This is a genomic window from Luteimonas notoginsengisoli (genome assembly GCF_042648885.1).
Taxonomy (GTDB): Bacteria; Pseudomonadota; Gammaproteobacteria; order Xanthomonadales; family Xanthomonadaceae; genus Luteimonas; species Luteimonas notoginsengisoli.
The window spans coordinates 140,029-254,076 of record NZ_JBHRYF010000002.1 but is presented as its reverse complement, the minus strand read 5'-3'; the positions used below and the strand labels follow the sequence as shown (position 1 = coordinate 254,076).

Genomic DNA, 114,048 nt, shown 5'->3' with positions numbered 1-114,048 from the left:
CTCAGGGACTTTTCCACCGTCTCGGTGGGCTTGGGATCCAGCCATCGGCCGAACTCGCGTTCGATCGCGTCGCGATAGCGCGTCGCCAGTTCGAGCGCGCGCTGGTGCAGCGCGGTGATCGCGACGCGGTCGTCCTGGTTTGCGCTGTAATCGTGGCCGGCCAGCGCCGCCAGCCTGACCTGCTCCTCGATGCTGCCCCAGAAGCCCGAGAGGACGCCGGCCATCTCCGTGAGCGCGTGGCGCTTGATGGTTTCGTAGACGCGCACCGCTTCGCTACCTGCGCGGTGCTGCGTCGGACGGGCCATCAGATCGGGGGCGTCGTGTTGCGTCATTTCGGGGGAGAATGCGCCAAGGCGGAATGCCCTAGCTGAATACGATCCATTAAGTGGAGCTTCATGTCTGTGACCCAGCCCGCAAATAGCCAAAACCCCTATTTTTCCACGCTCGAAACGCTTGATGCGCGGCGCTCGGTGCCGGCCCGGCAACTGGGCTTGCCGGGCCCGGACGATGCCACCGTACTGCGCCTGCTGCAATCGGCTTCGCGCGTGCCCGACCACGGCAAGCGGGTGCCGTTCCGTTTCCTGCGAATTGCCGGCGATGCGCGACTGGCGCTGGGTGAGGCGCTGGCTGCGATTACCCTGCACCGCGACCCGCTTGCGGGCGATGGGGCGATCGAGAAGGACCGCCAGCGCTTCAACCATGCGCCGCTGGTCATCGCGGTGATCGCGGTCCTCGACCCCGGCGACACCAAGATTCCTGAACAGGAACGGCTGCTGACCGCCGGTTGCGCCTGTTTCGCCCTGTTGCAGGCGGCCCAGGCGCTCGGCTTCGGAGCCAACTGGCTGACCGGCTGGCCTGCGTACGATCCGGACGTGCGCGTGCTGCTGGAACTGGGCGAACACGAGCGCGTGGTCGGCTTCATCCACATCGGGACGCCTGCGATGGCGGTGCCCGAGCGCGAACGCCCCGACCCGCGCACCCTGCTGACGGACTGGAGCCCGGCTTGAGCGTGCCGGCACCCGCGGCGCCGCGCCCGGCCCTCTACCTGGTCGACGCGAGCCTGTACGTCTTTCGCGCCTGGCATTCGATGCCCGACGAGTTCACGGACGCCGACGGGTGGCCGACCAATGCCGTGCACGGCTTCGCCCGCTTCCTGCTCGAACTGCTCGAGCGCGAACGCCCGCAGCACATCGTGGTCGCGTTCGACGAGGCGCTCGACAGCTGCTTTCGCAATGCGATCTATCCGGCCTACAAGGCCAACCGCGACCCGGCGCCGCCGGCGCTCAAGCGCCAGTTCGCGTACTGCCGGGCGCTGTGCGACGCGTTGGGCCTGGTCTCGCTGTCGCATTCGGACTACGAGGCCGACGACCTGATCGGCAGCGCCCTGCGCGAGGCGCGCGCGCACGGCCACCGCGGCGTGATCGTGTCGGCCGACAAGGACTTGTCGCAGCTGCTCGACGAGCACGACGAGCAGTGGGATTTCGCCCGCAACCAGCGCTGGGGCATGGCCGGGGTGAAGGCCCGCCACGGCGTGGAAGCCCGACAGATCGCCGACTACCTCGCCCTGAGCGGCGACGCGGTGGACAACATTCCGGGCGTGCCCGGCATCGGGGCCAAGACCGCCGCCGTGCTGCTGGCCCACTTCGGCAGCCTTGATGCGCTGCTGGACCGGATCGACGAAGTCGCGTTCCTGCGCTTCCGCGGCGCCGCACAGGCCGGGGCGAAACTGCGCTTGCACCGCGAGCAGGCGCTGCTGTGCCGGCAGCTGTCAACGATCGCGCTCGACGCGCCGCTGTCCGGCGCCGCGCCCCCGTTCCTGCGCGGCAGTGCCGACGCGGCGGTGCTGCTCGCGCTGTGCGAGGCGATGCGCTTCGGGCCGATGACGCGGCGGCGCCTGCAGACCGCCGCGGGCATCGGGTTTCCCGCCTCGTAGCGCGCCATCGGAGGCGCATCGGTCGTTTCCGATGGCCATTGCAGGTGCGCCGCATCGTCTGCAATCCGCCATCGCGGCGCGGTAGGATCGAGGCATGAACGAATCCGGCAACGAGTCGCCCCAGATCCTCTACCAGGGCGAATGGCTGCGCATGGTCAAGCGCGGCCAGTGGGAGTCCTGCGAACGCACGCACGGCAAGGACGGGCTCGCGGTGCTGGTCATCGCGGTGACGCCGGACGACCACGTGCTGTTCGTCGAGCAATACCGCGTGCCGCTGGGCGCGAAGACGATCGAGATGCCGGCCGGACTGGTCGGCGACGGCGAAGCCGGCGACACGCTCGAAAGCGCCGCGCGGCGCGAGCTGATCGAGGAAACGGGCTGGGAACCGGGCCGCATCGACGTGCTGCTGGTCGGCCCCACCACCGCCGGGATGAGCAATGAACGCATCGCCTTCGCGCGCGCCCGCGACCTGCGGAAGGTCGGCGATGGCGGCGGCGTCGACGACGAAAACATCACCGTGCACACCATCCCGCGCGCGCAGGCCCCGGCCTGGCTGATGCAGAAGTATGCCGAGGGCTACGAGCTGGACCTGAAGCTGTGGGCCGGGCTGTGGATGATCGAGCACAACCCGGATGGTTCACCGGCGGACTGAGGCCTGCCGTGGTCCGATTGGGCCTCAGGCGAAACCGTCCGTGGCCCGCACCAGCGCGTCGACGTTCTCGGGCTCGAACGCCGAATGCCCCGACGCCGCCGAGATGGCCAGCTCCGCCTTCGGCCAGGCCTTGTGCAGGTCCCAGGCGTTCTGGATCGGACAGACCACGTCGTAGCGGCCGTGGACGATGATGCCGGGGATGTCGGCGATCTTCGGCGCATCGCGCAGCAACTGGTCGTCGACCTCGAAGAAGCCGCCGTTGACGAAGTAGTGGTTCTCGATCCGCGCGAATGCCAGCGCGAAGCGTGCGTCCGCGTGGCTGTCGGCGAAGTCCGGGTCGATGTGCAGGAAACTCGTGGCGCCTTCCCACACGCTCCAGGCCCGGGCAGCGGCCAGGCGCACGGCCTCGTCTTCACTGGTCAGCCGGCGATGGAAGGCGGAAATCAGGTCGTGGCGTTCGACCTCCGGAATCGCCTTGATGTAGTGCTCCCAGGCATCGGGGAACAGGCGCGACGCACCCTCCTGGTAGAACCATTCCAGCTCCCAGCGCCGCAGCATGAAGATCCCGCGCAGCACCAGTTCGGTCACGTGCGACGGGTGCCTTTGCGCGTACGCGAGCGCCAGCGTGGAGCCCCAGGAGCCGCCAAACACCTGCCATTTGTCGATGCCGAGCCTGGTGCGCAGCTTCTCGATGTCCTCGACCAGGTCCCAGGTGGTGTTGTCGGTGAGGTCGGCGTGCAGCGTCGAGCGTCCGGCGCCGCGCTGGTCGAACAGCACGATGCGGTACTTCGCTGGGTCGTGGAAGCGTCGCATCTTGGCGCTGCAACCGCCGCCCGGGCCGCCGTGCAGCAGCACCACCGGCTTGCCGTCGGGATTGCCGCACTGCTCGAAGTAGAGCGTATGGCGGCTATCGACCTCGAGCCTGCCGGAGTCGAAGGGCTCGATCTCGGGATAGAGCGTGCGCATGCGTGGATTCCTGACAAAGCGTCCGGCGAGTTTATCAGTCGGTCCCGGGCTGCCCTGGCGGACGCGAGGCGATCGTGCCCGCGGGCGCGTCAGCGGTGTCCGAGGGTCACGCGATCGCGCTGTTCCAGATCGCACCGGGTGTCGACATCGACGAAGCCCACAGCCTCGAACAGCGCGCGCACCGCGGCGCCCTGCTGCCAGCCGTGTTCGACCAGCAGCCAGCCCTGGTCGCGCAGGTGCGCAGGAGCGGCGGCAACGATGGCGCGGATCGCGTCCAGCCCGTCGGCGCCGGATGCCAGGGCGGCGCGCGGCTCGAAGCGCAGGTCACCGCGCGCCAGGTGTGGATCGTCCTCGCTGATATAGGGCGGATTGCTGGCAACCAGGTCGAAACGTTCCCCGGCCAGCGGCGCGAACCAGTCGCCGTAGCGGAATTCGATATTGCCCACGCTCAGCGCCCGGGCGTTGCGGGCTGCGACCTCGAGCGCTGCGGCGCTGGCATCGCTGGCGACCAGCGTGGCATGCGGGCGTTCGCTTGCGATCGCGAGCGCAATCGCGCCGCTGCCGGTGCCGAGGTCGGCGACCCGCGCCGGCCGCTGCGGCGCGATGCGCGCCAGTGCGAGATCGACCAGCAATTCGGTTTCCGGTCGTGGAATGAGGGTGTCGGGGCCGACCGCCAGGTCGAAGCCCCAGAAGCCGCGCGTGCCCATCAGGTAGGCCACCGGTTCACCGGCGGCGCGACGTGCGACCAGATCCGCGAACCGGGCCGCGTCGGGCGCCGGCACCACCGCATCGCCGTGCGCGTACAGCCAGCCGCGGCTGCAACCCAGTACGTGCGCCAGCAGCAGCGCGGCCTCGCCGGCCTCGACGCTGGATCGCGCGACGCGCAGGCAGGCGTCTGCCGACATGTCGGCGTCGGTCTCAGCCACGACGCGTCTCGCGAGTTCCGGCCGCGCCGGCCGGCGCGGCCTCATGGAGCGCCAGGCGCTGCATCGCGGTCTGGAACATGGCGTCCTCGCTGGGTGGACGAACAAAGGAGGGGCATTGTGCCGCCAACCGTTCAACAACACCTTGCAATGCAGATAAGCCTGCTTGGCGCACTGCCATCGTCAGGAGCTCGAGATCCCCATAGTCGCAACCTATCGATAGAATCGATATAATCAATTTCACATATCGATAGGCCTCGCCTAATCTAGTCCCCGACGTCGGCAGCCGCCGGCCTTCCTGCAACCAACCGAGGAACCCCATGTCCGTCATCAATACCGAAATCAAGCCGTTCCGCGCCACCGCCTACCAGAACGGCGAGTTCATTGAAGTCACCGACGCCGACCTCAAGGGCAAGTGGTCCGTGGTGGTGTTCTACCCCGCCGACTTCACCTTCGTCTGCCCGACCGAGCTTGAAGACCTGGCCCTCAACCAGGAAGAGTTCGACAAGCTCGGCGTGCAGGTCTTCAGCGTGTCCACCGACACCCATTTCTCGCACAAGGCGTGGCATGACACTTCCGACGCGATCGGCAAGATCAAGTACGCGATGATCGGCGATCCGACCGGCACCATCACCAACAATTTCGAAGTGATGCGCCCGGGCGTCGGCCTGGCCGACCGCGGCACCTTCATCATCGATCCGCAGGGCGTGATCCAGGCCGTCGAGATCACCGCCGAGGGCATTGGCCGCGACGCGCTGGAACTGCTGCGCAAGGTCAAGGCCGCGCAGTACGTCGCCGCGCATCCGGGCGAGGTGTGCCCCGCCAAGTGGAAGGAAGGCGAGAAGACCCTGAAGCCGTCGCTGGACCTGGTCGGCAAGATCTAGGACCACGTCGCCAGCGTGGGAGCCGCCATGGCGATCGCTGCCATGGCCGCTTTCACCGGCGATTCCAACCCATCCCCGCGCAAGCGGGGATGGACCGGAGACCGTGCATGCGGCGCGGTTTGCGGTCCATCCCCACGCCGGCGGCGACCTGCCCCGCGCAGGACGCCCGCTACGCGTCTGCCCCGTACCGGAGAATCGAAGCCATGCTGGACGACGATCTGAAGACCCAACTCGCCGCCTACCTCGAGCGCCTGCAGCGGCCGGTCGTGCTGGTCGCCTCGCTGGACGACGGCGACAAGTCACGCGAGCTGCTGCAGTTGCTCGAGGACATCCGCGCGCTGTCGGACAAGGTGTCGATCGAAGTGCGCCGCGACGACGACCAGCGCAAGCCCTCGTTCGCGATCACCACGCCCGGCGAGGACATCGACGTGCGCTTCGCCGGCATCCCGCTGGGCCACGAGTTCACCTCGCTGGTGCTGGCCCTGCTGCAGGTCGGCGGACATCCGTCCAAGGCCGCGCCGGAGCTGCTCGACCAGGTGCGCGCGCTGCAGGGCGAATACCGCTTCGAGACCTATTTCTCGCTGTCGTGCCAGAACTGTCCGGACGTGGTCCAGGCGCTGAACCTGGCCGCCGTGCTGAACCCCGGCATCCACCATGTCGCGATCGACGGCGCGCTGTTCCAGGCCGAGGTGGAGGCGCGCGAGATCCTGTCGGTGCCGTCGGTCTACCTCAACGGCGAACTGTTCGACCAGGGCCGGATGAGCCTGGAGCAGATCGTGGCGAAGCTCGACACCGGCGCCGCGGCGCGCAAAGCCAGTGCGATCGCCGCGAAGGCGCCATTCGACGTCCTCGTCGTGGGCGGCGGCCCCGCCGGCGCCGCGGCCGCGGTGTACGCCGCGCGCAAGGGCATCCGCACCGGCGTGGTCGCCGAGCGTTTCGGTGGCCAGGTGCTGGACACGATGGCGATCGAGAATTTCGTCTCGGTGCAGGAAACCGAGGGCCCGAAACTGGCCGCGCAGATGGAACAGCACGTGCGCCAGTACGAAGTGGACATCATGAACCTGCAGCGCGCGCAGGCGCTGGAACAGGACGCCGACGGCATCACCACGGTCAAGCTGGAAAGTGGCGCCTCGCTGCGCGCGCGTACGGTGGTGCTGTCCACCGGCGCCCGCTGGCGGCAGATGGGTGTGCCCGGAGAGGACCAGTACCGCAACAAGGGCGTGGCCTACTGCCCGCATTGCGACGGCCCGCTGTTCAAGGGCAAGCGCGTGGCGGTGATCGGCGGTGGCAACTCGGGCGTGGAGGCGGCGATCGACCTGGCCGGCCTGACCGCGCACGTCACCCTGATCGAGTTCGACGACAGGCTGCGTGCCGACGAGGTGCTGCAGCGCAAGCTGCGCAGCCTGGGCAACGTCCGCGTCATCACCTCCGGCCAGACCCTCGAGGTGCATGGAGACGGGAGCCGGGTCAATGCGCTTTCGTATCGTGACCGCGTCGGAGGCGATGTGCACCGCGTCGAGCTCGAGGGCGTGTTCGTGCAGATCGGCCTGCTGCCCAACACCGAGTGGCTGAAGGGCACGCTGCAGCTGTCGCAGCGCGGCGAGATCGAAGTCGACGCCGCCGGCCGCACGTCGCTGCCAGGCGTGTTCGCCGCCGGCGACGCCACCACCACGCCGTACAAGCAGATCGTGACCGCGATGGGAGACGGCGCGAAGGCTGCGCTGAGCGCGTTCGACCACCTGATCCGCACCAGCAGTCCGGCCGTGGAAACGAACGCCGAGGTCAAGGCGGCCTGATGTCGTGTCTCCACGCTCCCCTCTCCCGCCACGGAGGGAAGCATGGGCGGCCCCGCGGCGATCGAAACGTCCGCGGGGCGCGGCGTGATGGGAGGCAGCACCATGAACCTGCGTGACCTCAAGTACTTCGTCGCCCTCGCCGAGCACCTGCACTTCGGTCGCGCTGCCGCGGCGTGCTTCGTCAGCCAGCCCACGCTCTCCACCCAGGTTCGCAAGCTGGAAGAAGAGCTGGGCGTGCCGCTGGTCGAACGCGCGCCGCGCAAGGTGATGCTGACCCCCGCGGGGCGCGATGTCGCCGCGCGCGCGCGCAGCATCGTCGCCGACGTCGAACAGATGCGCCAGGCCGCGCGTCGCAGCGAGGATCCCGAAGCGGGCACGGTCACGCTCGGCATCTTCCCCACGCTGGGCCCCTACCTGCTGCCGCACGTGGTGCCCGGCATCCGCGCGCGTTTCCCGCAGCTGGAGCTGCTGCTGGTGGAGGAAAAAAGCGACGTGCTGCTCGCGCGCCTGCACGATGGCCGGCTGGATGCGGCGCTGCTCGCGCTGCCGGTCGCCGACGACCAACTGCACGTCGAGTTCCTGTTCGAGGAGCCTTTCGTCCTCGCGGTGCCGGAATCGCACGCGCTGGCGCGGCAGGACTCGCTGTCCCTGCGCGACCTGGCCGATGAGCGCCTGCTGCTGCTCGCCGACGGCCACTGCCTGCGCGACCAGGCCCTGGATGTGTGCCACATGGCCGGCGCCAGCGAGAAAGGCGAGTTTCAGGCCACCAGCCTGGAAACGCTGCGGCAGATGGTGGCGGCCGATGTGGGCGTGACGCTGCTGCCGACGCTCGCCGTCAAGCCGCCGGTCGCCCGTTCGTACAACATCCACCTGGTCCGGTTCCGCGACCACGCGCCCAGCCGGCGCATCGCCATGGTCTGGCGCAGGAGCTCGGCGATGGCGGGTTTCCTTGAACAGCTGGCCGAGGTATTCCGGCAACTGCCGCCAGACCTGCTCGTGCCCGATGCCGGGACGTCGCAGACGCATGCGCCGGGCGGACCCGGCGCGTGAGCCCGCGACTGGCCGCGGCGCTGCTGGTGCTTTGCGTCCTCGGCTGGTGGTACTCGCCGGTGTCGCCGCGCGTGCCAAGCCCCCCGTCGCCGGCCGCCGGCGCGGTGCCGCGATGTCCGCCCCCGCCTCGCGTGGCGCGCGGAGCGGAACCGTTGCAAAGCGAGCTTCCGCCCGACCTGCCCGCGTTCGAACTCGAGGTCGCGACGCTGCAACCGCTGGCGGGCTTCAGCCTCGATGCGCGGGTGCTCGGTCGCGCGGACTACGTCATGGACGCGGAGTCGTCGCTGTCGCCGACGGATCTCGCGCTGGGCTGGCAGGCGATGGCCGACCCCGCCGTGCTATCGCGGATGCGGATCGCGCAATCGGCGCGCTGGTACTCGTATCGTTGGGAAGGCGAAGCGCCCTTGCCGCCGGAGCAGATCCATCGCAGCTCGGCCAACATGCACATGATCCCCTTCGATGGCCGCGTCGCGCACACGCTGCGCAAGGTGCGCGAGGGAGACCGGGTCCGCATCGACGGCTGGCTGGTGGAAGCCACGACGCCGCAGGGGCGCCACTGGCGCAGTTCGCTCACCCGCTCCGACGCCGGCAATGGCGCGTGCGAGCTGATCTACGTCTGCGCGATCGAGATCGAGGGAACGTACTGAGGCCTTGCCCGGTCGGAGGACTGGAGGCACGGGCCGCGCTTCAGCGTCGCCGCCGGTCAGGCCGCCGGTTCAGGCGCGCGCGCGTCCTTTCAGGCCGGCCAGGAAGATGCCGGCCAGGCTCAGCGCCAGGCCGATCCATTCGCGCGGCTCGGTTGCGCGACCGAACAGCCAGACGTCCAGCACGAAGGCCACGACCGGCTGCAGCAACAGCAGCAGCCCGACCAGCGCCACGCGCAGGTGCGACATCGCGCGGGAGATCAGCACCCAGCTCAGGCAGTGGCCGAAGCCGGCCAGCGCCAGCAGCACCACCAGCGATTTCAGCGACGGAATCGCGAACTCCGCGCCCTCCGCCGCTGCCGCGCCGCCAAGAAACGTCGCGCTGACCAGGGCCGCGATCCCCAGGACCTGCGCGACCGGTGCCGGACGCGCGCGCTCGCCTTGGGCTTCGCGCTGCGAGCGACGCAGTGCCAGGTTGTAGGCGGCGTAGCACACGCCGGTACCGAGCCCCAGCCAGACGCCCCAGCGATACTGCGGCGGCAGCTGCGCCCAGTTCGAACCCAGCATCAGCCACAACCCCGCAAACGCCAGCAGCAGACCGAACAGGAAACGCGGGGTCAGGCGTTCGTGGAAGAACAGCGCACCCGCCAACGCCATGAAGAACACCTGCGCGTTGCCCAGCAGCGTCGCCAGCCCCGGGCCGACCAGCAGGATGCTGCGGTGCCAGAGCCAAAGATCGGCGGCGAAGAACGCGCCCGTGGCGGCGATCGATCCCCACGCCCGCCGTGTCAGGACCTGCCAGCCACCCGAGGCCACCACCCACGCCAGCAGCATCGCGCCGGCAAACGCCATGCGCCAGAACGCGGACACCGTCGGCGGTGTACCGGCCAGTTCGACCAGGATCCCGTTGGTGCCGATGATCGCGGCACCGGCCAGCATCCAGGCCAGGGCCCGGGGTTCGTTGCGCGAATGCGTCATCGATGCGGGTGCATGGGGCGCCGAAGCGGCGACGGCACATGGTAAGGACTTGCGTGCCCCACCTCCCCGTTTGCGGGCGCGGCTAGCGCGACGATCGTCTTCCCGAGGATCCTCGCGGACCTGGCCCCTGCGAAAGGGCGCGGCCCGGCATGTGTCCGGTCAGCTGAATACGGCCGGGGCCACGTGCACGCAATTGCGGCCGCCGCGCTTGGCGGCATACAGGGCCTTGTCGGCGCGGTCGATCGTTTCGGCCGGAAGTTCGTTGTGCAGTCGGGTCGCCACGCCGACGCTCACGGTCAGGCGCAGCGGCTGTCCTTCCCATTCCAGCATCAGCCCTTCGACGTCGGCGCGCAGCTGCTCGCCGACCATCCGCGCCGCCGCGCCGCCGCGCGCCGGCAGCACGGCGATGAATTCCTCTCCGCCGTAGCGGCCCAGCAGGTCACCCTCGCCCAGGGACCCGCGCAGCGCCTGCGCGACCGTGCGCAGGCAGTGATCGCCGCAGGCGTGACCATATTTGTCGTTGATGGCCTTGAAATGGTCCATGTCGACGAACAGCACCGAGATCGGCTGCCCATCGCGCTCGGCTTCGCCGAAGCTGCGCACCAGCCACTGGTCGATGGTGCGGCGGTTGAACGTGCCGGTCAGGGCGTCGAGCTCGGCCGAACGCCGCAGCTGGATCGCGGTCAGCGCCTGGTCGACGTGGACCAGGGCCAGGCGGATGAATTCGCCGGCCAGCGCCAGCTCCTCGGTGGTGAAACCCTCGCCACCGGCGCGCTCGAGCAGCAGCATGCCCCAGGCCGGTGCCCGGATCGGCAACGGCACCAGGGCTTCCATCGCCAGCGCGCCGTCGTCGCCCGCGCTCAGCGGCTGCTGCAGCGGAATGCCGTTGGCGGCGTGGCGCTTGAGCGACAGCTCGCGCTTGGCCAGGAACGCCTCGGCCTCGGCCTTGCGCGCGGCCGGCACCGACACCTGGACGTTGCGACCGTGATAACCGCGTGCCACCACCACCGCCTTCCCGGCGCGTACCAGCGGGACCAGGTGTTCGAGCAGCAGGTGGAAGGCGGTCCATTCGATGTCGCCCTCGGCGCAGCTGCGCAGCTTCACCTGGAACGCGGCGTTCAGGTCGGAGCGCGCGGCTTCGCGCTGCATCCGCCGTTCCGAGTCCAGTCGTGCCAGCTGGTCCCGGTCGCGCTGGTCGCGGTAGTCGCTGATGCGGTTGATCACCCCGACCGCGAGGATCGCCATGGCGCCGGCCAGCGCCAGCTGCTCGCCGGAACGCAGCCACGCCAGGTCCTGCAGGTAGCCCCACAGCATCAGCTGCCGGCCCGTGCCCGCGGCGATGGTCAGCACCGCCAGGATCGCCAGCGGCCAGCCCATCGGCAGGCGGCGGCGGGCGGCATCGAGCACCAGCCACAGGCATGCCAGCGCGCAGGCCGCGCGCGACAGCAGCGACAGCGGCAGCAACCAGCGCACCAGCGGCTGCAGGTCAAGCAGGCAGACCGCCGCCAGCACCGCCATCGCGATGCAGGCGATGTCGATGCCGCGCGTGATCCCGGGATGCAGCCGACGCGTACTTGCGTAGCGGAGCAGGAGCTGCGGCAGCGAGGCGCAGAGCAGGAACTGCAGCGCCAGCAGTCCCTGGACGCCCCACGCGGCCAGCCAGCGCAGCCCGTGCACCTGGTACAGGTGGCCGTTGATCGCCGACAGCGTGATCAGGGTCAGCGTGGCGCAGCCGAACAGGGTCAGGAACAACCGGTCGCGCGCCGCCGAGAACAGCGCCAGCGCCAGCAGCGCGAGGGTGAACAGGCTGGCGTAGATCGTCGCGCTGATCGCCACGCCCTGGCGCTCCATCCGCCAGGCCTCGGCATTGGCGACCACGCGCGGACGCAGCACGGCTGGCAGGTCGCCGGCGGCGCGCAGTTCGAGGTCGACATCGCCCTGCCAGCTGTAAGGCAGGGCGAATGCGTAGCCGGTCGGGAGCGGCCCGACGCCGGTGCGCGGGCTGAAGAATCCACGCGAGCTGCTGCTCCACTCGTCCCGGGCCAGCTGCACCCGTTCGACTGGCTTGCGCTCGATCCAGACCACCCAAGGATCGTCGCGGTCGGCGCGCTGCGGGAGGGTGAAATGCATGCGCACCACCGCGTCCGCCGAGCGGCCATCGACCACCAGGCCCTGCCCGTCCGCGGTGATCGGCGCATCCGGGCCTGGTCCCGCCGGCGCCAGCTGCACCGGGACCGTCTCGGCGCCGGGCAGGCCGCCGGCGACCGCGCTGGCCAACAGACCCAGCAACGCCAGCAGGCAAGCCCCGACCAGCCATTCGTGGCGCGAGGAATGGCGTAGCGTAGGCACGCTCATCGGCCAGTTCCGGGCAGGGTGGAGCCAACGGCGCGCTGCGGCGCCGCGGTCGTCCCGTCCTGTGGTGCTGTCTCCGACACCGAGTCGCCTCTGCCCCCGTCCATACGATGCCGCACGCAACATGCGTGCCAGTCGCCACGTACCGTCCTCCGGGACGGCTCGACCCTGCCCTCGCGAGGCGACCATCGAAGCACTCGCGGGCTGGTGGCCTCGGCTAAACTGTTGTTTTTCCCGGCCCCCCGCACATGAGCCACAGCACCGCCACCGGCGTCGGCGAACCCGCCGCGCCCGTCGAAAAGCAGGATTTCATCCGCCAGATCGTCCGCCAGGATCTGGCCGCGGGGAAGCACGCGGCCATCCGCACCCGCTTCCCGCCCGAACCCAACGGCTACCTGCACATCGGCCACGCCAAGGCGATCTGCCTGGATTTCGGCATCGCGGCCGAGTTCGGCGGGCTGTGCAACCTGCGTTTCGACGACACCAATCCGGCCAAGGAAGACCCGGAGTTCGTGCAGGCGATCCAGGACGACGTGCGCTGGCTGGGCTTCGAATGGGCCAGCCTGCGCCATGCCTCCGACTATTTCGAGGTGTTCTACCTCGCCGCCGAGAAGCTGATCGCCCAGGGCGACGCCTTCGTCTGCGACCTCAGCGCCGAGCAGGTACGGGAGTACCGCGGCACGCTGACCGAACCGGGCCGCAACTCGCCCTACCGCGACCGCGGCGTGGAGGAAAACCTGGACCTGTTCCGGCGCATGCGCGCCGGCGAGTTCCCGGATGGGGCGCGCACCCTGCGGGCGAAGATCGACATGGGCAGCGGCAACATCAACCTGCGCGACCCGGCGCTGTACCGGATCAAGAAGGTCGCGCACCAGAACACCGGTGACGCCTGGCCGATCTACCCGATGTATGACTTCGCCCATTCCCTGGGCGACGCGGTCGAGGGCATCACCCACTCGCTGTGCACCCTGGAGTTCGAGGATCACCGGCCGCTGTACGACTGGTGCGTGGAACGGGTCGATCTCGCCGGCTCGCCGGAGTTGCTCGCGCCGCTGCTGGCCAAGGGCCTGCCGAACGAGGCCGCCAGGCCGCGGCAGATCGAGTTCTCGCGCCTGAACATCAATTACACGGTGATGAGCAAGCGCAAGCTGGTGGCGATGGTCAACGATGGCCTGGTCGACGGCTGGGACGATCCGCGCATGCCCACCCTCCAGGGCCTGCGCCGCCGCGGCTACACGCCGGCGGCGCTGCGGCTGCTGGTCGACCGCGTCAGCATCAGCAAGCAGAACTCGGTGATCGACTTCTCGGTGCTGGAAGGCTGCCTGCGCGACGACCTCGATGCGCACGCGCCGCGCCGGATGGCGGTGGTCACGCCGCTGAAGTTCGTGCTGACCAACCTGCCCGAGGGGCATGCCGAGACGCTCTCGTTCGGCAACCACCCCAAGGACGAATCGTTCGGCACGCGCGAGGTGCCGTTCTCGCGCGAACTGTGGATCGAACACGACGACTTCGCCGAAGTGCCGCCCAAAGGCTGGAAGCGGCTGGTGCCCGGCGGCGAAGTACGCCTGCGCGGCGCCGGCATCGTGCGCTGCGACGAGGTGGTCAAGGACGACGCAGGCAACATCGTGGAACTGCGCGGCACGCTGGACCCCGAATCGCGGCCGGGCATGGAAGGTGCCAACCGCAAGATCAAGGGCACCATCCACTGGGTCGACGCGACGCGCGCGGTGCCGGCGGAAATCCGCCTCTACGACCGCCTCTTCTCGGTCGCCGACCCGGACGACGAGAGCGAAGGCAAGACCTACCGCGACCATCTCAATCCGGACTCGCGGAAGGTCGTGCAGGGGTATGTCGAGCCGGCGGCAGCGGACGCTGCGTCCGAAACGCACTTCCAGTTCGAGCGCACGGGCTATTTCGTCGCCGATCGCCGCGACCACCGCGCCGGCTCGCCGGTGTTCAACCGCAGCGTCAGCCTGCGCGACACGTGGTCCGCAACGCCATGACGTTGCGCGCGGCGAACGTCGGGATTCGCTCGATCGCCGCGTGCACGCGAGCTTCGTGGATGCAGAAGGGAGATTGACCATGCCGAAGTTGGTTCAGAAGGCCATCGCGCTGTGCCTGTTCGCCCTGCTGGCCGCCTGCACGGCCCCCGCCACCAACGGCGCCGCTGCCCCGTCGCAGCCCCAGGCCAAGCCGCCCCCGGAGATGTCGCGCCCGCTGCCTCCCGACCGGGTGCGCGAGGCCCCGGTGATCGACAGCCGCTGCAAGGTCGACGCCGACTGCGCGGTCAAGAACGTCGGCAACTGCTGCGGCGAGATGCCGGCATGCGTCAACAAGGACAGCCCCACCGACCCGGCAGCCGTGCAGTCGCAGTGTGCGAAGGACGGACGCATGGGCGTCTGCGGGTTCCGCCAGATCAGCAGTTGCTCGTGCAACGCCGGACGCTGCGAACCCGGGCGATCCTCCATGCCGTTGCAGTCACCATCGGAGACGACGTCCTGATGCTCTACGCACAGATCCACCTCACCCTGCCGGCGTGGGTGCACGAAGCAGTCGACGGCGCGCGCAGCTACGGTTCCGATGCGGAAAAAGTCTCGCTGGCGATCGAACTGTCGCGCCGCAACCTCGAAGCCCGCACCGGCGGCCCGTTCGGCGCGGCGGTCTTCAACGCCGACGACCGCCTCGTCGCGGTCGGGGTCAACGTGGTGCTGCCGCAGAACACGTCGCTGGGGCACGCGGAGACCATGGCCTACATGCTGGCCCAGCAAAGGCTGCAGCGCGCCCGGCTCAACCGCGACGAGGCCGGTGAACCCGAGGGCCGCTACACCCTGGCCACTTCGGCGCAGCCGTGCTGCCAGTGCTACGGCGCCACGATCTGGGCGGGCATCGATCGCCTGCTGATCAGCGCCCGCGCCGAGGACGTGATGGCGCTGACCGAGTTCGACGAGGGGCCGCTGCCCGCGGACTGGATCGGCGAGCTGGGCAAGCGCGGGATCGAGGTCGTGCGGGACATCCAGCGCGACGACGCGCGCGCGGTCCTGCGCGCCTACGGCGAACAGGGCGGCCGGCGTTACTGATGGCGGCCGCCGCTGTCGTCGGAGCGGCTTCTGCCGCGATCTCCCGACTCTCCAGAACCCGGAAACCTGCGACGGACGCCGCTTCGACATGAGCGATGCGAGATGACCGGACTGCTCTGCTATTGCCGCGCCGGTTTCGAGCCTGAACTGGCCGCCGAACTGACCGCGCGCGCGGCCGAGGTCGGCGTCTTCGGCCATGCGCGCACCGAGCGCGGAAGCGGGTTCGTGGTGTTCGCCACCGACCAGGCGGCAGCGCTGTCGCGCGCGTTGCCGTGGCGCGACCTGGTGTTCGCACGGCAGAAGCTGCAGCTGCTCGCCGAACTGCGCGGGCTGGATCCGAAGGACCGGATCGCGCCGATCCTCGCGGCGTTGCACGCCGACGCGGCGGGCTCCGTCCTGCCCGCCGGGCAAGACCCCGGAAACCGCTACGGCGAGCTGCTGGTGGAGCACCCCGACAGCGACGCCGGCAAACCGCTGTCGGGTCTGGCGCGCGCGTTCGGCAATGCGCTGCGCCCCGCGCTGCGCACGGCCGGCGTGCTCACCGCGCGTGACACCGCATCGCTGCCGCGCCTGCACGTGTGCTTCGTCGACGGCGACCACGCGTTCGTCGCCTGCAGCGATCCGTCCGACAGCGCACCGTGGCCGCTTGGCATCCCGCGCCTGCGGCTGCTGCCGGACGCGCCTTCGCGCTCGGCGCTGAAGCTCGAGGAAGCGCTGCTCACCCTGCTCGACGAAAGCGAACGCGGCCGCCTGCTACGCGAAGGCATGCGCGCCGCGGACCTCGGCGCCGCCCCCGGCGGCTGGACCTGGGTGCTTACCCGCCACGGCCTGCGCGTGAGCGCGGTCGACAACGGTCCGCTGCGCCAGCACGTGCTCGACACCGGGCTGGTCGAGCACCTGCGCGCCGACGGCTTCCAGTGGCAGCCGCCGCGTCCGCTGGACTGGATGGTCTGCGACATGGTCGAGCAGCCACGTCGCGTCGCCGAGCGCATGGCCACCTGGCTGCGCGAAGGCTGGTGCCGGCAATCGATCTTCAACCTCAAGCTGCCAATGAAGAAACGCTGGGACGAAACCCGGCTGTGCCTGGACCTGCTCGCCGCGCAGGCGCAGCGGCCGCTGGTGGTGCGCGCCCACCAGCTCTACCACGACCGCGAGGAAATCACGGTCTTCGCCGCGCTGGAATCCTGATCGCTCTCCGGACAACGGGCAGACCTTCATCCCGGCTACCGCAACCCTCGTGTCCGCTGCCAGCCCGCGTGAGTACGTGTCAGCTGCCCTTTGCACTACCGCGCGCCTGGCCCAGGCGCCTGACCGCTAGCGACGCGCCGATACGCACCTGCTGCGATCGCGCCCGCAGGATCGGCCCGTCGAGCAGAAGGCCGATCGGCAAAGCCCGACGCCTGGAAACCCGAATACGGGACATCGCCGTACGCCGCCAATCAGAGCGAATCGGGGTCGAAGGCGACCCCGTTCAGGGTCGGTTCCCGCAGTTGACGCTGGATTCATTGCCCCGGTCCTAGCGTGGCCGCGTCATCCCAGCCTGGAGATTGAAATGAACCGCATCCCGACCCGATCGCTATTGACCCTGGCCCTGCTCGGCGCGTTCGCCGCCGGCAGCGCGCGAGCGCAGGATGCCGTGCACCGGAGCGCCGCCACCGCGACCACCAAGGACGCGGCACAGGCCGCGGCCGCGGAAGCGGACGTTGCCCGCAACCAGGCCGAGGCGGCCCGCGACGCCGCGCAGCAGGCAGCCGCGAGCAAGCGCGGCGGCGCCCTGACCACCGAGGGGGACGCTAATGCCACGTACCACGCTTATGTCGCCGACCGCTCCTCGGTGCAGGCCGAACAGGCCGCACTGGACGCCACGCGGGCGGCCAACCAGGCCGGCGCCGCGCAGTCCGCCGCTGCCGGCGGCACGCGCCAGGCCGACCATGCCGTGCACCAGGCGCGCCAGGCCGCCAATGCCGCGCAGGCGGCGAGCACCCAGGCCACGGCGGCCGCAACCGATGCATCGCTCGCGGCCCAGGCGGCCACCGACGCGGTCAACACCCCACCAGCCCCGCCACCGCCGGCCCCCGTTGCGCCCACGGGGCCGACGCAACCGCTGGTCAGCGTCACCTCGGGACCGTCGAACTCCATCGTTGGCGATTACAAGATCGACTTCGCCGCGATGGACAGCAACGGCAACGGCAGCATCAGCCGCAGCGAAGCGAAGATCAACGCGACGCTGTCCGCGGAATTCGACGCGGTCGACAACAACCACGACGGCAAGCTCGACAGGCAGGAACTGAAAAGCTGGATGTAGACCGGCCGCAACCGCAAAAACGAAGCCCCGCGAACGCGGGGCTTTGCTTGTGCGCGAACCGCTGCATTTCGCCGCGCGGTCGCAACCACGAGGGTCCGGCTAGAGCCCCGCCGCGCGCCGCCACAGCGCGTCGGTGAGCGGCGGCAGCCGCCCGGCGAGCCCGAGCAGCGGTCCGCGCAACAGCGTGCGATGCATGCCGTCACTTGAGAACAGCCGGTTGATGCCGTCGAATGCGTGCGCGGCCAGCGCGTTCTCGCTGGTACGACCGCGTCCCCAGCGCGCCAGGCGCTGAGGCGACGTCCAGTCGGCGCGGCGTGCCTGCGCGACGGCGACCGCGTCGCGCAGCGCGGTCACGTCGCGCAGCCCGAGGTTGACACCCTGGCCTGCGAGCGGGTGCACCACATGGGCGGCATCGCCGACAACCAGGACCCGACCATGCACGCACGAGGATGCCAACTGCCGGCGCAGCGGGAACGCTACGCGCCTGGACACCGCGCGCATCGATCCCAGCCGCGCATCGAAGGCACGCGTGAGCTCACGCGCGAACGCGTCGTCGTCCAACGCCAGCACCTCGGCCGCGCGCGCATCGGGCAGCGTCCACACGATCGAACTGCGGCCCTGCGTGAAAGGCAGCACCGCCAACGGCCCCCCGGGCAGGAAGCGTTGCCAGGCGGTGTCCTCGTGCGGGCGCTGCGTATCGATGTATGCGACCACGCCGCGCTGGCCGTATTCATGGCGGCTGACCTCCCCGCCAGCGAGGCGGCGCAGCGTGGATTCGGCGCCGTCGGCGGCGATCGCGATGCGCGCGTCGATGCGGCTGCCATCGTGCAGGCGCAGGCGCACGCCTTCGTGATCCTGTTCCAGCGCCTCCACGCGCGCCGGCACCCGCACGTCGATCCCGGCGCGCGACAGCGCCGACCACAGTCGGTCGAGCAGCAGCGCGTTTTCGACGATCCAGCCCAGCCCTGCGCGGCCGGCCGCGTCCGCATCGAACACCAGCTCCCCGCCGCCCGCCGCATCCCATACCCGCATCCGCCGGTACGTCTGCGCGCGCGCATCGAGCACTTCGCGCCAGGCGCCGAACGTGTCGAGCAGCGCGGCGTTGTCGGGTGCGAAGGCGAACACGCGCAGGTCCGGATGCTCGCGCGACCAGGGCGCCGGTTCGCTGGCTTCCACCAGGGCGACATCCAGGCCGAGCCCGGCCAGCGCCAGCGCGCAGGCGGCGCCGACGACGCCGCCGCCCACGACCACGACCTCCTTGCGCGCGCCGCGGCTCACGAGGCCTTCCTGCACAGCGCCGGCACCTGCCCGCGATAGCCCATCGCGCCACCGACCAGCCAGGCCTGCGCAGAGGGCATCCGATCGAGCGCGAACAGTCCCAGGCTGCGCAGGGGACGCAGCAGCGGCGCATCGTTCGCGGTCAGGCGCGCCAGGCCGTCGCTCATCGCCAGCGTGCGCGCGCGGTCGTCTTCGCGCCTTTGAACATGCTCGGCCAGCAGGCCGGGGTCGCCCGGATCGGCGCCAGCGCCGCCGCGGGTTTCGATCAGTTCAGCCAGCGTCAGCGCGTCGCGCAGGCCCAGGTTAAAGCCCTGCGCACCGATCGGATGCAGGGTCTGCGCGGCGTTGCCGACCAATGCCGCGCGCGGGGCGATGGTGCTGCGCGCGACCGTCCGGATCGCAGGGTAGATGCTGCGCGCGCCGATCGATTCCAGGCGACCGACGCGCCAGCCGAACGCGCGCTGGATCCGATCGAGGAACGCCGTGTCATCCAGCGCCTGCACCGTTGCCGCCTCGTCGCGCGCCACCCCGTGGACGAGACCGAAGTGCCGGTCGCCCCGCGGCAGCAGCGCGGTCGGTCCGTGGTCGCCCAGTCGCTCGTATGCCGTGCCGTCGGGGGCGCGCGCCGCGCGCAGCCGGGCGACGAACAGGCTCTGCAGGTAGTCGTGCCGCTCCGCTTGGATGCCGAGCGCGTCGCGCACGGCGCTGCCGGTGCCGTCGGCAGCAACCAGCAGCCGCGCGCGGAGTCCGCGCTCGCCGCCCGCGTCGGCGATTCGGACCACGCGCGTCGAATCGTCGCCGCCCGCCAGGCCGACGAAGCGCGCGGGCCGGTAGCGGGTCAGCCGCTGCAGTTCCTGCAGCCTGCTTTCCAGAGCCTCGCCGAAGTCGCGCGCGACCACCACGCGGCCGAACGCCTCGCGTCCATAGTCAGCCGCCACCAGGCAGGCGCGGCCGAAATCGCCGCGGCGGCTGACGTGGATGCGGGTGATGGCGCCGGTGGGTGCGCTCAGCTTGGACATCACGCCCAACGCCTCCAGCGCGTTGACCGTGGCATCGGCGAAGCTGAGGTTGCGCTCGTCGAACACGGCCGGCAGCGCGCCGGCCGGGGCGGCTTCGACCATGCCGACGTCGAGCCCGATCCGGTCCAGGGCGATCGCCAGGCTGGCCCCGACCAGCCCGCCGCCGACGATCACCACGTCATGTTCTTTCCGCGCGACCACATGATTCATGCCGGCATGATAGTGGGTGCACCCGGTCCGGACGTGGTCCCGGCCACCTGGTGGCCGCCAGCGGGGGACGGGTTCGCCTCCCAGGCCGGGCCGCACGGGCGCGGCCCGCGCCATGTGCTCGTGTCCCGGCGCCGCGCTGCGCGCGTTTCCGGATCGGGCGCCCGTCAGGGACCGACGACGGGTCATTTCGCTAGAATGGTCGCATCCGCATCCCGCGACCGGAGCCGCCCCGCCCAATGAACGCCAACCTGCAACGCGTCATCGTCCTGTCCCTGCTCATCCTGCTGATGGCAGCGACGCGCTCGCACGTCTTCTCCCACTTCACGCCGGTGCCGGACGCGTCGTGGGCGGTGTTCTTCATCGGCGGCTTCTACCTGCGCAACTGGTCGCGCTGGGCGTTCCCGCTGCTGATGGTGCTGGCGGTGGCGATCGACTACGCCGTGATCACCAACCAGGGCATGAGCTTCTGGAGCCACTACTGCGTTTCACCGGGCTACTGGTTCCTGGTTCCCGCGCACCTCGCGATGTGGGTGGGCGGGTTTTGGCTGCGCCGCAATTACAGCGGCGCCAGCGTTGCATCGCTCGCCAGGCTGGCCTTCAGCTTCGTGGCAGCCACCGCGTTGTGCCACCTGCTCGCGCAGGGCGGCTTCTACTGGCTCAGCAACAGCGTTGCCGAGCCGACGTTCGCTGGCTGGGCCAAGAACTATGGCGACTGGTTCGCGCCCTATCTGCAGGGCACGGCGATGTTCGTGACCCTGGCGGCCCTGGCTCAGGTGGTGGGCGAACAGATCAGCAGGCACGCCCATCCGTTCGCACGCCGGATGAAGCACTGACCTCCCGCCATGGGCAACCGACTGTCGAAGATCTACACCCGCACCGGCGACGACGGCAGCACCGGTCTGGGCGACGGCAGCCGCGTTGGCAAGGACTCGGCGCGCGTGGCCGCCTACGGCACGGTCGACGAAGCCAATTCGACCATCGGCCTGCTGCTTGCAGCGGACGTCCCCGATGACATCCGCGAACTGCTGACCACGATCCAGCACCAGCTGTTCGACCTCGGCGGCGAGTTGTGCATCCCCGGGCATGCGGCGATCGACGATGCGGATATCGACCGCCTCGAGCAGCACCTGGACCACTACAACGACGCGCTGCCACCGCTGAAGGAATTCATCCTGCCCGGCGGCGGCGATGCCGCGGCGCGCTGCCACGTCGCGCGCACCGTGGTGCGGCGTGCAGAACGCGAAACCGTGGCGCTGGCGCGCGCGGAGACCGTCCGCCCGCAGCCGATCCGCTACCTCAACCGCCTCTCCGACCTGCTGTTCGTGCTCGCCCGCGTGCTGGCCCGGCACAGCGGCCACGGCGAAGTCATCTGGCAACACGAGCGGCGCAAGCCCCGGGCCTGACACCGGCCGGCCCTGAATCGCCATGCGCCTGCCGGTCTTCACCCACTCCGCCTGCCTCGACCACGATACCGGTCCCGGCCATTTCGAAACGTCGCAGCGGCTCGGCGCGGTGATCGACGCGCTGCGCCACGACGTCGACGATCTCGACTGGCGCGAAGCGCCCCGCGCGACCCGCGGCCAGCTGCTGCGCGTGCACCATGAATCGCTGCTCGACGCCGTGCTGGAAACGCAGCCGGCACAGCGCGTCGAACTGGACCCCGACACGATCCTGTCGCCGCAATCGGCGGAAGCGGCGCTGCGCGCAGCCGGCGCCGGCATCGCGGCCGTGGACGCGGTGATGGCCGGCGATACCACGGCCGCGTTCTGCGCGGTGCGGCCGCCGGGCCATCATGCGACGGCGCGGACGGCCATGGGTTTCTGCCTGTTCAACAACGTCGCGGTCGGTGCCGCCCACGCCCTGGAGGGGCATGGGCTTGCCCGGGTGGCGATCGCCGATTTCGATGTCCACCACGGCAACGGCACCCAGGCGATCTTCGAAGCCGAACCACGGGTGCAATACCTGAGTTCGCACCAGATGTCGCTGTATCCCGACACGGGCCACGTGCACGAGCGCGGCGTCGGCAACATCCGCAACGTGCCGCTGCCGCCGGGCACCGGCAGCCGTGGCTTCCGGGCCGCTTGGGAAGAGCACCTGCTGCCCGCGATCGACGCCTTCCGTCCGCAACTGCTGCTGGTCTCGGCCGGCTTCGATGCGCACTGGCGCGATCCGCTGGCGCAACTGCAGCTCGACGCCGAGGACTTCGCCTGGCTCACGACCGAGCTGCGTGGCCTCGCGGGCCGCCACGCTTCGGGTCGCCTGGTCTCCACGCTGGAGGGCGGGTACGACCTGCAGGCGCTGCGCGAATGCAGCGTGGCGCACGTCCGGGCACTGCGCGGAGACTGAAACGGAAGGGGTGCGTTCAGCTGGCGTTGCCGGGTCACTCTCCTCTGGCGGCCGGTTTTTGAACCACACGCACCCCACCGATGGCGCCGGGCATCGGCGTGCATTGCCGCTTGACGGGGGATGCGGCAAGCTAACCGCCGCTTTTCGTCGAACGGATGCCCGCGTGCGCCCTGTTTTCCGCTTGCTTCCGCTGCCGCTGTGCATCGCCCTTTCGCTGGCTGCCAATGCCGACGAAGACCGCCCCGAAAACTGGTCGCTGTGTCCCGTGCAGGATGCGGTCCCGGTGTTCGCTGACGCGCCGCCGTCGACGGGTGCCCCGGAAGATCGCGCGCTGCAGGACACCGACCTGGCCTGTGACAGCACCGAAGGCGTGATGGGCGGCACCGTGGTCTGCAAGGGCAACGTCACCCTGCATCGCGGCGACCAGTTCCTGCACGCCGACAACCTGCGCTTCGACCAGGCGAGTTCGCAGTACGCGGCCGAGGGCAACGTGCGCTACCAGGACTCGGGCATGCGCATGATTGCCGAGAGCGCGCACGGCGACCAGGAAAACGATACCCACCAGATCGACCGCGTCCGCTACCAGCTGATCGAGCGACGCGGCAACGGCGGTGCCGACAGCATCCGCATGGACGGCACCCAGGGCGCGCTGCTCGGCTCGACCTATTCGACCTGTCCGCCAAACGACCGCCAGTGGGAATTGCGCGCCAACCGCATCGACATCGACACCGAGTCGGGCTTCGGCACCGCGCGCAACGCGACCATCCGCGTCGGCAAGGTCCCGATCCTGTACGTGCCCTGGTTCCGGTTCCCGATCGACGATCGTCGCGTGACCGGCTTGCTCTACCCGAACGTGAGCCAGTCCGGGCGCAACGGCTTCGACTGGCGCCAGCCGATCTACCTCAACCTCGCGCCGAACTACGACATGACCCTGGAACCCAGGATCATGACCAAGCGCGGGCTAATGCTGAACACCGAATTCCGCTACCTCACGCCCACCGGCACCGGCGAGTTCGATATCGGCTACCTGCCGTCGGATGACCTGACCAGCCGCGAGCACGACCAGGAACTGGCCGAGTTCCTGGACCCGCAGAACATGTATCCGCTCGCCAATCGCCGCAAGGAGAATCGCGGACGCTTCCGGTTCCTGGGCAGGCAGAACATCAACCGTTCCTGGCAGGCGCGCGCCAACATCAACTGGATCAGCGATCCGCGCTACCTCGAGGACCTCAACAACAACCTCAGCACGATCTCCAACTACCGGGTCAACAGCGACATCGGCGTCTACGGCCGCGGACGCCACTGGGACGCCGGGCTGATGGCGGATTACTACCAGCTGGCCGACTACACCCTCTCGGAAACCAACCTGCCCTATTACCGCCTGCCGCGTGCCTACTTCAACTGGGAGCAGCCCTTCGGGCGCTGGTTCACCGCCGGCGTCAACGCCGAAGCGGCCCGGTTCGAGCACGTGGACAGCGACGCCCGCCCCGGCGGCAGCCGCATCGACCTCAAGCCCTACCTGAGCATGCCGCTCGGCGGCTCGAGCTGGTTCGTGACCCCGACCCTGGCCTGGCGCTATACCGGATACCAACTGGACCAGGACCTCGCCGACGATCTGGCGGGCCCCGGTGACAGTCCCGAAACCTCGCCCAGCCGCAGCCTGCCGATCAGCTCGATCGACGCCGGCCTGTACTTCGACCGCCACGTGAAGTTCCGCGGAGACGACTACGTCAACACGCTCGAGCCGCGGCTGTTCTACCTCAACGCGCCGTATCGCAACCAGGACAACCTGCCGATCTTCGACACCGGCCCGATGACCTTCAGCTGGGGCCAGCTGTTCCGCGACAACCGTTTCTCGGGTGCCGACCGCCAGACCGACGCCAACCAGCTGACCATGGCGGTGACCAGCCGCCTGATCCGCGAGTCGGACGGACGCGAAAAGCTGTCGGCGAGCCTCGGACAGATCCGCTACTTCGACGATTCCCGGGTCGGGCTGCGCTCCACCAGCCCGGTGCTGGAAAGCGGGCGCTCGGCGTGGATCACCGATGTCAGCTATGCGATCAACGACCGCTGGAACATCGGCGCCTCCTACCAGTGGGACCCCAAGTACGGACGCGAGGATCTGGCCAGCGTGCGCACGCGCTACCTGATCGGCGACGAGGGCATCGTCAACCTGAGCTATCGCTACCGCCGCAACTCAGGCAATGGCGAAGACCTGCTCGAACAGGCTGACCTGTCGTTCCTGTACCCGATCTCGCCGTCCTGGAGCCTGGTCGGGCGCTACTACTACTCGCTGCTGGACAACCAGCTGCTCGAAGGCATCGCTGGCGTGCAGTGGGACAGCTGCTGCCTGGCCGCCCGCCTCGTCGCCCGCCGCTACGTGCGCAATCGCACCGGCGACATGAACGATGCGATCCAGCTGGAGATCGAACTCAAGGGCCTGGGTTCGGCCGGACCGGACACGGAGAGCCGTTTGCGCCGTGCTATCCTCGGCTACTATCGCGAGGACCTCTACCTCGTGCCGCCGCCCGAAGTCCGCAGTGGCGACGACGACTCCCCCGACGACTCCCCATGAAGACACTTACTGCCTCATTCCTTGCCGTCGCCCTGCTGTTCGGCACGGCGGCGCACGCGCAGGTCCAGCCGCTGGATCGCATCGCCGCGGTCGTCGACGAAGATGTGATCCTGCAGAGCGAACTCGACCTGGCGCTCAACAACGTGCTGGCCCAGTACGCGGGCCGCCAGGACCAGCTGCCGCCGCGCGACATCCTGCAGCGACAGGTGCTCGAGCGCCTGATCCTGGTGCACCTGCAGTCGGCCCAGGCCAACCAGACCGGCGTGCGCGTCAGCGAAGAGGAGATCGATACCGCGATCTCCAACATCGCTGCGCAGAACAAGCTAAGCCCGGACCAGATGCGCCAGCAGCTGGCCAGCGATGGCATCTCCTACGACGACTTCCGCCGTTCGCTGCGCGACGAGCTGCTGAGCCAGCGGCTGCGGCAGCGCTTCGCGCAGACCCGGATCAGCGTGAGCGAGGCCGAGGTCGAAGCCGCGCTGGCGTCCCAGGACGGCGAGCAGTACCACCTCGCGCATATCCTGGTCGCCCTGCCCGACGGCGCCACGCCCGAGCAGATCGCGACCGGCCAGCAGAAGGTCGACGGGGTCAAGGCATTGCTCGACAAGGGCGAGATGACGTTCGCCGCCGCCGCGGTGCGCTATTCGGACAGCCCGAACGCGCTGGAAGGCGGCGACCTGGGCTGGCGCAGCCTGGACGAGATCCCGGCCGCCTTCGCCAACACGATCCGCGGCCTGCAGAAGGGCCAGGTGATCGGTCCGATCCGCGGCCCCAGCGGCTTCCAGCTGCTGCAGCTGGTCGAGACCCGCGCCAGCGACACCGCGGCCGCGCAGAGCGTCACCCAGTTCCAGGCGCGCCACATCCTGGTCCGCGACGAAAGCGGTGACGATGCAAAGGCCAAGGCCCGGATCGAGACCCTGCGCGCGCGCATCGCCGGCGGCGCCGATTTCACCGAAGTGGCGAAGGAGAGCTCCGACGACAGCTTCAGCAAGGACAAGGGCGGCGAGCTGGGCTGGTTCACGCAGGACCAGTTCGGGCCCGAGTTCGGCGCCGTGGTTGCCGCCCTGCAGGATGGCCAGGTCTCCGCGCCGTTCAAGACCCAGGCCGGCTGGCACATCGTCCAGCGCGAAGCCTCGCGCCAGACCGACGTCACCGACGACAATCGCCGCGCGCAGATGCGCGAGCGCATCGGCCAGCGCAAGCTCGAGGACGAGTGGAACCGCTACCTGCGCGAAATGCGCGGCGAAGCGTTCGTCGACATCCGCACCGGCACCCCGGCTGCCGCGGACGGCAACGGCGGCTGAGCGCATGCGTCCGCGGCTCGCGCTGGTCCCGGGCGAACCGGCCGGCGTCGGGCCGGAACTGTGCATCCGTGCGATGCACCAGCTCGACCCCATGGACGCCGAGATCGTCGTGTTCGGCGACCGCGACACGCTCGCGCGCGCAGCGCACGCCGTCGGTTTGCCGGTTGCGTTCGCGGCCGCCTATGAGCCCCATGCTCCACCGGGCACGATCCCGCTGATCGAGATCCCGAATGCTGCGGTCGCGGCGTTCGGTAGCCCTGACCCGGCGAACGCGCCCGCAGTCATCGCCGCGCTGGAGCGCGCCGCCGCGGCCTGCATTGCTCGCCAGTTCGATGGCCTGGTCACCGGTCCGGTGCACAAGGCCAGCATCAACGAGGGTGGCATCGCCTACTCCGGCACCACAGGGCTGCTGGCGCGGCAGGCCGGATGCGAGGTGGTGATGATGCTCGCCAACGACATCGTGCGCGTGGCGCTGGCCACCACCCACCTGCCGCTGCGCGAAGTCGCCGATGCGATCACGCCCGCCGGGCTGGAACGCACGCTGCGTATCCTCGATGCCGCGCTGCGCGGGGAGTTCGGCATTGCCGCGCCGGTAGTGGCGGTGCTCGGGCTCAATCCGCACGCCGGCGAGGCCGGCCACCTGGGCCGCGAGGAGATCGAGGTGATCGAACCGGTGCTCGAACGCCTGCGCGGTGAAGGCATGGTGCTGCATGGCCCGCTGCCGGCCGATACCGCCTTCCTGCCGGCCAAGCTGGAGGGCTTCGACGCCGTGCTGGCGATGTACCACGACCAGGGCCTGCCGGTGCTCAAGTACAGCGGCTTCGAACGCGCGGTAAACCTGACCCTCGGCCTGCCTTACCCGCGCGTCGCGGTCGACCATGGCACCGCGCTCGACCTCGCCGGCAAGGGCACCGCCGACCCGTCCAGCCTGATGGCGGCCATCGCCACCTGCACCCGGCTGTCGCGACCGCGCGCCCTGGCGCGGTTGCAGGCGGGCCAGGCATGAGCGACAGCGCCATGCAGCCGATCGGCTGGGAAGACTTCACGAAAGTCGAGCTGCGCGTCGGTCGCGTGCTGTCGGCCGAGCCGTTTCCGCAGGCGCGCAAGCCTGCCTACATCCTGCAGGTCGACTTCGGCCCGGACATCGGCGTGCGCAAGTCCAGCGCGCAGATCACCGTGCATTACCGGCCCGAGGACCTGGTGGGGCGGCTGGTGGTGGGGGTGGTCAATTTTCCGAGGAAACAGATCGGCCCCTTGATGTCCGAATGCCTGGTCACCGGCTTCCATGATGCCGATGGCCACGTCGTGCTGTGCGCGCCCGACCGCGACGTGCCGCCGGGAACCAAACTGCTGTGACCATTCCCGCATCGAGCACCTCCGCATGAGTACGCACGCAGGCGACCAGTTCCGCGCGCCGCCGAAGAAGTCGCTCGGCCAGCACTTCCTGCACGAGCGCAGCGTCGTCGACCGGATCATCCACGCCGTCGACCCCAAGCCAGGCGACCGGCTGGTCGAGATCGGCCCGGGCCAGGGCGCGATGACGTTCCCGCTGCTCGATCGTCACGGCGTGCTGACCGCGATCGAATTCGACCGCGACCTGCTGCAGCCGCTCGCGGCCGCTGCGCGCGCGCACGGCGAACTGACCCTGGTGCACGCGAACGTCCTGGACGTCGACTTCACCGCGTTGGCGGACGGCACGCCGATCCGCCTGGTCGGCAACCTGCCCTACAACCTGTCCTCGCCGATCCTGTTCCACGCGCTCGACCACGCCCCCGCGGTCCGCGACATGCACTTCATGCTGCAGAAGGAGGTCGTCGAACGTGCAGCCGCCGGCCCCGGCAGCAAGATCTACGGCCGGCTGAGCGTGATGCTGCAGGCGTTCTGCGAGGTCACCTCCCTGTTCACCGTCGGGCCCGGCGCGTTCCGGCCGCCGCCGAAGGTGGATTCGGCGGTGATGCGGCTGGTGCCGCGCGACCCGGCCCGGATCGGCATTGACGACCGCAAGCGTTTCGCCGACGTGGTCCGCGCCGCGTTCGGGCAGCGTCGCAAAACCCTGCGCAATGCGCTGCGCCTGGTCTGCGACGAGGCGGCGATGCGTGATGCCGGCGTGGACCCGCAGGCGCGCGCGGAACAGCTGGAAGTGGGCGATTTCGTGCGCCTGTCGAATCGGATTGCCGCGGCGTAGTCCAGGCGTTCACCGCAAGCCCTTACACTGTCGCCATGGACGAAACAGCGGACTACACCCTCGAAATCCAGATCGCCACCCGCTTCCTTGACGAGGAATCGGCGCCCGACGACGACCGCTACGTGTTCGCCTACACCATCCGCATCCGCAACCTTGGCCGCCTGCCGGCGCAGCTGCTCGCGCGGCACTGGGTGATCACTGATGCGAACGGCAAGGTCGAGGAAGTGCGCGGCGACGGCGTGGTCGGCGAACAGCCGCGGATCGAACCCGGCGAGCAGTTCACCTACACCTCCGGCGCCGTGCTGGAGGCGGCGGTGGGCACCATGCAGGGCAGCTACGACATGATCGGCGACGATGGCACGCATTTCGACGCGCCAATCCCGCCGTTCACGCTGTCCATGCCGCGGACCCTGCATTGAGGCGCGGGAAGGCGGCGACGTGAGCGTCTGGGCCATCGGCGACCTGCAGGGCTGCCTCGAACCGACGCAGCGCCTGCTTGAGAAGATCGCCTTCGATCCCGCGCGCGACAGGCTCTGGTTCTGCGGCGACCTGGTCAACCGCGGCGGCGAATCGCTGGAAACGCTGCGCCTGGTGCATTCGCTGCGCGACAGCGCGGTCAGCGTGCTCGGCAACCACGACCTGTCGCTGCTGGCGATCGCGGAGCGTCGCGAGGAAGACCAGCGCAAGGTCAATCCGGACCTGCGTCGGGTGCTGTTCGCGCCCGATCGCGACGTGCTGCTCGACTGGCTGCGCATGCAGCCTCTGGCGCACGTCGATCGCGAGCTGGGCTGGATGATGATCCACGCCGGCCTCGCCCCGAAATGGACCACGCAGCTGGCCGAGGAGCATGCGCGCGAGGTCGAAGCCCGCCTGCGCAACGGCAGCTATCGCAAGCTGTTCAAGCAGATGTACGGCGACCGTCCGGCATGGTCGCCGGGGCTCAAGGGCCTGGACCGCGAACGGGCAATCATCAACATCTTCACCCGCATGCGCTACTGCACGCCGCGCGGGCGGATCGCGTTCGAGGAAAAGAACACGCCCGGCACGCAGCAACCCGGCCTGTACCCCTGGTACGAGGTGCCGGGTCACGCCGAGCGCGACCTCAAGGTCGTCTGCGGCCACTGGAGCGCGCTGGGCCTGTTCATCGGCCACGGCGTCCACGCCATCGACACCGGCGCGGTCTGGGGCGGCAAGCTCACCGCGCTGCAACTTGACGCCGATGAGTTGCGCGTCGTGCAGGTGCCTGGCCGGGACGTGCCGGCGCCGTAGCCATCCTCGCCGGGGGCGGGGCGAGGCTGGTTCATCCTGCGATAGCGCAGCGTTCGCGCTTCATGCCCATCGCCGGCAAGCAGCCTGCCGCGGTCACCGGCAGCGACGCGCAAGCGCCTCGCGCCGCGTCGACCCGTCAGGCGCGCTCGTAGTCCACGAATTCGAACGCGAACGCATTTCGCTCGCCCTTCGGGTGCGCCTCGCGCGCGGTTTCACACCAATCACCCCGGTCGAAGCGCGGGAAGAAGGCATCCGCGCCGTCGACTGCCGTATCCACCCAGGTCAGGTGCATGTGCGTGGCCTGCGGCATCGCTAGCGCGAATACTTCGCCGCCGCCGATCACGCACAGTTCTTCGGCGGACTCGAGCTCGGCCGCGCGCAGCGCTTCGGCCAGCGTCGGCACCGACCGCATACCGGCGAATGGCGTGCGTCCCGTCCGCGTCAGCACGAGGTTCGTGCGGCCCGGCAGTGCGCGTCCCAGCGATTCCGCGGTCTTGCGGCCCATCAACAGCGGCTTGCCCAGCGTCAGCGCCTTGAAACGCTTGAGATCGTCCGACAGGTGCCACGGCAGCGCGTTGTCCTTGCCGATGGCGAAATCGCGGTCCAGCGCGGCAATGAATGAAACGATCACACCGCCACCGGGGCCTTGATCGCGGGCATCGGGTCGTAGCCTTCGACGGCGATGTCGTCGTAGGTGAATCCGAACATGTCGCGCACGTCCGGATTCAACCTCAGCGTCGGCAGTGCGCGCGGCGTGCGCGACAGCTGCTCGCGAGCCTGTTCGTAGTGGTTCGAATACAGGTGCGCGTCGCCCAGCGTGTGCACGAAGTCGCCGACCCCCAGGCCCGTCACCTGCGCCACCATATGCGTCAGCAGCGCGTAGCTGGCGATGTTGAACGGCACGCCGAGGAAGATGTCGCCGCTGCGCTGGTACAGCTGGCAGCTGAGCTTCCCGTCGACCACGTAGAACTGGAACAGCGCGTGGCACGGCATCAGCGCCATCTTCGGCAGGTCGGCGACGTTCCATGCGCTGATCACCAGCCGGCGCGAGTCCGGGTTGCGCCTGATCTCGTCGACCAGCCACTGGATCTGGTCGACCTCGCCGCCGTCCGCGGTTGCCCAGCGCCGCCATTGCTTGCCGTACACCGGCCCGAGTTCGCCATCGGCATCGGCCCATTCGTCCCAGATTCCGACCTTGTGGTTCTTGAGGTAGGCGATATTGGTGTCGCCTTGCAGGAACCACAGCAACTCGTGCACGATCGAGCGCAGGTGCAGCTTCTTGGTGGTGACCAACGGGAAGCCCTTGCTGAGGTCGAAACGCATCTGCCAGCCGAACACGCTGCGCGTGCCGGTGCCGGTGCGGTCGGACTTCTCGGCGCCGTGTTCCAGCACGTGGCGCAGCAGGTCGAGGTATTGCTTCACGCCGCACCCGCCTGCACGACCGGCTGGGGCTGCAATGTCGGCGCGCGCCGCGACATCCACAGCCACACCAGTCCGATCAGGATCAGCGGCAGGCTGAGCACCTGGCCCATGGTGAGCCAGCCGAACGCGAGATAGCCGATCTGCGGATCGGGCAGGCGCACGAACTCGACCGCGAACCGGAACGCGCCGTACAGCAGCGCGAACATCCCCGCCACCGCGTAGCGCGGCCGCGGCCTGCGTGAATACCACCAGAGGATCGCGAACATCGCCACGCCTTCGAGCCCGGCCTGGTACAGCTGCGAGGGATGTCGCGCGAACATGTCCAGCGCGCCTGCGTCGAACTGCGCGCGCAGCGCGGCGGGGTCGAGCCCGAGCTTCAGGATCTCAGGCGCCTGCGGGAACACCACACCCCAGCTGCCATCGGTCGGCTTGCCCCACAATTCGCCGTTGATGTAATTGCCCAGGCGCCCCAGGCCGAGTCCCGCCGGCACGAGCGGCGCGATGAAATCGGCGACGTCGAAGAAGTGCAGCTTCTGCCGCCGCGACCACAGCCACATGGCCACCATCACGCCGAGCAGCCCGCCGTGGAAACTCATGCCGCCTTCCCAGATCTTGAACACCTGCAGCGGATCGGCCAGGTATGTGGGCAGGTCGTAGAACAGGATGTAGCCGATGCGCCCGCCCAGCACCACGCCGAGCATCCCGTAGAACATCAGGTCGCCGAAGCCGTTGGCATCCACGCCCGGCAGCCGGCCTGCGCGCACGCGGCGCTGGCCGAGGAACCAGGCGACCGCGAACCCGAGCAGGTACATGATCCCGTACCAGTGCACGGCCAGCGGGCCGATCTGCAGCGCGATCGGGTCGATCTGGTTCAGTAGCAGCATCGGGGTCGGCGCTCCAGGATTCGTCGACGCCTATTGTGCCGCGACGCGGGGCGCGACGCTTGTCCACGGCACGTTCGCGAAGGCGCTGGCGATGACGTCGACCAGCGCGCGCACGGTCACAACACGCGCGGCAGGTCCGGGAGTTCGTTCTCGTCGGCATCGCCCGGGGTGCGCGGGAAGTGCGGGGCCAGCAGGTCCGCGATGGCCGCCACCCCGCCGACGATCGCCGCCTCCGGCTCGCCGGCACGCAGGCGTTCCTCCATCACCACGCAGGTCGCGCGCCACTGTTGCTCGCTGACCAGCACCGCGAGCCCGCGGTCGGCGACGATCTCGATCCGATGGTCGGCGAGCAGCAGGTAGACCAGCACGCCGTTGTTGCCGCGGGTATCCCAGACCCGCAGCTGCGAAAAAACCTCGTGCGCCCGCTCGCGCGCCTGCACGCCGTGCAGCACCCGCCGCAGCGGCAGTGCCGGTTCGACCGCGAAGCACACCTCGCCGGCATGCCGCGCCTCGCCCGCGGCGACCGCATCGGCGATTTTCTGCAGCGTGGCGGCGGGGAACATCGCCGCGGCCGCTGGGGCAAACAGGTGGCGAAGGACGCGGGAGAGGGGGTTCACCATCACCAGCTCCCCGAGGCGCCGCCGCCTCCGCTCATCCCGCCACCGCCGGACCAGCCACCGCCTCCGCCAAAGCCACCCGATCCGCCACCGAAGCCGCCGCCTCCACCCCAGCCACCTCCGCCACCGAACCCGCCCCAGCCGCCGTGGCGGGCATAGCTGCCCGCCGGCAGCCTGACCAGGCCGTAGAAGAATCCGATCAGCGCGGCCATGCCGCCGAGTCCAAGCAGCGACGACAGCAGCCACGCCACGCCGCCCGCGGCCGCGCCTGTCATCAGGCCGCGCACGCCGGCCGGCGTGCGACCAAACATCCTCCGCACGAAGCTGGCGGCGATGAACGCTGCGAACAGCGCGAATATCCAGTCCCCGCCGCCGCTGGGCTTGCCGCGGTTGTCGGCGATCGGCTCGGGCAGCGGCTCGCCGTCGATCAGCTTCACCAGCGCCGCGGTGGCATCCACCAGGCCGCCGCCGTAGTCGCCGGCACGGAACTTCGGCGCCATGTATTCCTGGATGATGCGGCCGGACGTGATGTCGGGAATGGCGCCTTCCAGCCCGTAGCCGGGCTGGATGCGGACCCGGCGGTCGTCCTTGGCCACGACCACCAGCACCGCGTCGTCGACGCCCTTGCGGCCGGGTTTCCACTGGTCGAACACGCGCTGGGTGTACTGCTCGATCGATTCGGGCCGGGTGCTGGGCACCATCAGCACCTGCAGCTGGCTGCCCTTGCGCTGCTGCAGGGCGAGCGCCTGCTGTTCGAGCTGCCTGGTCTGCGCCGGATCAAGCGTGCCGGTGGTATCGACCACCGGCGAGTCCATCGCTGGGACGGCCGCGAGCTGCTGCCCGCGCGCCTGCGACCAGGGCACGATCGCCAGCACCAGCGCCAGCAGCAACGCGCCGGCGCGAGCAGACTGCGGCGACATCATCCGGGTCGGCCGGTCAGTTGGCCGGTTGCGGCGCGGGCGCGGGTTGCGGCGGTTGCGGCGGCGGCGGCGCAGCCGGTGCAGCCCCGAAATCGACCGTGGGCGCGTCCTGGATCGCGCGTTCGTTCTCGACCGTGAAATTGGGCTTGGGCTGGTAGCCGAACATCTTGGCGACCAGGTTCTGCGGGAACGAGCGGATGTAGGTGTTGTAGTCCTGCACCAGCTGGATGTAACGGCCGCGCGCCACGGTGATCCGGTTCTCGGTGCCCTCGAGCTGGGTCTGAAGATCGAGGAACGCCTGGTCAGCCTTGAGGTTGGGATAGCTCTCCACCACCGCCATCAGCCGCGACAGGGCACCGGACAGTTCGCCCTGGGCCTGCTGGAACTGCTGCAGCGAGGCCGCATCGTCGGCATTGACGTTGATCTGCCCGACCTTGGCGCGCGCCTCGGTCACCTGGGTGAGCACCTGCTGCTCGTGCGACGCGTAACCCTTGACCGTGTTGACCAGGTTGGGGATCAGGTCGGCGCGGCGCTTGTACTGGTTCAGCACTTCCGACCAGCCGGCCTTGACCGCTTCGTCCTTCTGCTGGATCTGGTTGTACCCGCAGCCGCTGAGCAACGCGGCGAGCACCATCAACAGGATCACGCGCATGGTCGGGCTCCGCTGGAAAGAGCGCGCATTGCAGCACCCCGCGCCGGCCGGCGCAACGTCCGGGGCGGATACGCCGCCCCCGACGCGAAACGCTCCCTCAGGACGACCCGCTGCGCAGGCGCGCGCGGCGCTTGGCCCACAGGTTCAGCGATTCCACCGCGGCCGAGAAACCCATCGCGCCATAGATGTAGCCCTTGGGCAAGTGCACGCCCAGGCCATCGAGGAGCAGGTAGGCGCCGATCAGCACGATGAAGGCGAGCGCCAGCATCTTGATCGTCGGGTTGTTGTCGATGAACTGGCCCAGCGGGCGCGCGGCCAGCAGCATCACCGCCACCGCCAGCAGGATTGCCGCCACCATCACCGGCACGTACTGGTCGGCCATGCCGACCGCGGCGATCACCGAATCGAGCGAGAACACGATGTCGATCACCGCGATCTGCGCGATCACCGCGCCGAACGAGGTCACCGGCTTGGTGTGGATGTCCTCCGATTCGTCCTCGCCCGCGACCAGGTCGCGGATTTCCATCGTGCCCTTCACCAGCAGGAACACGCCTCCGAGGATCAGGATCAGGTCGCGCACCGAAACGCCCTGCCCGAACACCGTGAACAGGTCCTGCTTCATGTGCGCCAGGTAAGCCAGCGTGAGCAGCAGCGCGATGCGCGTCAGGCAGGCCACGGCGATGCCGAACTTGCGCGCGCGCTCTCGCTGGTGCGGCGGCAGGCGGCTGACCGCGATCGAGATGAACACGAGGTTGTCGATGCCCAGCACGATCTCGATCGAGCTCAACGTCAACAGCAGGATCCACACCTGCGGATCGGCCAGCATTTCCCAACTCATCAAGCGGTTTCCTTCAAGAATGACCCAGTGGCCTGTGGCGCGGAGCGCGGGGCGACGACGGCCACCGGCTTCACGTCCAGCGCGGCGCCAGGATCAGTCCCCAGCACAGCAATACGTTCATCATCAGCACGAACACGGCCGCGGACCCCATGTCCTTGGCGCGCCCGGCCAGCTCATGGTGTTCGGCGCCGTAGCGCTCGATCACCGCTTCGATCGCGGAGTTGAGCAGTTCCACGGCCAGCACCAGCAGCATGGAGCCGATCAGCAGGGCGCGCTCGACACCGTTGCCGCCCAGCCACGCGCCCAGCGGCGCGAGTACCACGAACAGGTAGACCTCGAGCCGGAACGACGACTCGTGCAACCACGCCGCGCGCAGGCCTTGCACGGACCAGACCGTGGCCTTCAGGATCCGTCCCGGTCCGCGCGGCAGGTGCCCGACCTCGTCGGCCACTTCAGCGCCCGCCATGGGCGACGGCGAGGTTGCGCTCCACGCGGCCGCGACGCGACGGATGCATCGCGGTGCGACGGCCGCCTGGTGCTGGAATCGATGGCATGGCTGGGATTGGCGCGGCGGCCGTGAGCCGGAATACCGCAATTTTGCCACATGGCCAGCAACCGCCGCCCAACGGCACGGTCCGAAACCCCGGATTTGCAATCAATTCCGGGCGCTGGTCCACTGGCCGCCCGCCCAGGGAGCCCCGCCATGCGACCCTTCACCGCGCCCGCGCTGCTGCTTGCCGCCGTGCTCTCCGCCTGCGCCGGCGCCGGCCCGACCACGACGCCAGCGCCGGTAGCTCCCACCGCCGGCGCGGTGTCGTCGCCCCAGTGGGCCGAGGACATGGCTCGGTTCGCCGCCGAAGACGCGCGCAACCCGCCGCCGGCGCACCCGATCGTGTTCACCGGCAGTTCTTCGGTGCGGATGTGGCAGACGCTGGCGGAGGATTTCCCCGATCGACCGGTGCTCAACCGCGGTTTCGGCGGCTCGCAGCTGCGCGACGCCACCTGGTATGCCGACGAGGTTGCCACCCGTTACCGGCCGCGCCAGGTCATGCTCTACGCGGGCGACAACGACATCGATGCCGGCCGCCCGCCGCAGCGGGTCCTGGCTGATTTCCGCGCCTTTGTCGCGCGGATCCGCCGCGACCTGCCGCGCGTTCCGATCGCCTACATCGCGATCAAGCCCAGTCCGGCGCGTTTCGACCAGCTGCCGGCGCAGCGCGAAGCCAACGCACTGGTGAAGGCCGAAGCGGCGCGGATGGACGGCGTCGACTTCATCGACGTCGCCACGCCGATGCTCGACGCCGACGGCCGCCCGCGCGCCGAACTGTTCGGCGACGACCACCTGCACATGAACGCCCGCGGCTACGCGCTGTGGCGGGAGATCGTGGCGCCGTACCTGCGATAAAGAAATCGCCGTTTCCCAGTCTCGCGAAGGCGACGCTTTCAACAGACGAGTGTGTCGTCATCCGGGAACACCTGTTCATTGCGACGCATCAACGTCGCTGGACGCTCGCCTTCGGGGCGACGACCCATCTCCTGCATGGCATCGGCGCAGTGCGCCTTGGACTTCGGTCTGCGATCCCGGAGTGCAATCCGCCTGCCACCAGCAGGCGGAACAACTGCGAAGGCGCACGACAACCATAGGGCCTTCCGAGCGCACGCACGCGCCCCCCGATCAGGACTCGCCGAATATCGCGGTGCCGCGACTGCCGTCGGGGCGGATCCAGCCGCGATACATGCCCGTGGTATTGAAGACCATTGCGATGCGGCCGTCCCGGTCCAGGGCGATCGCGCCGCCGTCGCCGCCCAGCTCCGGCACCGCGCCCAGGATCACCGCGTCGGTCGCGGCCTGCAGCGAATCGCCGCGATAGGCCATGCGCGCGGCGATGTCGTGGGCGACGGCGCAGCGGATGAAGAACTCCCCCCAGCCGGTGCCGGACACGCCGCAGCGTTCGTCCGCCCAGGTACCGGCGCCCACCAGCGGCGTGTCGCCCACCCGGCCCCAGCGCTTGTTGGTCATGCCGCCGGTCGACGTGGCGGTCGCGATGTGGCCGCGCGCATCCAGCGCCACCGCGCCGACAGTGCCGAAATACTTGCCCTTGAGATGATCCGCGGCATCGGCGTCGGCAAACTCGCGCGCTTGCGCCTGGTCCAGCTCGCGTCGGCGATGCGCGGTATCGAAGTACGTGTTGGGAACCTGCTCGATGTCGCCGCGCGTGCTGGCAAAGGCCTCCGCGCCGGCGCCGATCAGCATCACATGCGGCGAGTGCTCCATCACCGCGCGCGCCAGCGAGACCGGGTTGCGGATCGTGGTGACGCCGGCGACCGCGCCGGCGCGCCGCGTATGGCCGTCCATCACCGAGGCGTCCAGCGCGTGTTGCCCGTCGGCATCGAAGACCGCGCCGTGGCCGGCATTGAATCGTGGCGAGTCCTCAAGCGCGCGCACCGCGGCCTCGACCGCGTCGAGCGCTTCGCCTCCGCTGGCAAGCACGGCATGGCCGGCATCGAGTGCGGCATCGAGGTCGGCGCGGATCGCGCGTTCATCATCGACGCCAAGGCGGTCGCGTTCGATCACGCCGGCGCCGCCGTGGATGACCAGGGCGGTGCGGTGCTTGGGCGTCGTCGTATCCATGACGACAGGATAGGCGATCGGCAGGCGCCCTCGAAGAAGCTGTCGTGGGAGCGTCCTTCAATCGCGAGCTTTCTGCTCCCTTCCTGCGCACGCAAGGCGCCGGCGAGCTCTGCCCCGAAGAGCGCACGCCAGCGCTGGCAGCGGCGCAACTGTTGACCGTCCTCCCCAGGCCTGCCCATCGCCCAGGGATGGAGCCTGGAGAATCTCGCGGCTGGCCGCTCTTGCGTCGGACGCCACGGCCTATTGCTGTCGGAGGGCTTCGATCGGATCGAGCTGCGAGGCCTTGCGCGCCGGGTAGTAGCCGAAGAACAGGCCGGTGCTGATCGAGAACACCGCCGCCAGCGCCACCACCTGTCCGTTCAACGCCACCGGCAGTTCGCTGAACCGGCCGACCAGCAGCGCCCCGACCACGCCAATCCCGATGCCGATGACCCCGCCGATCAGCGAGATCAGCATCGCCTCGGCCAGGAACTGCCGGCGCACGTCGCCCGGGCCCGCGCCCACCGCCATGCGCAGGCCGATCTCGCGGATCCGCTCGGTCACCGACACCAGCATGATGTTCATGATGCCGATGCCGCCGATGATCAGGCAGATGGTCGCCACCGCGCCCAGCAGCTTGGACATCAGGTTGGTGGTCGCCGTGCGCGTGGCCACGATCTCGCTGATGTTGCGCACGCGGAAGTCGTCGTCGTCGCCGGGCCGGATCTTGTGCCGCTGGCGCAGCAGCGCCTCGACCTCGCCCTGCACGTAGTCGAGGTCATCGGCATTGGCGACGGTGAGCGCGATCTGCATCACCGCGTCCGGCGGCAGGCCCATCATCCCGAGCAGGCGGCGGCGTCCGGTTTCGAGCGGCACCATCACGATGTCGTCCTGGTCCTGGCCGAAGCCGCCCTGCCCTTTCGGCGCCAGCGTGCCGACCACGGTGAACGGCACCCGGCCCAGGCGGATGGTCTGGCCGACGCCGCTGTCGTCGCCGAACAGCGTGCGTCGCATGGTCTCGCCGATGATCACATGCTTGGCGGCGCTGCTGTAATCCTGCGGCTCGAAGCCGGCGCCTTCGCCGATCTGCCAGTCGTTGATCTGGAACCAGTCCGGCTGCACGCCCTGCCAGCTGGTTGCCGCGTTGTTCTCGGCGAACACCACCTGGGTGCCGCCGCGCAAGGCGCCGGCGACATACTGCACCTCCGGGATCTCGCTGCGGATCGCGTCGACGTCGCCCTCGCCAAGGGTGAAGAAGCTGCTCGCGCTCTGGCGCGCACCGCCCGACCCGCGGCCGGCACCGGGCGAGATGTCCAGGCGTTGCGAGCCCAGGCCCGAGACCAGGCTGTCGATCTCGCGCTGCGTGCCCTGCCCGACGGACACCATCACGATCACCGCCGCGATGCCGATGATCACGCCAAGCGAGGTCAGCGCGCTGCGCATCCAGTTGCCGCGCAGGGCGTGGATGGCGGTGCGGAGGATGTCGAGGAAGGTCATGGTTAGGGTTCGCGCTCTGGGCGGGTAGCGGATTCGGGGGTCGCGGATCAGGGGTCGCGGATCACGGGTTCGGGGCTGGACCGGGGGCCATGGTCTGGTTTGGCCTCAATGGCTCGACATGCTTTTGCATCGCGCGATCCGGGACTTGAGGGCACATCGAGCGCCGCGATGGATCTGACTGCAGCAGGCGCGAATCAAGATCACGCATCGCGCGGCTCCTCATGCAGCTCGCCGTCGTGCATCACGAACGTGCGATCGGCATGCGCGGCGACTTCCGCATCGTGGGTGATCAGCACCACCGTGTGTTCGGCGTCGCGCAGGCGCTTGAACAGGGCCAGGATCTCCTCGCCGGTCTTGCTGTCGAGCGCGCCGGTGGGTTCGTCGGCCAACAGGATCGGCGGCTGGTTGATCAGCGCTCGCGCGATCGCCACGCGCTGCTGCTGGCCACCGGACAGTTCGCTGGGCAGGTGCCCGGCGCGCTCGGCCAGGCCGACGGCGGCGAGCGCCGCTCGCGCGCGCTCGTGGCGCTCGGCCACCGGGATTCGCGCATAGCCCAGCGGCATCGCGACGTTGTCCAACGCAGTCATCCGCGGCAGCAGGTTGAAACCCTGGAACACGAAGCCGATCTTGTCCCGGCGCAGGGTCGCCAGTTCCTCCGCGTCGAGCGTCGACACGTCGACCCCGTCGCATTCGTAGCGGCCGCTGCTGGCGGTGTCCAGGCAGCCCACCAGGTTCATCAGCGTCGACTTGCCCGACCCCGACGGCCCCATGATCGCGACGAAGTCGCCGCGGTCGATGCGCAGGTCCACGCCCTTGAGCGCGACGACCTCGGCCTGCGTGCCTGGCGAATAGACCTTGTACAGACCGTGCGTTTCGATCACCGCGGTCCGGCTGGCGGCTGCGCTCACTGCCGCGCGCGCTCGCCGGTGACCACCACGTCGCCGGCCTGGATGTTGCCCGACACTTCCGTGCTGGTGCCGTCGCTGGCGCCGATACGCACCATCACCCGCTGTGGCATGTCGTCGACCAGCTTGTACAGCGGCGCGCGGCGCGCGCCGACCAGCGCCGACACCGCGGCATCCCACTGCCTGCGCCGGGCCTCGTCGAGCGAAGCGCGGAAACCGGCGAAATCCTGCTGGTAACGTTCCAGCATGCGTTGGCGAATCTGCGCCTGGATCGCGCCGTCTTCGCCGCCCGCGCTCCACTGTCCGCCGCCGCGGCCCCCGAACAGGCTGTTGCCGCCCCGGGGCGGTGCCGCCTGGCGCGCTGCCTGGCGCTCGCGGATCGCCGCGATCGCGGCGTCGAACGCGGCCTGCTGGGTCGCGTCCGGCTTCAGCGTCGCGGCGGTGCGGGCGAGATCGTCGGAGATCCCGCCGCCGTTGCCGCCGCTGCGCGCCGAGGCCGCCTGCGGGCGCGCCGCGGGGCCATCCTCCGCCGGCTTGTAGCGCAGCGCGGCGTTCGCCACCTTGAGCACGTTCTCGCGCTTGCTGACCTCGATCTCGGCATTGACCGTCAGGCCCGGCAGCAAGGTGCCGTCGCCGTTGTCGACGGTGACGACGACCGGGTAGGTGACCACGTTGTTGGTAGTCGTCGCGGACAGCCGCACCTGTTCGACGACGCCCTTGAACTGGCGGTCGGGAAAGGCGTCCGCGGTGAACGACACCGCCTGCCCCGCCTTGACCTGGCCGATGTCGGACTCGTCGACGGCCAGTTCGATCTTCATCTGCGACAGGTCTTCGGCGATGGTGAACAGCTCAGGCGCCTGCAGGCTCGCGGCAACGGTCTGGCCGGGCTCGATGGTGCGCGTGAGCACGACCCCGTCGACCGGCGAACGGATCACGGTGCGTCCGAGGTTGATGCGCGTGGTTTCCGTGGACGCGGTCTGCTGACGGATCTGCGCCTGCGCGGCGTTGACCTGCGCGCGTGCCTGGTCGCGCGCGGCGCGGGCAAGGTCGATGTCGCTCCTCGCCACGAGCTGCTGCGCGCCAAGCTCGGTCTTGCGGCGGTAATCGGCCTCGGCGTTGGCGAGCGTCGCCTGCGCCTGCCGGAGCGACGCCTGGGCGCTGGCGACCTGGGCATTGCCCTGGTTGATCTGCGCTTCGTAGGTGCTCGGGTCGATGCGTGCGATCACCTGGTCCTTGCTGACCTTGTCGTTGAAGTCCACCAGCACATCGGTGACCTGACCCGACACCTGGCTGCCCACGGTGACGGTGGAGATCGCACTCAGCGTGCCGGTCGCCGAAATCGCGACCCGGATGTCGCCGCGCTCGACCGTCGCGGTCCGCCAGGCGCCTTCGTCGGTGGCGCCGCGCTGCGAATTCCAGTACCACGCCGCGGACACCGCCAGCGCCGCCAGGACCGCGGCCACGATCGCGCGGCGCATCGTGCGGGACGGTGTCGGCTTCTTACGTGGTGTGGTCATGCGCTGCGTTCGCGGGGAGGATGTCAAGGTCAGTCAACGCGCGGGTGGAGGTCCGGTTGACAGCGTCCCGCGGCCACCGGCCGGAGCGGCCGGAAATCTTCAGCCACTTCGGGTCAGGACAGGACGTCGCGGGAAAAATCGATGGTCGCGACCGTTCCGACGCCGGGCGTGCTTTCCAGCGTCACGGTCCAGCGGAAACGGTCGCCCAGCCGGTGCACGATCGACAGGCCCATGCCCTTGCCGGCCGGATTGACCAGGTCGGCGCGATAGAACGGATCCCAGGCCTTCTGCAGGACCTGGGGTGACATGCCGATCCCGGTGTCGACGACGGCCACGCCGCCCGCGTCGATACGCACCTCGACGCGGCCGCGCTCGGTGAACACACAGGCGTTTTCCAGCAGCTGGCCGAGCATCACCGCCAGCACGCGGGGCGACGCATGCAGGCGCGGCGAAGCGGTCGCAACGATGTCCAGTTCCACCGGCTTGCCCGCCAGCAGCGGCCGCACCTTCTCGACCTCCTCGTCGACGATGGTGGCGACATCGAAGTCCTCGGTCAGCGGTGCATGCTCCTGTTCGCGCGCCAGGATGAGGAAAGCGTCGATGATCGCTTCCATGTCCCGCCCGGCCTGCTGCATCCGCAGCAAGGTGCGGTGCCCACGCGCCGGGATCTCGCTGTCGGCCAGCATCATGTCGGTGGCCACGCGGATGACGGTGAGCGGCGTGCGTAGCTCATGGCTGGCATCGCGGGTGAAGTCGCGCTCGCGGGCGACCAGGTCGCGGGTACGGCGAGTCAGCGCGCGCAGCGCGATGGTCAGCTGGCCGACCTCGCTGCCGCCTTCGACCGGCATCCGCCCGGGTGCGATGGGATACACGTCGGGATCGGCCGGGTTCCACCGCGCCACCTGTCGCGCCAGCCAGGTCACCGGGGTCACCAACCGCTTGGACGCGCGATAGGTCAACCACGTGGTCAGGTACACCGCGAGCAGGGCCAGCAGCATCGACACCAGCCCGGCTCGGCGGATGACCGTGTCGAGCAGGCCGAACGACATCACCAGGTACAGCCGCCCCTGCGGGCGTTCGTCGACGATCAACTTGCGGTTTCCGCCGGCAAGTTCGGAAATGCCGGTGCCGTAGCGTCGCAACTCCGTCGGCACGCGGTCCAGCAGTTTCCCCTCGGGGACGAAATAGCCGTGGATGACCGCCGAACGCGGCAGCGGATAGGCAGGATCCCGCGAACGCCCGTCCCAGAACCCTTCGACCTCGCCGCGCAGCTGCTGGTCGGTCAGCACGTCCTTGACGATGCTGGCGGTGACTGCCACTCCGATGACCACGGCGATGCTCGCCAGCATCACCTGCAGGATGAAGGCGTAGCGAAGCTTGCGCGGCAGCCCCTGCGGCACGGCGACGACCCGGCCGCGTCAGGCTGGCGGCTGCTCGATGTCGGCAATCCGGTAGCCGGCGCTCTGCACCGTGTGCAGCAGCGGCTTGTCGTACGGCTTGTCGATCGTCTTGCGCAGGTTGTACAGGTGGCTGCGCAGCGTGTCCGAATCGGGGAGGCTGTTGCCCCAGATCTCGCGTTCGATTTCCTGGCGGTTGACCACCCGCGGCGATTCGCGCATGAGGATCGTCAGCAGCTTCAGGCCGATGGGCGAGAGCTGAAGTTCGGTGCCGCCGCGGGTCGCGCGCAGCGAAGCGGGGTCGAGCACGAGGTCGGCGACCTTGAGCACTTCCGAACCCACCTGGCGGCGTTCGCGCCGGATCAGCGCCCGCAGCCGGGCTTCCAGTTCCTGGATCGCGAACGGCTTGGTGAGGTAATCGTCCGCGCCGGCCCCAAGGCCGGTGAGCTTTTCGTCGAGCGTGTCGCGCGCGGTCAGCATCAGCACCGGCGTCGACTTGCGCGCTTCCTCGCGCAGCCGCTTGCACACTTCGATGCCGTCGAGTCGCGGCAGCATCAGGTCGAGGACGACGACGTCGTAGGTGTTCTCGGCCGCGAGGCGATACCCGTCGAGGCCGTCGGAGGCGTAGTCGACCTCGAAGCCGCGGCCTTCCAGGTACTCACCCACCATTTCCGAGATGTTGCGGTTGTCCTCGACGATGAGGACGAGACCGCCTGGTTCCGATGATCCGCGCATACCTGCTCCAAAAAAGAGGGAAAAAAACGGTGTCTTCAGCTTTGTGAAGGCTGCCGTTTCCGGGTTGAAGGCGCCGTGAAGGCGCGTGCGGTCGCGCAATTCCGTTCAGCGGTGCTGTGCGCCTGCGCCCCAGGTGAAGCGCACCCGCAGGCCGCCGAGCGGCGATGCGTCCAGGGCGATGCGGCCGTGGCTGGCCTCGACCATTTCGCGCGCGATCGACAGGCCCAGGCCGCTGCCGCCGGCCTCGTCCAGGCGCTGGCCACGGACCAGCGCTTGTTCCAGCAGGTCCGGGGCGATGCCCGCGCCGTCGTCCTCGACCGACAGGCTGGTCCATTCCGGCCCCGCGGCGCCGGCGACCCGCACTTGGCGCCGCGCGTAGTTGACCGCGTTTTCGAGCACCGCGCCGACCACTTCGGACAGGTGTTCGCCCTGCATCGCCAGCTGCAGCCCGGCGGGAATGTCGATGGCGAAGGCGAGCCGGCCGCCCTTCTCGGTGTGTTCGAGCACGTTCACCAGGCGCTCGACCACCTCGCGCACGCGTGCGGTGGCGCCGGGCACGCGCCCGATCCGCGCCAGGCGCATCCGTGCCAGTTCGGCGTCCACGACGCGGCCGATCGCGGCGATGGCGCGATCCATGCCTTCGGCGGCGGCGTCCGCGCCGGCTTCGCGCGCCCGCCTGCTCTGCGCGGCCAGCGCAGCCAGCGGCGTCTTCAGCCCATGCGCCAAGTCCGCGGCGCGATGGCGCGCGAGCTCGAGTTCGCCGGCGCGCGCGTCGGCCAGCGAATTGATCGCCTGCACCAGCGGCTGGATCTCGCGCAGCCGCGCCGGCGGCAGGCGCGCCTCGGCATCGCTCTCCAGCTTCGCCAGGTCGCCGCGGATCCGCGCCAGCGGCGACAGTCCCAGGGTGACCTGCAGCCACGCCGCAGCCGACAGCACCGCCCACAGCGCCGCCAGGAACACCGCCAGCTCGCGCGCGAAGCCGGCGCGCGCGGCGGCCAGCGGCGCGGTGTCCTGGGCCACCTGCACCACCACCGGGGCGTGGTCCGAGTCGATGACCAGGCGACGTTCGAGCACCGCCACCGGCTGCCCAAAGGGACCCGGCGCGCGGCGCATCCGCCACGCATCGGTGGGAACGTCGGCGGGCACCGGCAACGCTGCATCCCACAGCGAGCGCGAGCGCAGCGCGCCCTCGTCCGCGCTCACTTGCCAGTAGTAGCCGCCGGCTGGCGTGTCCAGGCGCGGATCCGCCGGCTGCGCGGTGAGCGCCGGACTGCCCGTCGGTGACAGCTCGAGGCCTGCCACCACTACCAATGCGCCGCGCGTCATCTCTGCTTCGAGCTGGCGCTCCAGGTGCCGGCCGAACAGCAGCGTCATGAACGCCCACGCGATCGCCAGCGCCACCAGGATCGCCGCGGCCGCGACCAGCAGCAGGCGCCAGCGCAACGACCGCGCGATCACCCGGTCTGTTCCAGCAGGTAACCGAAACCGCGCCGGGTCGCGATGACCGCGCTGCCGAACTTGCGCCGCAGGCGCGCCACGATCGCCTCGATCGCGTTGGCATCGCCGCTTTCGCTGGCGCCGTACAGATGCTCGGCGAGTTCACCCGCCGGCACCGCGCGGCCCGGCTGGTGGGCGAGGTAGTCGAGCAGGCGGAATTCGAGCGGCGAGATCCGCGCCGGCGCGCCGTCGAAGGACGCGCTCATGCGCACCGTGTCCAGGCGCAATCGTCCGATCTCGATCACCGGCGACAGCTTGCCCGCGCCGCGCCGCACCAGGCCGCGCACGCGCGCGACCAGTTCGCCCATCTGGAACGGCTTTGCAAGATAGTCGTCCGCGCCTGCCTCGATGCCCTCGACCTTCTCGGTCCAGTCGCCGCGCGCGGACACCACGATCACCGGGAACATGCGTCCTGCGGCACGCCAGCGGCGCAGGACGGTCAGGCCGTCCAGCTTCGGCAGGCCGAGGTCGAGGATGACCGCGTCGTAGTCCTCCACCTCGCCCTGGTACCAGGCCGCGTCGCCGTCGGCGGCGACGTCCACCAGGAATCCGGCCGCCTCCAGCGCGCGCGCCAGGTCGGCGCCGATGTCGGGCTCGTCCTCGACGACCAGGCACCGCATCAATCGTCCTTGATCTTGAGCACCGCGCCGTTGCGCGCATCGAGCGTGAGCTTGCGGACGCGGCCGGTGGCGGTGAGCACCTTGACCTTGTATTCCCAGACGCCGTCGTCGCGCTCGAGCTCCACCTCGATGACGTCGCCGGGTACGCGGTGGGCGACGACTTCGAGCACCTGCGCCAGCGGCACGATCTCGCCGCGCCGGAGCAGTTCGCGCGCCTCGACGTGGTCGCTCTTGCCCGCCAGCACGACGGAAACGGGAAGCGCCGCCACAATGCCGACGGTCAACAGCAGCAGGGTCGGTCGAATGCGCACAAAGCCGGTCTGGATATTCATGGCGGGCAGCATGCGAGACCCCTCCTGACAGCAACCTGACACCGGCCGTGGCCGGGCTGTCAGCGGATCGAGTCTAGCCTTGCAGCGACTTCCGGGGAAACCGATCCATCATGCGGCGCAATCGCCACCACGCCCTCCTGCACGCCTGCCTGCTGGCCGCCGTTGCCTGCGCGCTCCCGGCCACGGCGCAGACGGTTGGCGAAGTGCGCTCGCGCACGGTCTACGCCGCCGATTATTTCGAAGACATCGCGCCGGCCAACGCCTACGACATGGTGCTGCGGGTGCCCGGGTTCACCATCGTCGAATCCGACGCCGACGTGCGCGGCTATGCCGGCGCCACCGGCAACGTGCTATTCGACGGCGCGCGCCCGACCAGCAAGCGCGAGGACACCGGCGCCCTGCTCAAGCGCATCCCGGCGCGCGCGGTGGAGCGCATCGAGCTGATCCACGCCGGCGCACCCGGCATCGACATGGGCGGCTACGCGGTACTGGCCAACGTGGTCCGGCGCAGCGACGCGAGCACCGCGTGGGCGGCCGAGGTCGGGCTTTCCGCCGCCACTGACGGCGCGACCGAACCGCGGGCGAAATTCGAGTATGGACGCCGCCGCGGCGACACCGCGCTGGACTTGTCGCTGAAGTCGGACAGCGAGGTCGACGACGACACCGGTCGCGGCAGCATCCGCACGCGGGAAGGCGCGGACATGTGGCGCCGTTCGCTGGATACGCGCGCCATCGAACGCGAGCAGGAAGCGACCGTCGGCTGGCGCCAGCCGCTCGCGTCCGGACGCCTGTCGCTGACCGGCGCCTTGCGCGGCGACGATGTGCGCACCACCACGCGCATCGGCGCATCGACCGTCGACGATGCCGAACGCATCCACGAGCGCGAACGCTATCGCGAGGCCGAGATCGGCGCGCGCTTCGTGCGCCAGTTCCGCGGGCGCACCACGTTCGAGGCCATGGCCAGCGTGCAGCGCGGCCGGCTCGATGAGCTGGAGCGCTCCCGCGAGGGCGACGACGACGAGCACTTCGTCGGGGAGACCGGCAGCGGCGAGACGATCGCCCGGGTCGGACTGACCCACGCGCGCTCGGACACGCTGTCGTTCAACGCGGCGCTGGAAGGCGCCTACAATTTCCTCGACGGCGACAGCCAGCTGCGCGAGAACGGCGTCGACGTTCCCGTCCCCGGTTCCGACGTGCGTATTCGCGAGCGGCGCAGCGAGGCCACGCTCGGCGCCACCTGGAGCCCCGCGCAGGACTGGACGATCGAACCGGGCCTGCGCCTGGAGCGCTCCGGCATTTCGCAGTCGGGCGACAGCCCGCTGCAGCGCAGCTTCACCTATGCCAAGCCGCGGCTGGCACTGCGCTGGAACGCGGGCGATGCGGACGAGTGGCGCTTGTCTCTCGCGCGCGAGGTCGGACAGCTCGACTTCAACGACTTCGTCGCCTCGGCGTCGCTCGACGGCGGCGGCGTCAGCGCCGGCAACGCCGGCCTGGAGCCGGACAAGACCTGGCGCGCGGTCCTGTCCTGGGAGCACCGCTTGGGCGAGGACGCGGCGGTGAGCCTGGTCTGGACCCACGACCGCATCGAGGACGTGATGGACCGGGTGCTCGTGGTCGCCGGCGACGACGTGTTCGATGCGCCGGGCAACATCGGCCGCGGCCGTCGCGACACGCTGTCACTGGACGTGTCCGCGCCGCTCGATGCCTGGCGCATAGCCGGCGGCCGCATCCGCGCCACCCTGCTGTGGCGCGACAGCCGCGTGACCGATCCGGTGACCGGCCGTGGGCGCGGCATCTCCGATGAGAAGCCGGTCGAGGGCGAGATCGGGTTTTCCCAGGAACTGCCGGCGCTGCGCGCGACCTGGGGCCTGCAGGTGGAGCACATCGCCGAACGCAAGACCAAGTACCGCCATGACCGCGTCACCCACGAATCCGAGGACGTGGGCTGGACCCTGTTCGCCGAACGCCGCATCGGCGAACACTGGCGGCTGCGCGCGGAAGCGACCGACCTGTTCGGGCGCGGCTTCAGCGAACGCCGCGAACAGTACGACGGCACCCGCGCCGACGGCGCGATCGAGGAGATCGAGACCCGCAGGCGGCGCACGCCGGGCGTGGTCAGTCTGACGATCCGTCGTAGTGTGGGTGGCTAGGCCAGCCTTGTGGCGGATCGAACCCGTAATAGCCACCGCCCTTGCGGAAGCGTTCCAGCCGCTCCAGCTCCGCCGGGTCGGACTTGCTGTCCCAGGTGCGCGCGCCGTTGCGCAGGTCGTCGGGGGTAAGCACCAGCGGCTCCCACACCGGCTCGCCCATCACGTCGTGCAGCGTATAGGTGAGCTGCGGCGTGTCGCCGGTCATGTCGAAGCGCATCAGCCCCACGTTCACCGAACGCGTCCAGGTGTCGCGCACGCGGACCTCCGGCGCCTGGCGGGTGTTCTTGGCCGCGGGCATCTGCGCCAGCGGCGATGAGCAGAAGTCGTAGATGTCGTAGCCGCCCTGCTGCGAGCGTGGGATGCAGTTGAGCTCGCCCATGTGCGAATCGCCCGAGATGCAGACCACCCCGCCGATGCCCTCGTCGCGGATGAAGTCGAACAGTTCGGTGCGCTCGGTCAAGTACACGCCCCAGGAATCGCCGCCCTCCTCGTTCTCCGCGCACGACCAGCCACCGCCGATCGCCAACACCTTGAACGGCGCGGTGCTGGCCTTGAGCTCGCGCTTGAGCCACGCCTTCTGCGCGGCGCCGAGCATGGTCTTGTTCGCATCGTCGGGCTTTGCGATCGGGTCGCGGTGGTAGCGACCATCGAGGACGAAGAAATCGACCCCGCCGTAGTGCTGGAGGAAATAGACGCCGGGATTGTCGCGTTCGCCGTACGACGGGTTGGCCCAGAAGCTGCGGAACACGCGCAGCGACTGCGCCTTGGACGCGCTGCGACCGTCCGAATCGTTGTAGCCGAAGTCGTGGTCGTCCCAGGTCGCCAGCTGCGGCACCGAGCGCAGCAGCGGTTCGAGCCGCTCGACCGTGCGCCCGCGCGCGTACAGGTCGACCAACGCGTCGGCCTGGTCGCTGTCGGCGTAGATGTTGTCGCCCAGCCACAGGAACATGTCCGGCTGCAGTGCGCGCACCGCGTTCCAGATCCTTTGCTCGGGGTCGAACTGGATCCGGCAGCAAGAGCCGAACGCGACCCGGAACTTCGCCGGCCCCGCGGGCGCGGTGCGGGTGTGGTGCGGCAGCGGCTGGTAGCGGTCGTGCTCGCCGGCGTAGCGCAGCCGGTACCAGTAGTCGGTGTCCGGCTGCAGGCCGTCGGCGCGCAGCACCACGCAGCCTTCGTCGTCCGCGGTCGCCGCTGCGGTGGGCCCTTCGATCACGGTGGCGAAGTCACGGTCGGTGGAATATTCCAGGGTCACGTCGAACAGGCCGCTGGCGCGCGTCCAGACCGTGAAATGGTCGGGGCCTGGGGCGCCGATCATCGGCCCCTGCAGCGCGCGTGGGTAGCCCACGGCGCGGGCGAAGGCGCGCGGCATGGCGGCCAGCAGCGCGGCCAGCCCTCCGGTCTTGAGAAATCTGCGACGACGCATGATCAATGTCCTCCTTCGGCGACGACGCGGTTGAGCACGTCCATCAGCGGTTGCTGGATCGCGCCGTTCGACACGCACACGTTGCCACCGTGCAGTTCGAGCGGGCCGCCGTCGACGGCCGTGGCGACGCCGCCGGCTTCCTGCACCAGGATCACGCCCGGCGCCATGTCCCACGCCATCAGCGCGCGTTCCCAGTAGGCGTCCCAGCGCCCGGACGCCACCCAGGCCATGTCGACCGAACACGCGCCCGTGCGGCGGATGCCGGCCGTCGCTTCGGTGAGCAGGGCCATCTCGCGCGCGAACAGCGGATGGTCGGGCTTGCCGGCGAACGGGATGCCGCAGGCGAGCACCGCCTCGACCAGCCTTCCGCGCGACGAGACGTGGATGCGCTGTCCGTTGCACCACGCGCCGCCGCCGAGTTCGGCGACGTAGAACTCGTCGAGCATCGGCAGGCAGGTGACGCCGGCCACGATCCGCCCGTCGCGCGCCAGCGCGACGTTGACGCCCCATAGCGGGCAGCCGAACAGGAAGTTGGTGGTGCCGTCGAGCGGGTCGACGATCCAGGTGTGGCCGCCGTCGCTGCCTTCGAACGCGCCGCCCTCCTCGCCGAGGAAACCGTAGCCCGGCCGCGCAGCGGACAGCAGCGTGCGGATGGTGCGCTCGGCCTCCTCGTCGGCGATCGACACCAGGTCCGCGGGGCCGCTCTTGCTGCGCACCTCAAGCTCCGTCAGGCGCGCGAAATGCGCCTTCAATCCGTCGCCGGCCGCGCGCGCGGCCTGCATCATCACCATCAGGTCGGGGGAAGCATTCAGCACGTGCAGCTCCTTTCGATCGAATCTAGTCGCGCAGTCGCGTGCGCCACAGACTGGTGGCCAGCAGCAGCGACAGCAGCGACGAGCCGATCCAGAACCAGATCGCCGGGCCGAACTCGTACACGCGCACGCCGTCGACCATGCGCATGCCGCCCTGGATGAGCGCGCCGGACACCTGTTCCTGGATCGCCGCGCCGATGTAGCTGAAGATCCCGATCACGCCCATCGCCGCGCCGGCCACCCGCTTGGGCGCGATGTCGACCGCGAACAGCCCGCCCAGCGACGTGACCAGCCCGGTCAGGCCCATGCCGAACAGCGCCATCGACAGCAGCAGCATGGGCATCGTTTCGGGGCCGAAGAAGAACAGGCACAGCCCGGCCAGCTCGACCAAGCCGAACAGCAGGTTCGCCGGCGGGCGCCGCGCGTTGAAGAACTTGTCGGACACGAAGCCGAACCCGATCGCGCCGGCGATGCCGGCCAGGGTGCTGGTCATCAGCAGCGTGCCGGCGGCCGGCAGCGAGAATCCGCGCGCTTCCTGCAGGTAGAGGATGCCCCAGGAGTTGATCGCGTAGCGCGTCACGTAGGTCGTGGCGCTGGCCAGGCACAGGATCCAGATCGCCGGAATCTTCAGGATCGACAGCTGCAGGGCGAGCACCGACTTCATGCCGGCCTTCGGCGCGCCATCGTAGCGGTCGTTCTTCCAGTCGCTGACCTGGGGCAGGCCGAGCGTGCGCGGCCGGTCCTGGATCAGCAGGTAGCAGCCCAGCGCGGTGGCGATGCCGACCAGTCCCGGGGCCCAGAAGCCCCAGCGCCAGCCCAGCACGCTGACCACGAGGCCGACGCCCAGGAACGTGAGGCCTTCGCCGATCGAATGCGCGGTGCTCCACACGCCGTAGATACGGCCGCGCTCGCGGTTGGAGAACCAGCCGGTCATCGCGACCACGCCACCGGGCGCGCCGAAGCTCTGGAACCAGCCGTTGAGCGCCCACAGCGTCACCGCCAGCCACAGCGTCGTGGCGAAGCCCATCGCCAGGTTGCACAGCGCGGTCATCATGAAGGCGAACGCAAGGAAGCGCTTCATGTTGGCGTGGTCGGCGAGGAAGCCGTTGGTCAGCTTGCCGATCGCATAGGTGTAGAACAGCGCCGAGCCGATCATGCCCAGCTCGCTGGGCGAGAACACGCCCGCGTCGATCAGCGGCTTCTTGACCACGCCCAGCGTCAGCCGGCAGGTGTAGATCAGTCCGTAGCCCAGGGTGATGGCCAGCATCACCCGCAGGCGATGGCGCCGGTACAGGCGGTCGATCTCGCCACGGTCACCGATCGGCTCGCGGTCCGCGCCGGTGGCGAAGAACCTTGCAATCGCGTTGCTCATGTCCGTCCGCCCCCGGCGCCAGCACTCATTTCATCATCGGCATGTTGAAGTCCCGCTCCGTCGCGCCGCCGCGCGGCCAGCGCTGGGTCACGATCTTGGTGCGCGTGTAGAAGCGCACGCCGTCCATCCCGTACTGGTTGAGGTCGCCGAAGCCCGAGCGCTTCCAGCCGCCGAAGCCGTGGTAGGCCACCGGCACCGGAATCGGCACGTTGATCCCGACCATTCCGACCTCGACGCGATCGGCGAACTCGCGCGCGGCGTCGCCGTTGCGGGTGAAGATGGTGACGCCGTTGCCGTACTGGTGGCGGCTGGGCAGCTCCAGCGCCTGCTCGAAGCTGTCGGCGCGCACGATCTGCAGCACCGGCCCGAAGATCTCCTCGTGATAGGTGCGCATGTCCGCGGTGACGCGGTCGAACAGGCAGGGCTTGAGGAAGAAGCCGTCCTCGTGCCCCGGCAGCGTGAAGCCGCGACCGTCGACCACCAGCTCGGCGCCCTCGGCCACGCCCAGCTGGATGTAGTCCTCGATCCGCGCCTTGTGCGCAGCGTTGACCACCGGCCCGTAGTGCGCGTCGGCGTCGAAGGACGTGCCCACGCGCAGTTCGGCGATCGCCGCCACCAGTCGTGCGCGCAGCAGCTCCGCGGTCTCCTCGCCCACCGGCACCACCACCGGCAGCGCCATGCAGCGCTCGCCGGCCGACCCGTAGGCCGCGCCCATCAGGTCGGCCACGACCTGGTCGAGGTCGGCGTCGGGCAGCACGATGCCGTGGTTCTTGGCCCCGCCCATGCACTGCATGCGCTTGCCGTGCGCGGCGCCGCGCGCGTAGACCTGCTGGGCGATGTCGGATGAGCCGACGAAGCTCACCGCCTTGATCAGCGGATGGGCGAGGATCGCCTCGACCACGTCCTTGTCGCCGTGCACCACGTTGAGTACGCCCTCGGGCAGGCCGGCCTCGAGCATCAGCTCGGCCAGCCGCACCGGCACCGAGGGATCGCGCTCGGAGGGCTTGAGGATGAAGGCGTTGCCGCTGGCGATCGCCGGGCCGAACATCCACATCGGGATCATCGCCGGGAAGTTGAACGGCGTGATGCCCGCCACCACGCCCAGCGGCTGGTGCGCCGAGTACACGTCGATGCCGGGGCCTGCGCCCTGCGTGTACTCGCCCTTGAGCAGGTGCGGGATGCCGCAGGAGAACTCGATCACTTCCAGCCCGCGCTGCAGGTCGCCGCGGGCGTCGGACAGCACCTTGCCGTGCTCGCTGGACAGCAGCCGGGCCAGCGCGTCCATGTCGCGCTCGAGCAGGCGCTTGAATTCGAACAGTACCCGTGCGCGCCGCTGCGGGTTGACCTGCGCCCATGTGCGCTGGCCTTCGACCGCGCTGGCCACTGCGCGGTCGAGCTCGGCCGCGTCGGCCAGGGCGACGCGCGCCTGCACGCGGCCGGCGTTGGGGTCGAAGACCTCGCCATGCCGGCCGGAGGTGCCGGCGACGCTGCGGCCGCCGATGAAATGTTCGATGTCGCGCATGTCGCTTTACCCTTCGTCCGGTTCCGCGGCCGGTGCCTGGTTGACGATCCATTCGTGCTCGGGATCGTTGCGGAACACCCAGCGCCGCTGAGGTCCGGCCATCACGTTGAGGTAATACAGGTCGTAGCCGTGCGGGGCGCCGACCGGGTGGTAGCCGCGCGGCACCATCACCACGTCGCCGTCCTCGACCGAGATGGTTTCGTCGAGCGAGCGGTCGTCGGTGTACACGCGCTGGATGGCGAAGCCCTGGCGCGGCTGCAGGCGGTGGTAATAGGTTTCCTCCAGCGCCGTTTCCTCGCCTGCTGTGGCGGTGTCGTGCTTGTGCGGCGGATAGCTGGACCAGTGCCCGCCCGGGGTGATCACCTCGACCACCAGCAGGCTGTCGGCCGGTTCGGTCTGCGGCAGGATGTTGCGCACGTGGCGGGTGTTGGTGCCGCTGCCGCGTACTTCGCGGCCCATCCGCGCCGCGTCGATCAGGCGCGCCTGGACGCCGCCGCGGCCTGGCGCGGTGCACACGGCCAGTTCCACGTCGCCGCGCGCGATCACCGCATAGGGCACGCCCGCCGGCACGTAGACCGCGCCGGGCGCCTGGTCCTCGAACGGCGTGGCGCGCCCGCCGACACCTTCGAACGACTCGCCGCCGGCGCTGATGTCGGCGCGGCCGGAGACCAGCACCAGGCAGGTCTCGCGCGTTGCCTCCTCGCTGGCGTGCACCTGGCCGTCGAGCAGGTGGGCGACGCGGAACCCCACGTGCTCCCAGCCGGCGCTCCGTGGCGTCACTTCCAGCACGGTGCCCGATGCGTCGGGCGCGTGCGGTCGAACCAGCAGCGACGAGTTCATTGCAGTCCCGCCTGCGCGGCCTCCTGCTTCAGGGTCTTGAGCCCAAGCTCGGCGTACCGGCGTGGATTGGCCTGCGCCGGGTCCTGCTCGGCCTCGATCACGATCCAGCCCGAATAATCGATCCGCGCCAGCTCGCGCATCACCGCGGCGTAGTCGAGGCCGCCGTCGCCGGGCACGGTGAACATGCCGGCGAGCACGCCGTCGAGGAAGCTCGCGCCGCGCTCGCGGACGCCGGCGAACACCTCCCGGCGCACGTCCTTGCAGTGCACGTGCGCGATACGGCGCGGGTGCGCGCGGATCACTTCCAGCGGATCGATGCCGCCCAGCGCCGCGTGCCCGGTGTCCAGCGTCAGCCCCACCGACGCGCCGGTGTGACGCAGCAGGGCATCGAGATCGGCGGCGCGCTCGACCACCGTGCCGAGGTGATGGTGATAAGCGAAGCGCACGCCCTGCGCCTGGACATGGTCGGCGACGCTGGTCATGCGTTCGCCGAACCAAGTCCATTGGTCGTCCTGCAGCCGCGGCGTTGCGTCCAGCGGCGTGCCGCGTGCGTCATGCACCGCGTTGCTGGTTTCGGCAAACACGAACGCAGTCGCGCCCAGCGCCTTGAGCAGCGACAGGTGCGGCTGCAGCGCGCGGATTTCTGCGTCGGCGTCGCGTTCCAGCAGCGCGCCGCTGTACCAGCCGCCGATGAGGTCCAGGCCGTGCCCACTGAGCAGCGCCACGAGTGCCGCGGGTTCGCGCGGGAAGCGCCCGCCCAGCTCGACGCCTTCGAAGCCTAGCTCCGCGATCTCGCTCAGGATGTCGTCCAGCGGCGTGTCGCCGCCCAGTTCGGGCATGTCATCGTTGGACCACGCGATCGGGCTGACGCCGAAGCGGATGCTCATGGCAGATTCCGTTTGAGGGGCACGCCGGCCTCGTAGGCCTGGCGCGCGATGTTGACTTCGGTGCGGTTGGAGACTTCCGGCACGGCCACGTCCCACCACCAGCCGCCGGCCTCGGTGGTCCGGCGCGGATCGGTGTCGATCACCACCACGCTGCTGCGATTGGCGGCGCGCGCGCGCGCCAGCGCCTCGCCCAGCTGCGCCACGCCCGTCACGTGCTCGGCCAGCGCGCCGAGGCTGCGCGCGTGCGCGGCGAAATCCACCTGCGCGGGCCGCGCGTGGCGCGCGTCGTCGAGCAGGTTGTTGAAGCCCGCGCCGCCGGTGGCGCGCTGCAGGCGGTCGATGCAGCCGAAGCCGCGGTTGTCGAGCACCACCACGACCAGCTTGAGCCCGAGCATCACCGAGGTCGCCAGCTCGGAGTTCATCATCAGGTAGCTGCCGTCGCCGACCAGCACCACCACTTCGCGCTGCGGCTCGGCCATCTTCACGCCCAGGCCGCCAGCGATCTCGTAGCCCATGCACGAATAGCCGTACTCGACGTGGTAGCCGCGCGGCGACGCGGTGCGCCACAGCTTGTGCAGTTCGCCCGGCAGCCCGCCGGCGGCGCAGACCACGATCGCATCGTCGGCCACGGCGGCCTGCACCGCGCCGAGCACCTGCGCGTCGCTGGGCAGGGCGTCGTCAGCGCCCGCCGCGGTTGCGGCGTCGACCTCCCCGTTCCAGGTCGCGATCGCCGCGGCGTCGCGCTGCATGACTTCGTCGTCGACGCGCCAGTCGCCGAGTCCTGCGCGCAGCGCTTCCAACACCAGCCGCGCGTCGCCGACCACCGCGGCCGCGCCGTGCTTGTGCGCGTCCTGCGGCTGCACGTTGACCTGGAACAACCGCGCCTGCGGAAACAGGCTGCGCGAGCCGGTGGTGAAATCCTGCAGCCGCGTGCCGATGCCCACGACGAGGTCGGCTGCATGCGCGACCGCGTTGGCCGCCGTCGAGCCGGTCACGCCGATCGCGCCAAGGTTGCGCGGATGGTCCCAGGGCAACGTACCCTTGCCCGCCTGCGTTTCCGCCACTGCCAGACCGGTGGCGTTGGCCAGCGCGGACAGCGCAGCCTCTGCCCCGCTATAGGCCACGCCCCCACCGCAGACCAGCAGCGGGCGGCGCGATCCGCGGACCGCATCGAGCAACGACTGCAATTCGTCGGCGTCCGCGGGTTGGCGGCGTTGCGGCCACAGCGCCGGTTCGAAGAACGATTCCGGATAGTCGAAGGCCTCGGCCTGCACGTCCTGGCAGAACGCCAGCGTCGCCGGCCCACACAGCGCCGGATCGCGCAGCACCGCCATCGCGCGCGGCAGCGCATCCATGATCTGTTCGGGGCGGGTGATGCGGTCGAAATAGCGCGACACCGGGCGGAAGCAGTCGTTCACCGACGCCGTGCCATCGATGCCGGATTCGAGCTGCTGCAACACCGGATCCGGCCGGCGCCCGGCGTACACGTCGCCTGGCAGCAGCAGCACGGGCAGCCGATTGACGTGCGCCAGCGCCGCGGCGGTGACCATGTTGGTCGCGCCGGGACCGATCGAGCTGGTGCACACCATCGCGCGCCTGCGCCGCATCTGCTTGGCATAGGCGATCGCGGCGTGCGCCATCGCCTGTTCGTTATGCGCGCGCCAGGTCGGCAGCGCGTCGCCGGCGGCGTGCAGCGCCTCGCCCAGGCCGGCGACGTTGCCGTGGCCGAAAATCGCCCACGCGCCGGCGAAGTACGGCACCCGTGCGCCGTCCACTACCACCTGCTGCGCAGCCAGCCAGCGCACGGTGGCCTGTGCGGCGGTTAGCACGATCGTGGGTGGCGTGTTCGTGTCGCTCATCGGGCGCAGTCCGCGGCGGCGTGGCGTTCGATGTTCGCACTCCTGGCCCGGCGCCATGCCTCCACCAGCACACCGAACCGGGCAGCGAGGTCGTCCACCGCCGCCTCGTCGTCGATTTCGCCGCCGAACCAGCGCGCGGCGGCGTCGGCGAAGATGGTGCGCCCCACCGCGAAACCCTTCACCAGCGGCCGCGCCGCCGCCACCTGGAACGAGGCGACCAGCTCCTCCTCCGGCGCCGACAGGCCGAGCAGCACCACGCCGCGGCAGTGCGCATCGTTGGCGACGATGGTGCGTTCGATGTTGCGCCACGCATCGGCGCTGTCGCTGGGTTCGAGCTTCCACCAGTCCGGTCGCATGCCCAGGTCGTAGAAGCGCTGGATCGCGCGCGCGACGGTGTGGTCGTCCACCGCGCCGGCGCGGGCGGCGATGATTTCCAGCAGCAGCTCGTGGCCGGTCTTGCGCGCAGCGTCCTGCAGCCGCAGCAGCTGGCGCTCCTGGCGTTCGCGCAGGTCGTCCGGATCGTCGGGGTGATAGAACGCCAGGCACTTCACCACGTGGTTGCGCGGCCAGGTCGCAAGTTCGGTGGCGACATCCGGGCTGCTTTCAAAATCCAGCGGGCGCGAGCCCGGCATCTCGATCGGCCGGCCGATCCAGTAGGGATAATCGGCCGCCGCTTCAAGTGCGCGCATGCCATAGCGGCCGTCGAGCAGCAGGCCGAAACCCGGCTGCCCGCGCGCGACCCGGTCCACCGCCCGGAGCGCCAGCGCCTTGAACGTCGCGATCCGTGCCGGATCCGCGCCGGCCTGCGCGCACAGCGCTTCGAACTGGCTGCGATGGTCCATCGCCAGCACCATCAGCTCGTCCCAGTCGCCGGCGCGCGTGGTGGCCCAGTGCAGCTGTTCCAGCGCGACGTCGTCGCGCAGCCGGAACGGGCGCTGATCCGATGCCAGGAACACCTGCAGCTCTTCCCAGGTCGGCATCGCCGGCGAGCAGCCGTGGCGCGAGACCACGATCGCGCCGCAGGCGTTGGCGTAGCGACAGCACGCGGCGAGCGGTTCGTCGCGCAGCCAGCCGCGCAGGAAGCCGGCCATGAACGCGTCACCGGCACCGAGCACGTTGAAGACCTCCACCTGCAAGCCCTCGCCGACCACGCCGTCGTCAAGGCGCGCGGGAATCGCATCGGGGAACGCAACGCAACCGTGTGGCCCGCGCTTGAGCACCAGCAGCGCCGACGTGCGTTCGCGGATCGCGCGCAGCGCGGCGAGCGTGTCGGTACCGCCGCCGAGGATGTGCACCTCCTCTTCGGTGCCGACGACCAGGTCGCACAGCGGCAGCACCTGCTGCAGGCGCGCGGTGACCGCGTCGTCGGCGACGAAGCGGTTCTCGCCCATGTCCCTGCCAGTCAGGCCCCACAGCACCGGGCGGTAGTCGATGTCGAAGACCACTTTCGCACCGGCCTGACTCGCGATCGTGCAGGCATGCACGCAGGCGTCGAACACGTTGGGGCGTGAAAGATGGGTGCCGTTGATCAGCACCGCGCCGGCCGAGCGGATGTAGTCGGGGTCGACGTCCGACACGTCCAGCGCCATGTCGGCGCAGTTCTCGCGGTAGAAGATCAGCGGGAACGTGTCCGGGTCGCGGATGCCGAGGAATACCAGCGCCGTCAGCCGCTCCGGATCGGTCGCCACGCCCGCCGTGGACACGCCCTCGCGCGCGAGCTGCTCGCGGATGAAGCGGCCGAAGTGGTCCGCGCCCACGCGCGACAGCAGCCCGGACCGCAGCCCGAGCCTGGCCGCGCCGACCGCGGTGTTGGTCGGGCTGCCGCCGATGTACTTGGCGAACGAGGCCATGTCCTCGAGCCGTCCGCCGACCTGCTCGCCATACAGGTCGATGCAGGAACGGCCGATGGTCACCAGCTCAAGTTGATGCTCCGACGCTGCCATGCAGGCCGCCCTCTTCCGGATCGCGGGCGTCCGTCGCCGGCGATGAATGTAAAATATATTCTATTCTTACATTCGAAGCAATATGCATTTCATTTTCGCGGGCGCTTCTTGGCCGGCTTGCGCGCCGCGCGCGGCGGCGCCTTCTCGCTGGCGGCGAAGGCGTACGAGATGACCAGCGCCTGCGCCAGGCACATCGAGGCCGACAGCGAGCGGAACTTGCGGATCTCCGCCTCGCGCACCTGCAGCACGAGCGTCGCCGGCTTCGCCACGGGGCTGACCAGGCTGTCGCTGATCGCCAGCACCTTGCAGCCGCTGTCCACGGCGGCGGCGACGGTCTGCAGGGTTTCCTCGGCGTACGGGTGGTAGCTGACCGCGATCAGCAGGTCTTCGGCGCGGATCGCGTGCACCTGCTGACGCGCCATGCCGCCGACGCTGTCGATGAACACCGTCTTCTTATCGACTTGGTGCAGCGAATAGGCCAGGTACGCGGCCACCGGGAACGAACGCCGCACGCCGGCGACGTACACGGTGTCCGCGTGCGCGATCAGCGCGACCGCCCCGGCCAGCGCCTCGCGACCGACGTGGCCGCCGAGGTTCTGCAGCGCCAGCACGTTGCCTTCGACGAACTCGGCCAGCACCTGGCCCGGATCGCCCACCGCCTTGCCGTCCACCGCGCGGGTGAACTCGCGCACGCGCTCGCTGTAACCCAGCGACGCGTTGCCCGACAGCAGGCCGTCGCGGAACAGCCGCTGCATCTGGGTAGCGCCGTCGAAGCCGAACGACTTGGCGAACCTGACGATGGCCGAGGGCTGCACGCCGGTGCGTTCGGCCAGCACCGCGAGGGTTTCCAGCGCGACCGCGTTGGGTTCGTCCAGCACGTAGCGCGCGATCTGCTGCAGGCGCTTGCTCAGCGATTCATAGCGCAGCAGGATCTCGGCGCGCAGTTCCTCCGCCGTGGCGGGCGGGGTCTTGGACTCGGCCATGAAGCCACTCCCTGGGTTGTCCGCCATCGCCGAGAGGCGGCCCGATGACGGTGTGGAATACCGGTTGCCGTTCTGGAAATTCTATTACAATATCGGAACGAACAGAATTTCCATCCCGGATTTCGCCGACCGGATCGCCGGAGCCCATTGTGGAACGAATCGACGTTGCGCTGATCGGCGCCGGGCGCATGGGCCAGATTCACGGTCCCAATGCCGCCCTGCACCCGGGCCTGAGGCTGAAGTACGTGGTCGACCCGCGCCCGGGCGCGGCGATGCCGCTGTGCGATCGCTTCGGCGCCACCGCCGCCACGCTGGATCGCGCGCTGGCCGATCCCGGCGTCGGCGCGGTGCTGGTCTGCAGCTCCACCGACCAGCACCTGGTCCATGCCCTGGCCGCGGTCGAGGCCGGCAAGGCGGTGTTCTGCGAGAAACCCATCGACCTCGACCTGCAGAAGGTGCTGCAGGCGCGCGCGCGTTTCGACGGCGCGCGCTTCCTGCTCGGCTTCAACCGCCGCTTCGACCCGGCCTTCCGCGCGCTCAAGCAGCGGCTCGACGCCGGCGACACCGGCCGCCTCGAAACCCTGCACCTGGTCAACCACGACCCGGCCGCGCCGCCGCCGGGGTTCGTGCCGACCAGCGGCGGGCTGTTCAAGGACTTCACCATTCACGACCTCGACCTCGCGCGCTGGCTGCTGGGCGAGGAACCGGTGCGGGTCTACACCGCCGCCAGTTGCCTGGTCGATCCGGAAATCGGCCGCCTCGACGACGTCGACACCGCGCGCACCCTGCTGAGCACGGCGTCCGGGCGCCTGTGCGTGATCTCCAACACCCGTCGCAGCGGCTACGGCTACGACCAGCGCATCGAAGCGTTCTGCTCGCGGGGCATGCTCCGCGCCGGCAACGTCCACGGCGACACCGTGTGCACACTGACGCCCGACGCCAGCACCGCCGCCGCGATCCTGCCGGGCTTCCCGGAACGCTACCGCGACGCCTACCGCGCCCAGATCGACCACTTCGCCGACGTGGTCCACGGCCGCGCCGAACCGCTGGTCGGCTACGCCGACGGCATCGCCGCGCTGGAGCTTGCCGAGGCCTGCCAGGCTTCGCTGCGTACCGGCACCGCCATCCAGCCATGAGGACGCACATGCACAGGATCGTACTGGTCGGGGCCGGCCGCATCGGCCGCATCCACGCCGCCAACGCCGCGGCCAGCCCGCGCATCGACCTGGCCGGGGTGGTCGATCCGGTCGCATCGGCCGCGCGGGCGCTCGCCGACGAGCACGCGACGTCGGTGACGACATTCGAGCAGGCGCTGGACGACCCCGGCATCGCCGGCGTAGTGATCGCCAGTTCCACCGACACCCACCTCGACTACAGCGTGCGCGCGGCGGCCGCGGGCAAGGCGATCTTCTGCGAGAAGCCGATCGACCACGACCCGGCTCGCGCGCGAGCGGCCGCGTCGGCGTTGTCCGGCGCCAGGTTGCTGCTTGCGTTCAACCGCCGCTTCGATCCCAACTTCCAGGCGCTCAAGGCGCGCCTGGACAGCGGCGCGATCGGCACGCTGGAAAGCCTGCAGATCACCTCCAACGATCCCTCGCCGCCGCCGGCGTCCTACATCGCCGTGTCCGGCGGCCTGTTCAAGGACATGGCGATCCACGATTTCGATATGGCGCGCTGGCTGCTCGGCGAGGAACCGGCCACCGTCTACGCCGCGGGCAGCTGCCTGGTCGATCCGGACATCGGCGCGCTGGGCGACATCGACACCGCGCGCACCGTGCTCACGACCGCGTCGGGAAGGCTGTGCGTGATTTCCAACAGCCGCCGCTCCGGTTTCGGCTACGACCAGCGCGTGGAGGCCTATGCGTCTGCCGGAATGGTGCGCGCGGACAACGTCGTCGAAAGCACGGTGCAGGTCTGGAGCGAGTCCGGCGCCGCCGCGGACCGCTTCCGCAACTTCTTCCTCGACCGCTACGCCGAGGCCTATCGCCGCGAGATGGACCACTTCGCCGACATCCTCGACGGCGCCGCGCCCATGGTCGGCTACGAGGATGGCGTCGCCGCGCTGGAACTGGCCGAAGCCGCGGCGCGGTCGCTCGCACAGGGGCAGCCCGTCGCGTTGTGATGCGCCCTCCCCTTCACCTCTTCGGCGAAAGGCGGAGAGTCACGGAGAAGTGCGGAAAGCGCCACGTCGCGTCAAGCAAAACGCCTTGGCAAGCGCCTGGCCTATCTGCCGAAGCCGATGATTGCGTAACTCATATGAGTTCTCCCTCGGTGGTGCGTCAGATTTGCGCCAGGCCGCCGTCGACGGCGAGCTCGCTTGCGGTCATGAAACTGCTGTCCGGCGACGCGAGAAAGGCCGCTGCCGCTCCGATCTCCGCCGGATCAGCCATGCGCTGGAGCGGATTCATCGAGGCGAACGCCTTCAGGCCCTCCTCGCCCACCGCGGCCTTCGCCAGTTCGGTCGCCGTCGGTCCGGGCGACAGCACGTTGACCCGGATGCCGGTGCCCTTCAGGTCCTCCGCCCAGGCCTTGGCGAGGTTGCGCACTGCCGCCTTGCTCGCGCTGTAGGCGCTGAATGCGGGGGCGCCCGTGGTGCCGGCACTCGATCCTGTCAGGATGATCGAACCGCCCTCGCTCATCAGCGGCAGCGCCTTCTGGACCGTGAAGATCGTACCCTTCACGTTGGTGTCGAAGGTTTCGTCGATGTGCTCGGCGGTGATCTCGCCAAGCGGAAGCAGGCTTCCCGTCCCCGCATTGGCGAAGACGATATCCAGGGTGCCGCGCTCGGCCTTCACCGCCGCATAGAGTCGGTCGAGGTCGGCCAGATTGGAGACCGAGCCCCGCACCGCACGGGCGTGGGGTCCAAGGTCTGCCAGGGCGGTGTCGAGTGCTTCCTGCCGGCGGCCGAAGATGAAGACGAAGGCACCCTCCTCGATGAAGCGCTTTGCCGCGGCACTGCCGATGCCGGTCGCGCCGCCGGTGATCACGGCGGTCTTTCCATTCAGTCTGTCCATGTCATGCATCCTTCGTTGGAGTTGTACGGATGGGGCGAGGTTTTTGGATCCGTGATCCAGGCTGCAGGGCGATCACGATCTCCCCGCGATGGCCGTACATCGCTCACGACTCGTTCCTGAAGAGGTCCTGGAAGATCAAAGGCCCCCAGCTCTTGTCCCCGCGCGCCTGCACAAGCGCGCCACCCTCTTCGAGCTTCCCGAGATTGACGGGCGCAAAACCGAGTTGTTCGGCAAGAGCTGCCACCGACGCTGCAGCACCTTCGTCGTCGCTCGACAGGAACACGACCCGCCGGCCGCCCCTGACGTGCGGATCGGCGGCCAGGGTGCGGGCGGGGAGATGATTGAAACCCTTCACCAGACGGGCGCCCGGGAAGGCTTGGGCGACGACGGCAGAGGAGACGCCAAACCCGTTCATCGCGTCGACGATCGTCTTGCCCTGCCAGCTCGCCAGATCCTTGGCGACCTCGCGATGTCCCTCGAAGAGAACCGCCAGAAAAATCACGTCCGCCTTGATCGCTTCCTGAAGCGTCTTGGGAACGACGGTGGATCCGATCGCCTGCGCCTGTGGCAACAGTGCTTCGGGCGGCCGCCGACTTGCGACGGCGACTTCGATGTTTTTCCGGGCGAAGGCGCGGGCGAGGGCTTGGCCGACGGCGCCGAAACCGATGATTGCGTAGCTCATGACAATTCTCCTTTCAGTGTCGGGATTGGGCCCGGGATGAACTTGGGGCCTTGACACATCAAGACAATTGGCAAAATACTGTTTAATACGATCTATTTTTTAGATACACATGCTCGACAACGTCACCATCAATCAACTGCGCGCATTTGTTGCGGTGTGCGACCAGGGAAGTTTCTCGGGTGCGGCGCGCAAACTCAGGCGCGCGCAGTCGGCGATCAGTCACGCGATCAAGGCACTCGAGAGCGCCTTTGATGTGGCGCTGTTCGAGCGCGACACGCGCAAAGCGACGCTCACGGCCGCAGGCCGCAGCCTCCTGCCCGATGCGCGCGCGGTGATTTCGCGCACCGAGGAAATGAAGACGCGCGCGCTTTCCATTGCCGAAGCCGGGGTGCCGCAGGTGTCGATCGCGGTGGATACGTACTTTCCGCGCGTACACCTGATTGAATGCCTGCGCAGCCTGCAGGCGGATTTTCCGACGGCTGCCATCAATCTGCACATGACGACCATGCAGGGCGGCGAGCGTCTGGTTCTCGACGGCATGTGCGCATTGGCGGTGACGATCGCGGACGTGCCGGATCTGAGCCAGGGCGCCATGGAGCGGCAGCATTTATGCGAGACGCACATGGTGACCGTCTGTGCGCCATCGCATCCGCTCGCGGCCATCGCGGGGCCGATCCCGCGGGAGGAATTCGGGCGGCACATCCAGCTCGTCGTCACCGACAACCAGCCCAATGCGGAAAAGACCCAGCAAGGGGTCGCCGGCGAACGCCAGTGGCATGTCGACGACCTCGGTGCGAAGCACGATCTGCTCAGGGGAGGCTTGTGCTGGGGGCACATGCCGCATCCCATGGTTGCGGAAGACCTCGCGGATGGGACGCTCGTTGAACTTCAACGGCGCGCATGGCACATGCGCCCGCTCACCTTCATGATCTCGCAGCGACGCGGGCACTCGTTTTCGCAATGCGAGACACGGCTGATCGAGCTTCTCGGCCAACCTCGGCGCATCCCGAAGGAAGCCGGCCGGCGCACCGTCCTGGCAGGACAGGTGTCAGGGACGAATGGGCTTACTTGAGCGCAAGCCAATGACCTGAAAAGAAACGCTGGCTCCAAATGCCAAGGTGAAGTTGCGAGACAACACCCTTCGCCCAGGGAGCCAGCTCCGATGCATCCTGCGCGCAATGCTTGCGCAGCAACGACGTGCCTTTCGCCGTCAAGTTGCCCGCAGCGACGCCTGCACCTTCTTCAATCTGCTCGCCAAAGACGAGTCGTTGGATCAGGTCGAAGCCCTGCACCCCGCGCATCGGGAGCGACTGTTGCCACGCACCGACTGTGCCGGTCAGAACACCGCGCGCAGGGTCAGCGTCCACCTCGGCGAGGAATTCTCGCGCTCGACCTCGTACGCATCCACATCGTAGGCCGCCTGGTTGGCGATGATCTCCGCGCCGTTGTCGCCGTCGAACCCGGCTTCGGCCTGCAGGCTGTCGGCGTCAAGCAGGTTGCTGCCGGTCAACCGCATCACCACGCTCTTCGACAGCCGCTTCTCGATGAACACCTCGAGGTTGCCGTCGTAGAGCTGGCTCTCGATTTCGCCGTAGGTGACGAAGCGCGACTCGCCCTGCTTCTGGTAGCTGAAGCCGAAGCTGGCATCCCAGCTGGGGATGTTCTGGGTCAGGCCGACGTTGTAGACGTAGGTGGGCTGGTAGTCGATCGCGATGCTCCCGCCGGTCGCCGGATCGTCGCGGTCCGACCACAGTCGCGTGTAGTTGGCGAAGACGCCGGTCTCTGCCAGCCCGATGAATCCCAGCGGCGTGGACAGGTCGAGCTCGATGCCATGCACCCTGGCATCGCCGATGTTGCGATAGGTGTACAGCGAGCCGGGGAAATCTTCCGGGTCCAGCCCGATATCGCTGACCGGCAGCCCGGTATTGACCAGGCCGATCAGGTCGGAAATGTCGCGGTAGAACAGGTTGATCCCGAAGATGCCGCGGTCCGGGAGGCGACGCTCGTAACCCAGGTCGAGCCCGATCGAGGTCTCGAAGTCCAGTTCCGGGTTGCCGATAGTGGCGTCCTCGTCACCCGGCGATTCCAGCGAGAACGCCGGGATCAGCTGGTCGATGCTGGGCCGGCGCACCGTGCGCGCGGCGCTGAAGCGCAGCTGGTCGGCGTCGCTGAGCTTCCATTGGATGTGCGCCGACGGGTTGAGCATGAACGCGTCGTTGTCAGCCTCCCCGGACACCGTGTCCTGGAGCACGCCGCCTTCGAGGAAATCGCTGCTGTAGCGCTGTTCGGTGCGCGTTTTTTCCGCGCGCACGCCGGTTTCGAGGTTGAGCGCGTCGTTGACCTCCCACTTGACCAGCGCGTAGCCGTCGAGCCGCCGCTCCTTGTAGCTGAAGCGGCCATCGTTGGTGGAGTAGTCGTCGTCGTCCAGGCCGTCGCCGATCACCAGGCTGTAATCGCGGTCCTTGCTCTTGGCGACCAGGCCGGCCTTGAACTGCGCGCCCTCGATGCCGATGGCTTCGGCCACGCCGTTCATCTGCCGGGTGACCGACGCGGCCACGCTCCATTCGACGTCGTCGGCATCGTTGTCCTCGCGGTTGACCAGGTTGTCGCTGGTCTCCTCGAAGGTATCTTCGATGCCTTCGTCGGTGAAGCTGTTGTAGCTGGCCTCGATGTCCAGCTGGGTCGACGGGTTGAGGTAGGTCTTGAACAGCGTCGACATGCCGAAGCTGTCCTGGCGGAAGTCGGCGTCCTGGAATTCGAGTTCCGGGTTGTCCATGTCCAGCCCGCCGACGCTGCCGTCGCCTTCGTAGATCTGCGTGTCCTGGTGTTCTTTGCGCTTGGTGGTGAGGGCGAAGGCATCCACGCGCAAGCTCGACTCCTCGGAGATGAGCCAGGTCACGTCGCCATTGAACGACACGTCGCGGGAATCGCGACTGTCCTGCTCCTCGGTACGCTCCACCGCCGAGGATGCCGCGGGATCGTCGAAATGCACCAGGCGCCGGCCGTCGCCGCGGCGTGCGACCTCCTCGTCGAAGCCGACCGAATCGCTTTCGAAAACTCCTTCGGTGACCTCCTTGTTGTTGTAGCGTTCCTGCGCATCGAGCGTCAGCGAGAAGAAAACCGTGTCGTCCTTGTTGCGGCCCGACCACGACACCGCGCCGTTGCCGCGGGACTTGTCGGCGTCGATGCTGTTGGTCACGCCGACGCGCGCGATCACCCCGGGCGGCAGGCTTTCGCCATCCTTGAGGATGATGTTGATGGTGCCGCCGATCCCCTGGCTGTCGATGTCGGCGCTGGGCGAGCGGATCACCTCGATCCGGTCGACGATTTCCGCCGGGATGCGATCGACGAACACGGTGCGGTCGTTGCCGGCGCCGGGAATCGGCCTGCCGTTGACCAGCACCTGGGTGAAGCCCTGGCCGAGGCCGCGCATCTGCGGCGCGTCGGACTCGCCGATGTCGCTGGTGAACGCCACGCCCGGCACGCGGCGCAACTGGTCGCCGACGGATACCGGTTCGAATTCGGCGAAGAATTCCTGTCCGTACACGAGTTCCGGCGCGGTGGTTTCGGTGCGGTTGCGGTACATGATCTCGCCGCTGACCACCACGGCCTGCAGCTCGGTGACGTCTTCGCCCGCCTCTCCCGCGGGTTCTTCCTGTGAGGCGGCGGCATCCTGCGGGGGCGCGGCATCCTGTGCGAGCGCATATGCCGGAACGATCGCGAGATTGCCGAGGATCAACGCCGTCAGCGCATTTCTATGGAGCTTCCGCATGTCTGGTCCCTCCCGAGGACTTCGGCCTGCGCGGACGGTGCCGTCCACGCCAGGCAACCCGTCCGGGAGATTACGAACAAACATTCCAAATTTCAACCGCTTTAGAATTTATCTTGCAAATCCGGGCCTGCCATGCGATTTTTGCCCCGGGGCGCCCGGCCCGGGCGGACCACGGACAAGCGCCTGACCTGGGGAATGGAACATGGAATCGCGGACCTGCTACAGCCTGATGACCGCCGGCATGCTGGCCCTTTGCGGCTGCGCGACGGCCGCAGAACCCGGCCCGGCGGCCGATGCGCAGCCGCTGCAGGCGCGGGCGACGTTCGGCCCGGTGGCCGGCGGCGAAGCCAATGCCGCGATCCTGGTGCGCGATCCCGGCGGCCCGGCGCACGGACACGTGGTCGCCGCCACCGGCCTGGGTGGCCTGGAGGTCTACGACCTGTCCGGCGAGCGGTTGGGGGCGACGCCCGCGGGCGAGGTCGTCGCGCTCGACGTGAGCTACGACGTGGCGATCGGCGACGGCGAGGCCACGCTGGTGGCGGCCGTGGATTCGACCAGCAACCACCTGCGCCTGTTTTCCATGCAGGGCGCGGAGCTGGTCGAAGTGGGCGCGCGCGCGATACCGCTGGGCTTCGCGGCCGAAGGCATCTGCCTGTTCCGCAATCCGCTCGACAGCGCCCTGTACGCCTTCGTGGTCGGCGACGGCGGCGAGGTCGACCAGCAGATCCTCTATGCCACCGCCGACGGCAAACTCGATGCCCGCCAGGTGCGCCGCATCAGCGTGCCCTCCCCGCTCAAACAATGCGTCGCCGACGGTCGCGGACAGGTCTACGCGTCCGAGGAAACCGTCGGCATCTGGCGCTTCGACGCGGATCCCGAGGCCGATGTGTCCGCCACCCTGGTCGACACGCCGCGCCTGGGCCACATCGAGGAGGAAGTCGGCGGCCTCGCGCTGCACGACGGTGGTGAAGGCAGCCGCTGGCTGCTCGCGTCCGACGCCTCCGCGGGCCGGATCAACGTCTACGACCGCGACCGCGACGACGCCTATGCCGGCAGCTTCGCGGTCGCCGCGACCGGTGGCGACGCCGCGATCGACGAACCCGGGCCGCTGTTCGCGTCGAACCGGGCGTTCGATCCGGGTTTCCCCAACGGCCTGCTGCTGGTCACCGACGAGGACGGGGCTGGTTTCAAGGCGGTTTCGATCGCCGGCGTGGCGACCGCGCTGGGACTCGCGCCGGGCGCCGCGGCCGCCGCCGAAACCGCCGCGCCACGGATGCCGGCGGTGACCGCCCTGGTCGAAACCGTGCCCGCGGGAAGCTACGGCGACGCCGCCGACGACCCGGCGATCTGGGCCAACCCCGACGACCCCGCCGCCAGCCTGGTGGTCGCCACCGACAAGAAGGCCGGCCTGTACGTGTACGACATGCAGGGCAAGGTCGTGCAGTTCCTGCCAGACGGCAAGATGAACAACGTCGACCTGCGCGAGGGCTTCGAACTGGGCGGCGAACGGGTGGTGCTGGTCACCGCCAGCAACCGCACCGACGACAGCATCGCGATCTACCGCCTCGATACCGCGAATCGTCGGCTGGTGGACGTCGCCGACGGCGTGCAGCCGACCGGCTTCGGCGATCCCTATGGCCTGTGCATGTACCGCAGCGCGCGCGACGGCGCCATGTACGTGTTCGTCAACGGCGACGACACCGGCAAGCGCCAGTGGCACCTGGTCGACGCCGGCAACGGCCGCGTTCGAGCCGACCCGGTGCGCGAGATGACCTTCGATTCGCAGACCGAGGGCTGCGTGGCGGACGACGACAGCGGCGTCCTGTACGTCAACGAGGAGGATGTCGCGATGTGGCGGATGCCGGCCGAGCCCGACGGCGGCGACCCCCGGACCGCCGTCCAGCGCGTGGCCGACAACCCGGCGATCCGCGACGACCTCGAGGGCGTGGGCATCTACCACCTCGGCGACGGTCGCGGCTACGTCGTCGTGTCGAGCCAGGGCAACGACACCTACGCGGTCTACCGGCTCGAAGGCGGGCAGGAATACCTGGGATCGTTCGCCGTGGTCGCCGACCCGGTGCGCGGCATCGACGGCATCTCCGAAACCGACGGGCTGGAGGTCACCAGCCGCAATCTGGGGCCCGGCTTCGAACACGGCGCGATGATCGCCCAGGACGGCCGCAACGTGATGCCGGTGGAGAACCAGAACTACAAGTACGTGCCCTGGGAATCGATCGCGCGCGCGCTCGGGCTCGAGATGCGCTGAGCGGCCTTGCGGCGCGACGGGCACGACAGCGACGGGTGGCGGCGCTAGGCTGGCGTCCCGCCACTGCCGGCCCGCCCCATGCCGTCCCTCGCCGAACGCATCCTGCCCGTGATCCTGCTGCTGGGATCGAACGTCTTCATGACCTTCGCCTGGTACGGGCACCTCAAGTACAAGTCCGCACCGATCTTCACGGTCATCATCGCCAGCTGGGGCATCGCGTTCTTCGAGTACATGCTGCAGGTGCCGGCCAACCGCTGGGGCAGCGCGGTGTACTCGGCGCCGCAGCTCAAGGGCATGCAGGAAGTGATCACGCTGGTGGTGTTCGCGGTGTTTTCGGCGTCCTACCTGGGCCAGTCGTTGAAGTGGAACCACTGGGCCGGCTTCGCGCTGATCGCGGTGGCCGCGTGGCTGATCTTCCTGGAATGAGCGCGCTCGGCGGCGAGCGAATTCCCGTGCCGTCTGGACAGGGCCTCAGAACCGGATGCGGCCGGCGAGGATGTCCCTGAACATCACCCAGTCCCCGGCGAACGAATAAAACGGATGCTTGAACGTGGCCGGGCGGTTCTTCTCGAAGAAGAAATGGCCGACCCAGGCGAAGCCGTAACCGCACAGCAGCGCGCCGAGCAGCCACCACGCGTTGCCGGTGGCGATCGTCATGGCCACCAGGGCCAGCACCCCGCAGCTGCCGATGAAATGCAGTCGCCGCGAGGTGCGGTTGGCGTGCTCACTCAGGTAGAACGGATAGAACTCGCGGAAGCTGGCGAAACGGGTCATGCCATCGATCTCCTGCACCTGCGCCGGAGCGCCCCACGCCGCGATGGATTCCCGTTGGGAATCAACGCGGCCGCATGGAGACGCCTACGGCGATTCCGCGGCCTTGGCGCGGTCCCAGTAGCGATCCTGCGCCTCCAGCGGCAGCGCCTGCAACGCCACGCCGTCACGCGCGGCCAGCGCTTCCATCGCGCGGAAACGGCGTTCGAACTTGGCATTCGCCCGGCGCAGCGCGCTGCCGACGTCGACCTTCGCATGCCGCGCCAGGTTGGCGCAGACGAACAGCAGGTCGCCGATCTCGTCCTCCAGGCGATCCTGCGCGGCAGGGTCTCCGGGATCCGCGGCCACGGCGGCGAACTCCACGCGCACTTCGTCGATCTCCTCGTGCAGCTTGTCGATCACCGGCGCCGGCGAGGGCCAGTCGAAGCCGACCCGCGCCGCGCGCTGTTGCAGCTTCACCGCGCGCTGCCACTCGGGCATGCCGCGAGCGATGCCGGCCAGCGCCGAGGCGTCGGTATCGCCCGCGCCGGTACGCTCGGCGCGCTTGATCTCCTCCCAGCTGCGCAGCACGCCTGCGGCATCGTGCTGCCGGTCGTCGCCAAACACGTGCGGATGCCGGCGCACCATCTTGTCGCCGATCGCCGCTGCCACGTCGGCGAACCCGAACGCGCCCTGCTCGGCCGCCATCTGCGCATGGAACACGACCTGCAGCAGCAGGTCGCCCAGTTCATCCTTCAGCGCCGGCAGGTCGTTGCGGTCGATCGCATCGGCGACCTCGTAGGCCTCCTCGATCGTGTACGGCGCGATGGTCGCGAAGGTCTGCTCCAGGTCCCACGGGCAGCCGCTTTCGCGGTCGCGCAGGCGGACCATGATGTCGAGCAGGCGCTGGAGGTTGGACGACGGGTTGCTCATTGCTTCCGGATGGTGACACGTGATGGCGCGGCGCTGGTGCGTGGTGTCAGGCCCGGGGCGATCCACCTTTCGATCGTCATTCCCGCGAAGGCGGGAATCCAGTGACCTTGGCAATGGCGCACCCTACCTCGTGAGCGAAGTCAGTGGATTCCTGCCTTCGCGGAATGACGGTATTTCCCTTCCCTCTATCGCCCGGAAGGTGATGCGCAGGATGCACAGTGGCCGCCCGGTGCGCACACCGTGGCGTTACGCGCGCTCGCCCAACCATTCCTTCCACGGCAGCGCCGGATCCCCCAACGCCATGAAGTCGCCGTTGAGCAGCGTGTCGCTCTGGTTGTAGCGCAGCGGGCGTCCGCGCGGGTCGAGCACCGCGCCGCCGGCGGCCTCGACGATCGCCTGCCCGGCGGCGGTGTCCCATTCGCTGGTCGGTCCGAAGCGCGGATAGACGTCCATTCCACCCTCCGCGAGGCGGCAGAACTTGAGCGAGGACCCCAGTGCCACCGGTTCGCCGGCCGCGCCGGTGGCGCTGGCGATGCGCTCCAGCAAGGCTTCTGTGCGCGCGTTGCGATGCGAGCGGCTCGCCGCGACGCGCAGCGGCGCTTGCGCCGGGGTGCGGGTACGCAACGCCACGTCGGCATCGCCATCGCGGCGGAATGCGCCGCGCCCGCGGGTGCCGTGCCAGAGCGCGCCGGTCACCGGCGCCTGGATCACGCCGAACACCACCTCGCCCTCGTCGACCAGCGCGATGTTGACGGTGAACTCGCCGTTGCGCTTGACGAACTCGCGGGTGCCGTCGAGCGGGTCGACCACCCAGAGCCGCGACCAGGTGCGCCGCAACAGCGTGGGGATGGTGTCCGCGGACTCCTCCGACAGCACGGGGATCTCCGGCGTCAGCGCTTCGAGCCGGTCGACGATGCATCGATGCGCGGCCAGGTCGGCAGCGGTGAGCGGGCTGTCGTCGGCCTTGTGTTCGACATCGAAGCAGGTGTCGTAGACGCGCAGGATCTCCGCCGCGGCCGCGCGCGCGGCCGCGATGACCGCTTCGCGCAGCGCGTCAGCAACCGGCATGGTGCCGCAGGTATTCGCGCACGATGAACAGCGCGGCGATGGAGCGGCCTTCCGAGAACTCCTCGCGCAGGATCAGCTCGTGCAGCGCATCGAGCTTCCACGGCACCACTTCGAGCTCTTCGGGTTCGTCGCCGGGCAGGCGCCTGGGATACAGGTCGCGCGCCAGCACCAGGTGGGTCTGGTGGCTCATGTAGGTAGGCGCCAAGGTCAACGCGCGTAGCACCTGCACCGAATTGGCGCCGTAGCCGGCCTCTTCCATCAGTTCGCGGTTTGCGGCGTGCTCGGGGGTCTCTCCCGCATCGATGCGGCCCTTGACCAGGCCCAGCTCGTAACGGTGCATCCCGGCGGCGTATTCGCGCACCAGCAGCACGGTGTCGTCGTCGAGCATCGGGACCACCGCCACCGCGCCGTGGCCGCGGCCGTGCAGGCGTTCGTAGCGGCGGCGTTCGCCGTTGCCGAACTCGAGGTCGAGCCGTTCCATGCGGTACGGTCCGGCGTCGTGCGCGGTGATGCCGTGGATGATCGGCAGGCGGCGGGTCATGGTCGCGGCCTGACGGCGACGCGCGCCCGCGCGCGACGGGCGATAATGGCGGAATGAGGAAAAAGGCTCACGATGCGTCGATTCTAAACGACGCGGCCTCCAGCGAGGCCGCAAACTGGCGTTCGCGCGACCTGGCCGTGCTCTGGCACCCGTGCACGCAGATGCGCGAGCATCCCGACACGCTGCCGCTGCTGCCGGTGGCACGGGGCGAAGGCGCCTGGCTGGTGGGCCACGACGGACAGCGCACGCTCGATGCGGTCAGCAGCTGGTGGACCAACCTGTTCGGCCACGCAGAACCGCGCATCGCCGAGGCCATCGCGCGCCAGGCGCGCACGCTGGAACAGGTGATCCTGGCAGGCTGCTCGCACCCGCCCGCGGTGGAGCTGGCCGAGCGCCTGCTCGCGATCGCGCCGCGCCAGGACGGGCGCGAACCGCTGGCCAAGGTGTTCTACGCCGACAACGGCTCGGCGGGGGTGGAGGTGGCGCTGAAGATGGCGTTCCACTGGTTCCGCAACCGCGGGGACGAGCCGCGGCGGACGAAGTTCGTCGCGCTGCAGAACGGCTACCACGGCGAGACCATCGGCGCGCTGTCGGTGAGCGACATTCCGCTGTACCGGCGCATCTATGCGCCGCTGCTGCTCGAACCCCTGTTCGCGCCGTCCCCCGACGCCTATGCCGCCCGCGACGGGCAGGACGCGGCGGCGTGCGCCGAAGACGCCGCCGACGCGCTGGCGCGGCTGCTCGACGACCATCCGGGCGAGGTCTGCGCGCTGATCCTGGAACCCCGCGTCCAGTGCGCCGGCGGCATGCGCATGCACCACGCGGTGTACCTGCGGCGCGTGCGCGAACTGTGCGACGTCCACGGCGTCCTGATGATCGCCGACGAGATCGCGGTCGGCTTCGGCCGGACCGGCACGATGTTCGCCTGCGAGCAGGCCCCGGCGGACGCGCGCATCGGCGGACGCGGTGGCATCCAGCCTGACCTGCTGTGCCTGTCGAAGGGCATCACCGGCGGTTTCCTGCCCCTGTGCGCGGTGCTGGCCACGCAATCGATCTACGACGGCTTCCTCGACGACTCGCGCGAGCGCGCTTTCCTGCATTCGCACAGCTACACCGGCAACCCGCTGGCCTGCGCGGCGGCGCTGGCGTCGCTGGACATTTTCGAAAGCGACAACGTGCTGGCACGCAATCGCGACACCGCCGCGAAGATGGCGAAGCTGGCCGCGCCGCTCACCGACCATCGCCACGTCGCCGACGTGCGCCAGGCCGGCATGATCGTGGCCTTCGAACTGACCCGCGACGGCAACCGGAGCACCCCGTTCGACCCGTCGCTGCGGGTCGGGCTGCGCGCGTACCGCGCCGCGCTCGAACGCGGCGTGCTGCTGCGCCCGCTCGGCGACATCCTGTACTGGATGCCGCCGTACTGCATCGACGACGAGCAGCTCGCCCTGCTGGCCGAGACCACGCGAGCGGCGATCGAGGCGGCGACCGCCGACGCGGGCTGACCAGGCTCGGGCGGCAAGGATGTTTGGCCACGGGTGACGCGATAACAGGGATCACGCAGATGAAAGAGGGAGAGCTGCACCGTTTCACCGATTCGCCCGAGCCGTGTTCATCCGAGCTCATCGTGGGCAGAAAAGGGGGCTTCGCGTGACTCCGGGGCGGGTCTCCCCTGATCGCACGCTTTGCCATGGCCTGACGGGTCCAACGCGACCTGCAGGCCTTCGGGGCAAATGTCCCCCGGCATCCGCCTGCGGCGCCTGCCTCCTCCTTGATTTTGCCCCGGAGACCTCCAGGCCGCGCGGGAAGATCGGATCGCAGGTGTTCCCGAAAACCGGACTACCCGGCTGTCGTTATGGACCGCCGGCAGGGCGGATCGCCGGGAGCGAATGCCCTTGGGTGCGAAATCAAGGGGGAGGCGACTGCCGAGGGCCGACGCCGGAGGACATTCGCGCCCAAGGGCAGTCGCTCCCGGCGCCCAATCGTTGCAGGCACGGCGCTCTTCGCCCACGCGGAAGAAGGGACAAAGAGGAGGCGATCCGATGCGCGTGAATCGTGCCTACGTCGATGTGCCGCTGGCAGTCGGGACACGGATCGCGCTGCCTGAAAGCGCCGCCGCTCACCTGTTGCGCGTGCTGCGCCTTGGCGTCGGCGACGGCTGTGTGCTGTTCAACGGCGACGGCAATGACTACGACGCGCGGATCGTGGCGGCGGACAAGCGCGGCGGACAAGTCGAAGTCACCGGCGAGCGTCCGGTGGCCAGCGAATCGCCGCTGCGCATCGTGCTGCTGCAGGGCATCGCGCGCGGCGAGAAGATGGACTGGATCGTGCAGAAGGCGACCGAACTGGGCGTGGCCGGATTCGTGCCGGTCAATTCGGACCGCAGCGAGGTCCGGCTCGACGGCGAACGCGCCGCCAGGCGCCTGGCGCACTGGCGTAGCGTCGTGGTCGCGGCGTGCGAACAGAGCGGCCGTGCGAGCGTGCCCGAAGTCGCATCGCCGCAGCCGCTGGCCGCGGCGCTGCCGCACCTGCCGCAAGGGAGCTTGCGCCTGATCCTGGATCCGGAGGCCGGCGACGGCATCGCGACTCTGCCAGGACCGGGCGTCTATTCGGTCGTCATCGCCATCGGTCCCGAAGGAGGCTGGTCTCCGCGTGATCGAACGGTCCTGGTTGGCGCCGGTTTCATCGGCGTGCGCCTTGGCCCGCGCATCCTGCGCACCGAGACCGCCGGCATGGCGGCGATCGTCGCGCTTCAATCGAGGTTCGGCGACCTGTAAGCGACGATCCATCCCGGCGTCGCGTGCCGGGGCATGGCCGCTGGCTCGCCTGGGTGCGAACGCTGTAGCGCGCGTATCGCGAGCCGTGCTGCTTACGCCGCCAGCGCTTCTCGCAGCGATGCTTCGACCGCGCCGATATCCGGGATCAGCGCCGCATCGTCGTTGAGCAGCACGCGCGCCTGCACGCCGTGCGGCAGCGGATCGACGTTGTCGCCGCCATCGGCGACCAGCGCGTCGCGCGACACGGTGACCAGGCGCGGGAAGCCCTGGGTCAGGATCGCGAAGTGCGGGAGCTTGCCGTCGCCGCCCAATGCCTTGAGCACGACCACCTTGCTGCCCAGGCCGCCGCGCTCTTCCGCCAGTCCGGCGATGCGCGCGAACGACACCAGCGGCAGCTGCCAGCCGCGCCAGCGGATCCGGCCGAGCAGCCAGGCTGGCGCATCGTCCACCGGCTCCGGGTCGGCGTACGACAGCACCTCGGAGATCGTGGCGTTGGGTAGCAGCAGGCGCGCGCCCTCGATCTGGATCAGCACGCCGCGGATGTCCTGTGCGGGTGCGCCCTGGGCAGGCGTGCCTTGGCTGGATGTGTTCATGCTTGCCTCGATGTCAGGACGGCCAGCGACCGGTGAGCAGGTCGGCGAGTGCGGCCGGCGGGGCGGTGATGGCGCCGCGCGCGATCAGCGCGGTCGATGCCGTCGCGTCGTAGCAGCCTTCCAGGGCCTGGCCCACGACCAACAGCCCGGCAGGCACCTGCTTCATTGCCGCGTCGACGCTGTCCAGGCTGCTGCCGCTGAGCAGCATCAGCGCACTGTCGCCGGCAGGCAGCGCGCCGAGCAGCGGGCGCGCACCGGCATCGTCGGCGACGAACATCAGCCGCGACCCCGAAAGCTCGATCGACAACTCCGGCGGAACGAAATAGACGGTGCCCGCTTCGGCCTCCTGCCCTGCCTCGGCGAGCGCCACCGGTAGCCGGGCGGCGCGCCCCATCTGCTTGACCAGGCGATCGTAGCGGCCGCCATCGAGCTGCAGCCGCACCAGCACCGGTCGCGGGAAACCTTCGGGGATGGCGGCCAGCAACTGCCGCACCGCGTCCGGTCCGCCGAGCCCGCCTTCCACCACCACCGCGCCGCGCAGCGGGCCGTGGCCGTAGCTGTCGACGTCGGCCAGCGACAGCCCGGAGACGCGCTGTTCGAGAGCTTCGAGATCGATCGCGGGGGCGTTCGTCGACGGCGCCTCGGCAAAGTCGCCGCCGGTTTCCAGCGATTCGACGGAGGCCAGCAACGCGTCGACGTCGACCAGTTCCAGCGTCGTGCCGCGCGTCGCTGGCGCCGCTTCGGCGCCCATGGCCGCGGATTCCGCACCTTCGAAATCGATGTCCGGCAGCGGGGTTGCGTCATCCATGCTTTCGATCGAGAAAGCAGCAACGTCGTCGCGGGACTGCGGGGCTTCCTCGCTGTCGTCAGGCAACGCTTCGAAGCTCAGCGTGTCGACGGAGAGCGCATCGATGTCGATGGCGTCGATGCCACCGTCGTCCGCGCCCAGCGGCTCGTCGGCGATCGCATAATCCGGCTCGGACGGCGGGTCGGCCGCCACCACATCTGCTTCCGCAAACTCATCCATCAGCGTGAGCTCGCTGGCGAAATCGCCTTCCAGCCGGACGTCGGGTTCCAGTCCGTCGTCGCGGGGAACTTCGCTGGCATGCTGCTGCGCCTCGTCCGCGAACGGGGCGATGTCCAGCCCGGCCGGGTTGCCCGGCGTGGGCAGGGGACCCGGCGACGGCTGCAGGTCGCCTTCCAGGTCCCAGCCCGGCGGCAGTACGTCGTCGTGCCGGTGCAGCTTGGCGGCGAGGTGCCGCACCCAGCGCGCCGCATCCCAGCCGCTGCGATTGGCTGCCAGTTCGACTTCGTCGAAGACCACGATGATGCCGGGCGTCGACAGCAGCGCCTCGTGGCGTTCGAGCGCGTCCTCGACTGCGGGCTCCAGCGCCACCAGCACCGCCTGTGGGCGGCTCGCGATCGCGTCGGCCGGGTCCGAAGACACGGGGTCGGCGATCAGGACGACTTCCGCGCCGGCCTGCACCAGCGCGTCGCCGAGACGATCGCGCGCCTCGCCCGCGCGCGCCAGCAACACCACGCGCGGCGCGGCCAGGTCAGTCATCGCCACGCGGCTGCAGCTCGAGCAATTCGTAGACGTTGCGCACGAGTTCGTTTTCCTGGTACGGCTTGCCGAGGTAGCGTTCGACGCCGATCTCGAAGGCGCGCTGGCGGTGCTTCTCGCCGGTGCGCGAGGTGATCATCACGATCGGCACGTTGCGCAGGCGCGGGTCGGCCTTCATCGCCGTGGCGAGTTCGTAGCCGTCCATGCGCGGCATCTCGATGTCGAGCAGCATCAGGTCGGGCACCCGGTCGGCCATGCGCTCGAGCGCATCGATGCCGTCGCGCGCGCTGGCCACCTCGAAGTTGTGGCGCTCAAGCACGCGACCGGTGACCTTGCGCATCGTCACCGAGTCGTCGACCACCATCACCAGCGGTACGCGATGCTCCGCCGCGGCCTGTGCGGGCTCGGTCTCGCGCGGCAGCGCGGCGCGGCGACGCACCAGCGGGGCGATGTCGAGGATCACCACGACGCTGCCGTCGCCCATGATCGTGGCGCCGAAGATGCCCGGGACCGACGCGACCTGGGGTCCGACCGGCTTGACCACGATTTCCCGGCTGCCGACGATCTGGTCGACCGCCACCGCCGCGCGCAGTTCGCCGGAGCGGATCAGCAGGACCGGCATCTGCATCTGGCCCTCGGCCCGGGCGACGCCGTGGCCGACGAGGCCGCCGAGGTCATGGACCACGTATTCCTCGCCGCCATAGCCGTAGGTCGTGCCCGGCTTGCCGAATTCGTCGCGGCCGATGCGCCCGACGCCGCGCACCGAGGCGATCGGCACCGCGAAGCTGGTCTCGCCGATGCGCACGAAGACCGCCTGGGTGACCGCCAGCGTCTGCGGCAGGCGCAGGGTGAACGTGGTGCCCTCGCCTTCGCGCGAGGCGATGTCGAGGGTGCCGCCGAGTTGCCTCACTTCGCTGGCGACGACGTCCATGCCGACGCCGCGGCCGGCGAGGCGACTGACTTCCTGGGCGGTGGAGAAGCCCGGCTCGAAGATCAGCATGTCGAGGTCGCTGTTGGCCAGCACCGCGTCGGCGCGGACCAGGCCGCGTTCCTCGCCGCGGCGGCGGATGGCGCCGCGGTCCAGACCGCGGCCGTCGTCGCCGACTTCGAGCACGACTTCGGACCCTTCCCGGCGCACGGCGATGCGCACCGCGCCTTCGTCCGACTTGTTCGCCTTGCGGCGCTGGTCCGGCGTTTCCAGACCGTGCGCGACCGCATTGCGCAACATGTGTTCCAGCGGCGCGGTCATGCGTTCGAGCACGTTGCGGTCGAGCTCGCCCTGGGCGCCGTCGAGCTTGAGCTGCACCTGCTTGCCGGTCTCGCCTGCGGCCTGGCGGACCACGCGGCGCAGGCGCGGTACCAGCGCGTCGAACGGCACCATGCGCGTGCGCATCAGGCCCTGCTGCAGGTCCGAGCTCACGCGCGACTGCTGCAGCAGCAGGGTTTCGTACTGCCGGGTCAGGTCGTCGAGCGTGCCCTGCAGGCTCGACATGTCGGCCGCCGACTCGCCCAGCGCGCGCGAGAGCTGCTGCAGGGTGGAGAAGCGGTCGAGTTCGAGCGGGTCGAACGTCGCGTCGGCGGTTTCATGCTCTCGCTGGTAGCGGGCGATGATCTGCGCCTCGGTCTCGATGTCGAGCCGGCGCAGCTGGTCGCGCAGACGCATGTTGGTCTGCTCCATCTCGCCCATGGCGCTGCGGAACGCGCCGAGCTGCTGCTCCAGGCGGGCGCGGTAGATCGCGACCTCACCGGCGTAGTTGACGAGCTGGTCGAGCAGGTCGGCGCGAATGCGCACCTGTTCCTGGGGCGCGCGCACGCTGATGTCGTCGTCGTCACCGGGCAGCGCATCGCCGATCGGCGCCGACAGCGGCTTGAGATCCTTGACCGGCTCCGGACCCGGCGACGCCTGCGCAGGCGCGACCTGCGACGGAGCGGCCGTGACGATCGCCGGACGACCGAGCGCGCGGGCGTTGAATTCCTCGATGAGCGCTTCGGACGGGTCGATCGCGCGGCGCGCGCCGACGCGGGTGATCATCGCGTGCAGGCGATCGAAACCGCGCTCCAGCAGCGGGATGCCGTCCTGGCCGAGTTCGCCGCGCAGCTCGACCACCGCTTCGAGCAGCGACTCCATGGCGTGGCCAAGTTCGCCCACGGCCATGATGCCGGCCATGCGCGCCCCGCCCTTGATGGTGTGCAGGTCGCGCTGCAGCCCGACCAGCGACTCGCGCTCGGTCGGGTGCTCGCGCAGCTGCGCCAGCAATCCGTCGGAATGGTCCAGCAGGTCGCCGGCTTCCTCGATGAAGATGTCGACCAATTCCGGATCGAGATCGCTGAAATCGAAAGGCGCGTCGGGATCCGGCGAGGCCACGAGCGCGCTGGCGAGGAGGGCGGCGACCGCAGGCTCCGTCGCGCTGCGATCCTGCTCTTCGACCGGGATCTTCTCGACCGCCGCACGCGCGGCCTCGATGCGCCCGGCTTCGGCGCTTTCCGCCTGCAGGCGCTCGGTTTCCGCGCGTTCGGCTTCGAGGCGTTCGGTTTCGAGGCGCTCGGATTCGGCCCGCCCGGCCTCGATGCGCTCGCTCTCGATGCGCTCGGCTTCGACACGCTCGGTCTCGGCGCGTTCGGCTTCGATGCGCTCGCTCTCGATACGTTCGGCTTCGAGGCGATCGGTCTCCACCCGTTCGGCTTCAACGCGCTCGGCTTCGACACGCTCGGCTTCCGCAAGCTCGGCCGCCAGGCGTTCGGATTCCGCCTGTTCCCGCGCGAGGCGATCGGCTTCCGCGTACTCCGCTTCCAGGCGCGCGTACTCGCGCGCCTCTTCCTCGGCAAGGCGCACGGCCTCGGCTTCGGCATGTTCCGCGGCGAGGCGGGTTTCTTCCAGGACACGCTCGGACTCGAGGCGGGCGATCTCGATGCGATCGACCTCCGCGCGCTCGGCGTCGAGGCGTTCGGCGTCGGTCGGAACCTCAACGCCGTCCCGCACGGGTCCGGCTTCGGGTTCGTCAAGACTTACGCCTTGCTCATCGCCAGAGTCGACCTCGAGACGCCCCGCTTCAAGCTGTTCGGCTTCAAGCTGTTCGGCTTCAAGCTGCTCGGCTTCGAGACGCTCGGGTTCAATGCTTTCGGCCTTGACGCGTTCCGCCTCAAGGCGCTCGGCTTCGGCTCGCTCGGATTCGAGACGTTCCGCTTCGAGACGCTCGGCTTCGACGCGTTCTGCTTCAAGGCGCTCGGCTGCGAGTCTTTCTGCTTCAACACGCTCGACTTCGAGACGCTCTGTTTCGAGGCGTTCGGCTTCAAGGCGTTCGGCTTCAAGGCGTTCGGCTTCAAGATGCTCGGCTTCAAGGCGTTCGACTTCAAGACGCTCGACTTCAAGACGCTCGGCTTCAATGCGCTCGGCTTCGATGCGGTCGGCTTCAACGCGTTCGGCTTGGAGGCGCTCTGCTTCGAGGCGCTCCGCTTCAAGGCGTTCGGCTTCAAGGCGTTCGGCTTCAAGGCGTTCGGCTTCAAGGCGCTCCGCTTCCAGACGCTCGCGTTCAAGACGCTCAGCTTCCAGGCTTGCATCGAGGCCGGGCTCTGCCGCGCCCGACTGCGCTTCCGCGATCGTGCGGTCGAGCGCATCCGGATCGCTGTAGGCCGCGAGGTCGTTGACGGTCAGTTCGACGCCGTCGTCGACCAGGCCGATCGACTCGATCGGCTCGGGAATCCCCGCGCCTTCCATCGGCGCGACCGCCTCGGGCAGGCTGTCGCGCAGCGCCACCAGGCGCGCGGCCAGCGCGGCGCATACCGGTACCTGCGGCGCGGTGGCATGCAGCGCGGCCACGGTGGCGCGGATCACGCCGGCCAGTTCGCCGACCGCTGCCACGCCCTCGCCACTGGCGATGTCGCGCGAGGCAAGCAGGCGCCGGATGTAGGCTTCCGCCGGGCTCAGCGCATCGGTGATCGCCGGCACTTCGGTCATCGCGAAGGCGCCGTTCATCGTGTGCACGGCGCGCAGCAGCGCATCGCTCGCGGCGGTCGGCGCGGACTGGGCCTGCGACAGCCACGCGTCGACGGTGGACAGGTGTCCCGCCACTTCGGCGTCGAGGATTTCCAGCAGCAGGGCGTCCACCGACGCCGGCATCGTGCCCTCGCCGGCCGTCGCCTCGGATGTCTCCGGCGCGGCTGCCGCTTCCACAACCGCGGCATCGGCGTCCACCGGGGCGGCCGCGACCGCCGGCGATGCGGCCACCAGGAAGGCTTCCTCGCCTTCCGCGATCCGGTCGGCGAGCGTCTGCATGCCTTCGATGTCGGCGCTGACCGCGGCGGTGCCGCGCAGCGCCGCAAGCAGCTGCGGCAGGGTGTAGAACGCCTGGTCGACCATCGCCACCACGGCCGGACTTGCCGGACGGGTCCGATCGAGCACGCGATTGAGCATGTTCTCGATCTTCCAGCTGAACTCGCCCAGGGCGCGCGCGCCCACCAGCCGTCCGCTGCCCTTCAGGGTATGGAACACGCGCCGGATCGAGCGCAGGCGCTCCAGGTCGTCGGGCCGCTCGCGCCAGACCGGCAGCATCTGGTCGAGGTTGTCGATCTCTTCGCCGAATTCCTCGAGGAACACCTCGCGGATCTCGTCGTCGATCTCGTCGCCGGTGGCTTCGAAGCCGCCCGCGGCGCCGGTTGCGACCGGCGCGGGTGCGTGTGCGTGTGCGGGTGCCGGGGTTGGCGCCGGAACCGCCACCTGCGCGGCGCGTGCCGGGTCGATGTCGATGAACGCCGCCACGTTGCGGTCGATGTCATCGGCCAGCGTCCGCGCGGCGTCCGCGTCCTCGTTTTGTCCGTCGTCCTGCTCCGTCGCAGCCGCTTCCGGCGCAGGCTGCGCTTCGGGCAGCGGCCAGTAGCCGAGGGATTCGAGGCTGCCGCGCGCGATCTCCAGGATGCTCTCGCGGTTGAGCCGGTTCTCGCGCAGCGCCTCGAGGTAGTACTCGAGGCTGGCCAGCGCATCGGCGAAGGTGTCGAGCTGTCGACCGTTGGGCACGCGCTTGCGGCCTAGCAGTTCGACCTCGGTGTACATGCGCACGCCGGCCAGGTACGCGGCCGCCTGCGGCAGTTCCAGCATCGCCATGGCGCCGGCGACTTCCTGCAGCAGGCGGGGCACCTCGACCAGTTCCGCGTGGTCCCAGCTGGTTTCGACGAAGGCGACGAATGCCTGGCGCGCATCGGCGAAGTTGGCGATCGCCTCGCGGGCGATGACCTCGAGCACCTTGCGCGATTCGTTCGAGAACAGGTCGTCCTGGTTGCCGCCTGCGCCCGCGTCGCTGTCGCCCAGGCGCGCGACCTGGTCGTCGAGCGTCGCGTCGACATAGAGCAGCGCACCGGCGACGTCGAGCAGCGCACCTTCGTCCGCGACGCGATCGCCGCGCACGATGGCGTCCATGGCGTCTCGCTGCTGCTGGACGACGTTCCGCGCCACGCCGAGGCCAAGCATGCCCAGGGTGTCGGCGACGCGTCCCAGCGCTTCGACCTGCGGCTGCAGGGCGGCGACATTGGGCGCGCTGCTGCGCAGGTGCAGGTCCAGCACGTCCTTGACCCGCAGCAGGTCTTCCTTCACCGCGGCGGACACCGTGTCGAGCAGCGCGCGGTTGCGGCCGCTCAGGCTGCCCTGGGCGTGGCTGATCTCGCTTTGCGTGGGCTGCGCGGCATCGAGGTCGAAGGTTTCGCGCAGTTCCTGCAGCGCCGGATGGCGGCTGTCGGCGTGGGCCACGTGGTAGAGCAACTGGCGGGTAGGTTCGAGCGTGGTTTCGGCACGCGGAATGCCGAAACCGTCGTCCTCGAACTGCCGGCGCGCCTCGCGCTGCACGCTGGCGAACGCCTGGCGCAGGCCGGGGGACGGCTTCAACGCCGCGTCGCGCAGCGCCGAGGCCACGGAGCCGGCAACCCACAGCATGCGCCGTGTTTCGTCCTGTTCGGTGCGCACGAACAGCGCATCGATCGCCGCGGAGATTTCCTCGGCGTCCTTCGGCGCGCCGTCCTCGGGCCATTCGGCAATGGCCGCGGAAAGGCGTTCGAGCAAGGGCAGGACTTCGGCGTTGCGCGCACGTCCCGCTGTCGCGGCGGGCAGGTTGGACGGCAGCGGACGGGCAAGGTCGGGCGCGAACAGCACGCTCTCGCTCAGGCCGGATTCGCCGCGGGCCGCACGCAGTTCGTTGAGCAGCGGCAGCAGGACGATCGGGATGTCCTTGTGGCCGCTCTGCAGGCGTTCCAGGTAGTCGGGCAACAGCACCACGCCCCGCATCAGGGTCGCGCAGGCGACATCGCGGTCCGCGACTTCACCGTGCTGCAGCGCCTGGGCGAGGCGCTCCATTTCCTCGGTGACCATCGCCGGCGCGTACAGCTCGACCATGCGCAGCGTGCCCTGCACCTGGTGCAGGTAGCTGGCGCAGAAGCGCATGCGGCTGGTGTCGGCGGGGTCGTCGACGAAGCCCTCGATCTCGATCCGCGCCTGGCGCAGGGTCTCGTCGAGCTCCGGCTTGACCCAGCCCAGCGTGGTGTAGTCGATCGCGTCGCGCAGCGCGGTCATCGCACGCCTCCGTGAAGGCCCGCGCACGCAAGGCGACGATGGTTGGCGATGCCGGTCATGCTATCGGTCGTCCCGCGCTCAGGCCGGCAGCTTGAAGTCTGCAACCGAACGCCGCAGGTCGGCGGCGAGCTGGGCCAGGTTGCCGATCGACTCGGCCGTCTGGTTGGCGCCCTGCGAGGTCTGCGCGGTGATCGACTGGATGGTGTTCATCGTCGCGGTGATGTTGGTCGCCGCGGCCGACTGCTGTTGCGAGGCGCTGGAGATGCCTTCGATGAGCTCGGCGAGGTTGGACGACACGTTTTCAATCTCGCCCAGCGCGGTACCGGCGTCCTCGGCCAGGCGCGCACCGGCGACCACCTCGGAGGTCGTCTGTTCCATCGAGCTGACCGCCTCGTTGGTGTCGGACTGAATCGCCTGCACCAGCGACTCGATGCGCTTGGTCGCGTTGGAGGAGCGTTCGGCCAGTCGCTGCACTTCGTCGGCCACCACCGCGAACCCGCGACCGGCCTCGCCCGCGGACGCCGCCTGGATGGCCGCGTTGAGCGCGAGGATGTTGGTCTGCTCGGAGATGTCGTTGATCAGTTCGACGATCGAGCCGATTTCCTGCGACGACTCGCCCAGGCGCTTGATGCGCTTGGAGGTTTCCTGGATCTGGTCGCGGATCGAGTCCATGCCGGCGATCGTCTCGCGCACCACGCCCGCGCCCTTGGTCGCGATCTGCACCGAGCGCTGCGCCACGTCGGCCGACTCGGCGGAGTTCTTCGACACCTGGTTGATGCTGGCTGCGATTTCGTTGATGCGGTCCGACGCGGAGGAAATCTCCTGCGCCTGGTGCTCCGCGGCCTCGGCCAGGTGCATGGCGGTGGCCTGCGTTTCCTGAGCGCTGGAGGCGACCTGCACCGAGGTGTCGTTGATCGTCTGCACCAGGCTGCGCAGCTGCTCGACGGCGAAGTTGATCGAGTCCGCGATCGCGCCGGTCATGTCCTCGGTCACCGTGGCCTTGACCGTCAGGTCGCCCTCGGCGAGCGAACCCATCTCGTCCAGCAGGCGCATGATCGCCTCCTGGTTGCGGTTGTTGAGTTCCATCGTGGTTTCGTAGCGCTGCCGCTGGGCGCGGTTGATGCTGAAGATCAGGCCGACGATCGACAGCAGGGCGAGCAGGCCGAACACGATGCTGATCCAGATGTTGCCCAGCAGGCTCTTGTCGCGCAGCGAGCCGAAGGCGGTGAAGGCCTGGAACAGGTCGCGGCTGTCGGCGAGCAGCTTGTCCGAACCGCTGGTGAGCGAAGCGGCCGCGTTCTGCGCGCTGAACAGCTTCTGCGAGCTGCCGAGGATCGCGTCGAGGTCCTTCTTCATCGTCGCCCACTGCGCGGTGGCCTGGTTGAGCGCCGCCACGGCATTGGAGTTCGACAGCGCCTGCACATTCATCGCCTGGTCGCCGGCCTTCAAGCCGGCCAGCACCTGTTCGAACACGTTGGCGTCACGCGCCAGCGCCTGGCCTGCCACCGCGGCGCCGGCACCGCCGGCGCGCACTTCGGTGACTCGGCGGGCAAGGTTTCCGGCCAGCACGTTCTGTCGAAGCGCGATGTAGATCTGCGACGACGGCGAGCCGCTGGACGACATCGCGCGTACCACCTCGTCGAGCTGCGCCTGCAGCTGCGGGATGGCCTGGGTGAAGCGGTCGGCGTTGCCGGCCAGCGCGAGCACCGCGGCTTCACTGGCGATCACCTGGTCGGCGTTCTTGGCCAGCGGCGCCCAGGTCTGGGCGACGGTGTCGATCGGCCCGGCGACTCCGGTGGTGTCGCCGAAGTTGCTGGCCAGGCCGCTGATGTCCGAATCGACCTCGGCCTTGGTCGCCTTGAACGCGGCGAAGGCTTCGCGGTTGCCCTCGACCGCCTCGCGCCCCTGGTTGGCCAGGCGCTGCGAGTTGAGCTGCAGGTTGGACGCCGAGGTGCTGGCGCCGCCGAGCCGAGCCGCCTTCCACGTGGCGTAACCGGTGTTCGCACCGAACACCACCAGTGAAATCGCCAGCACGATCAGCCAGAAGTTGGTACCCATGTTGCGGCCCTTGCCGGCAACGGTGTCCATAACAGTGCTCATGATGTGACCTCTGATCCTGCGGTGCGTGCTGTGCGGCGATCAGGCCGCGGCTTGTCTGAATTCGGGTGTGCGGGCCAGCCGGTCGAGGCTGAAGATCCCCCACGCGTGGTCGGCCAGCCGATAGGCCCGGTCGACGAAATGGGCGTAACGGCCCTGGGCGAGCGGGCTGGCCGGCAGTTCCTCGTCGGAGAGCACCTGCTCCTCGACGAACGAGCGCTGGCCGAACAGTTCGTCGATGGTGACCGCGACGTCGCCGCCGGGCTGGCGCACGATCAACACGCGCTGGCCTTCGTGCAGCACCGTCCGCTCGCCTTCGAGGAACTGCTTCAGGTCGACGGTCGGCAGCAGGTTGCCGCGGATGTTGGCGACGCCAAGCATCCAGGGCTGGGCGCCGGGAACCGGCGTGACCTGCGGCATCGGCAGGATTTCGACCACTTCGTCGAAACCCGACGCCAGCCGGCGCTGGCCGATGCGATAGCCGACGCCGCGCCACAGCCCCGGCGCGTCCAGCTGCTCCGGCAGGCCCGCGACGTGGACCAGGCTCTTGTGCTCGTAATCAAGCAGGATCGCGAACGGATCCAGCGGCGCGGCCGGCGCGTGGCGGTCGTGGTGGCGACGGCCCATCGTCAGGTACCGAGCAACTCGTTGATGCGGGCGATCAGGGCACCCTCGTCCGGCGGCTTGACGATGTAGTCGCGCGCGCCCTGGCGCATGCCCCAGGCCTTGTCGGTTTCCATCCCCTTGGTGCTGACGATCAGCACCGGGATGTTGCTGGTGGCGCCGTCGCGCGACAGCGCACGCGTGGCCTGGAAGCCGTTCATGCCCGGCAGCACCACGTCCATCAGCACCAGGTCGGGCAGCTCGCGCTTGCAGACCTCGATGCCGTCCTCGGCGCTGTGCGAGGACAGCACCTCGTGGCCGTTGCGCTGCAACAACTGGGTCAGCACCGCCGTATCGGTCGGTGAGTCCTCGATCAACAGGATTCTTGCCATTGTTTTGCCCTACCCCCCGGTCAGGCGGTGACGTGCTTGCGGATCGCGTCAAGGAGTTCCTCGCGCGTGAAAGGCTTGGTGACGTACTGCTCGGAGCCCACGATGCGGCCGCGCGCCTTGTCGAACAGGCCGTCCTTGGAGGACAGCATGATCACCGGCGTGTGCTTGAACATCTGGTTGTTCTTGATCAGCGCGCAGGTCTGGTAGCCGTCCAGGCGCGGCATCATGATGTCGACGAAAATGATCTGCGGCTTCTGGTCGGCGATCTTGGCCAGCGCCTCGAAGCCGTCGGTTGCGGTCGTGACTTCGGCGCCCTCCCGCTTGAGCAGGGTTTCGGCGGTGCGGCGGATGGTTTTCGAATCGTCGATCACCATCACCCGCAACCCCCCCAGGCTGCCGGCGCGACTGTCGTCTTGCGTCATCTTCGTATTCCCCCGTGCGCGGCGCTTCGTGAATACCGGCGTCGCTGCAAACCGTCTTATATCCCAGTCGGCCGCCACACTGTCAAGCGTTCGCTGCAGCGACGTCAAGCTAAATGCCACGCAGTGCGCAACATCGACCGGAGCGCCTGCTAACATTTGTCAGAATCTGCCGCGGAACGCTGGAAATGCCTCTCGACGTCATCGTCGTGATGGATCCGATCGGGTCCATCAAGATCGCCAAGGACTCCACGTTCGCCATGCTGCTGGAGGCGCAACGACGCGGCCATCGCCTGCACTACGTCATCCCCGGCGGCCTGTCGATGCGCGGCGGCGAGGCCGTGGCGCGGGTCGCGCCGTTGGCGGTGCGGGACGACCCGAAGCACTGGTTCGACCTGGGCGAGCCTTCGCGCCGGACACCGGGCCCCGGCGACGTCGTGCTGATGCGCAAGGACCCGCCGGTCGACGCCGATTTCATCCATGACACCCAGCTGCTGGGCTTCATGCAGCGCCAAGGCGCGCTGGTGGTGAACGATCCGCAGGGCCTGCGCGACTTCAACGAGAAGCTCGCCGCGCTGGAATTCCCGCAGTGCTGCCCGCCCACCCTGGTCAGCCGCGAGGCGGCCGCGCTCAAGGCCTTCGTCGGCGAGCACGGCGACGCGGTGCTCAAGCCGCTGGATGGCATGGGCGGGCGCTCGATCTTCCGCGCCCGCGCCGGCGAGTCCAACCTCAACGTCATCCTCGAGACGCTGACCGACGGCGGCCGACACCTGGCCATGGCCCAGCGCTATCTCCCGGAGATCGTGGAGGGCGACAAGCGGATCCTGCTCATCGATGGCGAGCCGGTCGACTACTGCTTGGCGCGGATCCCGCAGGGCGACGAGTTCCGCGGCAACCTGGCCGCCGGCGGCCGCGGCGAGGGGCGCCCGCTGACCGAGCGCGACCGCTGGATCGCCGCCCAGGTCGGGCCCAGGATGCGCGAGCGCGGGATGCGCTTCGTTGGCCTGGACGTGATCGGCGACTGGCTGACCGAGGTCAACGTGACCAGCCCGACCTGCATCCGCGAGCTGGACACGCAGTTCGGGCTGAATATCGCCGGGCAGCTGTTCGATGCGATCGAGCGCGCCACGCAGGGGCGGCAATAGGCGGCGACGCACCCTGCCTGGCCGCGGACGTCGCAACGGCGCGCCGCGCCGATGACCGGCGAAAAGCGGGTAGGCTTCCACGGCCGATCCAACGGCCGATCCCTCGCCTGCCCCGGTTCCTCGCCTGCCCGATTCCACGCATGTCCGTCCCCGCCGCCACCGCCCCCGTCATCGGCGACCGCCAGCGCCTGAGCGCGACCATGGTGCTGTCGCTGCTGCTGCACGGCATGCTGATCCTGGGTGTGGGCTTCGCGCTGGACGACGCCGCGCCGGTGTTGCCGACGCTGGACGTGATCCTGACCCAGACCCAGACCGAACTGACCCCGAAGCAGGCCGATTTCCTTGCCCAGGCCAACAACCAGGGCGGCGGCGAGCACGAAAAGACCAACCGCCCGCGCGATGCGCAGGCCGGGGTGGTAGCGCAGGCCGAATCCGGGGTCGCGCCGCGGCCGATGCGCGCGCAGTCGCCTTCGGCCCAGCCGCCGCCCGAGGCGCGCGTAGTCAGCAGCGCGCGCGCCGAAGACGCGATGCCGGCTCCGGACGCGCGTCCGGAGGCCGAGGACACGCCGCTGCCGCGCGGGCAGGAAAAGATCGACCACGACCTGGCGATGGCGCGGCTGGCGGCCGAGATCCACCTGCGTTCGGAACGCTATGCCAAGCGCCCGAAGCGCAAGTTCGTCTCGGCCAGCACCGCCGAGTACGCCTGGGCGGGCTATCTGCGCGCGTGGGTGGACCGGGTCGAACGCGTCGGCAACCTCAACTATCCCGACGAGGCGCGGCGCCGGAAGCTGGCCGGCACCCTGGTGATCAGCGTGGCGATCCGCCGCGACGGCTCGGTCGAGCGCGCCGACGTGATCCAGTCCAGCGGCATCCGGCTGCTGGACGCCGCCGCGCTGCGGATCGCCAAGCTCGCCGAGCCCTATCCGCCACTGCCCAGGACCGACGAGAACATCGACGTCCTGCACGTGACCCGCACCTGGAATTTCCTGCCAGGCGGCGAAATGCTCGACGAGCGCTGAGCGCTCACAGCCGTTCCCAGACCGGGCCCTCGCCGCGCCGCCAGAACACGCCGATCGCGCGCGCATACAGCTGCGATGCGGGGACCAGGCCGAAGTAGCGCCCGTCCAGACTGTTGCCGCGGTGGTCGCCAACGACCAGGACCTGGCCGTCGGGAACGACCAGCGCATCGATGTCAGGGCCACCACCGGCGCCGAGGTTCAGCCGCGCACGGCGCGCGCCGAACCGTTCGACGTCGAGATTGCCGGGCTCGCCCAGCGGCGTGCCATCGATCGACAGGTGGCCCTCGTGCAGCTCCACCCGGTCGCCGCCGACCGCAACCACGCGCTTGATCAGGCGCACACCATCGCGCGGCGACTTGAACACCGCGATGTCGCCCCGCCGCGGGGCGGCGCGCGGCACCAGGGTGACGTCGGTGAAAGGAATGCGCAGGCCATAGGCGCTCATATCGACCACGACGTGGTCGCCCGGCATCAGCGTGTATTCCATCGACCCGCTCGGCACGCCGTAGTGGTTGGCCAGCGACGTGCGCGCGATCGCCAGCAGCACCAGCATCACCAGCAGCCGGCTGCCCTCACCCAGGAGCCAGCCGCGCAGGCCGCGCGCCGGGCGCTTCGTTCGCTGGTCGCCTGCCGCTGCGTGGGCCATGCATCCGCTCCCTGGTGTGGTGGGGACAGTGACCTGCCGCGGTAGTCGAAGGTTCCCGCGCTCAGCGCGAATCGCGCAGCGCCTGCTGCTCGACGAGGGTCAGCGCGACCTGGTTGCGCAGGTAGGCGGGCTCGACGCGCTCGGGCGGCAGCGCTTCCCCGCGCGCGAAGGCGGTGGCTGCGAGCCGGGCGATATCGGACGCGCGCGGCAGCGCGGTGGCGTCGGCGCCCACGAGCCGCCCACCCAGGCTGCCCTGCAGCGCGCCCTCGCCGGCGGAGAAGCCGGTCCCGACGCCATGCCAGTTGCCTCCCCCGTCCGGCAGCGCGACCGCGCCGGGCGGCGAGACGGCTTCGGTCGACACGGCGACCAGCTCACCTTGGCGGCGCTCGAACGCGCCCGCATACACCTCACCCATGCGGGCGTCGATGGCGGCGAGAATCCGCGTCGCATCGCTGGGTGCGCCCGCCGCGAGCGCGGCGAGGGTCGAGACAGGCACCAGCGGCCGGTCGAGCGCCAGCGCGATGCCCTGGGCGATCGCGATCGCCAGGCGCACGCCGGTGAACGCGCCCGGTCCGCGCCCGACCGCGATCGCATCGAGCTGCGCCTTGGCCACGCCGGCTTCCGCCAGCAGCTGTTCCGCCCAGGGCAGCGCGAGTTCGGCGTGGCGCCGCGGCGCGATCTCGAAGCGCTCGCGCACGTCGCCGTCGACCCAGACGGCGACCGAGCAGCCCTCGGTGGCGGTTTCGAATGCGAGCAGCTTCATGGGAATCGGGAATCGGGAATCGGGAATCGGGAATCGGGAATCGGGAATCGGGAATCGGGAATCGGGAAGCAGCATGCAGCGGCTGCGTGGCATTGTCATCCCGAACGCGGCGAGGGATCTTCGGTTGGCGCCGCGGCGAGTGAGCGGCCATCGCCGCGCTCAAGAGGACACAACGCCGGATCAGCGCCGCAGTCGCACAAAAACCGCAGCTACCAATGCCCGATCGCCGAGGCCACGCTGCCGGCTGCACCGAAGAAGGCTTCCACGTCGGCCACGTTCCGGGTTTTGGGGAAAGGCGGCAGCGAGTCGAGGAACAGCCGGCCGTAGCTTTTTTCCCGCAGGCGCGGATCGCACAGCACCAGCACGCCACGATCGGTCTCGGTGCGGATCAGGCGACCGACGCCCTGCTTGAGCGCGATCACGGCCTGCGGCAGCTGTTCGTCACGGAAGGGATTGCCGCCGGCGCGGCGGATCGCGTCGAGGCGCGCTTCGAACACCGGGTCGTCGGGCGCGGCGAACGGCAGCTTGTCGATCACCACCACGCTCAGCGCGTCGCCGGCGACGTCCACGCCCTCGCGGAAACTGGCCGCACCCAGCAGTACGCCGTTGCCCGATTCGCGGAAACGCTGCAGCAGTTGCGCGCGCGGCGCCTGTCCCTGCACGAACAGCGGCCAAGGCCCGCCTTCCAGGATCTCGGCCGCTTCGCGCAGCGCGCGGTGCGAGGCGAACAGCACGAAGGCGCGGCCGTTGGACGCGTGCAGCACCGGCATCAGCGCGTCGGCGATGGCGGCGGTGTAGTCGCGCGCCGCCGGCTGCGGCAGCCGCGGTGGCAGGTAGCACAGTGCCTGCGAGGCCCAGTCGAACGGGCTGGGTGCGAGCAGCATCCGCGGCTGTTCCAGGCCCAGGCGGTTGGCGATGTGGTCGAAGCGGCCGTCGACCGCCAGCGTGGCCGACGTGAAGATCCAGGCCGCGCGCGAGCTCTCGCGGTGCGCGCGCAGCGGCCCCGACACGTCCAGCGGCGTGCGCTGCAGGCGGAAGCCGCGCGGGGAGAGTTCGTACCAGCGCACGTCGTCGTCGGGCCCGCCCCCGCTCGCGTCGTCGAGCTCACCATCGATGTCGCGCTCGACCCGCCAGCGCGCGATCCGCGCGAGTTGGTCCGTCGCCCGCGCGTGGCAGGCGTCGAAGCCGGGCGCGGCCTCGCGCAGCGGCGCGATCGCGGCGGCGAAGTCGGCCAGCGAATGCGACAGCGCGTCGAGCGCCTCGCGCACGCCGGGGTCCTGAAGCGCGCGCAGCCGGGTGCCGCGCGGCGGCAGTACTTCCATCGCCGCGCGCAGGGCGCGGGTGGCGTGTTCGAGCTCGCGCGCCGGCAGCTGCACGACCGCCAGCGAGCCTTCGACGTCCTTGCATTCGGCCAGGGCGTCGCGCCCGAGCTCGGCCAGCGGCCGCGCGCTCAGCGACTCGCCGAAGAACTGCGCGGCGAGGTCCGGCAGCTGGTGCGCCTCATCGACCACGAACGCCTGCGCACCGGGCAGGATCTCGCCGAAGCCTTCCTGCTTGAGCGCCAGGTCCGCCAGCAGCAGGTGGTGGTTCACCACCACCACGTCGGCGTTCTGCGCGCGCTGTCGCGCCTGGACCACGAAGCAGTCGCCCCAGAACGGGCACTCGCTGCCGAGGCAGTTCTCGGCGGTGGACGTGACCATCGGCAGCAGCGGCGAGTCGTCCGGCAGGCCCTCGAGTTCGGCCAGGTCTCCCATCCTGGTGCGCCCGCCCCAGGCGACGATGCGCTGGAACTGGGCGATCTGCTCGCGCACCGTGAAGCGTGGCTCGCCTTTCGCCCGCTCGAGCCGGTAGCGGCACAGGTAGTTTGCGCGGCCCTTCAGCAGCGCCGTCTTGATGCCCACGCCCAGGGCGTCGCGAACGCGCGGCAGATCGCGGTGGTAGAGCTGGTCCTGCAGCGCGCGAGTGCCGGTGGAAATGATGGTCTTCTGCCCCGACAGCAGCGCCGGGACGAGGTAGGCGAAGGTCTTGCCGGTGCCGGTACCGGCCTCGGCCAGCAGCATGCCGCGCGTGTCCAGTGCTTCGGCGACGGCGGCGGCGAGGTCCTGCTGCGACGGCCGAGGCGCGAAGGCCGGAATCTGCGTGGCCAGCACGCCGCCATCGGCCAGGGCGGCGCGGCTGCGGCTTGCCAGATCCTCCGTGACTCCGTCTTCCATTTCAGAAGCGGTTGACGCCGGCGACCGTGCACTGGTCGATGTGCGCCTTGGCCGCTGCCGCGCCGGCCGCGTCTCCAGCAAGGAGGCGCGCCTGTTCGAGGGTGGCCCAGTGGCGACGACACAGCGGACCGACCTGCGAACCGGTCTCGAACGCGCGGCGTGCCAGCGCCTCGGCCTTGGCGGGATCGCCGAGCAGCAGCGCGGCCTCGGCCCGTTCCTGCAGCAGGGCTGGATCGTCGGGGACGATCTCCAGCGCCTGGTCGAGCGCGCTGGCGGCGTCGGCGTAGTGCTGCTGCGATTCGAGGCGGGACGCCTGCTCGCGCAGGCCCTCCACCTTGGGGTCGCGCAGTGGCTGGATCGCCAGTTCTCCCTCGCCGTCGCCGGCGGCGGCGCGGACCGCGGCGACCTGCTGCTGCGGGGTGGCCGCGGTCAGCGGCGCGGGCGGCGGAGGAACCGGTTCGGAGGTCGCGCAGGCGGCCAGCACCAGGACGACGGCGGACAGCGCGCAGCGGCGCGCGACGGCGTGGATTCGAATGGACATCAGGGTTGCTCTTGCGACGGGGGAGGCGGGGCGGGCTGCTCGGGCACCTGCTTGGCCGGATCCTGCGGCGCCTTGCGATCGAGGCCGAACCAGCTGCGCCAGCCGCCACCCTGGTCTTCCTCGGGAAGCGCTTCAGGCTCGGCGTACACGCATGATTGGTACGGCGGCGCATAGCCCTTGGCGAACGGGAAGCGCCGCGCGCCCGGGCAGGACGCGTCGGTGCTGCTTGACTGCACCACCCACTGCCAGTCGAGGCCTTCGCCGCCGACCTTCAGCGGCGAGCTCGGCAGCCGCGAGAACAATCCCGACCAGACCCGCATCGCGCCGGTGGCGCCGTACAGGCCGGTCATCTCGTTCTGGTCGTTGCCGACCCAGACCACGGCCAGGTAGTCGCCGGTCCAGCCGGCGAACCAGCTGTCCCGGCCATCGTTGCTGGTGCCGGTCTTGCCCGCGGCATCGAGGCGGCCCAGGCCGTCGCGGACCAGCTGGTGGGCGGTGCCGTTGGTCACCGTGCGCTGCAGCGCGGTGGAGATCAGGCGCACAGCGATCGCGTCGCCCGGCTGCGCGGGCCCGGGTTCCTTGTCGTAGCGCTTGAGCATCCTGCCGTCGCGGTCGAGCACGCCCCGCACCAGGTGCAGCGGCTGGATCTCGCCGCCGGACGCCAGGAACTGGTACAGCTGCGCCATCGCGTACGGGCTCTGGTCGACCGCGCCCAGGATCAGCGAAGGATTGGGTTCGGCCTTGATGCCCGCCAGCTTGTCGAGCAGCATCGCCACGCGCTGCGGCTGCACCGCCATGCCCAGGCGCACCGTGGCCTGGTTGTAGGACTGCGACAGCGCATCGATCAGCCGCACGGTCCCGTGGCTGCGGCCGTCGGAGTTGCCCGGGCTCCAGCGCTTGCCGTTGCCCAGCGTCACGGTGACCGGCGAATCGTCGACCCAGCTGGCCAGCGACCACTGGTCTGGCGACGCCAGCGCCAGCATGTACACGAACGGCTTGAGCAGCGAGCCCACCGGACGCTGGGCCTCGATCGCACGGTTGAAGCCAGGCTGCCGGAATTGGCGGCTGCCCACCACCGCCAGCACGTCGCCGTTGTCGACGTCGGTCACCACCAGGCCGGCCTGCAGCGGCGGTCGCTTCCTGCCTTCCAGCGACTTGAGCGTGCGCGTCACCGCGCCTTCGGCGTAGGCCTGCGCAGCCGGCGACATGCCGGTCATGACCCGCAAGCCGGCGCCCTGCAGCACGTCGGCCGGGTAGTCGCGCACCAGCTGCCGGCGTACCAGGTCGACGTAGGCCGGGAACGGATTGGCCGAGGTGCTGCCGGGCGCATCGGTCACGCCCAGCGGCGCCTTGCGCGCACGTGCATATTCCGCGTCGTCGATCAGCGCCGGCTCGGACCCGTGCATCTTCGCCAGCACCAAATCGCGGCGCGCGCGCGCGGCTTCCGGGTGCCGGCGCGGATCGTAGGCAGACGGTCCCTTCACCATGCCGATCAGCATCGCGACCTGCGCGGTCGACAGGTCGCCCAGCTCGCGGCCGAACCAGAACTCGGCGCCGGCCGCAACGCCGCGGATCTCCTGCGAACCACGCTGGCCGAGGTAGACCTGGTTGAGGTAGGCCTCCAGGATGCTGCGCTTGTCGTAGCGCGCCTCGATCAGGAGGGCGAACAGAATCTCGTTGAACTTGCGGCTGAAGGTCTGCTCGCGGCCGATGCCGAGGATGCCCGAGCGCGCCAGCTGCTGGGTCAGGGTGCTGCCGCCCTGCCGGGCTTCACCCGACCTGACGTTGACGAAGGCCGCGCGCAGCATGCCGCTCAAGTCGATGCCATGGTGGTGGGCGAAGTCGCGGTCTTCCACCGCCTGCAGGCCGGTCACCAGCAGCTCGGGCACCTCCTCGATCCGGACCAGCTGCCGCTCTTCCTGGCTCTGGCCGTACAGGGTCGCGATGCGCGCGGGATCCAGTCGCACCGATTTGGCCGCCTTGCGGCTGCCGGCATCGCGCAGGCTGGCGACGCGCCCGCCGGACAGGGTGACTTCGACCCGGCTCGGGGCGACATCGCCGTCCACGTCGCGGAACCCGCGGTTGGCGATCACCCAGCGCGCGCCATCGTGCTGGTAGGTACCGGGGCGCTTGCCGCCATCCTCGCGATACGACGCTGCGGCCAGTTCGGTCTTGAGCGTCTGCGCATCCATCGCCACGCCCGGCGCCAGCTGCAGCGGGCGCGCGAACACCCGCGTCGGCACCTGCCAGCGCAGTTGGCCAAAGCGTTCGCTGACCTGATGGTTGAGATACAGGGTGTACGGGATCAGGAAGCCCAGGCCCAGCCCGATGGCTGCCAGCGTCCAGGTCAGCAGGCGTCGGCGCCAGTCCGGCGCGGTGCCGTCGCCGTTGAGCTCGTCCTCGTCTTCGTCGTAATCGATGCGGGCCACGGTACGGTTCGGAAAGGGAATGCGACAATGGCGCGCGCGCCGGGGAAGCAGCGAGTCTAGCGCAGACACCGCTGAACGCCGCTTGCACCGTTGGCTGCGGCAATCCCGTGCATGGCGCAAAATGCGCGTCCCGGACGCCGCCGGGAGCGGGCGCATGTCGTGCCAGCGCGTCCCTTCATTTCCGCCAGCCGGAGCACCGAGTTGCCGATTTCACTGGCTGATGCGCGTTTCCTGTTCGATCGCGCGACCGGCCTGGTCCGCCGCGGCTGGCTCAGCCTGCGCACGCGCGGCCTGAGCGCGAGCTGGCAGCGCGTGCGCGCGCAATTGCGCCGGGTGCCCGCGGCGCAGCGCGCGGCGCTGTATTTCCCCGCGGCGCAGCCGCGCGTTCCGGTGGCGCTGGCCACCAGCGACGCGCCGCTGGCCAGCATCGTCATCCCCGTCTACGGCCAGCTCGAACACACTCTGCGCTGCCTGCGCGCGCTCGCGGAGCTGCCGCCGCAGGCGCCCTTCGAAGTCATCGTGGTCGACGACGGTTCGCCGGACGACAGCGCCCGCGTGCTGCCGACGATCGCCGGCCTGCGCTACCACCGTCGCGCGGAGAACGGCGGCTTCGTCGCCGCCTGCAACGACGGCGCGGCGCTGGCGCGCGGCGAGTACCTGGTCTTCCTCAACAACGACACCGTCCCGCAGCCCGGCTGGCTCGACGCGCTGCTGCGGACCTTCGCCGAGCATCCCGGCACCGGGCTGGTGGGTGCGCAGTTGCTGTATCCGGACGGCAGGCTGCAGGAGGCGGGGGGCGTGGTGTTCGCCGACGGCAGCGGCTGGAACTATGGCCGACACCAGTCCCCGGTCGATCCCCGCTACGCGTACGTGCGCGACGTCGACTACGCCAGCGGCGCGGCCATCGCCATTCCGCGCGCGCTGTTCGAGCAACTGGGCATGTTCGACCTGCGCTACGCGCCGGCCTATTACGAGGACACCGACCTCGCATTCGCGGCCCGCGCGGCCGGCAGGCGCGTGGTGTACCAGCCGGCCGCGCGGGTGGTACACGACGAGGGCACGACCGCCGGAACCGACACGACCCATGGCGCCAAGGCCTACCAGGTCCGCAATCGCGAGCGCTTCGCATTACACCGTGCCGATGCCCTGCGCCATCAGCTTGCCGCCGATGTCGTGCCCTCGCCTGCCTGGCTGCATCGCGGCGGGAAGCAGGTGCTGGTGATCGACGCGCTGTCGCCGATGCCCGACCGCGACTCCGGATCCCTGCGCCTGGTCAACCTGATGCGCCTGCTGCGCGAGGAAGGCGCGCATGTGGTGTTTCTCCCCGCCGACCTGAAGCACGCGGGGCCCTACACCGACGCGCTGCAGGCCATCGGCGTGGAAACCTGGTTCGCACCGTTCGTCGCAAGCGTGCCAGCATGGCTGCGCGAACACGGGCCGCGCTTCGACAGCGTCATCGCCTGCCGCCACTACGTCGCGCGCGAATTCCTGCCGCTGCTGCGCGCATACGCACCGCGGGCGCAGCTGGTGTTCGACACGATCGACTTGCACTACCTGCGCGAGCAGCGCGCGGCCGACGTCGCGGGCGATGCCGCGAGGGCGCGCACCGCGCAGCGCACGCGCACGCTGGAACTGGAGGTGATCGCGCGCAGCGACCTGACGCTGGTGGTCAGCGAAGCCGAGCGCGCGCTGCTTGCCAACGATGCGCCTTCGGCGCGCGTAACCGTGCTGTCCAACCTGCACCGCATCGCCGGCCCCGGGGCGCCCTTCGCGCAGCGCCGGGACCTGGTGTTCGTCGGCGGCTTCCGCCATCCACCGAATGTCGACGCGGTGCGCTGGTTCGCCGGTGCCGTGTTTCCCCGGGTGCGCGCGCGATTGCCGGAGGTCCGTTTCCACTGCATCGGCGGCGACGTGGTCGAAGCGGTGGCCGCGCTGGCGGCGCGCGACGGGATCACCGTCCATGGCCACGTGCCGGACATCGCCCCCTACATGGACGGATGCCGGGTGGCGCTGGCGCCCTTGCGCTATGGCGCCGGGGTCAAGGGCAAGGTCAATCTCAGCATGGCCCACGGCCAGCCGGTGGTGGCGACGTCATGCGCGGTCGAAGGCATGCACACGCGCGATGGATACGACGTGCTGGTGGCGGACGACGCCGACGCCTTCGCCGACGCCGTGGTGCGGCTGCACGAGGATGAAGCGCTGTGGACGACGCTCAGCGCCAACGGGCTGGACAACGTCGCGCGCCATTTCTCGCTGGACGCCGCGCGCGACGCCGTGCGGCAGGTGTTCTTCGCGCCCGACGCCTGACAGGCGCGGGCGGGCCTGAGTGGTTGGCATGCCGCAGGGCGCACTCCGGACGTCCAGCGAACTCCGCCCTGCCTTGAGGCCTGTTAGCTGCGCTCAGCGCTGCGGCGCAGTGGCCGCGCGGATGCGGCGATCGAAATCGTCGAGTCCCGGCGTCGCCGGGTCCAGCGCGCGCGCCGAGGACAGGGCCGCGCTGGCGCCGCGCAGCTCGCCGGCGCCGAGGCGTTCGTCGCCGATCGCCAGCCAGCGGCCGGCCAGCCGGCGACGCGCCGATGCCAGCGCCGCCGCATCGGTTTCCAGGGCCACCCGCGCATCGAAGCAGGCGCGTGCGAGCCCAAGGTTGTTGGCACTCAGCCCGCGCTCGAAGCATTGCTTCGCGGCCGGCAGCAGGCGCGCGGTGGCCTTGCGCACGGCCGGATCGTCCGGTGCGATGGCGCGCGCGGCGCGCAGCTTGTCGAAGGCGCTGTCGCCCGGCGGCGCAAGCAGGTCCCCCCGGGCTTCGGCATCCTTCGCCTCGGCCAGCAGGCGCGCGACCCGGCGCCCGCGCTCGCGCGGCGGCACCTGGCTGCCCAGCCGCGCGTGCGCCTGCTGCGCGCGCGCGACGCGCTGCCCGGCCGTCGACACCGCGGTGATTTCCGGCGCCAGCGCACGCGCCTGAGCCAGCGCGGCGTCGGCGGCCGCGAAGCGGAAATCCGCGGCCATCGTTTCCGCGCGATGCGCCCATGCGACGGCCACGCGTTCGAGTCCCGCATCCGCATCGGCCTGCTGTCCGGCCGCGGCCAGCAGCCGGTAGCGCTCGGCGGCGCGCTCCAGGCGTCCGTCGCGCAGGTCGCTGGCAGCGTTGCGGCGCACGTCGTCAAGCTCCTCGTTCAATCGCGCCTGCGTGTCGGGCAGATCGACGTGGCCCGGGTCGAAGCTGCGCGCGGCGTCGATCGCGGCCGTGGCCTCGGCAAGCCTGCCTTCGCGCAGCTGTGCTCGCGCCTGCTGCAGCAGTTCGCCCAGGGCATCCTCGCGGCCCTCGAGCGCGCGGGTGTTTTCGGGCTGCAGCGCGAGGATGCGCTGGTACAGCGGCAGCGCGGCATCGGGATTGCCGGTCAGTTGCCCCGATTCCCGCGCCGCCTCGGCCCGTTTGAGCAGCCCCGGGATGCCGGCATGGGCCGCTTCGCGCTTGCGCAATGCCGTGGCCACCGCGGCAGCGTCGGCGCGCGGCACGGACAGCGAGCGGGCCAGCCGCAGCGACGCGTGCGCATCGGCGAACCGGTCCTGGGCCGTGGCCTGGCGCGCCTGCGCCAGCGCCGCTTCGGCCACCTCCGCCAGACCCGCCCGTGCCTCGTCGCGGTCCGGGTCGATCGCCAGGGCCGCGGCGTAGAGTTCGCGCGCGCCGCTGCCGTCGGCTGCCGTCAACCGGCCCTGCGCCAACGCCTGCGCCGCCTGCGCGCGCAGCGCCTGTGCCCGCGTCTGCGGCCACAGCCAGTCGGCAAGCGGCTTGCGCATCGCCATCACCAGCAGCACCGCCGCCAGCAGCACGCATCCCAGCAGCCAGGGCCACCCGCGTGCGGGCATGCGCGGGAGGCGACGAGGCCGCTCCCGGCGCGCGAAATCCAGGCCCCGCAGCGATCCCATGCCGGGCTCGCGACGGCCATCGCCGAAATCGGCGCCCTGCGCGTCCGGGTCGTTCGGCATGTCGCGTTCGTGGATCACCGGCGCAGCATAGAAGATGCCGCTGAACGCCGTCGTGACTGCGCAGCTCGCTCAGGCGCGACGCGTCTGCTGCACCCCCGGCACGCCTTCGATCTTGCCGAGCAGGCGCGAGAGCTGGCCGAAATCCTGCACCCGCACCTGCACGTGCAACCGCTGCTGGCCGTGGCGCCCGCTGTCGCTGCGGATCGACAGCACGTGCGCGTCTTCCTGCGCGATCAGGTTGGTCAGGTCCTTGAGCAGGTACTTGCGGTCGACCGCGTCGATCACCACCCCGGCTTCGTGCCCGCCGCCAGCCCGGCCCCACTCCACCGGCAGCACGCGCTGCGGGCTGGCGGCCGACAGGCGCATGAACGCGGCGCAGTCGCTGCGGTGCACGCTCACGCCGCGGCCGCGGGTGAGGTAGCCGGAGACGGCCTCGCCCGGCACCGGCTGGCAGCAGCGGGCGACCTGCACCAGCAGGTTGCCCACGCCGACGACCGTGAACGCCGACGCCGGCGTCTTCGCCTGCCGGCGCGGCGCGCGCACGGCAAGCTCGCCGTCCTCGGCAGCGGCGGGCTCGCGCGCGCCGCGCTCGTGTTCGAGCAGCGCGCGCGTGACCTGGTGCGGGCCGACGTCGCCCAGCGCGACCAGCACGTACAGGTCGTCGAGCGTGGCGGCGTTGAACTTCTGCAGCGCGGGCGCCGGATCGGCCTGCTGCAGGCCGAGGCGCTTGAGCTCCCTGTCGAGGAGATCGCGCCCGTCCTGCAGGTTGCGCGCGCGATCGAGCTTGTGGAACCAGCTGCGCACCTTCTCGCGCGAACGGGGGCTTGCGAGGAAGCCGTTGGCCGCCAGCAGCCAGTCGCGACGCGGCTCGGACACCTTGCCGGTCAGGATTTCGACCCGGTCGCCGCTGCGCAGCGCGTGGTCGAGCGGGACGATGCGGCCGTCGACCTTGGCCCCGCGGCAGCGATGGCCGACGTCGGTGTGCACGTGGTACGCGAAATCCAGCGGCGTGGCGCCGCGCGGCAGGTCGACGACCTCGCCGCGCGGGGTCAGGACGTAGATGCGGTCCTCGACCAGCTCGGTGTCGAGGCCGCCGGCCAGCTCGCCTGCGCCTTCCGCGCTGGCCTCGAGCAGCTTGCGCATCCATTCGATCTTGCGGTCGAGCGCCGCATTGCCGGCGGCCGAGCGCTGCGGGGCACCGCGCTCCGCGTAGCCATGTTCCTTGTAGCGCCAGTGCGCGGCCACGCCCAGTTCGGCCTGCGCGTGCATGTCGCGGGTGCGGATCTGCACTTCCAGCGTCTTGCCTTCCGGCCCGACCACCGCGGTGTGCAGCGAGCGGTAGTCGTTGTGCTTGGGGCGCGCGATGTAGTCGTCGAACTCGCTCGGGATCGGCATCCACAGCGCGTGCGCCACGCCGAGCGCCGCGTAGCAGGCCGGGATGTCGTCGACGAGTACCCGTACGGCCCTGAGGTCATAGAGCTCGCCGATCGGCACGTTCTTCTTCTGCATCTTCTTCCAGATGCTGTAGATGTGCTTGGGCCGTCCCGCGACCTCGGCTTCGATGCCCTGCGCCGCCAGCGCCTCGCGCAGTGTCCGCGTGACCTGATCGATGTACTGCTCGCGCCCGGCGCGCTTGTCGTCGAGCAGGCGCGCGATGCGGCGGTAGGTGTCAGGATCGAGATGACGGAACGCGAGGTCCTCCAGTTCCCACTTCAGCTGCCAGATGCCAAGGCGGTTGGCCAGCGGGGCGTGGATGTCGCGGGTGAGTTGCGCCAGCGCGCGGCGCTCGTCCTCCGGGCGCGACGACGCCGCGCGCAGTTGCGCCAGCTGTCGTGCCAGCAGGATCGGCACCACCCGCAGGTCGCGCACGATCGCCAGCAGCAGGCGGCGCAATCCCTCGGCGCTGCCTTGCCCGGATCGCTCGGCGTGCAGCGCCCACACCTGGTTGGCGGCGCGCTGGCCATCGAGCAGCGCGGCGACCGCCGGTTCGACATCAGCCAGCTTCGGCTCCAGCCGCGCCGCGGCATCGGGCAGCGAGTGCAGGATCGCGGCCAGGATCGCCTCGCCATCGGCATTGAGCAGCGCCAGCGAATCGAGCATGTCGCCGAGTTCGGCCGTGGCCGCGTCGGCGTTGTTCCCCGCGCCGTGCAAGGCTTCGTCCAGCAGTGACCGCAAGCGGCGCGGCAGGGCGGCGACGGCCGGGTGCGCGGCCAGGACTTGCTCGACGGTGTGGACAGGCGACGACACGCGCGTATCCGGCTGAAGGGAAGGTCTACACTAGCCGCCTCCCGACCCGAGGAACAGACCATGCGCTCGTCGATCCTGCTCGTGTTCACCCTGTTGCTCGGCTGCGCGCTGCCCGCGTTCGCACAGTCCCCGGCCGCGCAGCCGCCGATCGAACAGGCGATGACGCCCGAGCAGTTCAAGGCCGCCGGCCTCGACAAGCTCAGCGCCGACGAGCTGGCCAACCTCAACACCTGGTTGAACCGCACCATCACCACCGAGACCGCGCGCGCCGCCGAACAGGCCGCGGTGCAGGCCACCGAGAAGGTGGAAACGGAGAATCGCGGCTTCTTCCACTTCGGATCGTCCGACCCGATCGAGGCGAAAATCGCCGGTCAGTTCAGCGGCTTCCGCAAGGGCAACACCTACACCCTCGACAACGGCCAGCAGTGGCGCCAGACCGACACCGCTTCGCTGGCGGGTGTGCGGGTCGAAAACCCGGCCGTCAAGATCACGCCCAGCCTGATCGGCAACACGTGGTACCTGCGCATCGACGGCTACAACACCCGCGCCAAGGTCGAACGGATCAAGTGACGCCACGGCGCGTCCGCGACGCGGACGCCTCTGCCGTGGCGTCATCCCCGCGCAGGCGGGGATCCACTCTTTCCATGTGATGGTGCGTTCGCGTGGCGAACGCCTTTGCCACTGCGTCATCCCCGCGAAGCGGGCATCCAGTCCCTGCATGTGATGACGTGCTCGCGCAACGAACGCCCGTTCCACTGCCTCATCCCCGGAAAGCGGGACCCGGCGCGTCGGTCTGATGGCGCGCCCTTGGCGCGAAGGCCTCGCTTGCCGCCCGTAAATGGCGCAATTGGGTAACGCCGCGACTACTTTTCCGTGGAGCGGCTACAGCGGCTAACTCTCCGGAGCAGGGACGCGATCGGAAGCTCGCGGCTGAAGCCGCTCCCACCCGGAATCGAACGACGTCGGCCTCCATCGTCGCACCGTGCTGCGTCAGCGCGCTGCGCAGACGCCGCGACTGCTGCGCGGCGTCGCCTCACCGCAGCCGCGCAAGCCGCGCCGCGAGCTTCTTCGGCGAGACCCCGCCCTTGGCCCCAAGCTCCTGGGCGAACAGCGACACGCGCAGTTCCTCGATCTCCCAGCGCAGCGCTTGCCATCCCGGGTCATCGGAGCGGCCGGCGCTTTCCGCCTCGGCCAGGGCGTCGACGAAAGGCTTGATCTCGAGCATCCGCTGCTGGTCGCGCGGCGGATCGTTCAGCGCGCGCTGGGCGCGCGTGGCCAGCGCACGCAGGTAGCGCGGATACTCCGCCAGCGCCTGGGCGGGCACGTCGCGCAGGAAGCCCGGCGACACCAGCGCGGCCAGCTGCGCCTGCATGTCGTCGAGGTTGCCGCGCGCCCAGCCGACGAGTTTCGAATCCAGCCGCGCGCGCACCTCGGCCACGAGTCCGAGGATGGCCTCCGCCTGGCGCAGGCGCTCCATCGCCTCGCCGAACAGCGCCTTGGCGATCGCATCCCGGCGTGCGGCGAACGCGGCCGCGTCGCGGACGTCACCCAGCCCCTCTTCCGCCAACGCGGCAAAGGCGCCATCGACCAGGTCGTCGCGCAGGTGGTCGGCGGGCCGGCCTGCCTGCGACGCCCGCGGCGCGGCTGATTCGATCGCCGCATACAGCAGCGCAGTCTTCGGCGGCACCGGCAGCTGCTTGCGCGCCTGGCGCGCGCGGTCGGCAAGGGCCAGCACCAGCAGCCGGCGCACGCCGCGCGGATGGTGGCGGCGGGCTTCATCGCGATCGGCATGCACGTCGAGCGACACGGTCTGCCCGTCGTCGTGCAACGCCGGATACGCGGGGACGCCGCCGGCGCCGGGCACGGATTCGGGAATGGGCTGGTCCGGGAAGTCGGTCAACCCACCCTGCGCCAGTCCCTCCGCGGCGCGCGCCGCGAAAGCCGCGCGGGCGCGGGCGCCGAAGCGTTCGCGCAGATCATCGAGGTCGCGCGATTCGGCCAGCACGCTGCGGCCGTCGCCGTCGAGCAGGCGCAGGTTGGCGCGCAGGTGTGGCTCGAGCGCGGTTTCGTCGAAGTCCCCGCCCGCGACGTCGACGCCGGTCATGCGCTTGAGGAAGCGCGCCAGGGCGCCGGGGAACGCGTCGGTGTTCGCGTCCACCGGGCCGTGCGCCTCGGCGAACGCACGCGCGAAATCCGGCGCCGGCACGAAATTGCGGCGCAGCACCTTGGGCAGGGTGCGGATCATCGCCGCGGCCTTGTCGGCGACGAAGCCCGGCGCGAGCCAGGACAGCCGCGGCGCGTCCAGGGCGTTGAGCAGGTGCAGCGGCACCACCACCGTCATGCCGTCATCGACCGCGCCGGGTTCGAAGCGGTAGCGCAGCGCCAGGCGCGCGTCGCCGAGCGCGATGAAGGCCGGAAACAGGTCCGCGTCGGAGCCGTCGGCCACCAGCAGGTCATCGCGGCTCCATTCCAGCGCCTGCCTGCGCTCTGCCGGCAGCTTGGCGTACCACGCATCCAGCGCCTGTGCGCTGACGATCTCCGCGGGGATGCGGTCGCGATACCACTGCGCCATCCACTCCTCGTCCACCACCAGCCCGGCGCGGCGCTGCTTGGCTTCTTCCTCTTCGGCCTGCGCCAGCGCCATGCGATTGCGCGCGACGAAGGCGCTGCGGGTGTTGATCTCGCCGCTGACCAGCCCGTCGCGCACGAAGATCTCGCGCGCCTCCTCCGGATACAGGCCGCCGTAGTGGATCGGCTGCTTCGGCGCCAGGACCAGGCCGAACAGCGAGACCTGTTCGCTGCCGATCACGCGGCCCTGGCTGCGCGACCACCGTGGGTCGAAATGGCGGCGCGCGAGCAGGTGCGGCAATTCCGCGATCGCCCATTCCGGCTCGATCGCGGCGTTGGTCAGCGACCACACCTTCTCGGTGTCGAGCAGCGTGGCCGACAGCAGCCAGGGCGGCGGCCTGGAGGCCAGCGCGGAGCCGGGAAACAGCTGGAACTTGCGCCCGCGCGGCCCCTCGTACTGGCCACGCTCGAGGCGATGGCCGAGCTGTGTCGGCAGGCCGGCGATCAAGGCGCGGTGCAGGGTCGCGTAGGACGCAGCCGAAAGATGTCCGGCCACCTCTCCCTCACCGGTTCCTGTTGCCTCCGCGTTTGAAGTACCCGGACCGGGTCGGATTCGATCCGGCTTCCGCCTGCCCTGCGGCACAGGCGAAGGCGACGGCAACTCCTCCTTGCGCCCCTTTTTCGCAGGTGCGAATGAAAAGCTCGGCACCTCGCCCTTCTCTTCCCGCCAGCCAAGCTCTTCGCACTGCAGCTTCAGCTGCCGATGCAGCTCGCGCCACTCGCGCATGCGCAGGAACCCGAGGAAATTCCTGTCGCACCACTTGCGCAGCTGCGACTGCGTCATGTCCTCGTGCGCGACGCGGTACGCCTCCCAGAGCTTGAGGATGCCGACGAACTCCGATCTGGCATCGCGAAACTGCGCGTGCGCGGTGTCCGCGGCGCCGCGCTGGTCGGCCGGTCGCTCGCGCGGATCCTGGATGCCGAGGAACGACGCGATCGCCAGCATCTGGTGCAGGCAGCCGTGCGCCTGGGCGGCGACCAGCATCCGTGCCAGCTTCACGTCCACCGGCAGCCTGGCCATGGTGCGGCCGATCGCGGTCAGCCCGCGCTGCGCGTCGACCGCGCCGAGTTCGGCCAGCTGCTGCCAGCCGTCGGCGATGGCGCGCGGATCGGGCGGGTCGATGAATGGGAAGTCCTCGATCAGGCCAGCGTCCCGGCGCGGCGCCTCGGTCGTGCGCGCGCGTCGACGCTTGCCGGCCCGCTCGCCGTCGCCGCCCAGTCCCAGCGAAAGCATGCGCAGGATCACGCCGGCCAGCGCCGCGCGACGGATTTCCGGATCGGTGTACGCCGCGCGCGACTGGAAATCAGCTTCCGAATAGATCCGGAAGCAGGTCCCCGGCGCGATGCGGCCGCAGCGACCCTTGCGCTGGTCGGCGCTGGCCTGGCTGACCGGTTCGACGTGCAGGCGGTCGAGTTTCAGGCGCGGGCTGTAGCGTTTCACCCGCGCCAGGCCGGGATCGACCACGTAATGGATGCGCGGCACCGTCAATGAAGTCTCGGCGACATTGGTCGCCAGCACGATGCGGCGCTGCGGGCCGGGGCTGAACACCCGATCCTGGTCGCGCGCCGACAGCCGCGCGTACAGCGGCACCACTTCGGTGTGGCGGTACTTGCGGTGCTCAAGCGCCTGGTGCGCGTCGCGGATCTCGCGCTCGCCGGGCAGGAAGATCAAGGTGTCGCCCCATGCTCCGTTGGGGCCGGGACGTTCCCGCGCGATCTCGTCGCAGGCCGCGAGGATGCCGTCGAGTACGCTGCGCTCGCCATCGTCCTCGCCTTCCCCTTCCAGCGGCCGGTAGCGCACTTCCACCGGATAGCCGCGTCCTTCGACGTCCACCACCGGCGCGCCGCCGAAATGCGCGGCGAAGCGCTCGGTGTCGATGGTGGCCGAGGTCACGATCACCTTCAGGTCGCCGCGGCGCTGCAGCAGCTGCTTGAGATACCCGAGCAGGAAATCGATGTTGAGGCTGCGCTCGTGTGCCTCGTCGATGATGATGGTGTCGTAGGCCGACAGCCAGCGGTCGGAGGCGATCTCGGCCAGCAGGATGCCGTCGGTCATGAACTTGACCGCGGTGTCCGCCGACACGTTGTCCGAGAAACGCACTTGGAACCCGACCGCACCGCCCAGCGGCACCTGCAGTTCCTCGGCCACGCGACGCGCCACCGCCCGGGCGGCGATCCGGCGCGGCTGGGTGCAGGCGATCATGCCCGCGGCGCCGCGCCCGGCGGCCAGGCACAGTTTCGGCAGCTGGGTGGTCTTGCCCGAACCGGTCTCGCCGGCGATCACCACCACCGGTTGGTTGCGGATCAGTGCGACGATCTCGTCGGCATGCGTGGCGATCGGCAGGCCTGGATCGACGGTCGCCTGCGGCAGGCGCGCGGCGCGCGCCGCCCGGCGTTCGACCGATTGCGCCAGCGCCGTCTCGAACGCCGCGCGCGCGGCCGCGTCGGCCGGCGCTGCCTGGCTACGGCGCAGCAGCCCCTTCAGGCGCGCGGCATCGCGGCTGCAGGCGCCGTCGATGGCGTGCTGCGCCTGTCTTGACGCGGCACTTGCATTGGATTCGATAGGCTTCATTGATTGTCTTGACAGCAAGATTCGAATTCACATGCCTGCCGCCAGTGCCTATTGTGGCGTCATGCCCTTTCCAGGAGAAACCAGATGACCGAGTCACCCAGCAATGCGACGCCCGCCGGGACGCAGACCACGGCCTCGCCAGGACCCGGCGCCGGCGGCCCGGCCATCGATATCGGGATCGAGGCGGACGATCGCAAGCAGATCGCGCAGGGCCTGTCGGTGTTCCTGTCCGACGCCTACACGCTGTACCTGAAGACCCACAACTTCCACTGGAACGTCACCGGGCCGATGTTCAACGCCCTGCACAACATGTTCGAGGCCCAGTACACCGAACAGTGGACGGCGCTGGACGACATCGCCGAACGCATCCGCGCGCTGGGCTTCAACGCCCCGGGCTCGTATGCGGAATTCATCCGGCTGTCCACGATCAAGGAGGAGCCCGGCCTGACCGAGGCGCCCGACTGGCGCGAAATGGTGCGCCAGCTGGTGGTCGGCAACGAAGCGGTGTGCCGCACCGCGCGCACCGTGCTGGACGTGGCCGACGACGCCGACGACGCGCCCACCGAGGACCTGCTGACCCAGCGCCTGCACACCCACGAAAAATACGCCTGGATGCTGCGCTCGCTGCTGCAGTAAGACGACCTGGGGTATCCAGGGGCGCGGTCGTCGCAGGACGGCCGCGCCTTTTTCATTGCTCTCGTAGGAGCGGCGGAAGCCGCGAGCCTTTGCCCCTCCCCTGCGACGGCAGCGGGAGGCTGGGAGGGGGGTGCCCACGGTTCGCGCTGATTCTGTCGGCACCCCTCCCCAACCCTCCCCTGCCTTCGCAGGGGAGGGAGTCAACGGTTCGCTGCTTCCGCCGCTCCCGAGACATTGCCCCGCGGCGAATCCCGACGGCTCCAAACGGCAATCCCCGACCGACGCGCGACGCCGGCTTGCTACCCTTTCGACATGCACGACGCCGCCCTCCACGCCCTCCAGCAGGTCTTCGGCCACGCCGCCTTCCGCGGCGAGCAGGCCGCGATCGTCGAACACGTCACCACCGGCCACGACGCGCTGGTGCTGATGCCCACGGGCGGCGGCAAGTCGCTGTGCTACCAGATTCCGGCGATGCTGCGCGAGGGCTGCGGGATCGTGGTCTCGCCACTGATCGCGCTGATGCAGGACCAGGTGGAAGCGCTGCGCCAGCTGGGCGTGCGCGCCGAATACCTCAATTCCACGCTCGACGGCGAAACCTCCGCACGCGTCGAGCGCGAGCTGCTCGCCGGTGGGCTGGATCTTCTGTACGTCGCCCCGGAACGCCTGCTGACCCCGCGTTTCCTGTCGCTGCTGGAACGCAGCCGCATCGCCCTGTTCGCCATCGACGAGGCCCACTGCGTGTCGCAGTGGGGCCATGATTTCCGCCGCGAATACCGCGAACTGACCCTGTTGCACGAGCGCTGGCCCGATGTCCCCCGGATCGCGCTGACCGCCACCGCCGATCCGCCCACCCAGGCCGAGATCGCGGAACGACTGCAGCTGGAGGACGCGCGCCGATTCGTCAGTTCCTTCGACCGGCCCAACATCCGCTACACCGTGGTGCAGAAGGACAACGGCAGCGCGCAGCTGCGCGACTTCCTGGCCGCGCACCGGGGCGAGGCCGGCATCGTCTATTGCCTGTCGCGCAGGAAGGTCGAGAAGACCGCCGAGGCGCTGGTGGGCCTGGGCTTCGACGCGCTGCCCTACCACGCCGGCCTGGATGCGCAGACGCGCGCCGAAAACCAGCGCCGCTTCCTGCGCGAGGAAGGCGTGGTGATCGTGGCCACGATCGCCTTCGGCATGGGCATCGACAAGCCGGACGTGCGTTTCGTCGCCCACCTCGACCTGCCCAAGTCGATCGAGGGCTACTACCAGGAAACCGGCCGTGCCGGCCGCGACGGCGAACCGGCCGAGGCCTGGCTATGCCAGGGCCTGGGCGACGTGGTGCTGCTCAAGCAGATGATCGACAACTCCGAGGCTGGCGAGGAGCGCAAGCGGCTGGAGCGGCGCAAGCTCGACGCGCTGATCGGCTACTGCGAGACCATGCGTTGCCGGCGCCAGGTGCTGCTGGCCAATTTCGGCGAGGAATACGCTGCCAAGGGCGCGGGGCAGCCCTGCGGCAACTGCGACAACTGCCTGTCCCCGGCCGAGACCTGGGACGCCACCGTCGCCGCGCAGAAGGCGCTTTCGTGCGTGTACCGCAGCGGACAGCGCTTTGGCGTCGCCCACCTGGTGGACATCCTGCGCGGCGCGGACAGCGAGCGCCTGCGCCAATTCGGCCACGACCGGCTGTCGACGTTCGGCGTCGGTGCCGAACTCGATGCGCGCACCTGGCGCGGGGTGTTCCGGCAGCTGGTCGCCGCCGGGCTGCTCGACGTCGATACCGAAGGCTACGGCGGCCTGCGCCTGACCGATGCCAGTCGCGCGGTCCTGCGCGGCGAACAGACCGTCATGCTGCGCAAGGAGCTGCCCCGCCGGAAGCAGCGCGAACGCAGCCGCTCAGCCGCTTCGCCAGCGATCGAGCTGTCGCCCGCCGAACAGCCGCTGTTCGACGCGCTGCGCGAGCTGCGCACGCGCCTGGCCCGCGAGCAGAACGTGCCACCGTACGTGATCTTCCACGACACCACGCTGCGCGCGATCGCCGCGCTGCGTCCGGCCAGTGCCGGGGAGCTCGCCGGCGTCGGCGGCATCGGCAGCGGCAAGCTCGAACGCTACGGCGAACTGGTGCTGGCGGCCGTGGCTGATTCCGCCGCCTGAGACCGTCCTGGCCTGGCGCCTTGGCTTGCCGCTCGGGCCGCCTTTGCCCGGGTAGCCTGCGAGCCTTGACTGACATCACTGAGTTTTGTTCGACCGAGTTCTGCGGGTGCGACATGACGCGCGATGGCCGAGGTGACCGCCGAGCTGGCGGACGCACCGACAAGGGCGAAACGTCCAGCGCGATAGAAGGTGCGCCGGGCTGGGACGCTCGCGAACGCGAAACGGCTGTATTTCAGCGGCTTCTCAAGGGGTGGATCGAGTGGGGATACTACGGACAAGTGGTGGGCCGTGATGGATTCGAACCATCGACCAGCGGATTAAAAGTCCGATGCTCTACCGACTGAGCTAACGGCCCACATGCGCCCCGCTCGCGGGGGCGGCAATTCTACCGCACCGCGCCGCGGCGCCCCTACCCGGCGTAGCGGGTGGCATCGGGCGCCCCCGCGGCGGCGAAGCCTTCGGCGCGCAGGCGGCAGGCATCGCAATGCCCGCAGGCGCGGCCGCCGGCGTCGGCCTGGTAGCAGGACACGGTCTGCGCGAAATCCACCCCCAGGCGCCCGCCTTCGCGGACGATGTCGGCCTTGCTCATCCGCTGCAGGGGCGCGTGGACGCGAATGCCCGCCCCTTCCACCCCGGCCTTGGTGGCCAGGTTCGCCAACCGCTCGAACGCTTCGATGAACTCGGGCCGGCAGTCGGGGTAGCCGGAGTAGTCGACCGCATTGACGCCGCAGAAGATGTCGGCCGCGCCCAGCACTTCAGCCCAGCCCAGCGCCACCGACAGCATGATCGTATTGCGCGCGGGCACGTAGGTTGCCGGGATGGCCGGCGCGTCCGCGTCCAGGTTCGAATCCAGGGGAACATCGATGTCGGCGGTGAGCGCCGATCCGCCGATCGTGCGCAGGTCGACGTTGACGATCTTGTGCTCTGCCGCCCCGAGCGTCGCGACGACGCGCGCGGCAGCGTCCAGTTCGGACGTGTGGCGTTGGCCATACGCCACGCTGAGCGCATGCACGGCAAAGCCCTGCTCGCGCGCGATGGCCACGACGACGGCGGAGTCCATGCCACCGGAAACGAGGACGACTGCTTTTTTCATGATGGAAGATTGGGTTGCGGACGGAATCAGGAATCAGGAATCAGGAAAAGCGTAACGCGATTGCCTCGTCGTGCCCGTCAGTGCGAGAGCTGGCGACCTGGTCGTCCGGGACGCAGCGCGGATTTTCGCCCTGGAGGCCGTTGCAGACGATCGCGCCCATACCGAAATGATTGCGATTGTTGAGCGCTTCCTTGCGGGAGGCAGCATCCCTCGGTCACCAGGCATTCGTCTGTCGAGAAGCGCCCTTTCGCGGGAATGACGGGTACGCACAACCCGTCCAGTCCGCCGATCGTTCCGAATTGCCGCTTCCCGATCCTCAGCTCTCAACGCCCCGGCTCGTCGTTCCAAAGCAGCTTGTGCAGCTGCATCTGGAACTTCACCGGGAGGCGGTCGGCGACAATCCAGTCGGCCAGGTCGCGCGGCGCGAGTTCGGATTTGCTGGGCGAGAACAGCACGTCGCAGCGCTGGTCGAGGCCATGTTCGGCCAGCACGTCGCGCGCCCACTCGTAATCGGCGCGGCCGCAGAGCACGAACTTGACCTGGTCCAGCGGGGTCAGCAGCGGCAGATTCTCCCAGCGGTTGCGACCGACTTCGCCCGAGCCCGGGGTCTTGATGTCCAGCACCCGCGATACGCGCGGGTCGACGGCGGCAATGTCGATCGCACCGGACGTCTCCAGGGACACGACGTAGCCGGCATCGCACAGCCGCTGCAGCAGGATCGTGCAGCGCTTCTGCGACAGCGGTTCACCGCCCGTCACGCATACGTGGCGCACGCCATGGCGCGCGACCTCGGCGAGGATGGCGTCGATCTCCCACCACTGCCCGCCGTGGAAGGCGTACGCGGTGTCGCAGTACTGGCAGCGCAGGGGGCAGCCGGTCAGCCGCACGAATACGGTGGGCCAGCCTGCATCGCGGGCTTCGCCCTGCAGCGACAGGAAGATCTCGGTGATGCGCAGCCGGTCCGACGATGCGGCGGCGGCCGCGTCGATCGAAGCGGAAACGGCGTTCATTCGGGAATTGTAAGGTGTGTGCCGCGCTTGTTTCGGAGGCGCGGGCTTGATGCGCCGCCATCATCCGTTCGCGCAGGGAGCGGCGAGAAATCGCGGCCGTGCCTTCGTCCCGGCGGACAGGCGCTACTGCACCTGCGACAGCTGGATCGCGCGCAGTCTGTCCTCGGCGGTGCGCGCGGCATCGGTGCCGGGATAGCGCGTGGATACCTCCGACAGCGTCTTTTCGGCGTCGCCGAGCTGCTTCTGCCCGTACTGCGAAAGACCCACCTTCAGCAGCGCGCCCGGCGCCTTGTCGTGGGTCGGATAACGGTCGATCAACGCCTGGAACTGCTGTTGCGCCAGGGCATAGTTCTGGGTGACGTAATAGCTCTCACCGAGCCAGTAGTAGGCGTTGGGCGCATACGCACCGCTCGGGTGGGCCTGCAGGAAGTCCTGGAACAGCTGCGCCGACTCGGCATAGCGGCCGGCCTTGAGCGCATCGAACGCCACTTCGTAGGCGCCGCGCTCGTCCGCGGTCCGGGTCATCGCGCCTTGGTCTCCGTAGACCGCGGGCGCGGCTTCGGGCGCCGAGCCGGCAGTCGCGGCAGCGGCCGCCGCGGCGGGGGCGGTTGCGGCGGGAACGGAACCGGGATCAAGCGTCGGGCCGGGCGCCCCACCCTCCATCCGGTTGAGCCGTCCATCGAGATCGAGGTACTGGGCGCGGCTGGTCGACTCGAGCTGTTCGTTCTTGCGCTGCAGCTCTTCGATCTGCGAGCGCAACGCCTGCAGTTCGTTCTTGACCTGGGTGACCTGGTTGAGCAGATCCACGTTGCCGCGGTTATTGGCTGCCTGCTGCTCGAGCGCGGCCACGCGGTCGGCAAGGCTGGCGCGCTGCGCGGACGCGGGCGCGGCGACAAGGACGGAGCCGATCGCGGCGGCGATGGCGAGGCTGCGGAGCATCGTGATCGAAGGCATGGTCATGTCCGGAAGGACTTTCGG

The 114,048-nt window shown here is 69.7% G+C and carries 95 protein-coding genes, 1 tRNA gene and 4 pseudogenes (1 of these 100 only partly in view); 38 read left to right on the top strand and 62 right to left on the bottom strand.

Annotated features, from left to right (window positions below; all coding sequences use genetic code 11):
- Positions 1–305: the 5' end (the start) of a DUF1631 family protein gene (locus ACFOM9_RS06790; protein WP_386707997.1), read on the bottom strand. It extends 2,125 nt beyond the left edge of the window; the window shows 305 of its 2,430 coding nt (coding positions 1–305); it begins with the start codon at positions 303–305; its stop codon lies beyond the left edge, outside the window.
- Positions 306–395: 90 nt separating this feature from the next.
- Between ACFOM9_RS06790 and ACFOM9_RS06785 the strand changes: the two genes are divergently transcribed.
- The 3 genes from ACFOM9_RS06785 (at position 396) to ACFOM9_RS06775 (ending at position 2,585) form a co-directional block, all read left to right on the top strand.
- Positions 396–1,007: a nitroreductase family protein gene (locus tag ACFOM9_RS06785; protein ID WP_386707994.1), complete on the top strand. Its 612-nt coding sequence runs from the start codon at positions 396–398 to the stop codon at positions 1,005–1,007.
- Entirely contained in the window at positions 1,004–1,933 is a 930-nt protein-coding gene (locus ACFOM9_RS06780) for a 5'-3' exonuclease (protein ID WP_386707991.1), read from the top strand. The genes ACFOM9_RS06785 and ACFOM9_RS06780 overlap by 4 nt, the downstream gene beginning before the upstream one ends.
- 94 nt (positions 1,934–2,027) lie before the next feature.
- Positions 2,028–2,585, top strand: a complete 558-nt coding sequence (locus ACFOM9_RS06775) for an NUDIX hydrolase (protein ID WP_386707987.1) — start codon at positions 2,028–2,030, stop codon at positions 2,583–2,585.
- A 24-nt stretch (positions 2,586–2,609) separates the two neighbouring features.
- Here ACFOM9_RS06775 and pip read toward each other — a convergent pair whose 3' ends face one another.
- The 3 genes from pip to ACFOM9_RS06760 all read right to left on the bottom strand — a co-directional run bounded on the left by pip (position 2,610) and on the right by ACFOM9_RS06760 (position 4,805).
- Positions 2,610–3,551, bottom strand: coding sequence for a prolyl aminopeptidase (pip, locus tag ACFOM9_RS06770; RefSeq protein WP_386707984.1), 942 nt, complete (start codon positions 3,549–3,551; stop codon positions 2,610–2,612).
- Between the two features lie 89 nt (positions 3,552–3,640).
- Entirely contained in the window at positions 3,641–4,477 is an 837-nt protein-coding gene (prmC, locus tag ACFOM9_RS06765) for a peptide chain release factor N(5)-glutamine methyltransferase (protein WP_386707981.1), read from the bottom strand.
- Entirely contained in the window at positions 4,470–4,805 is a 336-nt protein-coding gene (locus ACFOM9_RS06760) for a hypothetical protein (protein WP_386707978.1), read from the bottom strand. The genes prmC and ACFOM9_RS06760 overlap by 8 nt, the downstream gene beginning before the upstream one ends.
- On the opposite strand from ACFOM9_RS06760, the gene ahpC reads away from it, so the two are divergent.
- The 4 genes from ahpC to ACFOM9_RS06740 all read left to right on the top strand — a co-directional run bounded on the left by ahpC (position 4,795) and on the right by ACFOM9_RS06740 (position 8,851).
- Entirely contained in the window at positions 4,795–5,358 is a 564-nt protein-coding gene (ahpC, locus tag ACFOM9_RS06755; RefSeq protein WP_386707975.1) for an alkyl hydroperoxide reductase subunit C, read from the top strand. The genes ACFOM9_RS06760 and ahpC overlap by 11 nt on opposite strands.
- Positions 5,359–5,561: 203 nt before the next feature.
- Complete coding sequence (gene ahpF / locus ACFOM9_RS06750; protein WP_386707972.1) at positions 5,562–7,154, top strand: alkyl hydroperoxide reductase subunit F; 1,593 nt, start codon at positions 5,562–5,564, stop codon at positions 7,152–7,154.
- Between the two features lie 102 nt (positions 7,155–7,256).
- Positions 7,257–8,204 (top strand): LysR substrate-binding domain-containing protein, encoded by a 948-nt coding sequence (locus ACFOM9_RS06745; RefSeq protein WP_386707969.1) that lies wholly within the window; start codon positions 7,257–7,259, stop codon positions 8,202–8,204.
- A 152-nt stretch (positions 8,205–8,356) separates the two neighbouring features.
- Positions 8,357–8,851: a hypothetical protein gene (locus ACFOM9_RS06740; protein WP_386707966.1), complete on the top strand. Its 495-nt coding sequence runs from the start codon at positions 8,357–8,359 to the stop codon at positions 8,849–8,851.
- A 69-nt stretch (positions 8,852–8,920) separates the two neighbouring features.
- On the opposite strand, the gene ACFOM9_RS06735 is transcribed toward ACFOM9_RS06740, so the two are convergent.
- Both ACFOM9_RS06735 and ACFOM9_RS06730 read right to left on the bottom strand, forming a co-directional pair.
- Positions 8,921–9,826, bottom strand: a complete 906-nt coding sequence (locus tag ACFOM9_RS06735; RefSeq protein ID WP_386707963.1) for a DMT family transporter — start codon at positions 9,824–9,826, stop codon at positions 8,921–8,923.
- 159 nt (positions 9,827–9,985) lie between these two features.
- Positions 9,986–12,181 (bottom strand): sensor domain-containing diguanylate cyclase, encoded by a 2,196-nt coding sequence (locus ACFOM9_RS06730; RefSeq protein WP_386707960.1) that lies wholly within the window; start codon positions 12,179–12,181, stop codon positions 9,986–9,988.
- A 245-nt stretch (positions 12,182–12,426) separates the two neighbouring features.
- Between ACFOM9_RS06730 and ACFOM9_RS06725 the strand changes: the two genes are divergently transcribed.
- The 5 genes from ACFOM9_RS06725 (at position 12,427) to ACFOM9_RS06705 (ending at position 17,560) form a co-directional block, all read left to right on the top strand.
- The gene (locus ACFOM9_RS06725; protein WP_386707957.1) at positions 12,427–14,181 is read left to right on the top strand and encodes a glutamine--tRNA ligase/YqeY domain fusion protein; all 1,755 of its coding nucleotides are present in this window, start codon (positions 12,427–12,429) and stop codon (positions 14,179–14,181) included.
- A 79-nt stretch (positions 14,182–14,260) separates the two neighbouring features.
- On the top strand, positions 14,261–14,680 hold the full coding sequence (locus ACFOM9_RS06720) for a hypothetical protein (protein ID WP_386707954.1): 420 nt from the start codon (positions 14,261–14,263) through the stop codon (positions 14,678–14,680).
- Positions 14,680–15,255 (top strand): nucleoside deaminase, encoded by a 576-nt coding sequence (locus ACFOM9_RS06715; RefSeq protein ID WP_386707951.1) that lies wholly within the window; start codon positions 14,680–14,682, stop codon positions 15,253–15,255. The genes ACFOM9_RS06720 and ACFOM9_RS06715 overlap by 1 nt, the downstream gene beginning before the upstream one ends.
- A 102-nt stretch (positions 15,256–15,357) precedes the next feature.
- Positions 15,358–16,443, top strand: a complete 1,086-nt coding sequence (rlmM, locus tag ACFOM9_RS06710) for a 23S rRNA (cytidine(2498)-2'-O)-methyltransferase RlmM (protein WP_386707948.1) — start codon at positions 15,358–15,360, stop codon at positions 16,441–16,443.
- 364 nt (positions 16,444–16,807) lie between these two features.
- Positions 16,808–17,560 carry an EF-hand domain-containing protein gene (locus ACFOM9_RS06705; RefSeq protein WP_386707945.1) on the top strand — a complete coding sequence of 251 codons (753 nt, stop codon included), beginning with the start codon at positions 16,808–16,810 and terminating at the stop codon, positions 17,558–17,560.
- A 99-nt stretch (positions 17,561–17,659) separates the two neighbouring features.
- On the opposite strand, the gene ACFOM9_RS06700 is transcribed toward ACFOM9_RS06705, so the two are convergent.
- Positions 17,660–18,838 (bottom strand): UbiH/UbiF family hydroxylase, encoded by a 1,179-nt coding sequence (locus ACFOM9_RS06700; protein ID WP_386707942.1) that lies wholly within the window; start codon positions 18,836–18,838, stop codon positions 17,660–17,662.
- The gene (gene ubiH / locus ACFOM9_RS06695; RefSeq protein ID WP_386707939.1) at positions 18,835–20,067 is read right to left on the bottom strand and encodes a 2-octaprenyl-6-methoxyphenyl hydroxylase; all 1,233 of its coding nucleotides are present in this window, start codon (positions 20,065–20,067) and stop codon (positions 18,835–18,837) included. The genes ACFOM9_RS06700 and ubiH overlap by 4 nt, the downstream gene beginning before the upstream one ends.
- A 236-nt stretch (positions 20,068–20,303) precedes the next feature.
- Here ubiH and ACFOM9_RS06690 point away from each other — a divergent pair, with 236 nt between their 5' ends.
- The 10 genes and pseudogenes from ACFOM9_RS06690 to ACFOM9_RS06645 all read left to right on the top strand — a co-directional run.
- Positions 20,304–20,900 carry a hypothetical protein gene (locus ACFOM9_RS06690; protein WP_386707936.1) on the top strand — a complete coding sequence of 199 codons (597 nt, stop codon included), beginning with the start codon at positions 20,304–20,306 and terminating at the stop codon, positions 20,898–20,900.
- A 9-nt stretch (positions 20,901–20,909) separates the two neighbouring features.
- Positions 20,910–21,470: a cob(I)yrinic acid a,c-diamide adenosyltransferase gene (locus ACFOM9_RS06685; protein ID WP_386707933.1), complete on the top strand. Its 561-nt coding sequence runs from the start codon at positions 20,910–20,912 to the stop codon at positions 21,468–21,470.
- 28 nt (positions 21,471–21,498) lie between these two features.
- Positions 21,499–22,413, top strand: coding sequence for a histone deacetylase family protein (locus tag ACFOM9_RS06680; RefSeq protein ID WP_386708162.1), 915 nt, complete (start codon positions 21,499–21,501; stop codon positions 22,411–22,413).
- Positions 22,414–22,576: 163 nt separating this feature from the next.
- The gene (lptD, locus tag ACFOM9_RS06675) at positions 22,577–24,988 is read left to right on the top strand and encodes an LPS assembly protein LptD (protein ID WP_386707930.1); all 2,412 of its coding nucleotides are present in this window, start codon (positions 22,577–22,579) and stop codon (positions 24,986–24,988) included.
- Entirely contained in the window at positions 24,985–26,292 is a 1,308-nt protein-coding gene (locus tag ACFOM9_RS06670; RefSeq protein ID WP_386707927.1) for a peptidylprolyl isomerase, read from the top strand. Before lptD ends, ACFOM9_RS06670 begins: the two co-directional genes overlap by 4 nt.
- A gap of 4 nt (positions 26,293–26,296) precedes the next feature.
- Positions 26,297–27,298, top strand: coding sequence for a 4-hydroxythreonine-4-phosphate dehydrogenase PdxA (gene pdxA, locus ACFOM9_RS06665; protein ID WP_386707924.1), 1,002 nt, complete (start codon positions 26,297–26,299; stop codon positions 27,296–27,298).
- A complete protein-coding gene (locus tag ACFOM9_RS06660; protein WP_449284264.1) occupies positions 27,295–27,648 on the top strand; it encodes a tRNA-binding protein in 354 nt (117 codons plus the stop codon). The genes pdxA and ACFOM9_RS06660 overlap by 4 nt, the downstream gene beginning before the upstream one ends.
- A gap of 25 nt (positions 27,649–27,673) precedes the next feature.
- Positions 27,674–28,477 carry a 16S rRNA (adenine(1518)-N(6)/adenine(1519)-N(6))-dimethyltransferase RsmA gene (gene rsmA / locus ACFOM9_RS06655; protein ID WP_386707921.1) on the top strand — a complete coding sequence of 268 codons (804 nt, stop codon included), beginning with the start codon at positions 27,674–27,676 and terminating at the stop codon, positions 28,475–28,477.
- Positions 28,478–28,512: 35 nt separating this feature from the next.
- Entirely contained in the window at positions 28,513–28,896 is a 384-nt protein-coding gene (gene apaG / locus ACFOM9_RS06650) for a Co2+/Mg2+ efflux protein ApaG (protein WP_386707918.1), read from the top strand.
- A 19-nt stretch (positions 28,897–28,915) separates the two neighbouring features.
- Positions 28,916–29,743, top strand: a pseudogene (locus tag ACFOM9_RS06645) (symmetrical bis(5'-nucleosyl)-tetraphosphatase); the annotation flags it as partial.
- 139 nt (positions 29,744–29,882) lie between these two features.
- On the opposite strand, the gene ACFOM9_RS06640 reads toward ACFOM9_RS06645, so the two are convergent.
- From ACFOM9_RS06640 to ACFOM9_RS06605, 8 genes are all read right to left on the bottom strand, one after another.
- The gene (locus tag ACFOM9_RS06640) at positions 29,883–30,377 is read right to left on the bottom strand and encodes a dihydrofolate reductase (RefSeq protein WP_386707915.1); all 495 of its coding nucleotides are present in this window, start codon (positions 30,375–30,377) and stop codon (positions 29,883–29,885) included.
- Positions 30,374–31,168 (bottom strand): thymidylate synthase, encoded by a 795-nt coding sequence (locus ACFOM9_RS06635; protein ID WP_386707912.1) that lies wholly within the window; start codon positions 31,166–31,168, stop codon positions 30,374–30,376. Before ACFOM9_RS06635 ends, ACFOM9_RS06640 begins: the two co-directional genes overlap by 4 nt.
- Positions 31,165–32,052, bottom strand: a complete 888-nt coding sequence (lgt, locus tag ACFOM9_RS06630; protein ID WP_386707909.1) for a prolipoprotein diacylglyceryl transferase — start codon at positions 32,050–32,052, stop codon at positions 31,165–31,167. The genes ACFOM9_RS06635 and lgt overlap by 4 nt, the downstream gene beginning before the upstream one ends.
- 116 nt (positions 32,053–32,168) lie before the next feature.
- Positions 32,169–32,672 carry a TPM domain-containing protein gene (locus ACFOM9_RS06625; RefSeq protein WP_386707905.1) on the bottom strand — a complete coding sequence of 168 codons (504 nt, stop codon included), beginning with the start codon at positions 32,670–32,672 and terminating at the stop codon, positions 32,169–32,171.
- Positions 32,672–33,589, bottom strand: a complete 918-nt coding sequence (locus ACFOM9_RS06620; RefSeq protein WP_386707902.1) for a TPM domain-containing protein — start codon at positions 33,587–33,589, stop codon at positions 32,672–32,674. Before ACFOM9_RS06620 ends, ACFOM9_RS06625 begins: the two co-directional genes overlap by 1 nt.
- Before the next feature lie 16 nt (positions 33,590–33,605).
- Entirely contained in the window at positions 33,606–34,241 is a 636-nt protein-coding gene (locus tag ACFOM9_RS06615) for a LemA family protein (RefSeq protein WP_386707899.1), read from the bottom strand.
- Positions 34,242–34,338: 97 nt separating this feature from the next.
- A complete protein-coding gene (locus ACFOM9_RS06610) occupies positions 34,339–35,079 on the bottom strand; it encodes a TerC family protein (RefSeq protein ID WP_386707896.1) in 741 nt (246 codons plus the stop codon).
- Between the two features lie 70 nt (positions 35,080–35,149).
- Complete coding sequence (locus ACFOM9_RS06605; protein ID WP_386708156.1) at positions 35,150–35,530, bottom strand: diacylglycerol kinase; 381 nt, start codon at positions 35,528–35,530, stop codon at positions 35,150–35,152.
- Between the two features lie 252 nt (positions 35,531–35,782).
- Here ACFOM9_RS06605 and ACFOM9_RS06600 point away from each other — a divergent pair, with 252 nt between their 5' ends.
- Positions 35,783–36,484, top strand: coding sequence for an SGNH/GDSL hydrolase family protein (locus ACFOM9_RS06600; protein WP_386707893.1), 702 nt, complete (start codon positions 35,783–35,785; stop codon positions 36,482–36,484).
- 270 nt (positions 36,485–36,754) lie between these two features.
- Here the strand turns inward: ACFOM9_RS06600 and ACFOM9_RS06595 are convergent, their stop codons facing one another.
- From ACFOM9_RS06595 to ACFOM9_RS06555, 9 genes are all read right to left on the bottom strand, one after another.
- Positions 36,755–37,711 carry an isoaspartyl peptidase/L-asparaginase family protein gene (locus tag ACFOM9_RS06595; protein WP_386707890.1) on the bottom strand — a complete coding sequence of 319 codons (957 nt, stop codon included), beginning with the start codon at positions 37,709–37,711 and terminating at the stop codon, positions 36,755–36,757.
- A 240-nt stretch (positions 37,712–37,951) separates the two neighbouring features.
- The gene (locus ACFOM9_RS06590; protein ID WP_386707887.1) at positions 37,952–39,187 is read right to left on the bottom strand and encodes an ABC transporter permease; all 1,236 of its coding nucleotides are present in this window, start codon (positions 39,185–39,187) and stop codon (positions 37,952–37,954) included.
- 200 nt (positions 39,188–39,387) lie between these two features.
- Positions 39,388–40,095: an ABC transporter ATP-binding protein gene (locus ACFOM9_RS06585; protein WP_386707884.1), complete on the bottom strand. Its 708-nt coding sequence runs from the start codon at positions 40,093–40,095 to the stop codon at positions 39,388–39,390.
- On the bottom strand, positions 40,092–41,609 hold the full coding sequence (locus ACFOM9_RS06580; protein WP_386707881.1) for an efflux RND transporter periplasmic adaptor subunit: 1,518 nt from the start codon (positions 41,607–41,609) through the stop codon (positions 40,092–40,094). Before ACFOM9_RS06580 ends, ACFOM9_RS06585 begins: the two co-directional genes overlap by 4 nt.
- A gap of 113 nt (positions 41,610–41,722) precedes the next feature.
- Positions 41,723–43,009 (bottom strand): sensor histidine kinase, encoded by a 1,287-nt coding sequence (locus ACFOM9_RS06575; RefSeq protein ID WP_386707878.1) that lies wholly within the window; start codon positions 43,007–43,009, stop codon positions 41,723–41,725.
- An 18-nt stretch (positions 43,010–43,027) separates the two neighbouring features.
- On the bottom strand, positions 43,028–43,741 hold the full coding sequence (locus ACFOM9_RS06570) for a response regulator transcription factor (RefSeq protein ID WP_386707875.1): 714 nt from the start codon (positions 43,739–43,741) through the stop codon (positions 43,028–43,030).
- Positions 43,742–43,846: 105 nt separating this feature from the next.
- Complete coding sequence (locus ACFOM9_RS06565) at positions 43,847–45,199, bottom strand: sensor histidine kinase (protein WP_386707872.1); 1,353 nt, start codon at positions 45,197–45,199, stop codon at positions 43,847–43,849.
- A complete protein-coding gene (locus ACFOM9_RS06560; protein WP_386707869.1) occupies positions 45,196–45,858 on the bottom strand; it encodes a response regulator transcription factor in 663 nt (220 codons plus the stop codon). Before ACFOM9_RS06560 ends, ACFOM9_RS06565 begins: the two co-directional genes overlap by 4 nt.
- Entirely contained in the window at positions 45,858–46,190 is a 333-nt protein-coding gene (locus ACFOM9_RS06555; protein ID WP_386707866.1) for a PepSY domain-containing protein, read from the bottom strand. The genes ACFOM9_RS06560 and ACFOM9_RS06555 overlap by 1 nt, the downstream gene beginning before the upstream one ends.
- A 110-nt stretch (positions 46,191–46,300) precedes the next feature.
- Here ACFOM9_RS06555 and ACFOM9_RS06550 point away from each other — a divergent pair, with 110 nt between their 5' ends.
- The gene (locus ACFOM9_RS06550; RefSeq protein WP_386707863.1) at positions 46,301–48,340 is read left to right on the top strand and encodes a TonB-dependent receptor plug domain-containing protein; all 2,040 of its coding nucleotides are present in this window, start codon (positions 46,301–46,303) and stop codon (positions 48,338–48,340) included.
- On the opposite strand, the gene ACFOM9_RS06545 is transcribed toward ACFOM9_RS06550, so the two are convergent.
- The 9 genes from ACFOM9_RS06545 to ACFOM9_RS06505 all read right to left on the bottom strand — a co-directional run bounded on the left by ACFOM9_RS06545 (position 48,306) and on the right by ACFOM9_RS06505 (position 59,981).
- Positions 48,306–49,763: an alkaline phosphatase D family protein gene (locus ACFOM9_RS06545; RefSeq protein WP_386707860.1), complete on the bottom strand. Its 1,458-nt coding sequence runs from the start codon at positions 49,761–49,763 to the stop codon at positions 48,306–48,308. The two genes, ACFOM9_RS06550 and ACFOM9_RS06545, sit on opposite strands and share 35 nt — an antisense overlap.
- 2 nt (positions 49,764–49,765) lie before the next feature.
- Complete coding sequence (locus ACFOM9_RS06540; protein WP_386707857.1) at positions 49,766–50,578, bottom strand: inositol monophosphatase family protein; 813 nt, start codon at positions 50,576–50,578, stop codon at positions 49,766–49,768.
- A gap of 22 nt (positions 50,579–50,600) precedes the next feature.
- Positions 50,601–51,947, bottom strand: coding sequence for an MFS transporter (locus ACFOM9_RS06535; protein WP_386707854.1), 1,347 nt, complete (start codon positions 51,945–51,947; stop codon positions 50,601–50,603).
- A 25-nt stretch (positions 51,948–51,972) separates the two neighbouring features.
- Entirely contained in the window at positions 51,973–53,469 is a 1,497-nt protein-coding gene (locus ACFOM9_RS06530; protein WP_386707851.1) for a CoA-acylating methylmalonate-semialdehyde dehydrogenase, read from the bottom strand.
- Positions 53,470–53,475: 6 nt separating this feature from the next.
- The gene (gene iolB / locus ACFOM9_RS06525) at positions 53,476–54,309 is read right to left on the bottom strand and encodes a 5-deoxy-glucuronate isomerase (RefSeq protein ID WP_386707849.1); all 834 of its coding nucleotides are present in this window, start codon (positions 54,307–54,309) and stop codon (positions 53,476–53,478) included.
- A complete protein-coding gene (gene iolE / locus ACFOM9_RS06520; RefSeq protein WP_386707846.1) occupies positions 54,306–55,196 on the bottom strand; it encodes a myo-inosose-2 dehydratase in 891 nt (296 codons plus the stop codon). Before iolE ends, iolB begins: the two co-directional genes overlap by 4 nt.
- Positions 55,193–57,055: a 3D-(3,5/4)-trihydroxycyclohexane-1,2-dione acylhydrolase (decyclizing) gene (gene iolD, locus ACFOM9_RS06515; protein ID WP_386707843.1), complete on the bottom strand. Its 1,863-nt coding sequence runs from the start codon at positions 57,053–57,055 to the stop codon at positions 55,193–55,195. Before iolD ends, iolE begins: the two co-directional genes overlap by 4 nt.
- Positions 57,052–58,998 carry a bifunctional 5-dehydro-2-deoxygluconokinase/5-dehydro-2-deoxyphosphogluconate aldolase gene (locus tag ACFOM9_RS06510; protein WP_449284263.1) on the bottom strand — a complete coding sequence of 649 codons (1,947 nt, stop codon included), beginning with the start codon at positions 58,996–58,998 and terminating at the stop codon, positions 57,052–57,054. Before ACFOM9_RS06510 ends, iolD begins: the two co-directional genes overlap by 4 nt.
- Positions 58,999–59,087: 89 nt before the next feature.
- Positions 59,088–59,981: a MurR/RpiR family transcriptional regulator gene (locus tag ACFOM9_RS06505; protein ID WP_386707838.1), complete on the bottom strand. Its 894-nt coding sequence runs from the start codon at positions 59,979–59,981 to the stop codon at positions 59,088–59,090.
- Positions 59,982–60,130: 149 nt separating this feature from the next.
- Between ACFOM9_RS06505 and iolG (ACFOM9_RS06500) the strand changes: the two genes are divergently transcribed.
- Complete coding sequence (gene iolG / locus ACFOM9_RS06500) at positions 60,131–61,117, top strand: inositol 2-dehydrogenase (protein WP_386707835.1); 987 nt, start codon at positions 60,131–60,133, stop codon at positions 61,115–61,117.
- An 8-nt stretch (positions 61,118–61,125) separates the two neighbouring features.
- Positions 61,126–62,103, top strand: coding sequence for an inositol 2-dehydrogenase (gene iolG / locus ACFOM9_RS06495; RefSeq protein WP_386707832.1), 978 nt, complete (start codon positions 61,126–61,128; stop codon positions 62,101–62,103).
- A gap of 157 nt (positions 62,104–62,260) precedes the next feature.
- On the opposite strand, the gene ACFOM9_RS06490 is transcribed toward iolG (ACFOM9_RS06495), so the two are convergent.
- Positions 62,261–62,995 carry an SDR family NAD(P)-dependent oxidoreductase gene (locus ACFOM9_RS06490; RefSeq protein WP_386707829.1) on the bottom strand — a complete coding sequence of 245 codons (735 nt, stop codon included), beginning with the start codon at positions 62,993–62,995 and terminating at the stop codon, positions 62,261–62,263.
- 103 nt (positions 62,996–63,098) lie between these two features.
- Positions 63,099–63,677: an NADPH-dependent F420 reductase gene (locus tag ACFOM9_RS06485; protein WP_386707826.1), complete on the bottom strand. Its 579-nt coding sequence runs from the start codon at positions 63,675–63,677 to the stop codon at positions 63,099–63,101.
- 109 nt (positions 63,678–63,786) lie between these two features.
- Here ACFOM9_RS06485 and ACFOM9_RS06480 point away from each other — a divergent pair, with 109 nt between their 5' ends.
- Positions 63,787–64,749 (top strand): LysR family transcriptional regulator, encoded by a 963-nt coding sequence (locus ACFOM9_RS06480; protein ID WP_386707823.1) that lies wholly within the window; start codon positions 63,787–63,789, stop codon positions 64,747–64,749.
- On the opposite strand, the gene ACFOM9_RS06475 is transcribed toward ACFOM9_RS06480, so the two are convergent.
- Together ACFOM9_RS06475 and ACFOM9_RS06470 are read right to left on the bottom strand one after the other, a co-directional pair.
- A complete protein-coding gene (locus ACFOM9_RS06475; protein ID WP_386707821.1) occupies positions 64,742–64,969 on the bottom strand; it encodes a hypothetical protein in 228 nt (75 codons plus the stop codon). The two genes, ACFOM9_RS06480 and ACFOM9_RS06475, sit on opposite strands and share 8 nt — an antisense overlap.
- A gap of 44 nt (positions 64,970–65,013) precedes the next feature.
- Positions 65,014–67,449 carry a TonB-dependent receptor plug domain-containing protein gene (locus tag ACFOM9_RS06470; protein ID WP_386707818.1) on the bottom strand — a complete coding sequence of 812 codons (2,436 nt, stop codon included), beginning with the start codon at positions 67,447–67,449 and terminating at the stop codon, positions 65,014–65,016.
- Positions 67,450–67,651: 202 nt separating this feature from the next.
- On the opposite strand from ACFOM9_RS06470, the gene ACFOM9_RS06465 reads away from it, so the two are divergent.
- Together ACFOM9_RS06465 and ACFOM9_RS06460 are read left to right on the top strand one after the other, a co-directional pair.
- Positions 67,652–69,715, top strand: a complete 2,064-nt coding sequence (locus tag ACFOM9_RS06465; RefSeq protein WP_386707815.1) for a phytase — start codon at positions 67,652–67,654, stop codon at positions 69,713–69,715.
- Positions 69,716–69,793: 78 nt separating this feature from the next.
- Positions 69,794–70,141, top strand: a complete 348-nt coding sequence (locus ACFOM9_RS06460) for a DMT family protein (protein ID WP_386707812.1) — start codon at positions 69,794–69,796, stop codon at positions 70,139–70,141.
- 45 nt (positions 70,142–70,186) lie between these two features.
- Here ACFOM9_RS06460 and ACFOM9_RS06455 read toward each other — a convergent pair whose 3' ends face one another.
- From ACFOM9_RS06455 to nudE, 4 genes are all read right to left on the bottom strand, one after another.
- The gene (locus tag ACFOM9_RS06455) at positions 70,187–70,489 is read right to left on the bottom strand and encodes an Mpo1-like protein (RefSeq protein WP_386707810.1); all 303 of its coding nucleotides are present in this window, start codon (positions 70,487–70,489) and stop codon (positions 70,187–70,189) included.
- Positions 70,490–70,573: 84 nt separating this feature from the next.
- Positions 70,574–71,398, bottom strand: a complete 825-nt coding sequence (mazG, locus tag ACFOM9_RS06450; protein ID WP_386707807.1) for a nucleoside triphosphate pyrophosphohydrolase — start codon at positions 71,396–71,398, stop codon at positions 70,574–70,576.
- Positions 71,399–71,644: 246 nt separating this feature from the next.
- On the bottom strand, positions 71,645–72,466 hold the full coding sequence (gene cysQ, locus ACFOM9_RS06445; protein ID WP_386707805.1) for a 3'(2'),5'-bisphosphate nucleotidase CysQ: 822 nt from the start codon (positions 72,464–72,466) through the stop codon (positions 71,645–71,647).
- Entirely contained in the window at positions 72,453–73,007 is a 555-nt protein-coding gene (gene nudE, locus ACFOM9_RS06440; protein ID WP_386707803.1) for an ADP compounds hydrolase NudE, read from the bottom strand. Before nudE ends, cysQ begins: the two co-directional genes overlap by 14 nt.
- Positions 73,008–73,060: 53 nt before the next feature.
- Here nudE and bioA point away from each other — a divergent pair, with 53 nt between their 5' ends.
- Together bioA and ACFOM9_RS06430 are read left to right on the top strand one after the other, a co-directional pair.
- Positions 73,061–74,512, top strand: a complete 1,452-nt coding sequence (gene bioA / locus ACFOM9_RS06435; protein WP_386707800.1) for an adenosylmethionine--8-amino-7-oxononanoate transaminase — start codon at positions 73,061–73,063, stop codon at positions 74,510–74,512.
- Positions 74,513–75,049: 537 nt separating this feature from the next.
- Positions 75,050–75,784 (top strand): 16S rRNA (uracil(1498)-N(3))-methyltransferase, encoded by a 735-nt coding sequence (locus ACFOM9_RS06430; RefSeq protein WP_386707797.1) that lies wholly within the window; start codon positions 75,050–75,052, stop codon positions 75,782–75,784.
- Positions 75,785–75,876: 92 nt separating this feature from the next.
- Here the strand turns inward: ACFOM9_RS06430 and ACFOM9_RS06425 are convergent, their stop codons facing one another.
- The 3 genes and pseudogenes from ACFOM9_RS06425 to ACFOM9_RS06415 form a co-directional block, all read right to left on the bottom strand.
- On the bottom strand, positions 75,877–76,377 hold the full coding sequence (locus ACFOM9_RS06425) for a chemotaxis protein CheW (protein ID WP_386707794.1): 501 nt from the start codon (positions 76,375–76,377) through the stop codon (positions 75,877–75,879).
- A 13-nt stretch (positions 76,378–76,390) separates the two neighbouring features.
- Positions 76,391–77,941 carry a chemotaxis protein CheB gene (locus tag ACFOM9_RS06420; protein WP_386707791.1) on the bottom strand — a complete coding sequence of 517 codons (1,551 nt, stop codon included), beginning with the start codon at positions 77,939–77,941 and terminating at the stop codon, positions 76,391–76,393.
- A pseudogene (locus tag ACFOM9_RS06415) lies at positions 77,934–80,243 on the bottom strand (response regulator); the annotation flags it as partial. The gene ACFOM9_RS06420 and the pseudogene ACFOM9_RS06415, both read right to left, overlap by 8 nt.
- Positions 80,244–81,109: 866 nt before the next feature.
- Here ACFOM9_RS06415 and ACFOM9_RS06410 point away from each other — a divergent pair.
- Positions 81,110–81,586 carry a pentapeptide repeat-containing protein gene (locus ACFOM9_RS06410; RefSeq protein WP_386708154.1) on the top strand — a complete coding sequence of 159 codons (477 nt, stop codon included), beginning with the start codon at positions 81,110–81,112 and terminating at the stop codon, positions 81,584–81,586.
- Between the two features lie 673 nt (positions 81,587–82,259).
- Here the strand turns inward: ACFOM9_RS06410 and ACFOM9_RS06405 are convergent.
- The 5 genes and pseudogenes from ACFOM9_RS06405 to pilG form a co-directional block, all read right to left on the bottom strand.
- A pseudogene (locus ACFOM9_RS06405) lies at positions 82,260–84,494 on the bottom strand (Hpt domain-containing protein); the annotation flags it as partial.
- 78 nt (positions 84,495–84,572) lie between these two features.
- A complete protein-coding gene (locus tag ACFOM9_RS06400; RefSeq protein ID WP_386707788.1) occupies positions 84,573–86,594 on the bottom strand; it encodes a methyl-accepting chemotaxis protein in 2,022 nt (673 codons plus the stop codon).
- A 39-nt stretch (positions 86,595–86,633) separates the two neighbouring features.
- Positions 86,634–87,218 (bottom strand): chemotaxis protein CheW, encoded by a 585-nt coding sequence (locus tag ACFOM9_RS06395; RefSeq protein WP_386707785.1) that lies wholly within the window; start codon positions 87,216–87,218, stop codon positions 86,634–86,636.
- A gap of 2 nt (positions 87,219–87,220) precedes the next feature.
- Positions 87,221–87,586: a response regulator gene (locus ACFOM9_RS06390; protein WP_386707783.1), complete on the bottom strand. Its 366-nt coding sequence runs from the start codon at positions 87,584–87,586 to the stop codon at positions 87,221–87,223.
- Between the two features lie 20 nt (positions 87,587–87,606).
- Positions 87,607–88,008: a twitching motility response regulator PilG gene (gene pilG, locus ACFOM9_RS06385; protein ID WP_386708151.1), complete on the bottom strand. Its 402-nt coding sequence runs from the start codon at positions 88,006–88,008 to the stop codon at positions 87,607–87,609.
- Between the two features lie 185 nt (positions 88,009–88,193).
- Here pilG and gshB point away from each other — a divergent pair, with 185 nt between their 5' ends.
- Together gshB and ACFOM9_RS06375 are read left to right on the top strand one after the other, a co-directional pair.
- Positions 88,194–89,150, top strand: coding sequence for a glutathione synthase (gene gshB / locus ACFOM9_RS06380; RefSeq protein ID WP_386707780.1), 957 nt, complete (start codon positions 88,194–88,196; stop codon positions 89,148–89,150).
- A gap of 140 nt (positions 89,151–89,290) precedes the next feature.
- Complete coding sequence (locus ACFOM9_RS06375) at positions 89,291–90,169, top strand: energy transducer TonB (protein WP_386707777.1); 879 nt, start codon at positions 89,291–89,293, stop codon at positions 90,167–90,169.
- A 4-nt stretch (positions 90,170–90,173) separates the two neighbouring features.
- Here the strand turns inward: ACFOM9_RS06375 and lepB are convergent, their stop codons facing one another.
- From lepB to mrcB, 5 genes are all read right to left on the bottom strand, one after another.
- Positions 90,174–90,815 (bottom strand): signal peptidase I, encoded by a 642-nt coding sequence (lepB, locus tag ACFOM9_RS06370; RefSeq protein ID WP_386707774.1) that lies wholly within the window; start codon positions 90,813–90,815, stop codon positions 90,174–90,176.
- Between the two features lie 61 nt (positions 90,816–90,876).
- The gene (tsaB, locus tag ACFOM9_RS06365) at positions 90,877–91,578 is read right to left on the bottom strand and encodes a tRNA (adenosine(37)-N6)-threonylcarbamoyltransferase complex dimerization subunit type 1 TsaB (RefSeq protein ID WP_386707771.1); all 702 of its coding nucleotides are present in this window, start codon (positions 91,576–91,578) and stop codon (positions 90,877–90,879) included.
- A 209-nt stretch (positions 91,579–91,787) separates the two neighbouring features.
- Positions 91,788–93,791, bottom strand: coding sequence for an ATP-dependent DNA helicase (locus ACFOM9_RS06360; protein WP_386707768.1), 2,004 nt, complete (start codon positions 93,789–93,791; stop codon positions 91,788–91,790).
- Position 93,792: 1 nt separating this feature from the next.
- The gene (locus tag ACFOM9_RS06355) at positions 93,793–94,332 is read right to left on the bottom strand and encodes a tetratricopeptide repeat protein (protein ID WP_386707765.1); all 540 of its coding nucleotides are present in this window, start codon (positions 94,330–94,332) and stop codon (positions 93,793–93,795) included.
- Entirely contained in the window at positions 94,332–96,761 is a 2,430-nt protein-coding gene (gene mrcB, locus ACFOM9_RS06350) for a penicillin-binding protein 1B (protein WP_386707764.1), read from the bottom strand. The genes ACFOM9_RS06355 and mrcB overlap by 1 nt, the downstream gene beginning before the upstream one ends.
- A gap of 201 nt (positions 96,762–96,962) precedes the next feature.
- Between mrcB and ACFOM9_RS06345 the strand changes: the two genes are divergently transcribed.
- Complete coding sequence (locus ACFOM9_RS06345) at positions 96,963–99,068, top strand: glycosyltransferase (protein WP_386707761.1); 2,106 nt, start codon at positions 96,963–96,965, stop codon at positions 99,066–99,068.
- Between the two features lie 93 nt (positions 99,069–99,161).
- Here the strand turns inward: ACFOM9_RS06345 and ACFOM9_RS06340 are convergent, their stop codons facing one another.
- On the bottom strand, positions 99,162–100,748 hold the full coding sequence (locus tag ACFOM9_RS06340; RefSeq protein WP_386707758.1) for a hypothetical protein: 1,587 nt from the start codon (positions 100,746–100,748) through the stop codon (positions 99,162–99,164).
- A 69-nt stretch (positions 100,749–100,817) separates the two neighbouring features.
- Complete coding sequence (locus tag ACFOM9_RS06335) at positions 100,818–102,995, bottom strand: RelA/SpoT family protein (protein ID WP_386707755.1); 2,178 nt, start codon at positions 102,993–102,995, stop codon at positions 100,818–100,820.
- A gap of 60 nt (positions 102,996–103,055) precedes the next feature.
- On the opposite strand from ACFOM9_RS06335, the gene ACFOM9_RS06330 reads away from it, so the two are divergent.
- The gene (locus tag ACFOM9_RS06330; RefSeq protein ID WP_386707752.1) at positions 103,056–103,565 is read left to right on the top strand and encodes a hypothetical protein; all 510 of its coding nucleotides are present in this window, start codon (positions 103,056–103,058) and stop codon (positions 103,563–103,565) included.
- Positions 103,566–104,028: 463 nt separating this feature from the next.
- Here the strand turns inward: ACFOM9_RS06330 and ACFOM9_RS06325 are convergent, their stop codons facing one another.
- Positions 104,029–108,195 carry a DUF3418 domain-containing protein gene (locus ACFOM9_RS06325; protein ID WP_386707749.1) on the bottom strand — a complete coding sequence of 1,389 codons (4,167 nt, stop codon included), beginning with the start codon at positions 108,193–108,195 and terminating at the stop codon, positions 104,029–104,031.
- Between the two features lie 156 nt (positions 108,196–108,351).
- On the opposite strand from ACFOM9_RS06325, the pseudogene ACFOM9_RS06320 reads away from it, so the two are divergent.
- Positions 108,352–108,831, top strand: a pseudogene (locus tag ACFOM9_RS06320) (Dps family protein); the annotation flags it as partial.
- Between the two features lie 312 nt (positions 108,832–109,143).
- On the top strand, positions 109,144–110,967 hold the full coding sequence (recQ, locus tag ACFOM9_RS06315) for a DNA helicase RecQ (protein WP_386707746.1): 1,824 nt from the start codon (positions 109,144–109,146) through the stop codon (positions 110,965–110,967).
- A 279-nt stretch (positions 110,968–111,246) separates the two neighbouring features.
- Here recQ and ACFOM9_RS06310 read toward each other — a convergent pair.
- The 4 genes from ACFOM9_RS06310 to ybgF form a co-directional block, all read right to left on the bottom strand.
- Positions 111,247–111,322 (bottom strand) — tRNA-Lys (locus tag ACFOM9_RS06310).
- 54 nt (positions 111,323–111,376) lie between these two features.
- Entirely contained in the window at positions 111,377–112,060 is a 684-nt protein-coding gene (queC, locus tag ACFOM9_RS06305; RefSeq protein WP_386707743.1) for a 7-cyano-7-deazaguanine synthase QueC, read from the bottom strand.
- Positions 112,061–112,383: 323 nt separating this feature from the next.
- Complete coding sequence (gene queE, locus ACFOM9_RS06300) at positions 112,384–113,070, bottom strand: 7-carboxy-7-deazaguanine synthase QueE (protein ID WP_386707740.1); 687 nt, start codon at positions 113,068–113,070, stop codon at positions 112,384–112,386.
- Positions 113,071–113,193: 123 nt separating this feature from the next.
- Entirely contained in the window at positions 113,194–114,009 is an 816-nt protein-coding gene (gene ybgF / locus ACFOM9_RS06295; RefSeq protein WP_386708148.1) for a tol-pal system protein YbgF, read from the bottom strand.
- Positions 114,010–114,048: the final 39 nt, after the last annotated feature.

Bases quoted from the DNA above. Each gene is read 5' to 3' on its own strand.
- ACFOM9_RS06785 (WP_386707994.1), top strand. From the start codon at position 396: ATGTCTGTGACCCAGCCCGCAAATAGCCAAAACCCCTATTTTTCCACG.
- ACFOM9_RS06775 (WP_386707987.1), top strand. From the start codon at position 2,028: ATGAACGAATCCGGCAACGAGTCGCCCCAGATCCTCTACCAGGGCGAA.
- pip (WP_386707984.1), bottom strand. From the start codon at position 3,551: ATGCGCACGCTCTATCCCGAGATCGAGCCCTTCGACTCCGGCAGGCTC.
- ahpC (WP_386707975.1), top strand. From the start codon at position 4,795: ATGTCCGTCATCAATACCGAAATCAAGCCGTTCCGCGCCACCGCCTAC.
- ACFOM9_RS06760 (WP_386707978.1), bottom strand. From the start codon at position 4,805: ATGACGGACATGGGGTTCCTCGGTTGGTTGCAGGAAGGCCGGCGGCTG.
- ahpF (WP_386707972.1), top strand. From the start codon at position 5,562: ATGCTGGACGACGATCTGAAGACCCAACTCGCCGCCTACCTCGAGCGC.
- ACFOM9_RS06745 (WP_386707969.1), top strand. From the start codon at position 7,257: ATGAACCTGCGTGACCTCAAGTACTTCGTCGCCCTCGCCGAGCACCTG.
- ACFOM9_RS06735 (WP_386707963.1), bottom strand. From the start codon at position 9,826: ATGACGCATTCGCGCAACGAACCCCGGGCCCTGGCCTGGATGCTGGCC.
- ACFOM9_RS06730 (WP_386707960.1), bottom strand. From the start codon at position 12,181: ATGAGCGTGCCTACGCTACGCCATTCCTCGCGCCACGAATGGCTGGTC.
- ACFOM9_RS06725 (WP_386707957.1), top strand. From the start codon at position 12,427: ATGAGCCACAGCACCGCCACCGGCGTCGGCGAACCCGCCGCGCCCGTC.
- ACFOM9_RS06720 (WP_386707954.1), top strand. From the start codon at position 14,261: ATGCCGAAGTTGGTTCAGAAGGCCATCGCGCTGTGCCTGTTCGCCCTG.
- ACFOM9_RS06715 (WP_386707951.1), top strand. From the start codon at position 14,680: ATGCTCTACGCACAGATCCACCTCACCCTGCCGGCGTGGGTGCACGAA.
- rlmM (WP_386707948.1), top strand. From the start codon at position 15,358: ATGACCGGACTGCTCTGCTATTGCCGCGCCGGTTTCGAGCCTGAACTG.
- ACFOM9_RS06705 (WP_386707945.1), top strand. From the start codon at position 16,808: ATGAACCGCATCCCGACCCGATCGCTATTGACCCTGGCCCTGCTCGGC.
- ubiH (WP_386707939.1), bottom strand. From the start codon at position 20,067: ATGAATCATGTGGTCGCGCGGAAAGAACATGACGTGGTGATCGTCGGC.
- ACFOM9_RS06690 (WP_386707936.1), top strand. From the start codon at position 20,304: ATGAACGCCAACCTGCAACGCGTCATCGTCCTGTCCCTGCTCATCCTG.
- ACFOM9_RS06685 (WP_386707933.1), top strand. From the start codon at position 20,910: ATGGGCAACCGACTGTCGAAGATCTACACCCGCACCGGCGACGACGGC.
- ACFOM9_RS06670 (WP_386707927.1), top strand. From the start codon at position 24,985: ATGAAGACACTTACTGCCTCATTCCTTGCCGTCGCCCTGCTGTTCGGC.
- pdxA (WP_386707924.1), top strand. From the start codon at position 26,297: ATGCGTCCGCGGCTCGCGCTGGTCCCGGGCGAACCGGCCGGCGTCGGG.
- ACFOM9_RS06660 (WP_449284264.1), top strand. From the start codon at position 27,295: ATGAGCGACAGCGCCATGCAGCCGATCGGCTGGGAAGACTTCACGAAA.
- rsmA (WP_386707921.1), top strand. From the start codon at position 27,674: ATGAGTACGCACGCAGGCGACCAGTTCCGCGCGCCGCCGAAGAAGTCG.
- apaG (WP_386707918.1), top strand. From the start codon at position 28,513: ATGGACGAAACAGCGGACTACACCCTCGAAATCCAGATCGCCACCCGC.
- lgt (WP_386707909.1), bottom strand. From the start codon at position 32,052: ATGCTGCTACTGAACCAGATCGACCCGATCGCGCTGCAGATCGGCCCG.
- ACFOM9_RS06625 (WP_386707905.1), bottom strand. From the start codon at position 32,672: ATGGTGAACCCCCTCTCCCGCGTCCTTCGCCACCTGTTTGCCCCAGCG.
- ACFOM9_RS06620 (WP_386707902.1), bottom strand. From the start codon at position 33,589: ATGTCGCCGCAGTCTGCTCGCGCCGGCGCGTTGCTGCTGGCGCTGGTG.
- ACFOM9_RS06615 (WP_386707899.1), bottom strand. From the start codon at position 34,241: ATGCGCGTGATCCTGTTGATGGTGCTCGCCGCGTTGCTCAGCGGCTGC.
- ACFOM9_RS06610 (WP_386707896.1), bottom strand. From the start codon at position 35,079: ATGAGTTGGGAAATGCTGGCCGATCCGCAGGTGTGGATCCTGCTGTTG.
- ACFOM9_RS06600 (WP_386707893.1), top strand. From the start codon at position 35,783: ATGCGACCCTTCACCGCGCCCGCGCTGCTGCTTGCCGCCGTGCTCTCC.
- ACFOM9_RS06595 (WP_386707890.1), bottom strand. From the start codon at position 37,711: ATGGATACGACGACGCCCAAGCACCGCACCGCCCTGGTCATCCACGGC.
- ACFOM9_RS06590 (WP_386707887.1), bottom strand. From the start codon at position 39,187: ATGACCTTCCTCGACATCCTCCGCACCGCCATCCACGCCCTGCGCGGC.
- ACFOM9_RS06580 (WP_386707881.1), bottom strand. From the start codon at position 41,609: ATGACCACACCACGTAAGAAGCCGACACCGTCCCGCACGATGCGCCGC.
- ACFOM9_RS06570 (WP_386707875.1), bottom strand. From the start codon at position 43,741: ATGCGCGGATCATCGGAACCAGGCGGTCTCGTCCTCATCGTCGAGGAC.
- ACFOM9_RS06560 (WP_386707869.1), bottom strand. From the start codon at position 45,858: ATGCGGTGCCTGGTCGTCGAGGACGAGCCCGACATCGGCGCCGACCTG.
- ACFOM9_RS06555 (WP_386707866.1), bottom strand. From the start codon at position 46,190: ATGAATATCCAGACCGGCTTTGTGCGCATTCGACCGACCCTGCTGCTG.
- ACFOM9_RS06550 (WP_386707863.1), top strand. From the start codon at position 46,301: ATGCGGCGCAATCGCCACCACGCCCTCCTGCACGCCTGCCTGCTGGCC.
- ACFOM9_RS06545 (WP_386707860.1), bottom strand. From the start codon at position 49,763: ATGCGTCGTCGCAGATTTCTCAAGACCGGAGGGCTGGCCGCGCTGCTG.
- ACFOM9_RS06535 (WP_386707854.1), bottom strand. From the start codon at position 51,947: ATGAGCAACGCGATTGCAAGGTTCTTCGCCACCGGCGCGGACCGCGAG.
- ACFOM9_RS06530 (WP_386707851.1), bottom strand. From the start codon at position 53,469: ATGCGCGACATCGAACATTTCATCGGCGGCCGCAGCGTCGCCGGCACC.
- iolB (WP_386707849.1), bottom strand. From the start codon at position 54,309: ATGAACTCGTCGCTGCTGGTTCGACCGCACGCGCCCGACGCATCGGGC.
- iolE (WP_386707846.1), bottom strand. From the start codon at position 55,196: ATGAGCATCCGCTTCGGCGTCAGCCCGATCGCGTGGTCCAACGATGAC.
- iolD (WP_386707843.1), bottom strand. From the start codon at position 57,055: ATGAGCGACACGAACACGCCACCCACGATCGTGCTAACCGCCGCACAG.
- ACFOM9_RS06510 (WP_449284263.1), bottom strand. From the start codon at position 58,998: ATGGCAGCGTCGGAGCATCAACTTGAGCTGGTGACCATCGGCCGTTCC.
- ACFOM9_RS06505 (WP_386707838.1), bottom strand. From the start codon at position 59,981: ATGGCCGAGTCCAAGACCCCGCCCGCCACGGCGGAGGAACTGCGCGCC.
- iolG (WP_386707832.1), top strand. From the start codon at position 61,126: ATGCACAGGATCGTACTGGTCGGGGCCGGCCGCATCGGCCGCATCCAC.
- ACFOM9_RS06490 (WP_386707829.1), bottom strand. From the start codon at position 62,995: ATGGACAGACTGAATGGAAAGACCGCCGTGATCACCGGCGGCGCGACC.
- ACFOM9_RS06485 (WP_386707826.1), bottom strand. From the start codon at position 63,677: ATGAGCTACGCAATCATCGGTTTCGGCGCCGTCGGCCAAGCCCTCGCC.
- ACFOM9_RS06480 (WP_386707823.1), top strand. From the start codon at position 63,787: ATGCTCGACAACGTCACCATCAATCAACTGCGCGCATTTGTTGCGGTG.
- ACFOM9_RS06470 (WP_386707818.1), bottom strand. From the start codon at position 67,449: ATGCGGAAGCTCCATAGAAATGCGCTGACGGCGTTGATCCTCGGCAAT.
- ACFOM9_RS06465 (WP_386707815.1), top strand. From the start codon at position 67,652: ATGGAATCGCGGACCTGCTACAGCCTGATGACCGCCGGCATGCTGGCC.
- ACFOM9_RS06460 (WP_386707812.1), top strand. From the start codon at position 69,794: ATGCCGTCCCTCGCCGAACGCATCCTGCCCGTGATCCTGCTGCTGGGA.
- ACFOM9_RS06455 (WP_386707810.1), bottom strand. From the start codon at position 70,489: ATGACCCGTTTCGCCAGCTTCCGCGAGTTCTATCCGTTCTACCTGAGT.
- mazG (WP_386707807.1), bottom strand. From the start codon at position 71,398: ATGAGCAACCCGTCGTCCAACCTCCAGCGCCTGCTCGACATCATGGTC.
- cysQ (WP_386707805.1), bottom strand. From the start codon at position 72,466: ATGCCGGTTGCTGACGCGCTGCGCGAAGCGGTCATCGCGGCCGCGCGC.
- nudE (WP_386707803.1), bottom strand. From the start codon at position 73,007: ATGACCCGCCGCCTGCCGATCATCCACGGCATCACCGCGCACGACGCC.
- bioA (WP_386707800.1), top strand. From the start codon at position 73,061: ATGAGGAAAAAGGCTCACGATGCGTCGATTCTAAACGACGCGGCCTCC.
- ACFOM9_RS06430 (WP_386707797.1), top strand. From the start codon at position 75,050: ATGCGCGTGAATCGTGCCTACGTCGATGTGCCGCTGGCAGTCGGGACA.
- ACFOM9_RS06425 (WP_386707794.1), bottom strand. From the start codon at position 76,377: ATGAACACATCCAGCCAAGGCACGCCTGCCCAGGGCGCACCCGCACAG.
- ACFOM9_RS06420 (WP_386707791.1), bottom strand. From the start codon at position 77,941: ATGACTGACCTGGCCGCGCCGCGCGTGGTGTTGCTGGCGCGCGCGGGC.
- ACFOM9_RS06400 (WP_386707788.1), bottom strand. From the start codon at position 86,594: ATGAGCACTGTTATGGACACCGTTGCCGGCAAGGGCCGCAACATGGGT.
- ACFOM9_RS06395 (WP_386707785.1), bottom strand. From the start codon at position 87,218: ATGGGCCGTCGCCACCACGACCGCCACGCGCCGGCCGCGCCGCTGGAT.
- ACFOM9_RS06390 (WP_386707783.1), bottom strand. From the start codon at position 87,586: ATGGCAAGAATCCTGTTGATCGAGGACTCACCGACCGATACGGCGGTG.
- pilG (WP_386708151.1), bottom strand. From the start codon at position 88,008: ATGACGCAAGACGACAGTCGCGCCGGCAGCCTGGGGGGGTTGCGGGTG.
- gshB (WP_386707780.1), top strand. From the start codon at position 88,194: ATGCCTCTCGACGTCATCGTCGTGATGGATCCGATCGGGTCCATCAAG.
- ACFOM9_RS06375 (WP_386707777.1), top strand. From the start codon at position 89,291: ATGTCCGTCCCCGCCGCCACCGCCCCCGTCATCGGCGACCGCCAGCGC.
- lepB (WP_386707774.1), bottom strand. From the start codon at position 90,815: ATGGCCCACGCAGCGGCAGGCGACCAGCGAACGAAGCGCCCGGCGCGC.
- tsaB (WP_386707771.1), bottom strand. From the start codon at position 91,578: ATGAAGCTGCTCGCATTCGAAACCGCCACCGAGGGCTGCTCGGTCGCC.
- ACFOM9_RS06360 (WP_386707768.1), bottom strand. From the start codon at position 93,791: ATGGAAGACGGAGTCACGGAGGATCTGGCAAGCCGCAGCCGCGCCGCC.
- ACFOM9_RS06355 (WP_386707765.1), bottom strand. From the start codon at position 94,332: ATGTCCATTCGAATCCACGCCGTCGCGCGCCGCTGCGCGCTGTCCGCC.
- ACFOM9_RS06340 (WP_386707758.1), bottom strand. From the start codon at position 100,748: ATGCCGAACGACCCGGACGCGCAGGGCGCCGATTTCGGCGATGGCCGT.
- ACFOM9_RS06330 (WP_386707752.1), top strand. From the start codon at position 103,056: ATGCGCTCGTCGATCCTGCTCGTGTTCACCCTGTTGCTCGGCTGCGCG.
- ACFOM9_RS06325 (WP_386707749.1), bottom strand. From the start codon at position 108,195: ATGAAGCCTATCGAATCCAATGCAAGTGCCGCGTCAAGACAGGCGCAG.
- recQ (WP_386707746.1), top strand. From the start codon at position 109,144: ATGCACGACGCCGCCCTCCACGCCCTCCAGCAGGTCTTCGGCCACGCC.
- queC (WP_386707743.1), bottom strand. From the start codon at position 112,060: ATGAAAAAAGCAGTCGTCCTCGTTTCCGGTGGCATGGACTCCGCCGTC.
- queE (WP_386707740.1), bottom strand. From the start codon at position 113,070: ATGAACGCCGTTTCCGCTTCGATCGACGCGGCCGCCGCCGCATCGTCG.
- ybgF (WP_386708148.1), bottom strand. From the start codon at position 114,009: ATGCTCCGCAGCCTCGCCATCGCCGCCGCGATCGGCTCCGTCCTTGTC.